General features: G+C 67.5%; 92 protein-coding genes and 4 pseudogenes (1 of these 96 running past the window's edge). 54 read left to right on the top strand and 42 right to left on the bottom strand.

Going from position 1 to position 115343, the window contains the following annotated elements; genetic code table 11:
* Window positions 1-231, bottom strand: partial view of a helix-turn-helix transcriptional regulator gene (locus tag NL1_RS03380; protein ID WP_067834163.1) — the 5' portion only. 612 nt of this gene lie to the left of the window's left edge; 231 of the gene's 843 nt are visible here — the first part of the coding sequence; the start codon lies at window positions 229-231; its stop codon lies off the left edge, out of view.
* A 100-nt stretch (window positions 232-331) separates the two neighbouring features.
* Here NL1_RS03380 and NL1_RS03375 point away from each other — a divergent pair, with 100 nt between their 5' ends.
* The 18 genes from NL1_RS03375 to NL1_RS03290 all read left to right on the top strand — a co-directional run bounded on the left by NL1_RS03375 (window position 332) and on the right by NL1_RS03290 (window position 28302).
* Window positions 332-895 carry a hypothetical protein gene (locus NL1_RS03375; protein ID WP_218024345.1) on the top strand — a complete coding sequence of 188 codons (564 nt, stop codon included), beginning with the start codon at window positions 332-334 and terminating at the stop codon, window positions 893-895.
* A 1120-nt stretch (window positions 896-2015) separates the two neighbouring features.
* On the top strand, window positions 2016-2255 hold the full coding sequence (locus tag NL1_RS38060; RefSeq protein ID WP_067834161.1) for an acyl carrier protein: 240 nt from the start codon (window positions 2016-2018) through the stop codon (window positions 2253-2255).
* Between the two features lie 31 nt (window positions 2256-2286).
* On the top strand, window positions 2287-8223 hold the full coding sequence (locus tag NL1_RS03365) for an aminotransferase class III-fold pyridoxal phosphate-dependent enzyme (protein WP_067834159.1): 5937 nt from the start codon (window positions 2287-2289) through the stop codon (window positions 8221-8223).
* A complete protein-coding gene (locus NL1_RS03360; RefSeq protein WP_067834157.1) occupies window positions 8220-9065 on the top strand; it encodes a hypothetical protein in 846 nt (281 codons plus the stop codon). The genes NL1_RS03365 and NL1_RS03360 overlap by 4 nt, the downstream gene beginning before the upstream one ends.
* On the top strand, window positions 9062-9313 hold the full coding sequence (locus tag NL1_RS03355) for an acyl carrier protein (RefSeq protein ID WP_067834155.1): 252 nt from the start codon (window positions 9062-9064) through the stop codon (window positions 9311-9313). The genes NL1_RS03360 and NL1_RS03355 overlap by 4 nt, the downstream gene beginning before the upstream one ends.
* Window positions 9310-11031 (top strand): fatty acyl-AMP ligase, encoded by a 1722-nt coding sequence (locus NL1_RS03350; RefSeq protein ID WP_067834153.1) that lies wholly within the window; start codon window positions 9310-9312, stop codon window positions 11029-11031. Before NL1_RS03355 ends, NL1_RS03350 begins: the two co-directional genes overlap by 4 nt.
* Window positions 11028-12413, top strand: coding sequence for a cytochrome P450 (locus NL1_RS03345; protein WP_067834151.1), 1386 nt, complete (start codon window positions 11028-11030; stop codon window positions 12411-12413). The genes NL1_RS03350 and NL1_RS03345 overlap by 4 nt, the downstream gene beginning before the upstream one ends.
* Window positions 12414-12474: 61 nt before the next feature.
* Window positions 12475-15210 (top strand): PEP/pyruvate-binding domain-containing protein, encoded by a 2736-nt coding sequence (locus tag NL1_RS03340; RefSeq protein WP_067834149.1) that lies wholly within the window; start codon window positions 12475-12477, stop codon window positions 15208-15210.
* On the top strand, window positions 15207-16508 hold the full coding sequence (locus tag NL1_RS03335) for an aminotransferase class I/II-fold pyridoxal phosphate-dependent enzyme (RefSeq protein ID WP_067834147.1): 1302 nt from the start codon (window positions 15207-15209) through the stop codon (window positions 16506-16508). Before NL1_RS03340 ends, NL1_RS03335 begins: the two co-directional genes overlap by 4 nt.
* Window positions 16505-17905 (top strand): nucleotidyltransferase domain-containing protein, encoded by a 1401-nt coding sequence (locus NL1_RS03330; protein ID WP_067834145.1) that lies wholly within the window; start codon window positions 16505-16507, stop codon window positions 17903-17905. Before NL1_RS03335 ends, NL1_RS03330 begins: the two co-directional genes overlap by 4 nt.
* Window positions 17902-18639: an HAD family hydrolase gene (locus NL1_RS03325; RefSeq protein WP_067834143.1), complete on the top strand. Its 738-nt coding sequence runs from the start codon at window positions 17902-17904 to the stop codon at window positions 18637-18639. Before NL1_RS03330 ends, NL1_RS03325 begins: the two co-directional genes overlap by 4 nt.
* Window positions 18624-19613, top strand: a complete 990-nt coding sequence (locus tag NL1_RS03320; protein WP_067834141.1) for a diacylglycerol/lipid kinase family protein — start codon at window positions 18624-18626, stop codon at window positions 19611-19613. Before NL1_RS03325 ends, NL1_RS03320 begins: the two co-directional genes overlap by 16 nt.
* Window positions 19610-20389, top strand: coding sequence for an SDR family NAD(P)-dependent oxidoreductase (locus NL1_RS03315; protein ID WP_067834139.1), 780 nt, complete (start codon window positions 19610-19612; stop codon window positions 20387-20389). The genes NL1_RS03320 and NL1_RS03315 overlap by 4 nt, the downstream gene beginning before the upstream one ends.
* 79 nt (window positions 20390-20468) lie before the next feature.
* Complete coding sequence (locus NL1_RS03310) at window positions 20469-20918, top strand: helix-turn-helix transcriptional regulator (protein WP_067834138.1); 450 nt, start codon at window positions 20469-20471, stop codon at window positions 20916-20918.
* Between the two features lie 5 nt (window positions 20919-20923).
* A complete protein-coding gene (locus tag NL1_RS03305) occupies window positions 20924-21334 on the top strand; it encodes a VOC family protein (RefSeq protein WP_067834133.1) in 411 nt (136 codons plus the stop codon).
* A gap of 234 nt (window positions 21335-21568) precedes the next feature.
* Entirely contained in the window at window positions 21569-23989 is a 2421-nt protein-coding gene (locus NL1_RS03300; protein ID WP_067834131.1) for an ATP-binding cassette domain-containing protein, read from the top strand.
* 191 nt (window positions 23990-24180) lie between these two features.
* Window positions 24181-26532, top strand: a complete 2352-nt coding sequence (locus NL1_RS03295; RefSeq protein ID WP_067834129.1) for an arylsulfatase — start codon at window positions 24181-24183, stop codon at window positions 26530-26532.
* Window positions 26533-26694: 162 nt separating this feature from the next.
* Window positions 26695-28302, top strand: coding sequence for an AMP-binding protein (locus tag NL1_RS03290; protein ID WP_067834186.1), 1608 nt, complete (start codon window positions 26695-26697; stop codon window positions 28300-28302).
* A gap of 267 nt (window positions 28303-28569) precedes the next feature.
* Here the strand turns inward: NL1_RS03290 and NL1_RS03285 are convergent, their stop codons facing one another.
* The 11 genes from NL1_RS03285 to NL1_RS36165 all read right to left on the bottom strand — a co-directional run bounded on the left by NL1_RS03285 (window position 28570) and on the right by NL1_RS36165 (window position 52809).
* Window positions 28570-29760: an NAD(P)/FAD-dependent oxidoreductase gene (locus NL1_RS03285; protein ID WP_067834127.1), complete on the bottom strand. Its 1191-nt coding sequence runs from the start codon at window positions 29758-29760 to the stop codon at window positions 28570-28572.
* Between the two features lie 81 nt (window positions 29761-29841).
* On the bottom strand, window positions 29842-30786 hold the full coding sequence (locus NL1_RS03280) for an RNA polymerase sigma-70 factor (RefSeq protein ID WP_084510267.1): 945 nt from the start codon (window positions 30784-30786) through the stop codon (window positions 29842-29844).
* Window positions 30787-30892: 106 nt separating this feature from the next.
* Window positions 30893-35350, bottom strand: a complete 4458-nt coding sequence (locus NL1_RS03275; protein ID WP_067834125.1) for a non-ribosomal peptide synthetase — start codon at window positions 35348-35350, stop codon at window positions 30893-30895.
* Entirely contained in the window at window positions 35347-40338 is a 4992-nt protein-coding gene (locus NL1_RS03270) for a non-ribosomal peptide synthetase (RefSeq protein ID WP_067834123.1), read from the bottom strand. The genes NL1_RS03275 and NL1_RS03270 overlap by 4 nt, the downstream gene beginning before the upstream one ends.
* Complete coding sequence (locus NL1_RS03265) at window positions 40325-41179, bottom strand: 3-hydroxyacyl-CoA dehydrogenase family protein (RefSeq protein ID WP_169813571.1); 855 nt, start codon at window positions 41177-41179, stop codon at window positions 40325-40327. The genes NL1_RS03270 and NL1_RS03265 overlap by 14 nt, the downstream gene beginning before the upstream one ends.
* Window positions 41176-45624: a condensation domain-containing protein gene (locus tag NL1_RS03260; protein ID WP_245673068.1), complete on the bottom strand. Its 4449-nt coding sequence runs from the start codon at window positions 45622-45624 to the stop codon at window positions 41176-41178. Before NL1_RS03260 ends, NL1_RS03265 begins: the two co-directional genes overlap by 4 nt.
* Window positions 45621-48482 (bottom strand): HAD-IIIC family phosphatase, encoded by a 2862-nt coding sequence (locus NL1_RS39230; RefSeq protein WP_245673067.1) that lies wholly within the window; start codon window positions 48480-48482, stop codon window positions 45621-45623. Before NL1_RS39230 ends, NL1_RS03260 begins: the two co-directional genes overlap by 4 nt.
* Window positions 48479-49486, bottom strand: coding sequence for a 3-oxoacyl-ACP synthase (locus NL1_RS03250; protein ID WP_067834174.1), 1008 nt, complete (start codon window positions 49484-49486; stop codon window positions 48479-48481). The genes NL1_RS39230 and NL1_RS03250 overlap by 4 nt, the downstream gene beginning before the upstream one ends.
* A 5-nt stretch (window positions 49487-49491) precedes the next feature.
* Entirely contained in the window at window positions 49492-50646 is a 1155-nt protein-coding gene (locus NL1_RS03245) for an acyl-CoA dehydrogenase family protein (RefSeq protein ID WP_245673066.1), read from the bottom strand.
* A complete protein-coding gene (locus NL1_RS03240; RefSeq protein ID WP_067834119.1) occupies window positions 50643-50927 on the bottom strand; it encodes an acyl carrier protein in 285 nt (94 codons plus the stop codon). Before NL1_RS03240 ends, NL1_RS03245 begins: the two co-directional genes overlap by 4 nt.
* A gap of 199 nt (window positions 50928-51126) precedes the next feature.
* Window positions 51127-52809, bottom strand: a complete 1683-nt coding sequence (locus NL1_RS36165) for an MmyB family transcriptional regulator (protein WP_084510265.1) — start codon at window positions 52807-52809, stop codon at window positions 51127-51129.
* Window positions 52810-52899: 90 nt separating this feature from the next.
* Here NL1_RS36165 and NL1_RS38700 point away from each other — a divergent pair, with 90 nt between their 5' ends.
* The gene (locus NL1_RS38700; RefSeq protein WP_067834117.1) at window positions 52900-53121 is read left to right on the top strand and encodes a hypothetical protein; all 222 of its coding nucleotides are present in this window, start codon (window positions 52900-52902) and stop codon (window positions 53119-53121) included.
* A 140-nt stretch (window positions 53122-53261) separates the two neighbouring features.
* On the opposite strand, the gene NL1_RS03225 is transcribed toward NL1_RS38700, so the two are convergent.
* The 4 genes from NL1_RS03225 to NL1_RS03210 all read right to left on the bottom strand — a co-directional run bounded on the left by NL1_RS03225 (window position 53262) and on the right by NL1_RS03210 (window position 58184).
* Entirely contained in the window at window positions 53262-54716 is a 1455-nt protein-coding gene (locus NL1_RS03225) for a serine/threonine-protein kinase (protein WP_084510264.1), read from the bottom strand.
* A gap of 473 nt (window positions 54717-55189) precedes the next feature.
* Window positions 55190-55375, bottom strand: coding sequence for a hypothetical protein (locus tag NL1_RS03220; protein ID WP_067834113.1), 186 nt, complete (start codon window positions 55373-55375; stop codon window positions 55190-55192).
* A 225-nt stretch (window positions 55376-55600) separates the two neighbouring features.
* Window positions 55601-56722, bottom strand: coding sequence for a hypothetical protein (locus NL1_RS03215; RefSeq protein WP_067834111.1), 1122 nt, complete (start codon window positions 56720-56722; stop codon window positions 55601-55603).
* A gap of 472 nt (window positions 56723-57194) precedes the next feature.
* The gene (locus NL1_RS03210) at window positions 57195-58184 is read right to left on the bottom strand and encodes a hypothetical protein (protein WP_156094634.1); all 990 of its coding nucleotides are present in this window, start codon (window positions 58182-58184) and stop codon (window positions 57195-57197) included.
* A gap of 76 nt (window positions 58185-58260) precedes the next feature.
* Here NL1_RS03210 and NL1_RS37200 point away from each other — a divergent pair, with 76 nt between their 5' ends.
* Together NL1_RS37200 and NL1_RS03200 are read left to right on the top strand one after the other, a co-directional pair.
* Window positions 58261-58599, top strand: coding sequence for a hypothetical protein (locus tag NL1_RS37200; RefSeq protein WP_156094633.1), 339 nt, complete (start codon window positions 58261-58263; stop codon window positions 58597-58599).
* A 780-nt stretch (window positions 58600-59379) separates the two neighbouring features.
* Window positions 59380-60372: a DUF6461 domain-containing protein gene (locus tag NL1_RS03200; RefSeq protein ID WP_067834105.1), complete on the top strand. Its 993-nt coding sequence runs from the start codon at window positions 59380-59382 to the stop codon at window positions 60370-60372.
* A gap of 579 nt (window positions 60373-60951) precedes the next feature.
* Here NL1_RS03200 and NL1_RS03195 read toward each other — a convergent pair.
* The gene (locus NL1_RS03195) at window positions 60952-61767 is read right to left on the bottom strand and encodes an alpha/beta fold hydrolase (RefSeq protein WP_245673070.1); all 816 of its coding nucleotides are present in this window, start codon (window positions 61765-61767) and stop codon (window positions 60952-60954) included.
* Between the two features lie 134 nt (window positions 61768-61901).
* Between NL1_RS03195 and NL1_RS03190 the strand changes: the two genes are divergently transcribed.
* Window positions 61902-62288 carry a winged helix-turn-helix transcriptional regulator gene (locus NL1_RS03190; protein ID WP_067834101.1) on the top strand — a complete coding sequence of 129 codons (387 nt, stop codon included), beginning with the start codon at window positions 61902-61904 and terminating at the stop codon, window positions 62286-62288.
* A gap of 707 nt (window positions 62289-62995) precedes the next feature.
* On the opposite strand, the gene NL1_RS03180 is transcribed toward NL1_RS03190, so the two are convergent.
* Both NL1_RS03180 and NL1_RS03175 read right to left on the bottom strand, forming a co-directional pair.
* A complete protein-coding gene (locus NL1_RS03180; protein ID WP_156094632.1) occupies window positions 62996-63970 on the bottom strand; it encodes a hypothetical protein in 975 nt (324 codons plus the stop codon).
* 854 nt (window positions 63971-64824) lie between these two features.
* The gene (locus NL1_RS03175; protein WP_067834172.1) at window positions 64825-65268 is read right to left on the bottom strand and encodes a winged helix-turn-helix transcriptional regulator; all 444 of its coding nucleotides are present in this window, start codon (window positions 65266-65268) and stop codon (window positions 64825-64827) included.
* Between the two features lie 128 nt (window positions 65269-65396).
* Here NL1_RS03175 and NL1_RS03170 point away from each other — a divergent pair, with 128 nt between their 5' ends.
* Window positions 65397-66269 carry an aldo/keto reductase family oxidoreductase gene (locus tag NL1_RS03170; protein WP_067834095.1) on the top strand — a complete coding sequence of 291 codons (873 nt, stop codon included), beginning with the start codon at window positions 65397-65399 and terminating at the stop codon, window positions 66267-66269.
* A gap of 671 nt (window positions 66270-66940) precedes the next feature.
* Here the strand turns inward: NL1_RS03170 and NL1_RS03165 are convergent.
* Window positions 66941-67549 (bottom strand): HXXEE domain-containing protein, encoded by a 609-nt coding sequence (locus NL1_RS03165; protein ID WP_067834093.1) that lies wholly within the window; start codon window positions 67547-67549, stop codon window positions 66941-66943.
* A gap of 121 nt (window positions 67550-67670) precedes the next feature.
* On the opposite strand from NL1_RS03165, the gene NL1_RS03160 reads away from it, so the two are divergent.
* Both NL1_RS03160 and NL1_RS03155 read left to right on the top strand, forming a co-directional pair.
* Window positions 67671-68921, top strand: a complete 1251-nt coding sequence (locus NL1_RS03160; protein WP_156094631.1) for a DUF8832 domain-containing protein — start codon at window positions 67671-67673, stop codon at window positions 68919-68921.
* Window positions 68918-69292 carry a hypothetical protein gene (locus NL1_RS03155; protein ID WP_067834088.1) on the top strand — a complete coding sequence of 125 codons (375 nt, stop codon included), beginning with the start codon at window positions 68918-68920 and terminating at the stop codon, window positions 69290-69292. The genes NL1_RS03160 and NL1_RS03155 overlap by 4 nt, the downstream gene beginning before the upstream one ends.
* 102 nt (window positions 69293-69394) lie before the next feature.
* Here the strand turns inward: NL1_RS03155 and NL1_RS40120 are convergent.
* The 9 genes and pseudogenes from NL1_RS40120 to NL1_RS03115 all read right to left on the bottom strand — a co-directional run.
* Window positions 69395-69538, bottom strand: a pseudogene (locus NL1_RS40120) (alcohol dehydrogenase catalytic domain-containing protein); the annotation flags it as partial.
* 45 nt (window positions 69539-69583) lie between these two features.
* Window positions 69584-70300 (bottom strand): hypothetical protein, encoded by a 717-nt coding sequence (locus NL1_RS03150; RefSeq protein WP_067834086.1) that lies wholly within the window; start codon window positions 70298-70300, stop codon window positions 69584-69586.
* Window positions 70301-70371: 71 nt separating this feature from the next.
* Complete coding sequence (locus tag NL1_RS03145) at window positions 70372-73092, bottom strand: helix-turn-helix transcriptional regulator (RefSeq protein WP_067834084.1); 2721 nt, start codon at window positions 73090-73092, stop codon at window positions 70372-70374.
* A gap of 242 nt (window positions 73093-73334) precedes the next feature.
* On the bottom strand, window positions 73335-73775 hold the full coding sequence (locus tag NL1_RS03140) for a PaaI family thioesterase (RefSeq protein WP_245673065.1): 441 nt from the start codon (window positions 73773-73775) through the stop codon (window positions 73335-73337).
* A gap of 113 nt (window positions 73776-73888) precedes the next feature.
* Window positions 73889-74818 (bottom strand): alpha/beta fold hydrolase, encoded by a 930-nt coding sequence (locus NL1_RS03135; protein WP_067834082.1) that lies wholly within the window; start codon window positions 74816-74818, stop codon window positions 73889-73891.
* Between the two features lie 155 nt (window positions 74819-74973).
* Window positions 74974-75861, bottom strand: coding sequence for an alpha/beta hydrolase (locus tag NL1_RS03130; RefSeq protein ID WP_067834080.1), 888 nt, complete (start codon window positions 75859-75861; stop codon window positions 74974-74976).
* Window positions 75862-75916: 55 nt separating this feature from the next.
* Window positions 75917-76564, bottom strand: coding sequence for a carboxymuconolactone decarboxylase family protein (locus tag NL1_RS03125; protein WP_067834078.1), 648 nt, complete (start codon window positions 76562-76564; stop codon window positions 75917-75919).
* A 12-nt stretch (window positions 76565-76576) separates the two neighbouring features.
* Window positions 76577-77416, bottom strand: a complete 840-nt coding sequence (locus NL1_RS03120) for an SDR family oxidoreductase (RefSeq protein WP_067834076.1) — start codon at window positions 77414-77416, stop codon at window positions 76577-76579.
* Window positions 77417-77882: 466 nt separating this feature from the next.
* Window positions 77883-79400 carry a sulfatase family protein gene (locus tag NL1_RS03115; RefSeq protein ID WP_156094630.1) on the bottom strand — a complete coding sequence of 506 codons (1518 nt, stop codon included), beginning with the start codon at window positions 79398-79400 and terminating at the stop codon, window positions 77883-77885.
* Between the two features lie 114 nt (window positions 79401-79514).
* Between NL1_RS03115 and NL1_RS03110 the strand changes: the two genes are divergently transcribed.
* Window positions 79515-80126 (top strand): TetR/AcrR family transcriptional regulator, encoded by a 612-nt coding sequence (locus NL1_RS03110; RefSeq protein WP_162272679.1) that lies wholly within the window; start codon window positions 79515-79517, stop codon window positions 80124-80126.
* 3 nt (window positions 80127-80129) lie between these two features.
* A pseudogene (locus NL1_RS03105) lies at window positions 80130-80596 on the top strand (IS630 family transposase); the annotation flags it as partial.
* A gap of 57 nt (window positions 80597-80653) precedes the next feature.
* Here the strand turns inward: NL1_RS03105 and NL1_RS37195 are convergent.
* Window positions 80654-81271 carry a TetR/AcrR family transcriptional regulator gene (locus NL1_RS37195; RefSeq protein ID WP_067834071.1) on the bottom strand — a complete coding sequence of 206 codons (618 nt, stop codon included), beginning with the start codon at window positions 81269-81271 and terminating at the stop codon, window positions 80654-80656.
* Window positions 81272-81333: 62 nt separating this feature from the next.
* Between NL1_RS37195 and NL1_RS03095 the strand changes: the two genes are divergently transcribed.
* The 3 genes and pseudogenes from NL1_RS03095 to NL1_RS39225 all read left to right on the top strand — a co-directional run.
* Window positions 81334-82218 carry an SDR family NAD(P)-dependent oxidoreductase gene (locus NL1_RS03095; protein ID WP_067834069.1) on the top strand — a complete coding sequence of 295 codons (885 nt, stop codon included), beginning with the start codon at window positions 81334-81336 and terminating at the stop codon, window positions 82216-82218.
* Window positions 82219-82771: 553 nt separating this feature from the next.
* A complete protein-coding gene (locus tag NL1_RS03090; RefSeq protein ID WP_156094628.1) occupies window positions 82772-83086 on the top strand; it encodes a hypothetical protein in 315 nt (104 codons plus the stop codon).
* Window positions 83087-83162: 76 nt separating this feature from the next.
* Window positions 83163-83478 (top strand): annotated as a pseudogene (locus NL1_RS39225) (transposase); the annotation flags it as partial.
* A 27-nt stretch (window positions 83479-83505) separates the two neighbouring features.
* On the opposite strand, the pseudogene NL1_RS37190 reads toward NL1_RS39225, so the two are convergent.
* Window positions 83506-83634 (bottom strand): annotated as a pseudogene (locus NL1_RS37190) (IS110 family transposase); the annotation flags it as partial.
* 86 nt (window positions 83635-83720) lie between these two features.
* Window positions 83721-84716, bottom strand: a complete 996-nt coding sequence (locus NL1_RS03080) for a helix-turn-helix transcriptional regulator (RefSeq protein WP_169813572.1) — start codon at window positions 84714-84716, stop codon at window positions 83721-83723.
* 103 nt (window positions 84717-84819) lie between these two features.
* Here NL1_RS03080 and NL1_RS03075 point away from each other — a divergent pair, with 103 nt between their 5' ends.
* Entirely contained in the window at window positions 84820-85218 is a 399-nt protein-coding gene (locus NL1_RS03075; RefSeq protein WP_067834063.1) for a VOC family protein, read from the top strand.
* 346 nt (window positions 85219-85564) lie between these two features.
* Here the strand turns inward: NL1_RS03075 and NL1_RS03065 are convergent, their stop codons facing one another.
* Window positions 85565-85921: a DoxX family protein gene (locus NL1_RS03065; protein WP_067834059.1), complete on the bottom strand. Its 357-nt coding sequence runs from the start codon at window positions 85919-85921 to the stop codon at window positions 85565-85567.
* Between the two features lie 49 nt (window positions 85922-85970).
* On the opposite strand from NL1_RS03065, the gene NL1_RS03060 reads away from it, so the two are divergent.
* Entirely contained in the window at window positions 85971-86342 is a 372-nt protein-coding gene (locus NL1_RS03060) for a winged helix-turn-helix transcriptional regulator (RefSeq protein WP_245673064.1), read from the top strand.
* Between the two features lie 214 nt (window positions 86343-86556).
* Entirely contained in the window at window positions 86557-86967 is a 411-nt protein-coding gene (locus NL1_RS03055; protein WP_156094626.1) for a hypothetical protein, read from the top strand.
* 21 nt (window positions 86968-86988) lie between these two features.
* Here the strand turns inward: NL1_RS03055 and NL1_RS39995 are convergent, their stop codons facing one another.
* Together NL1_RS39995 and NL1_RS03045 are read right to left on the bottom strand one after the other, a co-directional pair.
* Window positions 86989-87321 (bottom strand): hypothetical protein, encoded by a 333-nt coding sequence (locus tag NL1_RS39995; RefSeq protein WP_067834054.1) that lies wholly within the window; start codon window positions 87319-87321, stop codon window positions 86989-86991.
* A gap of 40 nt (window positions 87322-87361) precedes the next feature.
* Window positions 87362-88024 (bottom strand): maleylpyruvate isomerase family mycothiol-dependent enzyme, encoded by a 663-nt coding sequence (locus NL1_RS03045; protein ID WP_084510257.1) that lies wholly within the window; start codon window positions 88022-88024, stop codon window positions 87362-87364.
* Between the two features lie 71 nt (window positions 88025-88095).
* On the opposite strand from NL1_RS03045, the gene NL1_RS03040 reads away from it, so the two are divergent.
* On the top strand, window positions 88096-89031 hold the full coding sequence (locus tag NL1_RS03040; RefSeq protein WP_067834052.1) for a MerR family transcriptional regulator: 936 nt from the start codon (window positions 88096-88098) through the stop codon (window positions 89029-89031).
* A gap of 142 nt (window positions 89032-89173) precedes the next feature.
* On the opposite strand, the gene NL1_RS03035 is transcribed toward NL1_RS03040, so the two are convergent.
* The 3 genes from NL1_RS03035 to adh form a co-directional block, all read right to left on the bottom strand.
* Complete coding sequence (locus tag NL1_RS03035) at window positions 89174-90388, bottom strand: helix-turn-helix domain-containing protein (protein WP_067834051.1); 1215 nt, start codon at window positions 90386-90388, stop codon at window positions 89174-89176.
* A gap of 152 nt (window positions 90389-90540) precedes the next feature.
* Window positions 90541-90963, bottom strand: a complete 423-nt coding sequence (locus NL1_RS03030) for a DUF779 domain-containing protein (RefSeq protein WP_067834050.1) — start codon at window positions 90961-90963, stop codon at window positions 90541-90543.
* Complete coding sequence (gene adh / locus NL1_RS03025) at window positions 90963-92480, bottom strand: aldehyde dehydrogenase (RefSeq protein ID WP_067834048.1); 1518 nt, start codon at window positions 92478-92480, stop codon at window positions 90963-90965. The genes NL1_RS03030 and adh overlap by 1 nt, the downstream gene beginning before the upstream one ends.
* A 438-nt stretch (window positions 92481-92918) precedes the next feature.
* On the opposite strand from adh, the gene hypA reads away from it, so the two are divergent.
* The 16 genes from hypA (at window position 92919) to NL1_RS02950 (ending at window position 107197) form a co-directional block, all read left to right on the top strand.
* Window positions 92919-93293 carry a hydrogenase maturation nickel metallochaperone HypA gene (gene hypA / locus NL1_RS03020; protein WP_067834047.1) on the top strand — a complete coding sequence of 125 codons (375 nt, stop codon included), beginning with the start codon at window positions 92919-92921 and terminating at the stop codon, window positions 93291-93293.
* Window positions 93251-94114 carry a hydrogenase nickel incorporation protein HypB gene (gene hypB / locus NL1_RS03015; RefSeq protein WP_067834045.1) on the top strand — a complete coding sequence of 288 codons (864 nt, stop codon included), beginning with the start codon at window positions 93251-93253 and terminating at the stop codon, window positions 94112-94114. The genes hypA and hypB overlap by 43 nt, the downstream gene beginning before the upstream one ends.
* 83 nt (window positions 94115-94197) lie before the next feature.
* Window positions 94198-95253: an NADH-quinone oxidoreductase subunit B family protein gene (locus tag NL1_RS03010; protein ID WP_067834043.1), complete on the top strand. Its 1056-nt coding sequence runs from the start codon at window positions 94198-94200 to the stop codon at window positions 95251-95253.
* 10 nt (window positions 95254-95263) lie between these two features.
* Window positions 95264-97060: a nickel-dependent hydrogenase large subunit gene (locus NL1_RS03005; RefSeq protein WP_067834041.1), complete on the top strand. Its 1797-nt coding sequence runs from the start codon at window positions 95264-95266 to the stop codon at window positions 97058-97060.
* A 33-nt stretch (window positions 97061-97093) separates the two neighbouring features.
* Window positions 97094-97999, top strand: coding sequence for a NifU family protein (locus tag NL1_RS03000; RefSeq protein ID WP_067834039.1), 906 nt, complete (start codon window positions 97094-97096; stop codon window positions 97997-97999).
* Entirely contained in the window at window positions 97996-98628 is a 633-nt protein-coding gene (locus NL1_RS02995; RefSeq protein WP_067834037.1) for a DUF5947 family protein, read from the top strand. The genes NL1_RS03000 and NL1_RS02995 overlap by 4 nt, the downstream gene beginning before the upstream one ends.
* Entirely contained in the window at window positions 98625-99272 is a 648-nt protein-coding gene (locus tag NL1_RS02990) for a DUF6084 family protein (RefSeq protein WP_067834036.1), read from the top strand. Before NL1_RS02995 ends, NL1_RS02990 begins: the two co-directional genes overlap by 4 nt.
* Window positions 99269-100624, top strand: coding sequence for a hypothetical protein (locus NL1_RS02985; protein WP_067834034.1), 1356 nt, complete (start codon window positions 99269-99271; stop codon window positions 100622-100624). The genes NL1_RS02990 and NL1_RS02985 overlap by 4 nt, the downstream gene beginning before the upstream one ends.
* Before the next feature lie 15 nt (window positions 100625-100639).
* A complete protein-coding gene (locus NL1_RS40115; protein WP_373862517.1) occupies window positions 100640-100759 on the top strand; it encodes a DUF6893 family small protein in 120 nt (39 codons plus the stop codon).
* Between the two features lie 90 nt (window positions 100760-100849).
* Entirely contained in the window at window positions 100850-101308 is a 459-nt protein-coding gene (locus tag NL1_RS02980; protein ID WP_245673069.1) for a hydrogenase maturation protease, read from the top strand.
* 3 nt (window positions 101309-101311) lie between these two features.
* A complete protein-coding gene (locus tag NL1_RS02975) occupies window positions 101312-101554 on the top strand; it encodes a HypC/HybG/HupF family hydrogenase formation chaperone (RefSeq protein WP_067834030.1) in 243 nt (80 codons plus the stop codon).
* Entirely contained in the window at window positions 101551-103872 is a 2322-nt protein-coding gene (gene hypF, locus NL1_RS02970; protein WP_067834029.1) for a carbamoyltransferase HypF, read from the top strand. Before NL1_RS02975 ends, hypF begins: the two co-directional genes overlap by 4 nt.
* An 18-nt stretch (window positions 103873-103890) precedes the next feature.
* Window positions 103891-104217, top strand: coding sequence for a HypC/HybG/HupF family hydrogenase formation chaperone (locus NL1_RS02965; RefSeq protein ID WP_067834027.1), 327 nt, complete (start codon window positions 103891-103893; stop codon window positions 104215-104217).
* Window positions 104214-105326, top strand: a complete 1113-nt coding sequence (gene hypD, locus NL1_RS02960) for a hydrogenase formation protein HypD (RefSeq protein ID WP_067834025.1) — start codon at window positions 104214-104216, stop codon at window positions 105324-105326. Before NL1_RS02965 ends, hypD begins: the two co-directional genes overlap by 4 nt.
* Window positions 105319-106398: a hydrogenase expression/formation protein HypE gene (gene hypE / locus NL1_RS02955; protein WP_067834023.1), complete on the top strand. Its 1080-nt coding sequence runs from the start codon at window positions 105319-105321 to the stop codon at window positions 106396-106398. Before hypD ends, hypE begins: the two co-directional genes overlap by 8 nt.
* A gap of 1 nt (window position 106399) precedes the next feature.
* Complete coding sequence (locus NL1_RS02950) at window positions 106400-107197, top strand: DUF6390 family protein (RefSeq protein ID WP_373862516.1); 798 nt, start codon at window positions 106400-106402, stop codon at window positions 107195-107197.
* Window positions 107198-107257: 60 nt separating this feature from the next.
* Here NL1_RS02950 and NL1_RS02945 read toward each other — a convergent pair whose 3' ends face one another.
* Together NL1_RS02945 and NL1_RS02940 are read right to left on the bottom strand one after the other, a co-directional pair.
* Entirely contained in the window at window positions 107258-108400 is a 1143-nt protein-coding gene (locus NL1_RS02945; RefSeq protein ID WP_067834021.1) for an acyl-CoA dehydrogenase family protein, read from the bottom strand.
* 91 nt (window positions 108401-108491) lie between these two features.
* Entirely contained in the window at window positions 108492-109304 is an 813-nt protein-coding gene (locus NL1_RS02940; protein ID WP_067834019.1) for an SDR family oxidoreductase, read from the bottom strand.
* Window positions 109305-109794: 490 nt separating this feature from the next.
* On the opposite strand from NL1_RS02940, the gene NL1_RS02935 reads away from it, so the two are divergent.
* The gene (locus NL1_RS02935; RefSeq protein WP_067834017.1) at window positions 109795-110586 is read left to right on the top strand and encodes an enoyl-CoA hydratase-related protein; all 792 of its coding nucleotides are present in this window, start codon (window positions 109795-109797) and stop codon (window positions 110584-110586) included.
* Between the two features lie 38 nt (window positions 110587-110624).
* Entirely contained in the window at window positions 110625-111191 is a 567-nt protein-coding gene (locus NL1_RS02930; protein ID WP_067834015.1) for a PadR family transcriptional regulator, read from the top strand.
* 176 nt (window positions 111192-111367) lie between these two features.
* Here the strand turns inward: NL1_RS02930 and NL1_RS02925 are convergent, their stop codons facing one another.
* Window positions 111368-112573 carry an esterase/lipase family protein gene (locus NL1_RS02925; protein ID WP_067834014.1) on the bottom strand — a complete coding sequence of 402 codons (1206 nt, stop codon included), beginning with the start codon at window positions 112571-112573 and terminating at the stop codon, window positions 111368-111370.
* A gap of 421 nt (window positions 112574-112994) precedes the next feature.
* Between NL1_RS02925 and NL1_RS37180 the strand changes: the two genes are divergently transcribed.
* Together NL1_RS37180 and NL1_RS02920 are read left to right on the top strand one after the other, a co-directional pair.
* The gene (locus NL1_RS37180; RefSeq protein ID WP_307621742.1) at window positions 112995-113138 is read left to right on the top strand and encodes a hypothetical protein; all 144 of its coding nucleotides are present in this window, start codon (window positions 112995-112997) and stop codon (window positions 113136-113138) included.
* A 96-nt stretch (window positions 113139-113234) separates the two neighbouring features.
* The gene (locus NL1_RS02920) at window positions 113235-114095 is read left to right on the top strand and encodes an FAS1-like dehydratase domain-containing protein (RefSeq protein ID WP_162272677.1); all 861 of its coding nucleotides are present in this window, start codon (window positions 113235-113237) and stop codon (window positions 114093-114095) included.
* Window positions 114096-114113: 18 nt separating this feature from the next.
* Here the strand turns inward: NL1_RS02920 and NL1_RS02915 are convergent, their stop codons facing one another.
* Window positions 114114-115136, bottom strand: coding sequence for an LLM class flavin-dependent oxidoreductase (locus NL1_RS02915; protein ID WP_067834010.1), 1023 nt, complete (start codon window positions 115134-115136; stop codon window positions 114114-114116).
* Between the last annotated feature and the right edge of the window lie 207 nt (window positions 115137-115343).

The following is a 115343-nucleotide window of genomic DNA, read 5'->3' as shown; positions in this document are numbered from 1 at the left end:
GCCGAGTCGCAGCGCGCGGGTCAACGCATTCAGTACCTGTGTGGACGGTTTCGGCCCGCGGCCCTGCTCGAGCCGGACCACGTAATCGACGCTGACACCCGCCAGCTGAGCGACCTCTTCCCGCCGCAGCCCTGGCACCTGCCTGCGCGATCCGACGGGGAGGCCGACGTCGGCCGGTTCGACCCGGGCGCGCGCGGTGCGGAGCACGGCGGCCAGTTCGGCTCTGTCCATGCTCCTATCGTGCCGCGCGATCCGACGGCCGGGGTGGTATCGCCGGTCCCATGCCCGAGCGGTCCTGGTGACCGGACGCAGAGTCCGCGACGCTGCGGGTATGGCATCGACGACAACCGCCCCGGCGGCACCCGACCGAGCCGAGGCGGCGACCAGCGCGCGAACGAGTCGGAAGTGGAGGCTGATCGGAGCTCTCGCGGCCCTGCTGGCGGTGCTGGCCGGGATCGTCGTCGCCGGGACATCGACACCGAAAGGAACCGAGAAAGTGAACGATCTCGGCGCATCGAGCACCGTGCTATCGATCGGACTACATCCCGGCGCTCTCGACTACAGCCGGATCCCCGGACTCGACGAGGCCACACTGACAGCGAGGATCGCGGCGGGCGAGCAGGCGCTGCGCGACGCTGGATTCGAGCTCGTGTCCTGCCTCGTCCCCGCGGAACCCGAGGCCGCCGAGTCCGTTCTGCGGGGGTGCGCCACCGCCGGGCCGTTCGGCGTCGTGATGATCGGCGCCGGGATCCGTGCCGGGCTCGAGCACACGCTGCTGTTCGAACGGATCGTCAACGCCGTCAACGAGATATCCCCCGGCGTCAGGTTCTGCTTCAACACCTCACCGGAAACCACCATCGACGCGATACGCCGGTGGGTGCGGCCTGGTCGTTAGTCCGGGGGATCCGCGCCCGCCCGGCGCAACCGCTCCGCCGCCTCCGCGGTCTCGCCGGGAGCACTCAACAGGTCGGCCAGAACGATCATGGCGGACCGTTGGCCGGCGTCGGCCGCTTTCCGCGCCCACACCTCCCCCGTGACTCGTTCCCCGCGGTCTCGCTCTGCTCGTACCCATGGGCCCACCGCGGCATCGGTCGAGCTCACGCCCCGCGGCCAACGCGGCTATCACCATGCCCACCGACTCCACTCCGCCGCACCCCCGGCACGAGTACCAAATGACCAGTGCCCCAACTGAACCAAAGTCTCGGCGCGACGGCAAGTGGAGCGCGGCGAGTGATTCGAGCACCGGCCGGATTCCCCCCGCGGGGCATAGAATCGGCCGCTCGTGCAATGGTGTGATGGCCCACATAGTCGATTTCGGTGCTCGCTGGCAATGAGAGCCGTCACATTTGCGCCAACTCGAAAAGGTTTGCCGCGCTTCACGATAGCGCCTCCGTTACCTAAACGAGGTGAAAAATTTCTTTGGTGCACTGGGATTCATCATCGAGATATGGTATAGCCCAATTCAATCAAAAAATACCGATAGGTTGGTTTGAATCACCATCCATCCATTCGGTGAACCAATCGTGAACAGCGAATTTTCTGATTGCCACCTACCGGCAGGTACGCGGCAGCCGATTTCGAGAAATATCCGTAACTCGAAATCGCAGCATCATTGTCCGAGACACCGGGTCGTCACGCCCGTTTCCCGAGGGTGATCTCACATGCCGACCACCGCATCGGTGATGATTAGCCACGTGATTGCCAACTATCGATACACGCTGTAAGACAGCGCTTTTCGCATTGCAGCCCGCACACCAGCGGTGTAGAGATTGGTCGAACGCACAACTGTGAACAGTGACAGTCGTGCCGAGTGACGAGATATGAGGCGTTACAGTTTTGGTTGTCGATATCGGAGGGCATGTGATCACGGTCTCGGCTATCGCCGAAACCTGCTCCGAACAGGTCAAAGTCAAGCTCTGGGCGGTGTCGTCAAAGACTCCGGCGGATGTTACTGCGTACGGCGGCACGCAAGGCCCGAGCGTAGCGGGAGGTCTCGAATGACTGTCCCGGATACGGTGTCCGAGCGCGTGCAAGAGCTGTTTCGCCACGGTTTACAGGTGGACGATATCGATCTCGATACGCCGTTGCTGGATTATGGCTTGGACTCGGTCCGCTCGGCCGAGATCATCATCGAACTGGAGCGCGCCTTCGGTGTGGAGATCTCCGACGAGGAGGCCTCGGTGCTGCACACCGCGCGCGACGTGGTCGAGTGCGTGACGAGCAAAACGAGCCACTCCGGGGTCGGGGCGGCGTAAACCCATGGCCCCGAGAGCACAAGACCACGATATGACGCCGGCCGGTCCGGATGTCGAGGCGACGCAGTTGTTCGACGACTTCGCACGGCACAACCGGCCCGGACTGGCGCGGCTCCTGCGCGCCTGCCACCTGGATGTGGTGTACGCAGGCGCCGAAGGCGACCACCTGATCCGCGCGGACGGTACGCGCGTGCTCGACATGGTCGGCGGCTTCGGCGCGGCGCTGTTCGGACACAATCATCCGGCGCTGGTCCGGGTGGCCACGGCGCGGTTGAACCAGCAGACGCCGTTCGTCTCGCAGGGCAGCGTCCGGCCGGGCGCTTCCCGTCTAGCACATCGGCTTTCGGACATGGTCGGGGCGAGCACCGGGCGCGAGTACGTGGTGACGTTCGGATCCACCGGCGCCGACGCGGTCGAGGCCGCCGTCCGGCACGCGACCGTCGCGCACGCCCGCAGGCTCGCCGAGTTGCGCACCGAACTGCGACGCACGCTGCGCCTGCTCCACCGCGACGGACTGCACACGGTACGACCGGCCCCGAGCCCGGGATCCGGCCGAGAAGACGGTGAAGTCCGTTCGGCGGCAGCGATTCTCGAAGACTCACTCCGTGTCGTCGAGGAGGTCGAGCGGCGCGGACCCGTCTTCGTTTCGCTGGCGAACGCCTTCCACGGCAAGACGGCGGGCGCGTTCGCGCTCACCGAGCAGGCCGATACGCCCGCGGACCTGGTGGTTCCCGGTCCCGAGCGGCACAAACTCGACACCTGGACGCCCGGCGACGTGGTCGAGGCGTTCGCGCAGGAACTGCGGCCGGTGGGCAGGATCAGCGTGGACGCCGCCGGACGGCCGGTGTTGTCCCGGACATCCGTCTCCCCGATCGCGGCGATCTTCGCCGAACCGATTCAGGGCGAGGGCGGGGTCCGCGAGGTCCCAGCCGAGACACTGCGCGCCCTGCGCGAACTCGCGGACCGCCACGACGCCGCACTGGTTTTCGACGAGATCCAGTCCGGCATGGGCCGCACCGGCACCTTCCTGGCTTCCACGCCGTCGGGGGTCGCCGCGGACTACTACCTGCTGTCCAAATCGCTCGGCGGCGGCCTGGTGAAGATCTCGGCGCTACTGGTGGACCGCGCCGGAGCGGTGTCGGACTTCGGCCGGTATCACACCTCGACCTTCGCCGACGACGAGCTCTCCTGCTCGGTCGCGGAGGCCGCGCTGGACCTGCTGCGCGACAACCAGATTCGTATCAGCGACACCGGCGCACGGCTGCGGGCCCGCTTGGAAGCGGTCGTGCGACGCAGCCCGCGGGTGCTGGCGGGCGTGCGCGGACGCGGACTGTTGCAGGGCATCGAACTGATCCCGCCCACCCCGGAATCGGCACTGCTGCGCGAGATCTGCGAACCGGACATGTTCGGCTACGTGGTCGCGGGCTACCTGCTGCACACCCACGGGATCCGGATGCTGCCCACGCTGTCCGCGCCCACCACGCTGCGGCTGCAACCGTCCGCATTCATCGCCGAGTCCGATCTGGCCCGTCTCGAAGCCGCATTGGACGAGCTGGCCGATCTGCTGGACCGCGGCGACCTTGCCACGCTGCTCGCTCACCTAGCCGTTCCGGTCACCACGAAATGGCCGGTGCCGGAACGCAAACCGCTGCCCGAGCGGCGTACCGCCGCGGTAGCGCGGGAGTACGACGCCCCGAACCGCGTGGTCTTCCTCGCGAATCTGCCGGAGTCGGCCGATCTGCGCCGGTTCGCACCGGAACTGGCCGAATGGTCGGACGCGCAGTTCGCCGCGCTGTTCGAGCGGATGCGCGGAGTGGCCGAACCCTTCGAGCTGACCAGGCAACTGGTCACCTCCCCCACCGGCGCCACGGTCGAGGTTTGTCTGATCGCGGTGCCGATCTCCGCCGAACAGATCATCGAATGCCAGCGGTCCGGCCACCGCGCCTGGCTGCGCGATCTGGTGCTGGAGGCCGTCGAACAGGCGATCACGTTGGGCGCCAGCGTCATCGGGCTCGGCGGTTACACCTCCATCGTCACCAACGCCTCCCGCGATGTGGTGGAGGACGCGGTCACGGTGACCTCCGGGAACTCGCTCACCGCCGCCTGCGCCTACGACGTGGTGGTCGATGAGCTGGCCCGGCTCGCGCCCGGGCAACGGCGCGTCGGCATCCTCGGCGCGGTCGGCAATATCGGCGCGGTCATGGCGGAACTGGTCGCGCCGCACGCCGATGCGATCACGTTGGTGGGACGGCCGGGCTCGGCGAGCCGCCTGCACCGGGTCGCGGAACGGCTCGTCCCGATCGCGCAGGCCGTGGAGGTCAGCGAGGACATGGCCGCGCTGCGGGATTGCCGCATCGTGCTCACCGCGACCAATTCCGCGGTCCCGCTGGTCACCGCGGACCTGCTGGCCGCCGACCATCCGGTGCTGGTGTGCGATCTCGCGGTCCCCGGCGATGTGGATCCCACCGTCGCCGAACGCCCGAATGTCACCCTGGTCTCCGGTGGACGCATGGCGTTGCCGCTCGGCCAGACACCCCCCTTCCCCGAAACCGGATTGCCCCCCGGCGTGGTCTACGCCTGCATGGCCGAGACCCTGCTGCTCGGCTTCGAGCCCGGCACCGCGAGTCCCTCGTACGGCGGACTCACCGTCGCGGGCGTGCACGCCGCTCGCGAACTGGCGGCTCGTCACGAGGTGCGCCCGGTTCTGCTTCCGACAGGAGCCCTCACCGTGTCCGACAGCCCGACACCCGCGCCGATGTTCCTCGGTGCGGCGGATTTCGCTCCCGAACAAGCCGGCGGCAAGGCCGGCACCCTGCACGAACTGATCGTCGCGGGCTTCGAGGTGCCGCCCGGGTTCGTGGTGCCCGCGGACCTCGAGCTCGACGCGATCGGCGACGACGACCTCGCCCGCTGGGTGCAGGCGCTGGGCGGATTCCCGGTCGCCGCTCGCTCCAGCGGTGTCCTGGAGGATCTCGACGACGCCAGCTTCGCCGGACAGTACGAGTCCTACCTCGACATCACCGAGGTCTCGGCGCTGCGCGAGTACATCGGGCAGTGCCGTGACTCGGTGCACAACGACCGGGTCCGTACCTACCTGGCCAAGCACGGCTACACCGAGGCGAAGGCCTCGGTGGCGGTGCTGGTGCAGCGGATGGTCGACGCCCGGTATGCCGGTGTGGGTTTCAGCATCGACGCGCTCACCGGCATCGAGGAGCACGCCGTCGTCGAATGCTGCGTGGGTCTCGGTGAACGACTGGTCTCGGGCCAGTTGACACCCACGCGGTACACGCTGCGCCTCGTCGACGGCGCGGTCGTCGAGCGGGACGCGGGCGGTGAGGATGTCGAGCTGGAGCCTGCCACCACCGCCGAGCTGGCCGCCCTGATGCTGGCCGTGCAGGCGTACCGGCACCGCCCGCAGGACATCGAATGGGCCATCGACGCCGCTGGCAAGCTGTGGCTGCTGCAGGCGCGCGCGATCACCGCGATCACCTGGCGGACCGACATCGACCAGTTCTCCGATGCGGACCTGCGCGACGGCGGCGTCTCGGCGCGCGTCTGCACGCCGATGATGTTCTCGCTGTACGACAACGCTTTTCAGCATTCGATGCAGCGGTTCTTCGAACGGTTGAAGCTCGCCGATCCCGGGCCGGAAGCGGACTGGATGGCGATGTACTACGGCCGCGCCTACTGGAATGTCAGCGCGGTGAAGAACTGCTTCTTCAAGATTCCGGGTTTCGACGAGCAGCACTTCGACGACGACCTCGGCGTGCTCAACGACTACGGACCGGAAGGGCCGCACCGCACCCCGACCTCCGCCAAGACCATCGCCAAGGCGCTGCCCGCGGCGCTGGCCGTCCAGCAGAGCTATCGCGACCAGCTGGCCGCGGTGGACGCCTTCGCGGCGGAATGGCCCGCGAAGCACGCGCTCTGGCGCGAACGAGCCGGTGTCCTGTCGCAGACCGACGACGCCACCTTCGCCGCCGACCTGACCGACTGCCTGCTCACCTTCCACGCGACCACCGAACGCACCTACTTCACCACCATCTACAACAACTCCAGCGTGCAAACCGACTTCAAGCAGCTGCTGGACAAGGTCGACGCGGCGACGGAGGGATCGACCTCGGCCATCGACCTGATGGGCGGTCTCGCCGATATCAGCCACATGCAGTTGCAGCGCGGCATCGTCGAATTGCACCGGGTGGCAAGCGAACACGGGCTGGACGGCGCCGAATGGGATGCGGCGCTGGCAGAGTTCGTCCGCGAGCAGGGCTTCCATGCCGACGCCGAGCTCGATCTGACCTGCCCGCGCTGGTCCGAGGCTCCCGAGCGGGTACGCTCGATGATCGCGGTGATGCTCGAACACGGCACGGCGCCTGCGGATCCGGACGTCACCCTGGTGGAGCAGCGCAAGCGCTACGAGACCGAGCTGGCCGCGCTGCGCGGCCGGGTGCGCGGCAAGGCGATGACCCGGGTGAAGTACGCGAAGGCCGTGGACAAGCATGTCGAGCGGATGCGGCGCTACCTCGTCGCGCGCGAACGGATGCGGGAATTCTCCTCGCAGTGCTACGCGATCGTGCGGGCCTACGTGGTGGAGGCAGGCGCCCGGCTGGCCGCGGCGGGCACGCTCGAGTATGCCGACGACGCGTTCCAGCTGGACATCCACGAGCTGAGCGATCTGGTCGCGGGTCGCGTCGAGATCACCGAGCTGGCGCCCCGAATCGCCTATCGCCGTGCGCTGTACGCCGGCTACCGGGATCTGACACCGCCGCACGAACTCGGCGGCGGAGTCACCGTCGGGGCGGTGCGCGCCATCGGCGACGGCGATCTCACCGGGCTGGGCTGCAGCCCCGGCATCGCCGAGGGCACCGCGCGGGTGATCACCTCGCTGGCCGATATCGATCAGCTCCGCGAGGGCGACATCCTGGTCACCCGTTTCACCGACCCGGGGTGGACTCCGGCACTCGGCTTGGTGGCCGCCGTGGTCACGGAGGTGGGCGGAATGCTCTCGCACGCCGCCGTCATCGGGCGCGAATACGGGATTCCCGCCGTGCTGAATGTCGCGGGCGCGACCAGTGCGGTGCGCTCGGGCCAGCGCATCCGGGTCGACGGCAGCGCGGGAGTGATCAGCGTGCTCGACACGCCGACGCCGGACGCTGGTTCAGCGGCGACCATGGCCGAGGTGCTGGACTCCGAGCCCGACAGGACCGAAAAGGCGGACAACACAGGCGAATCCACGCCTGCGACAGCGACCACATCCGACGTTCCCGCCGATGTCGTCGCACCCCCCGCAGAACCAACCCGCCCGGCGCCTTCGCGCCCGGCGCCGAGAAGGGATGAACCACTGACCGCACGCAAACGCCTGATCTGCATCGCGGGGGGCGACGGCTCGGGCAAGACCACGCAGGTGGCACGCATCGCCGCGGAGTTCGAGGCCCAGGGCCAGAGCGTCGCCGCGGTCACGATCTGGGACGCCTTCCTGGATCCGAAGGTCTCCTCGAAGCTGCCGTGGAGCAGCCCCTCCGAGATCTACGGCTACCTGAAGCTGCTCACGCCGTTGAGCCGCGCGCACTTCCTGTTCCACGCCATGCAGTTGTCGTTCGACCTGGCCGCCGCACGCGGCGTCGACATCGTCCTCGCGAACGCGTACTGGTACAAGTACTACGCCACCGAGGTCGCGCACGGCGGTGATCCCGCGGTGTTGCGTCAGCTCACCGCCGGGTTCCCGGAGCCGGACCGCACCTTCTATCTGACGGTCAGCCCGCAGGATGCGTTGGGGCGCAAGCAGTTGCGCAGCGACTACGAGAGCGGCTACGGGGACGAGAGTGTGTTCCTCGACTTCCAGCAGCGCAGCCACGAGGCGCTCGAAGAGCTGGCGGAGGAGCTGGCGTGGGTCCGCTTGGACGGCACCGCCGCGCCCGCCGAGATCACCAAGGCCGTGCTGGCCCAGCTGCGGGAGGACGACCGGTGACCCGCCGCGTCGCCATCGTCGGCATCGACGGCGCGGGCAAGTCGTCGGTCATGGCGCGGCTTCGCGAGCTGGCCCCGGCCGGCGATCACGCCGCGTTCGCGTCGATGACCTGCCCGGACTTCCACAACACCCGCGACGTTCCGCTCACCGATTTGTCCAAGCAGCTCAAGGCCTTCAGCGTCGGATGCGACGAGATCTCCAGCCTGGAGATGAAGGCCACCGCCATGTACCTGCAGATGACGCTGTTCGGTCCGGTGGAGCGGCACTTCCTGGACACCTGGGCCCCGGACGTCCTCGTCTTCGAGCGGCATCCGCTGATCGAACTGCTGGTCTACGGCCCGCTCTACGTGGCGCTCGCACGCCCCGAATGGGACGGCCACGACCGCGAAGCCGAGATCGCCGCGGTCCTGGAACGGCATCGCCCCGGCACCTTCGACGACATCCTGGCCTGGCAGCGCTCGGAGTCCAGCCGACTCGGTAGCGCACCCGATATCTGGCTGCTGCTCTCGGAGATCGCCGACCTGGTCGGCCGTGAGATCACCGCCTCGGTAGCGGGTTTCGCGGCCCGCTTCCGCACCACGCTGCCGGATGCCGTGCTGTGGCTCGACGTCCCGCCCGAGCAGGCGGCCGCTCGCTGCGCGGAACGCTCCGCGGGCGGCGTCAAGGAGGCGCACGAAACCGCGGAACGCCTCACCGCCCTGCGCGAGGGCTATCTCCGGGTGCGTGACACCCTCGCCGCCGCCTACCCACACGTCGGCTTCCATCGCATCGACACCGGCGACGGCGTCGACCTGGACGAGTCCGTTCGCACCTGCGTCACGGAAGGAAAACTCTTCGGATGAGTGCACAAACCGGTACCACCGCCGAGATCGAGGCGCGGGTGCGCGCCATCGTCGGCGAGGTGCTGTGGGTGGCGGCCGACGACATCGACGCCGCCGCGCAGTTGATCGACTACGGGCTGGACTCACCGACCGCCATCGAGCTGACCATTCAGCTGGAACGGGCTTTCGGCGTCGATATTCCCGAAGACGCTGCGGCACAGTTGAATACGGTCGCCGAGATCGTCGAGTACGTGCGGGCCGAGTCGTGACCCAACGGCTGGAACCGCGGTATCCGAGCATCGTGCACGCACTGCTCGCGAACGCCGAACGCGGAGCGGAGGGCGCGCGGACCGTTTTCGTCTCGGAGCGCGGCGTCGACGACGAACACACTTGGCGGCACGATGATCTCGCGCTCGCCGCGGGACGGGCCGCGGCCGCGCTGGCCGATGCCGGGGTGCGGGCCGGGGATCGGGTGGTGCTGTCGCTGCCCACCTCCCCGGAGTTCGTCACCGCGTTCTTCGGCGCCTTGGTGCTCGGCGCGGTGCCCACGGCGGTGGCGACGCCCGGTGGTTTCGGCTCGGCGGAACTGTTCTACGAGAAGTTCCACCGGCTGATCGCCTACCTCGAGCCACGGGCGGTCGTCGCGGGCGCGCCCGTGCTGGCGGCGTCCCAGCTCCCGGCGGACGCGGCGGGCATCGATGGTGCGGTACTGCACGCGGTGGCCCTGTCCCCGGACTCGCCCGCGCTGGCGCCACGGCTCCCCGAGCCCGGCGACTTGGCCTTCATTCAGGCCACGTCGGGCTCCACCGGGACGCCGAAGGGGGTGCAGATCACCCACGCCAATCTGGCCGCGAACTGCGAGCAGATCGCGCTCGCGGCGGCGATGGGACCGGGCGACACCTGGGTGGGCTGGCTCCCGCTGCACCACGACATGGGATTGATCGGCGGGTTCCTCACCCCCATGTTCCGCGGCATCGATGCCGTGCTGATGCCGCCGAGCCGATTCCTGCGCAGCCCGGGCGACTGGCTGCGCACGGTCAGCAAGTATCACGGAACATTCACCGCCGCACCGAATTTCGCCTACGGCTATGCGGCGGCTCGGGTGACCGACGAGGAATTGGCCGGGGTGGATCTGTCGAGCTGGCGGTTCCTGTTCTGCGGGGCGGAGCCGATCCACCCGCCCACTGTGCAGCGCTTCGTGGATCGTTTCGGCGCCTGGGGTCTTCCGTCGGACGCGCTGGTGCCCTGCTACGGCATGGCGGAAGCGTCGCTGGCCGTGACCGTCGCGCGGCCACACGCTCCGGTCGCCTACGATTCGGTCTCCCGTCGCGCCCTCACCGGAAGCGGTGCGGTGCTGGATGTTTCGGACGACGACCCGGACGCGATGCAGATCGTGGACTGCGGCGAGCCGGTGCTGGGCACCGAGGTGCGCATCGTCGACGGTGATGGCGCACCGTGCGGCGGGGATACCGTCGGGCGCATCCAGTTCCGTGGCCCGTCGACCACCGTCGGCTACTTCCGGCTCCCCGGCGTCACCGCGTCCGCGAGCACCGACGGCTGGTGGGACACCGGCGATATCGGGTATCTGCGTGCGGGCAGGCTGCGCATCACGGGCAGGCAGAAGGACCTGATCATCATCCGCGGCGCGAACTACCTGCCCACCGATTTCGAGATCGCCGCCGAGCAGGTGGGCGGCGTGCGGCTCGGCGGGGTCGCGGCGGTCGGGTACGCCGACGCCGCTGGTCTGTCGGAGGAACTGCACCTCATCGTCGAATCCGGGCTCGCCGCAAGCGAACACGAGGCGCTGCGGCGCGCGGTGCGCGTCGCGGTGAGCAAGCGGACCGGGGTGCTCGCCGCGGACGTCCGGGTGGTGCCGCCGCGCAGCATCCCCAAGACCACCAGCGGGAAGGTGCAGCGCGCGGAAGCCCGCCGCCTGTTCGTCGAGCCGGCCGTGCCGGAACTCGTCGACGCGGGAGGTGCGGCATGACCGGCCGCGCTCTCGCAGGTCCGGCGCTGCGGCATCCGCTCGGCGCCTACCTCGACTACCGCGCCGACCCGCTGACCCTGTTCTACGAGCAGGCCGTCGCGCACGGCGGCAGTGTGCGGCTGCGGCTCGTGCACCAGCAACTGCACCTGCTGGTGGATCCGGACCACATCAACCAGGTACTGGTGACGAATGCGGCGAAATACGCCAAGGGCATCAGCTACCAGAGCCTCAACTACCTGCTCGGCCCCGGCCTGCTGACCAGCGGCGGCGAACTGTGGAAACGCCAGCGCGCGTTGATCAAACCGGCGTTCGCGCGCAGGCACGTGGACACCGAGATTCCGCTGATGATCGCCTGCGGGCAGCGGATGCTGGAACGGCTGGACAAGCGCGCCGCCGACGGAACGGCCTTCGATCTGGTGCCCGAGGTGATGGGTTTCGCGGCGGATGTGGTGTGCCGCGCGACCATGGGCGCGGACATCGACGGTGTGCTGCCGCAGATCGAGGACGACGTGCGCGAGGGCGTCTCCTGGGTGATGCAGCACATGGCCGCACCGATCCAGATCCCGCCGAACGTACCGACCCCGGCCAATCGGCGCTTCCGCGGCGTGCTGAACCGCTTGCACCGGGTCGTCGACGACGTCATCCAGGGTCACCGTGCCGCCGCGGCGGGTGCGCCCGATTCGCTGCTCAGCCGCCTGCTCGTGGCTCGCGACGACGCGGGCCACGCCATGGACGACGAACAGCTGCGGCACGAGGTGCTCACCTTCCTGTTGGCCGGGCATGAGACCACCGGCGGCGCGCTGGCCTGGACCGTCTACGAGCTGTGCCGCAATCCTGCTGTGCTGGAACGAGTTCGGACCGAGATCGATGCGGCGCTCGGTACCGGCGACGTGGCGGGCGCGTTGCCCGCGCTGGAGCTGACCGGCCGGGCCATCGACGAGTCGATGCGGCTGCACCCACCGGCATGGGCATTCAGCCGCACCGCGCTCGAGGCCGACAGTTTCGACAGCTTCGACCTGGAACCGGGCGCGATCGTGGTGATCAGCCCGTTCGTCAACCACCGCTTCCCGGACTTCTGGGACTCCCCGTTGACGTTCGATCCGGACCGATTCACCAAGGAGCGCAACCGGGCTCGTTCCTCGTTCAGCTACTTCCCGTTCGGCTGGGGCGCGCACCTGTGCGTCGGCCAGCACATGGCGCTGACCGAACTGCGCGTCGGCCTGGCGATGCTGTTGTCGCGATACGACATCGAACTGGTGAACGGCCTGCGGGTGCGAGAGAACCCCGAGATCTCCAACACGCCCGACCCGGTGCTGGTGCGACTGACGCGGCGCGAGCCCGCGGTCTCGGCCGCCGACAGCATGGCGGAGTCGGCCCGATGAGCGCCGGCCGCTCGAACGCCGCACGCCCCCATCCTCTTTCGATACGCAGAGGCACAGATCTATGAATCCAACGAATACCGGCGCGGTGGTGCCCGCCGCGACGCTGGCCGCGCGGCCGGACGCGGCGCACACCGCGCGATTCGGGGCCAAGGCCGCGAATCTCGGTCGCCTGCTGGCGGCCGGCTACCGGGTGCCGCCGTTCGCGGTGGTGACCACCGAGGCGTGCGCGGAGATTCTCGCGCCCGCCGCTGACGGCATCGCCGAACTGCTACGGACACTGGACCACACCGACCCGGCGTCGTTGCGTGCGGTGTCGGCGGCTGTCCGCGGCCTGATCCTCGGCGTTTCCCTGCCCGACGCCGTCGCGACCGAACTCGAGGCCGCGATCGCCGAATGGTCAGGCGGCCCGGTGCGACTGGCGGTCCGTTCCTCGGTCAGCGGGGAGGACTCCGCGACGGATTCGTTTGCGGGCCAACTGGATACCGTTCTGAACGTGGCGCCCGCCGACGTGCCGCGGGCCATTCTGGACGTGCTCGCGTCGGCCTATTCGGAGCGTTCGCTGTTCTATCGAGCGCACCGCGGCCTGGACAACGGCGGCGTCGACTGCGCCGTGCTGGTGCAGGTGTTGGTCGACAGCGCGGTCTCCGGCGTCGTCTTCAGCTGCAATCCGCAGACCGGCGATCCGGCCGAATCGGTGGTGTCGGCGGCGCTCGGGCTGGGTGAAGGCGTCGTGGCGGGTACGGTGGAATGCGACACCTACTTCGTCGACAATGCCTCGGGCGCGGTCGTTTCCCGTACCGTCGTCGACAAGCGGAGCCGGGTCGTGGCCGAATCGGGTTCCGGCACCGCGGTGGCGGAGATCGCGGGCGGCAGCACCGAGCCCGCGCTCACCGACGAACGGATTCTCGAGCTCGCGCGCACCGCCGCCGCGCTCGCCGACGCCTTCGGCGGACCCCAAGATGTCGAATGGGCCTACGACGCGGACGGTACGCTGTTCCTGCTGCAGGCCCGCCCGGTCACCGCGACGGGTGCGCGCGAGACGATCTTCGACAACGTCAATGTGGCGGAGTCCTATCCTGGACTGTCGAGCCCGCTGACCTTCTCGATCCTGCGCGCCGCCTACGAGCAGGTCTTCCGTGCCTGCCACCGGGATTTCGGCGCGACCGGCGCGATCGTCGACCGCAATGCGGCGAGCCTGTACCCGTATCTGGTCGGCACCGCGCACGGGCGGATCTACTACAACATCAGCAATTGGTACCGGCTGTTCCTGCAGATTCCCGGCATGGAGTTCGCGATCGAGGGCTGGGAGGCCGCCCTCAATATCGAGAACCGCTACCAGCGTCCGGCGGCGCCGACCCGCGGCGTGGCGCGGCTGCGGATGTACGCGCTGCGACTGCGTGTCTTCGCGATCATCGGCTCGGGGTGGGTGCGGTTGCCGCGCAGGCTGCGGGCCTTCTTCACCGAGCTGGCCGCCTTCACCGCCGACCTCGACCGTCGCCTCTCCCCTGAAACGCCGGAACGGGAACGCGATCCGGAGGCGCTGCTGCAGTGGATGGAGCGCTGCCTGCACGAACTCGTACCCGCGTACTCGGTGCAGATCTTCAACGACTTCCTGGCCCAGCAGCTGTTCCACGTCGTGGGGCTGCTGCTGGAACGCCAGGGGCTCGAGCCGACCGAGGCGATCACCCTGCGCAACGAATTGTTCTGCGGCGAGGAGGGTGTCGACAGTGTCGACCCGGTGCGCTCGGCGCTGGCGCTGACGGCGACGATCCGCGACGATGCCGCACTGCGCGCACTGTTCACGGGCCCGCTGGATGTGCACGCCGTGTGGAAGACGCTGGCGCAGCCCGAGTTCGCCGCGTTCCGTGCGGCCTGCCTGCGTCATATCGCACTGTTCGGCGATCGCACGGTCGACGAGCTCAAGCTCGAAACCGACCCGCTCGGCGAGCATCCCGAGCGCCTGGTGCCGATGCTGCGCAACTACCTGCGCGGTGGCCAGAACATCGACGAAATGGCCGCGCGGGAAAAGGCCATCCGCCGCGAGGCCGAGGCCACCGCGGCCGCGCTGTTCCGCGACAGCTTCCCCCGGCGCGTGGCCTTCCGCCTCGCGCTGGGCCGCGCTCGCGAGCACGTGAAGCAGCGCGAGAACATGCGCTTGGGCCGCAGTCGTTCCTTCGGCCTGGTCAAGCGGGTGTTCCGGGAGTTCGGCAACCAGATGCACAGCGCGGGCCTGCTGAACGATCCGCGCGACATCTTCTGGCTCACCTACGAGGAGATCGCGGCGCTGACCCGCGGCACCGCCGTCGACACCGACGCCGCCCGCACCGTCGCCACCCGCAAAGCCGACCACGAGCACTGGCGCGGCACCGAGCTGCCCACCCGGATCATCACGACCGGGATCGCCGCGGCCGGTATCGATGACCCGGCCTTCGACACCCCGATGTCGGCAGTCGACGCAACGGCGCAGACCGTGCTGCGCGGCATCGGTTGCGCGCCAGGGCGTGTCGAAGCGCCCGCACTGGTGCTCGGCACACCCGATCCCGAGGTGCAGATCGACGGCCAGATCCTGGTGGCCTCGACCACCGACCCGGGCTGGGTCTTCCTCATGGTCGCCGCGGGCGGACTGGTGAGCGAGAAGGGCAGCGTGCTCTCGCACACCGCCATCATCGGCCGCGAGCTCGGAATCCCCACCGTCGTCGGCGTTCCCGGCGTCACCCGCCTGATCGCCACCGGAGACCGCGTGCTGCTCGACGGACGCGCAGGCACCGCAACCATCGTGCACGAGGACGAAGAATGACCACAGCTCGTATCGATTCCGTCGGTCACGGCGAGAATTTCAGTCTCGAACACTATCTCGACCCCGCGGCGCACACCTTCGAACAGCGCTTCGAGGAATTCCGGCCGTACGTCACGAACGCCAGGGGCAGCGGCTTCGTGCTGCGCGAAATCACCGGCCCGGCGGGTCCTGTCGTGCAGGTGCGCGATCCCGACGGCGGCGAGACCCGCGAGCTGATCATGCTCGGCTCCAACAACTACCTCGGGCTCGGCAGCGAACCGGAGATCATCGAGGCCGCGGTCGCCGCGACCCGGGAGTTCGGCGTCGGTTGCGGAGGACCGCCGTTGCTCAACGGCACCACCTCGCTGCACATGCGCTTGGAAGAGCGTCTCGCCGAGACCAAGGGCTGCGAATCGGCGATGGTGTTCTCCTCCGGCTACGCGGCGAACGTCGGCTGGGTGACCGGTCTGCTGCGCAACGGCGACACTCTGCTCTACGACGAACAGAGTCACGCCAGCCTCTACGACGGCATTCAGCTCGGCCGTGTCCGGTCGATGGCCTTCCAGCACAACGATCTGCGACACCTGCGCCATCGCTTGATGCAGGTGCGCTGGCGGAATCCGGGCGCGAACATCGTGGTCGCGGTCGAGGGCGTCTACTCCATGGACGGCGATATCGCCCCGCTGCCGGAGATCCGCGCGCTGTGCGATTCGTTCGGCGCCTGGCTGGCCATCGACGACGCGCACGGCACCGGTGTGCTGGGCGCGAAAGGGCACGGCACCGCAGAGCATTTCGGCCTCGGCGACGGCTCGGTGGAGCTCTACATGGGCACCTTCTCGAAGGTGTTCGCCACCACCGGCGGGTTCGTGGCCGGATCCAAGGACCTGGTCGACACGCTGCGCTTCTTCGCCCGCTCCTACATGTTCTCGGCGTCGCTGTCGCCCGCGGTGGTCGCCGCGGTGCTCGCGTCGATCGATTTCATCGACGCCCACCCCGAGCGCGTCCGCCAATTGCACGACAACACCGCCTATTTCGCGCGGGAGCTGCGCCGGATGGGCTTCGCGGTCGATCCGCAGACGGCGATCATCCCGATCCTGGTGCCGCAGCGGCTGGCCGTCGCCGAGGTGGTGGCGGCGCTGCACCGCGCGGGCGTCTTCGTCAACGGCGTCGAATTCCCCGCGGTGCCGAGGGAACAGCAGCGCTTGCGGGTCTCCATGATGGCCACGCTGACCCGTGATCAGCTCGACTTCGCACTCGAACAGATCTCGACCGTCGCCAGGAGCTTCGGTTTTCATCCAGAACAGGAAGGTGCGGAATGACCCGAACCGCGATCGCCGCCGGAGGATCCGCGGTCGAACGGCTGCTGGTGCATGCGTCGCTGGCGGCGCCGACCGCGGACGAACGCGCCGAGACGGCCGAGCTGGCCAAGAATGTCACCGACTGGGCCGAATTCTTCGCGCTGGCCAAGCTGAATGCGACGGTGCCGCTGGTGCAGCGCAGGCTGGAGGCCGAGGGACTCTACGATCTCGTGCCGGATGCCGTGCGCGCCGACTTCGCCGCCGTCACCGAGCGCATCGGCGCCGTCAACGACCGGCGGCTGGCGGGGGCGCTGGAGTTGTTGCGCCGCTTCGACGAACGCGGCGTGCGGTGCGTGGTGCTCAAGGGGATGCTCTTCTCGACCGAGATCTACCACGACCCGCGCTACAAGCGGATGAACGACCTGGACATCCTGATCGAGCTCGATCAGGTCGAGACCGCCATCGAGATCTACCGGGACCTGGGCCTTTTCGCCACCTCGGAGTTGCTGGGCAAAGCGCCGAAGGTGCGGGCCGAGCGGTCGCACCACCTGCCCTCGTTCGTCTCGCGCGACGGCGCGCTGGTCGTCGGCACCCACTGGGGCCTGATCACGCCGCTGACCCCGTACACCATCGACTACGCGGCGATCTGGGATCGGGTGCGCCGCATCGACTTCTACGGCGTGCCCGCGTGGGCCATGGCGCATGAGGACAACCTGCACCACCTGGGCGTGCATCTGCCCTACTACAAGACCGGGGTACGCGAACTCGGCGACATCTGGAACCTCGCCCGCCACGCCACCGATCTCGACTACGACCTGCTGGCGGGCGAGATCGCGACGGCGGGCACCGAAAACCTGATGTACCACGCCCTCTCGCTGGCGCACCGCCTGGTGCCGAACCCGGCGTTCGCCGCCCTGGTCGACCGGGTGCAGCCGAAGATCAACCGCTTCACCCGCTACGACACCGCCCGCAAGACTGCCGACGTCCACGCGCTCCTGCGGAGCCGCTCCACGCACACCTCGCGGATCGAGAAGGCCTACACCGAGTTCAACATGACGGCGCTGGCCCACGAGAAGCGCGTCACCTTCGGGCGGCTGTGGTCGGATCTGCTGCTGGTGCCCGCCGCGGAGGCGGCGCGGATGAGCTCGCTGCAGAAGCCGACGGCGCTCTCGGCGCTCGGCGCCCGCGTCGCCGCGCCCTACCGGCTGACCCGGGTGTTCCAGCGCGATCTCGGCCGCTGGCTGTTCCCTGCGGCGCTGGCCAAGACGGTCGTCGACCTCGGCGCGGCCTACGGTGTGGAACTCGTGCAGCGTGCGGGCGTGCGCGCGGTCGCCGCACGGCCCGGGATCGACGAGTTCGCCGCGCAGCTGGGCCTGACGCGCGCCGACCTGCAAGCCGTGCTGGACAGTCAGGAATGACGGCGGCGCATCGCACCGTGTTGTGGGACCTGGACGGCACGCTGGTCGGTCTGCGCAGGCGCAGTTTCCGGACGCTGATGCCGCTGACGGCGGCGCTGGCCTTCCGCGACCTGACGCCGCCGCACCGGTTCCTGCGGGTGCTCTCCGACGTCCTGCCCGAGGTGCGCCGCAACGAAACCGACCGCACGAACACCGAACTCATGGTCGGGTTGCTCGCCGATCGCCTGGATATCGCACCGGAGCTCGCGGCTCGGCGGTTGCAGCGATTGGCCGAGCGCGATTTCGCCCGGCTGCGGCGCTGCTTCCCGGTGTTGCCGGAGGCGGTGTCGACGGTGCGCGAGCTGCGCGCGGCGGGCACAACGCAGGTCGTCGCCACCAACCCGCTGTGGCCGTCGATCACCGCGACCACCCGGTTGCGCTGGGGCGGTCACGATCCCGGCGTCTTCGAGTTCATCACCAGCGGCGAAACGATGCGACGGTCGAAGCCGCGTGTCGCCTTCTACGACGAACTGCTCGACCGGCTCGGGCTCGCGGCGCGCGACTGCCTGATGATCGGCAACGACGCCGCCAACGACGCGCCCGCCGCCCGCGCGGGCATCCCGGTCTTCCTGCTCGGCGCCACGGAATCGGCTGTGCCGCCCGAGTGTTCGCGGACCGGTCTGGTCACCACCGGAGAGTGGACCGAGCTGCGCGAGTGGCTGGGTATCGAGGAGAAGTCATGCTCGTCATCTTGAATCCGCAATCGAACGCGGGAACCGCACTGCAACGCTGGCAGCCGGTGGAGCGCGCGCTGCGTGACCGCCATCCCGGCATGACCGTCGAACTGCCCGGCGATGCCGACCAGGCCGTGAAACTGGTACGCGCCCATCTCGAAACGACCGGCGGCCTCGAAAAGACCGGCGGCCTGGGAACGACCGATGACACAGCGCCGGAGGTGATCGTGGCGGCCGGCGGAGACGGCATGGTGAATCTGGTGCTCAACGCGATCATGGATCCGGACACCGATCGGCCGCGCCGCGGCGCGGAACGCATCGCGCTCGGCGCCATCGGACTGGGCAGCTCCAACGACTTCCACAAGCCGCTGCGCCGCGCGGCGACGATCGCCGACGTCGGGGTCCGGGTCGACGCGGCGCGAGCGGAAACGGTCGACGTCGGCAAGGCCACGATGGTGCTGCCCGACGGCACCCGCGCCGTGCGCTACTTCCTGCTCAACGCGAGCATGGGACTCGTTGCGGCGGGCAATGATTCGTTCAATCACGCGACCGGCGCGCTGGCCTGGCTCAAGTCCAAGAACGTCGAGGCCGCCATCATCGCCACCGCGCTGCGCAACATCGCCACCCATCGGCCGTTGCGCCTCGAGGTGCGTGGCACCGACTGGGCGCACACCGCGCCGATCACCAATATCGGGGTGCTCAAGAGCGTGCACTTCGCGGGCGGCATGTACTACGACACTCCGGTCACCCGCACCGACGGCCGCTTCGACGTGAACATCTGGGCGGCCGCGGGACGACTGCGCATCCTCGGCCTGATCGCCGGGCTGTACCGCGGCGCGTTCGCGAGCTCGCCGCTGGCGATCTGCCACCGCGACACCACCGTCGAACTGCGCCCCGAACGGCCCGCGCCGCTGGAGTTGGACGGCGAGATCACGCTGGTCGAATCCGCGCGCCTCGAGGTGCTGCCCCGGGTGCTGAAGGTGTGTGCGGCATGACCGGAGTCGTCCTGATCACCGGCGCGGCCAACGGCATGGGCGCGGCGACCATGAAGCATCTGGCGCGGGCGGGCTACACCGTGGAGGGCTGCGATCGCGTCGCCGGGCCGACGCACGCGACGGTGGACGTGCGCTCCACCGAATCGGTGCGGGCCTGGGTGCGGGAGGTGGCCGCGCGGCACGGTCGCATCGACGCCGTGGTCACCTTCGCCGCCTACGGCGTGGTCGGCTCGGTCGAGGAGACCGACCCGGACGAGGCGGCGGCGCTGTTCGACACCAATGTCCTCGGCACCCACCGGGTGCTGCGCGCGGTCCTGCCGATCATGCGCGCGCAGGGCGGTGGCCGCGCGATCGTGGTCAGCTCCGGCGCGGGCGCGATCGCCGAACCCTACGGCGGGTGGTACTCGGCCACCAAAGCCGCAGTGGAGCGGATCGGCGAGGCAATGCGGATGGAGGCGGCCGGATTCGGCATCGCGGTGTCCGTGCTTGCGCCAGGGTGGACGGTGACGCCGATCATCGAATCGGCCGTGCGCGTGGCGGCCCCGCTGGCGGAGTACGACGACGATCGCCGGGCGGTGCTGGAACGGGTCAGCGGATACCTGGCCGAGGGCCAACCGGCCGCCGCCGTCGCCAGGAAGGTGCAGGCCATCCTCGAGACCTCCCGGCCGCGGCAAACCTATCTCTGCGGCAACGACGTCCGGCTGTCCTTCTGGACCCGCCGTCTGGTCCCGGGCCGGGTGTACGAGCGGCTTGTCCGCGACTACTACGGACTATGACGCGGAGTCCTCGAGCGCGGCGCGGAATCGGAGCGGGTGGGACTAGGCAGCACCGGTGCGACGTGGGACCATCGCGTAGGTGACCAGCAAACCCGCCACCGAGCCGCACCTACGCGACCTCGCCCGGTTGCGGCGCGTCCGCGATCGGATCGACCGGGAGTACGCGCAGCCGCTCGACGTCGAAGCGCTCGCCCGCGACGCGCACATGTCCGCCGGCCACCTCAGTCGCCAGTTCCGTCTCGCCTACGGCGAGTCGCCGTACTCCTATCTGATGACACGGCGCATCGAGCGTGCGATGGCGCTGCTGCGTCGTGGCGACCTCAGCGTCACCGAGGTCTGTTTCGCGGTCGGCTGCTCCTCGCTGGGCACCTTCAGCACTCGCTTCACGGAGCTGGTCGGCGTGCCGCCCAGCGTCTATCGGCGCGAGGCCGCGCAGACGACGGAGGGGATACCGTCGTGCGTGGCGAAACAGGTCACCAGACCGATCAGGAATCGAGAAGCATCGGCCACCGCGGCGCGCCTAGCCTGATCAGCATGGACATCATCATTCACTCGACCTTCCTTCCGCAGAACGATCCGGACGCCGCGCTGGCGTTCTACCGCGACACCCTCGGCTTCGAGGTCCGCAACGACGTCGGCTACAACGGGATGCGCTGGATCACGGTCGGCCCCACCGACCAGCCCGGCACGAACATCGTGCTGTACCCGCCGGAGGCCTCCCCCGGCATCACCGACGACGAGCGCCGCACCATCGACGAGATGATGGCCAAGGGCACCTACGCCAGCATCGTCTTGGCGTCCAAGGACGTCGACGCCGCTTTCGAGCAGCTGCAGGCCGGTGACGCCGAGGTCGTCCAGGAGCCGACCGACCAGCCGTACGGCGTTCGTGACTGCGCCTTCCGCGATCCCGCGGGCAACATGGTCCGCATCCAGCAGCTGGCCTGAGCCGTTCGGAGATCCATGCTCTGACCCGCCGGTCGGCTTCGTGAAGCCAGTCCGCGCCGGTCGGCGGTGGCCGCTGTCCGGTGGCCACCGCGGCGAGGCCGCCCGCGATTCCGACGCGTCGATCGGGCGTGCCGACGAAAAGAAAGCCGACGTACCGCTCGAAGCTGATTGGATCGAGCCGAGCCCGCAGCCACACCGACCGCGACGACAGCCCGCGCACCAGAGGGAGACACGATGACCGCGTCCACGAGGAACAGAACCGGAAAGGCCACGGCGAAGGGCACGACATCGCCCGCGCTGCCCGCCGCCGACAGCCACGATCTGATCCGCGTGCACGGCGCACGCGTGAACAACCTCCAGGACGTGAGCATCGTGCTCCCGAAGCGCAGGCTCACGGTGTTCACCGGCGTTTCCGGCTCGGGCAAGAGCTCGCTGGTGTTCGGCACCATCGCCGCGGAATCGCAGCGCCTGATCAACGAGACCTACAGCGCCTTCGTGCAGGGCTTCATGCCGACGCTGGCGCGTCCGGAGGTCGACGTCCTCGAAGGGCTGACCACCGCCATCACCGTCGACCAACAGCGCATGGGCGGCGACCCCCGCTCCACCGTCGGCACCGCCACCGACGCCAACGCCATGCTGCGCATCCTGTTCAGCAGGCTCGGTGATCCGCACATCGGCCCGCCCAGCGCGTTCTCGTTCAACACCGCCTCGGTCAAGGCGGCCGGTGCGATCACGGTCGAACGCGGTGAGGGCAAGACGAAGGCCGTGAAGGCGACCTTCTCCCGCACGGGCGGCATGTGTACGCGCTGCGAAGGCCGGGGCTCGGTCTCCGATATCGACCTCACCCAGCTCTACGACGACTCCAAGTCGCTCGCCGAGGGCGCGTTCACCATCCCGGGCTGGAAATCGGACAGTTTCTGGACCGTGCGGGTCTACGCCGAATCGGGCTTCGTCGACCCCGACAAGCCGATCCGCAAGTACACCAAGAAGGAGATGCGCGACTTCCTGTACAAGGAACCGGTCAAGGTGAAGGTCGACGGCGTCAACCTCACCTACGAGGGGCTGATCCCCAAGGTGCAGAAGTCGTTCCTGTCCAAGGATCCCGAGTCGATGCAGCCGCACATCCGGGCGTTCGTGGAGCGCGCGGTCACCTTCACCATCTGCCCCGACTGCGACGGCACCAGGCTCGCCGAGGGCGCGCGCTCCTCGCGGATCAAGGGCATCAACATCGCCGACGCGTGCTCGATGGAGATCCGCGACCTCGCCGAATGGGTCCGCGGCCTGGACGAGCCGTCGGTCGCGCCGCTGCTCGAAGCGCTCGGGCACACCCTCGACTCGTTCGTGGAGATCGGCCTCGGCTATCTCTCGCTCGAACGGCCCGCGGGCACCCTGTCGGGCGGAGAAGCGCAGCGCGTCAAGATGATTCGCCACCTCGGCTCGTCGCTCACCGACGTCACCTACGTCTTCGACGAGCCGACCATCGGCCTGCATCCGCACGATATCCAGCGGATGAACAACCTGCTGCTGCGGCTGCGGGACAAGGGCAACACGGTCCTCGTCGTCGAGCACAAGCCGGAGGCAATCGCGATCGCCGACCACGTGGTCGACCTCGGCCCCGGTGCCGGTTCAGCGGGCGGCACCATCTGCTACGAGGGCACCCTCGAGGGGCTGCGGTCCAGCGACACCGTCACCGGCCGCCATCTCGACGACCGGGCGGCACTCAAGGAGACAGTGCGCAAGCCCGCCGGGAAGCTGGCCATCCGCGGCGCCGGTGCGAACAACCTGCGCGATGTCGACGTCGACATTCCGCTCGGCGTGCTCGTCGTCGTCACCGGTGTCGCCGGTTCCGGCAAGAGCTCGCTCGTCCACGGGTCGATTCCGGCATCGGAGGGCGTGGTGTCGGTCGATCAGGCGCCGATCCGTGGTTCGCGGCGCAGCAATCCGGCGACCTACACCGGGCTGCTCGATCCGATCCGCAAGGCGTTCGCGAAGGCCAACGGAGTGAAGCCCGCGCTGTTCAGCGCCAATTCCGAAGGGGCATGCCCCACCTGCAACGGCGCCGGGGTCATCTACACCGATCTGGGGATGATGGCCGGCGTCGAAACTCCCTGCGAGGACTGCGAGGGCAAGCGGTTTCAGCCGGCGGTGCTGGAGTACCGCCTCGGCGGCCGCGACATCAGCGAGGTGCTCGCGATGTCGGTGACCGAGGCCGAGGAGTTCTTCGGCTCGGGCGAGGCACGCATCCCGGCCGCGCACGCCATCCTCGACAGGCTCGCCGACGTCGGGCTCGGCTACCTCAGCCTGGGCCAGCCGCTCACCACGCTGTCGGGCGGCGAGCGGCAGCGGCTCAAGCTGGCCACCCACATGGCCGACAAGGGCGGCGTCTACGTCCTCGACGAGCCGACGACCGGCCTGCACCTGGCCGATGTCGAGAACCTGCTCGGCCTGCTCGACCGCCTCGTCGACTCCGGCAAGTCGGTCATCGTCATCGAGCACCACCAGGCGGTCATGGCGCACGCCGACTGGATCATCGACCTCGGCCCCGGCGCGGGCCACGACGGCGGCACGATCGTCTTCGAGGGCACACCCACCGACCTCGTCGCCGCTCGCTCCACGCTGACCGGCGAGCACCTCGCGGACTACGTCGGCGCCTGACCGAGCGTCTCGCGGACGCGCGCGGGAGCAGCACCGTGCGCGTCCGCGAGGAATACTCCGAGAGGAGTCCGTAACTGAATAGTTGCTGATTCCTCGATCGAGTCGCCTTTTTCCGCCGCGAGCGCGGCATAGCGCGGGCTATTCTCCACCCAGCACGTGGACAGCAATCCCAACCACGATCGGGGTGCGTCATGGCGACCGATTTCAAGGGCAAGATCGAGCTGGATATCCGCGACTCCACACCGGATTGGGGCCCGTTCGCGGCCCCGACCGCACCGGAGGGGGCGCCCAATGTGCTCTACATCGTCTGGGACGACGTCGGCATCGCCACCTGGGACTGCTTCGGCGGCCTGGTCGACATGCCGAACATGACGCGAATCGCCGAGCGCGGCGTGCGGTTGTCGCAGTTCCACACCACCGCGCTGTGTTCGCCAACGCGCGCATCGTTGCTCACCGGACGCAACGCCACCTCCGTCGGCATGGCGACGATCGAGGAATTCACCGACGGCTTCCCCAATTGCAGCGGCCGGATTCCCTTCGAGACCGCGCTGCTGTCGGAGGTGCTCGCCGAACGGGGCTGGAACACCTACTGCGTCGGCAAGTGGCACCTGACGCCGCTGGAAGAGTCGAATCTGGCGTCCACCAAACGACATTGGCCGCTGAGCCGCGGCTTCGAACGGTTCTACGGATTCATGGGCGGCGAGACCGACCAGTGGTACCCGGAACTGGTCTACGACAACCACTCCACCGCGCCGCCCGCCACCCCCGAGGACGGCTACCACCTGTCGAAGGACATCGCGGACAAAACCATCGAGTTCATCCGCGACGCCAAGGTCATCGCGCCCGACAAGCCGTGGTTCTCCTACGTCTGCCCGGGAGCGGGCCACGCCCCCCACCATGTGTTCGCCGAGTGGGCTGACCGCTACGCGGGCCGCTTCGACATGGGCTACGAGGCGTACCGCGACATTGTGCTGGAGAACCAGAAACGGATGGGCATCGTCCCTGGCGACACCGAAATGTCGCCGGTGAATCCGTATCTCGACGCCAAAGGCCCGAACGGCGAACCGTGGCCGTTGCTGGACACCGTGCGTCCGTGGGACTCGCTCAACGGGGACGAGAAGCGGCTGTTCGCCCGAATGGCCGAGGTGTTCGCGGGATTCCAGAGCTACACCGACGACCAGATCGGCCGGATACTCGACTATCTCGAGGAGTCGGGCCAGCTCGACAACACCATCGTCGTGGTGATCTCCGACAACGGCGCCAGCGGCGAAGGCGGCCCCAACGGCTCGGTCAACGAGGTGAAGTTCTTCAACGGCTACATCGACACCGTCGAAGAGAGCATGCGGTTCTACGACCAGCTCGGTGGCCCGCAGACCTACAACCACTATCCGATCGGCTGGGCGATGGCGTTCAACACGCCCTACAAGCTCTACAAGCGGTACGCCTCGCACGAGGGCGGTATCGCCGACCCCGCGATCATCTCCTGGCCCAAGGAGATTCGCGCGCACGGCACGGTGTGCGACACCTACATCAACGTCTGCGACGTGACCCCGACCGTCTACGAGCTGCTGGGCATTGCCCCGCCCGACACCGTCAAGGGCATACCGCAGCAGCCGCTCGAAGGCGTGAGTTTCGCTGCGGCGCTGACCGATCCGACGGCCGCGACGGGTAAGGACACGCAGTTCTACACGATGCTCGGCACCCGCGGCATCTGGCATCGCGGCTGGTTCGCCAGCACCGTGCACGCCGCAACGCCGTCGGGCTGGAGTCATTTCGACCAGGACCGCTGGGAGCTGTACCACATCGAGCAGGACCGCAGCCAGAACCGCGACCTGGCCGCCGAGCACCCGGAGAAGCTCGAGGAACTGAAGGCGCTGTGGTTCTCCGAGGCCGCCAAGTACAACGGGCTGCCGCTGGCCGATCTCAACATCCTGGAGATGCTGAACCGATGGCGGCCCTACCTGGTGGTGGACCGGACGAACTTCACGTACTACCCGGGCACCGCCGAGGTCGGCATCGGGGCGGGGGTCGAGATCCGCGGCCAGTCCTATTCGGTGCTTGCCGAAGTCGCCATCGAGTCCCCCAGCGCCGAGGGCGTGCTCTTCAAACAGGGCGCGGGTCACGGCGGTCACGTCCTGTTCGTCCAGGGCGGCCGGCTGCACTACATCTACAACTTCATGGGCGAGGACGAGCAGCGGGTGTCCGCGCCGGACCCTCTGCCGCTGGGCAGCCACCTGTTCGGCGTTCGCTACGACCGCACGGGCACCGTCGACGGCAGCCACACCCCGCTCGGGGAGCTCTCGCTCTATGTCGACGAAGCCGTCGTCGCCTCCCGCTCCGACTTGCGCACCCACCCGGGCACCTTCGGGCTGGCAGGCGGCGGAATCGCGGTGGGGCGCAACGGCGGGCAATCGGTGTCGAGCTCGTACACGGCGCCGTACTCGTTCACCGGCGGCGCCGTCGCCAAGGTCGTCGTCGACACCTCGGGTACCCCGTACATCGACGTCGAGCGTGAGCTTGCCGCGGCGTTCGCCAGAGACTGACCGCCGCGACACGAAATCCGGCACCGGCCGAACCTGGCGGCCGGTGCCGGGCTGTCGAAAAGCTTCCCAACTTTTAGAACGTGTTCTACAGTCGCAGGACGTCGGCGCGGTGATCCCGAACCTACGCGCGGGCCATGCCGATCGGTCCTACGAGGAGTGGATGTGCAGTTCAATCTGGCCGATGTGTTCGAGACGGTCGCGGCCGCGGTCCCCGACCGCGTCGCGCTGACCTACGAGAGCGAGCACATCACCTACGCCCAGCTCGACACCGACGCCGGCAAGGTGGCGCGGCTGCTGACGCAGGCGGGCATCGGTGCGGGAGAACACGTGTCGCTGTTCCTGAAGAACAGCGTCGAGCACGTCACCGCCCTGCTGGGTCTGATCAAGATCCGCGCGGTGCCGATCAACGTCAACTACCGGTACACGCCCGCCGAGCTGGAGTACATCTTCACCAATTCGGACTCCGTCGCCGTCGTCGTCGAACTGCCCGAACACCAGCGGGTACTGGCCGGACTCCTGGGCGCGTGCCCGCTGGTGCGGACCGTGCTGGTGGTCGGCGAGATCGACGGCGAACTGCGCTCCGCCGCGGCCGCTCACTCGATCGCGGTGGTGCCGTTTTCCGATAGCGAAACATTGTCCCCCGCAACCGATTTCGAGCCCCGCACCGGCGACGAACTCTATGTGCTCTACACCGGCGGCACCACCGGATATCCGAAAGGGGTGATGTGGCGGCACGACGATTTCTTCCGCAAGCCACTCTCCGGCGGCAACCCCTACGGTGACACTCCGCGTCAGGATCTCGCCGAGATCGCCTCCGCCGCAAAAGAGTTCCCGGAACTGACGTTCCTGATCGCCGCGCCGTTGATGCACGGGGCCGCGCTGTACTCGCTGTTCACCTTTTTCACCCTCGGCTCCCGCGTCGTCCTCATGCGCGACTTCGACTCGCGGCGCGTCGTCGAGGCGATCGAGCAGGAGAAGCTGCAGGTGATCCTCATCGTCGGTGACGGCATGGGGCTTCCGCTGGTCGACGAGATGGAGCGACGCCGGGGCGAGATCGACTTCGGCTCACTGTTCTCGATCACCTCGGGCGGCGCGATCTGGTCGGTCGGGGTGCGTGAACGCATGCTCGCGGTCAAGCCGGACCTGTTGCTGCGGGACAACTTCGGCGCCTCGGAGTCCGGCAACGACGGCGCCTTCACCGTCGACGAGCACGGCAATCTGCGCATGCCACCCTCCCCGACCATGCTGCTCGTCGACGAGGACCTGGCCGACATCTCTCCGGGCAGCGACCAGATCGGCTACATCGCCCGCGTCGGCAACGTCCCGCTCGGGTACTACAAGGACGAGGAGAAATCCGCTCGCACCTTCCGCACGCGCGCCGACGGCACACGCATGTCGGTGCTCGGCGACATGGGGCGCGTCGAGGCGGACGGCACCATCGTCTTCCTCGGACGCGGCTCGCAGTGCATCAACACCGGCGGTGAAAAGGTCTTCGCCGAAGAGGTCGAGGCCGCCCTGCACGCCCACCCGTCGATCGCCGACGCCCTCGTGGTGCCCGTGCCCGACGAGCGGATGGGCCAGCAGGTCGCCGCCGTCATCGCCACCTACCCCGACGCGCCACCGCTGGAACTGGAGGAAGTCCAGCACCACTGCCGAAAGTCGCTGGCAGGCTACAAAATACCGCGGTCGATGGTTGTGGTGGACGAGGTCAAACGCACGCCGGCGGGCAAGGCCGACTATCGGTGGGCAACCGAGGTCGCGGCCGGATAGGACGACCCGCAGCCGCGTGCCGCTCGAGACAGCACCGGTGGTCGCATGTCTTCAGCCTGCGCGGCTCAGCAACTCACTCCACCGCTGCACCACCAACTCGGTGTACTGATCGGCGGCTATGTCGTACGCGCCGAGCGCATAGCCGTCGTTCTCCTCGATCATGCACCATCCTGACGAGCACGAACAGCGGCACGATGAGCGCCGTACCGATCAGCGTGCCGACGTGCCGAGCCCAGAGAGTTCGGCACGTCGGGCCATCTGTCCGCGTCACGCGGTGGCGAACCGGGTCTCCGCCGTGCTGGTTGCCGCGAGGTGGCGACGGCGGCTCGGCATCAGCACAGTCGGGTGGGAGACACTCCAAGCCGCGCCCGCGCAGATGAATTCTTTGATGCGAGCGGCGGTCCGGCCCGTGATTACGGTGGGGGTGACCTGATCGTCAGGGGTCACGCGCTGCACGATGCCGTCGCGGCGTCCGAGGCTGACGCACTGGAGGACATAGCCGATCGGGGCCTCGGGAACCTTGCGACCGGTCAAGCGCGCGGCGAGGGCGTCGGCGGCCTGCCACGCCATCGGGCTGGCCGTGGCGCAGGCCATCCGCAGTGGCTTACCGCCCGCTCCTTCGGCGAACGCGGCGTCGCCGACGGCGTACACATCCGGATGCGAGATCGAGCGCATGGTGCCGTCGACGACGATCCGCCCGGTATCGGACACCTCCAGGGCGGTGGCCGCCGCGATCGGGTGCACGGTGAAACCCGCGGTCCATACGGTCACCTGCGCCGGGATCTCCCCCGCTGCCGCGGTGACCACACTGTTCGCTTCCACCCGCGTGATGTCCGCGTGCTCGTGGACCGTGATTCCCAGCCGGTCGAAGGTGCCGCGCAGGTGGCGCTGGGCCTTCTCGCTGAGCCAGTCGCCGACCCCGCCGCGGGCCGCGATCGCCACCGCGAGGTCGGGGTGGGCCTCGGCGATCTCGGTGGCCGCTTCGATACCGGTCAGGCCACCGCCGACGATCAGCACGGTCCCGCCCGGCGCCAACTCGTTCAGGCGCGTCCGCAGCCGCAGCGCGGCCTGCTTCCCCGCGACGTTGCAGGCGTACTCGGCGACACCGGGGACGCCGTGGTCGGCGACGGTGCTCCCGAGGGCGTACACGAGGGTGTCGTAGCCGAGGGTCTCGGCGCCGCTCTCGCCGGTGAGATCGACGGTCTTGCGGTCAACGTCGACCGCGGTGACCCACGCCGTCCTGACCTGCACGCCCGTGCCCGCGTAGACGTCGCGCAGCGCGCGGCGCGGCAGATCCTGCCCGCTCGCGAGCTGGTGCATACGCACCCGTTCGACGAATTCGGCGTCGCTGTTGACGAGGGTGATCTCGAAGTCGTCGCGGTGTAGTCGCTTGGCGAGGCGACCAGCGGCGGTCCCTCCGCCGTATCCGGCTCCGAGGACGACGATACGGTGCTTCATGGCGTGCTCCTCTCTGGGTTACGTTCACCTCCTGAACCGGACAGCCGCGCGATCCCTGACAGGGAAGCGGCGTGATGTGAGTCACCAGACCTGCGCAAGGGCGCGGTGCGGGCCCTCCGCCACCCACTGGCGCGTGATGCGGTCCAGTTTGTCTGGGTTGACCTGGATATGGATCGCCTCGACACCATCGGCGGTCGCGTCGAGGCAGGCGACGCCGACGACCCGACCGTCGACCTCGAACAACACAGCGGGAACGCCGTTGACGACGGCGGCGTAGGCGGCTGGACGGCCGCCGACGATCGCGCGCTTGGCCTCGGCCGGACGGAACAGGCCGCGCAGGTATCGCGCGATACCGAGCGCACCGACGATCGGGGTCTTGCGGGCCGTGACCCGGCCACCGCCGTCGGCGATGCTGACCGCGTCGTCGGTGAGCATCCGGATCAGCGGCTCGGTGTCGCCGCTGAGAGCCGCGGCGAGAAACTCCTCGACGAGCTTCCGCGCGGCGGCCGCGTCGACCTCGGTGCGGGACCGGCCGGTGCTGACATGCTGCTTGGCGCGCCGGTAGACCTGCTGGCAGTTCGACTCGGTCAGATCGAGGATCTCCGCGATCTCACGATGCGAGTGACCGAACGCCTCACGCAGCACGTACACCACGCGCTCGTTGGGCGACAGCCGCTCCATGAGGGTGAGCATCGCGAAGGAGACCGACTCGCGCTGCTCGACGGTGTCGGCTGGGCCGAGCATCGGATCGCCGGTCAGGACCGGTTCCGGAAGCCATTGCCCCACATACGTTTCCCGCTTCACCCGCGCCGAGGTGAGGTGATTGAGGCATACATTGGTGAGCACCTTCGTCAGCCACGCCTCGGGCGTCTCGATCCGTTCCCGGTCTGCCGCATGCCACCGCAGATACGTGTCCTGCACGGCGTCCTCGGCATCACCGGCCGACCCCAGCAACCGGTAGGCGATCGCCTCCAAGCGACCACGGCAGCCCTCGAACAGGTCGGCTTCACGCGTACTGAGTGGCATCGCCCCATACTCGGCCATGCGCACAGCCCATGTCCACCCGCCCCCGCCCGGCGCGCAGACCGTCGACAGCAAACAACCCGCAATGTCATGGAGCGCGGCTGGACGATCACCCTGTCGCGACTCCACGAGGTGCTCGACCTGGGCGGAACGTAGGGCCGCCGGGGTCGGACTCGAGGTCGGTGCACAGTGCGGTGAGCGCGGAGTGCAGGCCGTGCGCGAGCGCGGTGACGGTCGCGGGATCCCACAGTGGTGCGGCGTAGCGGATCTCGCCGTGGATGCCGTCCGGTTCGCCGTGCGGGCCGACGGTCTCTCCGAGTTGGATCAGCATCTCGAATTCGGCTCGCTGGGGTGGTAATTCGCGCAGTCGGACCTCGATGTCCCCGGCGCGGCCCGCCACCGGGATGTCGCGGAAGAAGGTGGTGACGATCTGAGGCAGCGGCCGGTCGGGTCCGGTGTGCGCGGTGATGGATCGCTCGAACGGATATCGCTTGTTCTCGTGGGCCTCCAGGACTCGATCGCGGATCTGAGTGATCAGCTGTCGAGCGGTCGGGGCGGCGGTGCGGTCGGTGCGGATGAGCACGATGTCGGCGGCGCAGCCGAGCATCGTGTCGAGTTCGGGGCGATCGCGTCCGCTCAGCGCCGTGCCGATGACCAGATCGGGCCCGGCGCCTAGGTCGGTGAGCGCGTACACGAGGGCCGTGTGCAGGACGGCGTAGGTGGTCGCACCGCAGCGGCGGGCTGTGTCCAGCACACCGGCGTGGGCGGCCGCGTCGAGGGTGAACGGCAGCGCCGCGGCCGGATATCCCTCGGCGGCCGCCCTCGGGTGGTCGACGGCCAACGGCGGGCTGTATTCCAATCCGGCGAGCGTGTCACGCCAGTACCGCGCTTGGTCGGACCGGTCGTCGGCGGGATCGCCGCCGTGGTCGCGCAGCCACCGGACGTAATCGGCGAACTGGACCGGAGGTGTCGGCCAGCTGGGCGCCGCCCCCTCCGCGCGTGCCAGGTAGGCGAATTCGAGTTCGCGCACCAGCAGCGCCAGCGACTCGGCGTCGCCCGCGCTGTGATGCAGCACCACGAGCAGGACATGATGGGCGGGCGTCAGCCGATACAGCCGCACCCGGATCGGTGCCTCGGTGAGCAGCGTGAAACCGCGGGCCATCTCCCGCTCCAGCGACCGGTTCAGGCCCTCGACGTCGGTGATCTCACGGTAGTCGATGGCGTCCGGATCGAATGCCGCGATCCGCTGGACCGGACCGGCAGCGGTGAAAGGCAGTGTGGTTCGCAGTATCTCGTGCCTGCGCACCACATCGCCGACCGCCGACCGCACGGCCGCGTGGTCGAGCGGCCCGATCAGGTCCACGGCGGCGGGCATCAAATAGTCGGCCGCGCCCTCGCTGAGATAGTTGACCGTCCACAGTCGCTGCTGGCTCGGCGCGAGCGGAATCGCGTCGTCCGGCGGGGAGGCGTTGCCGTCGCTCGCCCGATACGCGATGCCCACCGGTTCCCGGTCGACGGCACTGAGATCACCGCCGCGCTCGGCGATGCACCGTTCCAGCGCGGCGACGGAAGGTGCGTCGAGCAGGTCGCGCAGGCTCACGACGACGCCGAAGGTCCGGCTCGCCGACGCCGCGAGCCGGATGGCCGCCAGCGAGTTCCCGCCGATACGGAAGAAGTCGTCTGCCAGGCCGACCCGCTGCTGCCCGATGGCATCGGCGAAGAGCCCGGCCAGGATCTGCTGGCGCGGTGTCCGCGGCGGATCCGCGGCCGCCGAGGTGGGCATGGTCAGAGCTCGGCGGTCGATCTTGCCGTTGACGGTCAGCGGCAGCGCCGGAATCTGCACGATCACGGCGGGCAGCAGGTAGGCGGGCAGGACCCGTGCGAGCCGGGTCCGCATGACGGCGGTGTCGATCGGCTCGACGGCGACGACGTGGGCGACCAAGGTTTTGCCCGCCGCCATCCGATGCGCGGTGACGACCGCCGCGGTGACCCCGGGCATGGCGCGGATCGCGTGTTCGATCTCGCCGGGCTCCACGCGGATGCCGTTGACCTTGACCTGCCGGTCACCGCGGCCGAGGAACCGCAGCGTGCCGTCGGCGCCCCAGCTGCCTTGATCGCCGGTGCGATACATCCGTGATCCCGGTGCGCCGAAGGGATTGGCGGTGAACGCCGTCGCGGTGCGGCCGGGCATCCGGTGGTATCCCCGCGCCAGGCCCGCGCCGGTCAGATAGATTTCGCCGACCATGCCCGGCGGCACCGGGCGTAGCAACGCGTCGAGGACGACTATGTCGGTGTGGTCTACGGCTCGGCCCACCGGAATCGCCTCGTCGGGCAGCGGTCCGGTCGGAATCGAGTAGGCGGTGGCGTACGCGGTCGCCTCCACCGGCCCGTAGATGTTGACGATGGAGATGTCGGGCGCCGCCGCGCGCATCGCCCGCACGGTATCGGGAGCCAGGATGTCACCGGCGCTCGATACCGTGCGCAGCCGCGCGAGGCTTTCCGGTATGTCGTCGACCAGCACCTGAAACAGCCCGGCCGCCAACAGCATCGCCGTGACCTCCCCCTCCCGCAGGACGTGACGGAAGTCCTCGGCCCCGAGCCGGTCCGGTGTCGCGATCACCGCGGTGTGCCCCTGCAACAACGGCATCCAGAGTTCCCAGACGACCATGTCCCAGGCATACGGCGAATGCATCAACATCCGTGCGTATTCCGGGCCCGCGGCGATCCGGTCGATGGCGCGGGTCACCATCGCGCGGTGCGTGGCGAGCACGCCTTTCGGCGCGCCCGTCGACCCCGACGTGAACATCAGCCAGGCCGCCGCGTCGGCGGGCACCGAGTCGACCGGTGTGGTCAGGACCGGCCCATCGGACCGCGCGACGGCCCGCACCAACGCATTGTCGTCGAGGACGAGTTCGGCGCCGGTGTGTGCCAGCGTCCAGGCGACACGGTCGGGCGGATCCTGCTCGTGCAGCGGGACGCAGATCGCGCCGAGCCGCATCAGTGCCAGCGTCGCGACGACCAGCTCCGGGGTGCGCGGCAGCCGCACACCGACCGGTGTACCGAGGCGGACACTGTGCCGAGAAGCGAGATGGTAGGCGAATCGTTCGGCGCGGACCGCCAATTCGCGGTAGGTGATGTGCTCCCCCTCGTACCAGAGCGCATTGCGTTCGGGGAACCTGCGTGCGACCGAATGGAAGACCTCCGCGATACCGCGATCGGTGGCGCCCGTCGGATCCTCGTGCGGGCTGCGCGACGCGCCGACTGCGGGCGCCGACGCGAGCCGCCCGGCGGGTGTGTCCCCCGAGGCCGCGGCGACCTCGTTCATGGCGGTCAGGAAGCGGCCGTGCAGACTCGCCAGTGCCTCGGCATCGCACCGATCGGCGGTGGTGTCCATATCGATGCGCGGCGGACCGTCGCCGAGGTAGACGCCGATGCCGAAGGCCTCGGTGGATCCGGTGGATACCGGGATCAGTGTGGCGAGCACGTCGCCGAAGTGGATGTCCGGGGGAATCGGCAGGATGTTGAGCATCGGGCCGGTGATCCGGTGATCGCCGCCCGGTGAGGCGCCGTCGGCGAGCAGGTCGAATCGCCGATAGTGCTGGTGGCGCAGCACCGTTCGCAGCTCCGCCTGCGCCGCCCTGGCGAGCGCGCCGATGGACGCGCCGGGGTCGACCTCGAGTCGCAGACCGACGACGTTCGAGGTCATACCGAGCTCGCGCCAGGATCGTTTGGCAGGCACCGGCAGACCGAGGACCACGGTCCGCGCACCCGAGTCGGCGTGCAGCAAGAGCGCGATGGTCGCGGCCAGCAGAGCGGGCCAGCCGACGCCGAATCGGTCTGCGGCACCGAGGAATTCTCGCCATTCGTCGTCGCCCGGACGGCCGGAGTGCCGGAGGGGTCCGGACGCACCGGTTGCGACGGGCGGGTGGGCGAACATCGGAGCGTCGGGCAGCCCGGCCAACCGTCCGGACCAGAACGCGCGGTCGTCGGCGAACCGGCGCGAGGCGCGATACCGCTGATCCTGCTCGACGTACTCGGTGACGGTATCGGCGACGTCCGGCGCGGGTTCGCCGGCGAGCAACGCGGAGTAGGCGCGGGCCACCGCCCGGATGAAAGCCAGTGACGCGCCGCCGTCGAAGACGATGTGGTGGGCGCGGATGCCCCAGAGATGTCCCGCCGCACCGAGGTCGAGCAGATGGTGATCGAAGAGCGGTGCGACGTTCAGGTCGAAGGTGGGCGGCGCGGCGCGCAGATATGCGAGCGCCGCCGCAACGGGATCGGATTCGTCACCGAAATCGCCTCGGTGCAAAGACCATTCGGCACACTCCTCGACCACCTGCCGTGGTTCCGGGCCGCCGGTGTCGAGCCGGACGCGCAAGGTCTCTGCGGCGGCGACGACACCGCGCAGCGCGCGTTCGAACAGGCCGGGATCGATCCGGCCGCGCAGGTGGACGTAGCCGTCGACGAGATAGCGATGATCGGCTCCGTACAGGGTGGTGTAGGCCCAGATCTCCTGCTGCGCGACGGTCAGCGGGTAGTCGGTCCGGTGATCCGGCGTCTGCGTCATTTCACTCCGTTCGCGCCGTCGCCGGGCAGGGTCGCGAGCCGTTCGAGTTCGGCTTCCAGCCGGGTGATCACCCGGCGCGGCAGATCGTCGGCGAGCAGATCGCGGTGCCAGTTCAGTGCCACCGTCAGCTGTTCGCGCGGCCACACCGTTGCGGTGAGCGGGAACAGGGTGATCTCTCGCGACCGCAGGTCGGTCAGCACCAGGTCGCCCACCGTGATGGGGGTCGGCGCGATGTCGACCGGATACGACTCGAAGACCAGCAGTGTGTCGAACCAGCCACGCACAGGAACGCCTGCCGCGTCTTCGATCTCGGCAAGGCCGAGATGGTGATGGTCGAGCAGCGTCGCCTGTTCGGCTTGCACCGCGCGCAATCGCGCGCCGATCGGCTCGCCGCGACGACGGCGCACCCGCACCGGGACGGTGTTGATGAACGAGCCGACCATGGCGTCGACGCCCGGGATGCTCGCGGGCCGCCCGGAGACCACCGTGCCGAAGACGACATCGTCGTTTCCGGTGAGATCCCCCAGCACCGACGCCCACGCGTACTGCAAGACGGTGTTCAGCGTGACGCCGCAGGCGGCGGCGCAGCGGGACAGCGCGGCGGTCCGCGCGGCCGTCAGCGTCACGACGTGTTCGGCGTGGGACCGTGCCGGATCGCGCGGTGCGGCGCCCGGCGCGGCGACGAGGGTCGGCGCGGCGAGATCGTCCAGGGCATTCCGCCACGCCGCGGCGGCGGGTTCGCGGTCTTGCGCGGCCCGCCAGCGCAGGAAGGTGGCGAATCCGTCGTCCACGTCGCCGGGCACGTCTACACCGAGCGCGAAGGCGCTCAACAGGTTTCGCATCAGGATCGGCGCGGACCAGCCGTCGAGCAGGAGCCGATGGTTGGTCACCGACAGTACCCATCGGCGCTCCCCTGTCCTGATCAGCAGGAACCGAATGAGCGGCGGCGTCTCCAGGTCGAACGGGCGCACCTGTTCCTCGGCCAGGATGTCGTCCGGGTCTGTGCCGCGCTCGCGTAGGTCGACTTCCCTGACCTCTATCGGCGCCGTCTTGGTGATGAGCTGACGCCACTGGCCGCCACCGTCGCGGACGAAAGCGGCCCGCAGCGACGAGTGCCGGTCGACGACGTACTGGGCGGCGGCGCGCAACCGTGCGAGATCGGGGATTCCCGTGCAGGTCAGCACCACCTGGAGGGTGTGGATCTCCGAGGCGCCGGGGGCCGAAGGTGCGAGTGCGGCGAACTTCTCCTGAATCGGTGTGAGGGCTCGGATATCGCACAACCGGCCGTAGCGGCGCTCCCACCGGTCGATTTCGGACTGGCGCAGACCGGCGGGCGCGAAATCCGAGGGTGTCCACCCGCCCGCTGCGGGATCGGTCGCGTGCCACGCGAGGGCGCGCAGGACCGTCCCGAACAGATCGGCGAAGGCGCGGACGCGGTCGGGCCCGATCAGGCCGCCGGGGAAGGAGAAGCCCGCCGTGAGCCGATCGCCGATCACCGCGGTGTCGATCGCGAGGGACGTGTCGGCGGGCAGTCCGGAGTCGACCGGATGCGGCGTGTTCGTGAGCGTGGCGGGCAGCCACGGGCCGTTCGCCGCGGAGATCGCGCCCAAGTAGGTGAAGGACAGTTGCGTGGTCTCGGCGGGCAGGTCGGCGCCCGCGCCGAAGTAGCGAAGCAGTCCGTAGCCGATCCCACCACCGGGCACCGAAAGCAGTTGTTCCTTCACGGTTTTCACCGCATCGGCGAGGGCTGGTCCGCCCTCGATCGCGTCCGCGGTGTCGATTCCGTCCAGATCGAAGCGGCACGGGAAGGCCGCGGTGAACCAGCCGACCGTGCGTGAGAGATCGGCGCCTGGCACGAGATCGGTGTGCCTGCCGTGGGATTCCATCCGGATGGGGACCACCGAGCCGTGATCACCACGCCACGCGACCATCGCGAGGGTCACCGCGGTCAGCAGGATGGTGTTGGTGTCCGTGCCGTAGCGCGGCGGCAATTCTGACACGACGGCGGAGGTCGTCGCCTCGTCGAATTCGAGGGAGATGCGACGCAGCGTGGACGACACATCGATGCGCGGGTCGAGCGGACGATCGGTGAACAGCGGATCCGGCCCGCGCAGCAGCGCTCGCCACTGGTCGGCTTCGGCGAGATGCTGTGCATCGTCCGCCTTTTCGCGCAGCGCGTGCGCCCACCGCCGCGCGGAGGTGCCCCCGGCGGGCAGGCGCGGCGACCGGCCCGACTCCACCTGTGCCCACGCCGCGACGAAGTCCGGGATCAGGATGCGCCAGGACACGCCGTCCACCGCGATGTGGTGGATCACCACAACGAGGAGTCCACCGCGTTCTCCCGCACCACGATCGAGCCAGACACAGTGCAGCACAGCACCGTTCGCCGGATCGAGGCGGCCGATCGCGGTGTCCGTCTCGCGCGCGAGGGTCGCCGCCACTTCGGCGTCGTCGGCGGCCGAGATGTCGACGCGGCTCAGTACCGAAGCCGGGTCGAACGATTCGGGGGCGTCGGCGAACAGCCGCCACTCGCCGCCTGCGTCGCGGTACAGCCGTGCACGCAGCATGTCGTGCTGTTCGGCCACTGCCCTGAGCACGCGCCGCAGCGTTGTCGCGGTGATGCCCGCGGGCAGGTCCAGCACCATGTGCTGGGCGTACCGGTCGAACGGCACACCGCCGGATTCGGCGCGCTCGATCAGCGAGAGCACGGCCGGATTCGGCGGCATCTCCCCCACACCGGCACCCGGAAGTTCGGCGAGTACCCGCCGTTCGGGCGCTCCGGTGGTGGCGATCGAGGCCAGTCCGGCGACCGTGCGCTGTTCGAAGACCTGCGCGGGGGTGAAGTACACGCCCCGCGACTTCGCGCGGGAGACAAGGAGAATCGACATGACGCTGTCGCCGCCCATGGCGAAGAACGATTCGTCGGTGCCGACGCGCTCCCGGCCGAGCACCTGCGCGAACACTTCGGCCACGGTCTGCTCCACCGGTGTCGACGGCGCACGATACGGCGTGTGCCGCGGCGCCGGTTCGGGCAGCGCCGCCCGGTCCACCTTGCCCGCCGCCGTGGCGGGGAACGCGTCGAGCACGACGATGTCGTCGGGGATCATGGCCGCGGGCAACGCACCGGACAATTCCGTGCGCAGTGCGTCGCCGGTGCAGGTGCAGGTGGCTCCGGCTACCGGGACAACGTAGCCGAGGAGCCTGCCGTCGGGACGCAGCGTCGCGACCGCTTGGGCGACCGTGGCGCACGCCGACAGCGCGGCCTCCACCTCGCCGAGTTCGATGCGCACGCCGTGGCGTTTGACCTGAAAATCGGCTCTGCCCTGGTATTCCAGCAGTTCGGTCGCAGCATTCCAGCGCACGATGTCGCCGGTGCGGTACAGCCGCTCGCCGGGCTCGAAGGGGTCGGCGACGAAGCGATCGGCCGTGCGGGCGGGATCGCCCTGATAGCACCGCGCCAGTTGCGCGCCCGCTAGATACAGTTCTCCCGGCAAGCCATCGGGCACCGGGCGCAGCCGGGAGTCGAGCACGTATGCCCGGGTGTCGGACGCGACCGAGCCGATCGGGATCGCCGCCGAATCCCGCACGCTCACCGGATATCCCGTGACGGCGCCGGTGGCCTCGGTCGGCCCGTAGAGGTTGTGCAGGCGCGCGGGAGTGGCCGCGCCGAACCGGTGTGCGAGTGCGGGCGTGAGGGTTTCGCCGATGGTCAGCACGCGACGAACGCAGGCCGGGAAGCCGGAGACCACGTTGAGATGGTTGCTCAGGGTCGAGGGCACGAATTGGAGGGTGGTCACCGCGTGCGCGGCGATCACCCTGGTCAGTTCGGCCGGATCGGTGTGTGCGGACGGCGGAGCGATGGCCAGCTTCGCCCCGATACTCATGGGCCAGAACAGCTCCCAGAGGGAGACGTCGAAGGTGACCGGCGTCTTCTGCAGGACGGTGTCGGTCTCGTCGAGGTCGAGGTGCTCGGTCATCCACCCCAGGTGCGCCACCACCGCCGCGTGCGGCACGGCGACGCCTTTGGGCACGCCGGTCGAGCCGGAGGTGAACATCAGATAGGCGAGATGGCCGGGTCGCAGTGGAGCGCGTCGCTCGGCATCGCGCACCGGGGTGCCGTCGTCTTCCTCGTCACCCGCTTCGTCGAGGTAGGCGACGGGTGCTGTCGCGCTGGCGAATCCGTCGGCCCGCGTGCTCAGCACCAGCAGCGGCCGAGCCACCGTCAGGATGCGCTCGAGCCGTTCGGCCGGGTGACCGGGTTCCAGCGGCAGATAGGCGCCGCCCGCCTTCAGCACGGCGTACACCGCGACGATGGCTTCGACCGAACGCGCCATCGCCACACCCACCACGGTGTCGGGGCCTACGCCGCGACGGATCAGGCTGCGCGCCAAACGATTCGCGCGGGCATCGAGCTCACCGTAGGTGACCTGCTCCGCGCCGTGCACCAGCGCGATCGCCTCGGGTGACCGGCGCGCGAAGGACTCGAAACCGGTCAGCGTGGTGGCATGGGGGTCGCGGTCGCGTGTCGGGCCGCCACGGCGCAGGATGCGCGCGCGTTCCTCGTCGGTGGTGAGGTCGAAGCTGCCCACCGGTTCGGCGGGCTCGGCGACCAGCCGGGTGAAACTCCTTGTGAACACCGGCAATTCGGCCTCGGGAACGCCGATCTGCCAGCCGTCCTCGTGGTGAACGACGGTCGGGCACTCCCCCTCCGCGGCTGCGGCTTCACGCTGCCGCAGCAGCGATCCGACCTGTGCCGTGACGGCGCGGAAGTTGTCCCGCGCCCCGACCGTCACACGGATCTCGATGTCCTGCGTCCCGGACCGGTAGCCGACGACTACCTCGGCCGCGCCCGTGCGGCGATGCGTGTAGACCGCCAGCCCGGCCAGCACGACCGCCGCTGTCCCGCCCCCGCTGCGCCGCGCCAGCGCACCGAGTCCCGGCGTCTGCTCCAGCGCGTACTCGGACTCGCTCGCCTCACGGGTACGCATGGAATCCCCGTCCCGACTTGCGGCCCAGATGGCCGTCCCTGACCAGGCCCGCCAGCGCGTCCGGCACGCGGTAGTGGCCGTCGCCGGTGGCGTCCCGCAGGACGGCGAGGGTGTCGGCCACATTGTCGAGGCCGATCAGATCCGCGGTGCGCAACGGCCCCATCCGATGCCCCAGACAGCCCTCGAACAAGGCGTCCACCGTGGCGGCGTCGGTGCCGGATTCGGTGATCGCGGCGGCCTCGGCGATGGCGAGCATGAGCACCCGGTTGATGACGAATCCGGGACCGTCACCCACCACGATGCCGCGCTTGCCGAGTGCGGCGAGGAAATCGAGTGCGGTGGTGAGGGTGTCGGGCGCGGTCTGCGCGGTGGTGATCACCTCCACGGCTTCGGTCAGCGGCGCGGGATTCATGAAATGCAGCCCGAGCATGCGCTCCGGCCTGCCGGTGTGTGCGGCCAGATCCGCGATGGGGATGGCGGAGGTGCCGGAGGCGAAGACGGCCGACGGCGGGCACGTCCGGTCGAGTTCGGCGAACACGGCGTACTTGAGTTCGACTCGCTCGGTGACGGATTCGATGACGAAGGTGGTGTCGCCCAGATCCTCGATGCGCTCCGACCACCGGATGCGGTCGCTGATCTCGGTGAGCTCACCGGAGCGCGGACCCCGGCCGAGCAGCACGCTCGAACGCAGCGTCGCGCGGATGCTCCGTCGCGCCCGCTCGGCGGCCGCGGGGTCGGGATCGATCACGGTCACGGACATGCCAGCTTCGGCCGCGCACTGGGCGATGCCCGCGCCCATGGTGCCCGCGCCGACCACGCCGACCCGGTGCTGTGCGGTCACGGGTGGATCTCCTTTTCCTCGACGAATGATTCGATGCCCGTGACGGTGTCGTGCACCGGCTCGTCCGGTCTGTCGAGCGCGGCCGCCGCGAGCGCGACGAGTTCGTCCGTGATGGCCTCGGCCGAGGACCGGTCGAACAGTTCGGTCGCGTAGTGCAGGTGCAGCGCTGCGGGGTGCCGCGTCCACGAGAGGGCGAGTTCGGGCGCGGTGTCCCATGGCGGAAGCGCCGAGTCCGGCGTGCGGCCGACGTACCGCAGGGGCGCTGTGCCTGCTCCCGTTGCCGATTCGGGCGGGTTGTCGCGCAGTCTTCGCCATGTCGTGTCCGGGCGAATCGTCACGATGCCGTCCCGATGCTCGCCCTCGGGAGAGTCGGGCAGGCCGATACGCAATCGATCGCCACCGCTGTACCAGCCGAGCAGCACTACGTAGGCGTCGAACAGTGCGGCGTCGACCAGCGCATCGAACTGGTCGGTGTCGAGAGGAGCGGCATCGAGCGGGGCGTCGAGCACTGCGGCATCGCGCGCAGCAGCACCGAGCCGTTCCAGATCGATTGCACGCGTGATCGTTTCGTGGTGGTAACTCGAGGTACCGGTCCGCGGACGGTCGGTGGGGATCGACTCCGTCGCATCCGCGCCCCACTGCGCTCCGGCGATCAACGCCGCGACCGGTGGCGCGCCGGTGTCCGCCACCATCGCCGCCAGGATCTCCAGGAAGGCGTCGCCGATCGCGGCCACCGTCTGCGCGGTGAACAACTCGGTACTGAATTCGAGGCACGCGCCGATATCGCGCGGGACGTCGTCGGTGTATTCGAAGGTCACCAGCGTGAGGTCGAATTTCGCGGTGCCGGTGGGCAATCCGCCGAATTCGTTGCCCGCGGCGTGATCGAGATCGAACAGTTCCGCGCCCGCCTCGTCGATCCGCTCCATCGGTGGCGTGACCTGGTGAATGTAGAGCACATCGAACAGCGGGGTCCGCGACAGGTCGCGCTGTCGCACCAGGGCGTTGACCACGCGGTCGAACGGGATCTCCTGGTGTTCGAGCGCACCGAAGATGACCGAGCGCACCCGGGTCAGCAGGTCGGGCAGCGCAGTATCGCCGCTGAAGTCGGTGCGCAGGGCGACCGTGCTGTTGAAATATCCGATCAGATCCTGGAATTCGCGTCTGCCGCGTCCGGTGGTCGGCGTGCCGACGACGATGTCGCGCTGTCCGCTGTATCGCGCGAGGGTCAGATAGAACGCGCTGAGCAGGACGACGAACAGCGAGACCGATTCGCGGCCCGCCAGCGCCCGCAGGTCGGTGAGCAGCGCCGCCGGGATGGTGAACGGATGCAGGTCGCCGACGTAGGTTTTGCGAGCGGGTCGCGGGAAATCCGTGGGCAGCCGCAGCGGCGGGGCGTCGGCGAGAGTGTCACGCCAGTAGTCGAGTTCGTGGTCGAGCGCCGAACTCGCCAGCAGCGCGCGATGCCAGGCCGCGTAGTCGCGGTAGCGGATGGGCAGCGCGGGCAGGCGGTGCGGCCGGCCTTCGCGCCGTGCGGCGTACAGTTCCGGCAGTTCGCGACCGAGGATCACCGGTGTCGCACCGTCGGTGACGGCGTGATGGCAGGTCAATTGCAGGACGTGGGTATCGGGTCCCACGGTGATGACCAATACCCGCAGCAGGGCGTCCTCGGCCAGGTCGAACGGTTCCTTGGCGGCGGCGTGCACGAGGGCGCGGGCCGCGGCGAGCGGATCGGGTTCGGCCGAGACGTCGACGCGGCGGAAGTAGTCGTCCAGCCGATCGCGGATGCGCAGCACCGCGACGCCGTCCACTTCGGCGAAGTTGTACCGCAGGGTCTCGTGACGCTGGACGAGATCGTTGAAGGTGCCGTGCAGCGCCTCCAGGTCGATCGGTCCGCGCAACAGCTGCACGACCGGGTAGTTGTACAGCGTCGTGTGCGGATCGAACTGGTGGTGGAACCACATGCGTTCCTGCCCCGAGGACATGACCGGTTCGTCGTGGGCGACCAGCGCCGGAACAGGCGCGCGCTCGGCGCTGCCGACGCGCCCGCCTGCGAGAAGTTCCGCGAAATCGGCCACGCGCGGGCGCTCGTACACATCCAGCAGTTTCGGCCGGAAACCGTAGGTCTCCTCGATCCGGTCCACCAGCTGGACCGCGATCAGCGAATTGCCGCCGAGAGCGAAATAGTCGGCGTCCTCGGCGATCTCGTCGTCGGTGTACAGCAGCTCGGCGAGAGTGCGGCGCAGCCACTCCACCGGATCGGAGTGGTCCGGCGGTGCGGCGGGCGCGGCGGCCCGCGCGGGTGCGGGCGCGGTGGTGCGGGGCAGGTCGACCCAGCAGCGTGATTCGAACATCGGATGCCCCGGCAGACGGACCCGTCGAGCATCGACGGGCGCAATGGCGGTCCAGTCGAGGTCGACGCCGTATTCGTAGAGCTGGCCCAGCAGTTCGTCCAGATCGGCGGTATCGGTTGTGGCGGAGACGATCTCGGCCTCGGGAACAGCCTCGGCGACGAGCGCGCCCAGCCTGCCGTCCCGGCTCGGTTCCACGAACACCACCGGACCGTCGGCCATGAGGGTTCGCACGGCGCCGAGCAGTCGGTCGCGGTCGATCGTGGGTGGTGTGTCGGCGAGTTCGTCCGGGTCGACCCGGTCCCGGGAGCCGAGCAAATACCGGGCGGCGAATCGGGACGATCCCGCGCTCAGCAGCGCCGCGAGCGGGATGCCGCAGGCGGTGAGCCGCTCGTGCACAGCGAGCTGCCCGGCGAGCACCCTCGCTGTCGTACCCGTGGCGGGCAACTGGTCGGGCAATTCGGTGCGCTGCGCGGCCGCCGACGCTGCGGAACCGACCGGGATGGCGTCGGGAGACAACAGCAGCACCACGCGCGGCACGGTCGGTGTGCGATGGACGCCCACCGCTGCCTTGTCCAGCGTATCGGCGAGTTCCGCTGTGTCGGAGGCGATCACGGCGGCACGGTAGGCGTAGTGGTCGCGGCCGAGCGTAAGCGTGGCGGCCACCTCGTCCAGCGATGCGGAGGTGGTGCGCACCGCCTCGGCGAGCCGGATGCACAGCTCGCTCAGCGCCTCGGGGGTCCGCGCGGAGACACCGATCAACCGGGCGCGGTGTGACGGCGGTGCGGCGGGGACCGGCGGGGCCTGCGACACCACGCAGTGCGCGATGCTGCCACCCAGGCTGAACGAGCTGACTCCGGCGGCGCGCACCGCATCACCGGTCCACGAACGGCTCTCGGTGAGCACCTCGATACCGGCGGCCGCCAGATCGAATCCGCCCGTCGCACGGGTGAAGTGCAGTGACGGATACAGCTGCGCCTCCGACACGCTCAGCACCGCCTTCACCAGACCCGCGATGCCCGAGGCGTGGTCGAGATGACCGATGTTCGTCTTCACCGAGCCGATCGGCAGCCCGGGACCGTCGCCGAAGACGGTGGTGATCGACTCCAGTTCCACCGCGTCACCGAGCCGGGTGCCCGACCCGTGGGTTTCGAGGTAGCCTGCCGCGCGCGGGTCGAGTCCGGCCGTTTCCCACGCTTTCCTGATCACGGCGCTCTGGGCGGTGGCGCTCGGTGTGCTGATGGTGGCGGCGGCCGCTCCGTTGTGCCGGGTCGCGCTGCCGCGGATCACCGCGTGGATTGGAGCGCCGTCGGCCAGCGCCCGGCCCACCGTGGTGAGCAGCAGTATCGCACCACCCTCCCCGTTCACGGTGCCGTCGGCGTCGGCGTCGAAGGCGCGGCAGACGCCGCTGGGCGACATGATCTCGGAGAAGGTCGACCCACCCCAGGACGGGGAGCCGTGCACCCGCACGGTCACACCTCCGGCCAGCGCGTAATCGGCGTCGCCGCTGCGTAATTCGCGGCATGCCTGATGTACCGCGACGAGTGCGCTGTTGCATCCGCTGTCGACGCCGAAGCAGGCGCCGGTGAACCCGAACCGATGCGCGATCCGCGCCGGGCCCGCGAAGGTGGCGTTGCCGAGCAGACTCAACGGACCCGGGTCCACCGCGGCGGAGTGATAGCTCGATTGCGCGGCACTCAGCGCGACGGCGGTGACCGAGCGGGCCAGCCGGTCGGTGGTGTATCCGGCGTCCTCGATCGCGCGCTGGGCCAGCACGAGGGCGAGCCGCTGCTGCGGATCCATGACGCTCGCCTCCCTGCGGGAGAGGTCGAAGAAGCGGTAGTCGAAGCCGTCGATCTCGGCGAGGTGCCCCATGGGCAGGTAGGTGACGGTGTCGTCCAGGCCGGTGGCCGCGATCCGTCCTGGCGGCATCGGTCCCACCGAATCGCGCCCGGCGGCCAGGTTGGCCCGGAATTCCGCGAGGTCGGCGGCCTCCGGGAAACGCGCGCCGATGCCGACGATCGCGATGTCGGTGTTCCGCGCGAAGGCGAGGTCAGGGGTGCCGGGGTCCGGCAAGGTGTGCTCCTGAGGGGTCACAGCTCGAAGGCTCGAGTGGAGACGGGTACGGAAGATTCGATGGACTCCGCGGCGATGGTTGCGCCCGCAGCGAGAGCGTCGGCCTGGTCGCGGACGGTGCGCAGGTCGAACAGCTGACCGACGCGAACCGCGCCCGGCCGCCACTGCTCCATCAGCAGATGCAGCACGACTACCCGGTGCGAGTTGCCGCCGACCTCGAAGAACGACTCGTCGAGGTCGAAATCGTTGTGTTCGAGTGCGGCGGACCATATTTCGGCGATCTCGCGCTGTTCGGGCGTCCAGTCGTGGCGCGAGGGACCCGGCAGCGGCGGGTCGTCTGCCCGAGCCAGCAGGATGGCCTCGTCGAGTTTGCCCGCCGCGGCGATCGGAATCGTGTCGATCGGCACGAACCGGCTCGGCACCTCCATCGGCGACAGCCGTTCGGCGCAGTGCCGAGCCAGCTCACGGCGTCCGGGTGGTGCGGTGGCGTCGGCGGGCACGATGAATGCGACGAGTTCATCGATGTCGTCGCGGCCGGTGCGGATCACCGTCACCGCGTGTGCGACCCCGGGATGGGTCTCCAGCACCGCCTCCACCGCCTGGCGTTCCACCCGTGCGCCGCGGATCTGCACCTGCCCGTCGGCGCGGCCGAGGAAGTCGATGTCGCCCGCGGCGGTGAGCCGCGCGAGATCGCCGGTGCGATACATCCGCGCGCCGGGTTCGACGGCGAACGGGTCGGCGACGAAACGGGTGGCTGTGAGCCCGGGACGGGCGGCGTAGCCGAGGGTGATCTGGTCACCGCCGAGATACAGTTCGCCTGTGCCGCCGTCGATTACGGCTGTCAGCTGCGGTCCGAGCACCTGCGCCGTATTGCCCGGCAGCGGTGTACCGATCGGCACCACCGCGGTCTCGGTGACGACGTGCCACACGCAGGTCACGGTCGCCTCGGTGGGGCCGTACTCGTTCATCAGCACGGTGTCCGGGAGCAGGTCGCGGTGCCGCGTGGCCAATGACGCGGACAGCGCCTCCCCGGCGAGGGCGACCACCGTCGGCGGGGTGGGCGACCCAGCTAGCCGGGGCAGCAGCAGCCGGTAGTAGGACGGCGTGGCGATGAGATGACTGACCCGGTGCCGATCCGCGAGAGCGCCGACCGCGGCCGCGTCGGGGAGTTCCCGATGGGTCGGCACCACCACGGTGCCGCCCCGGGTGAGCGCCCACGGACTGAACAGCAGTGCGGCGTCCGCGGTGAGCGGACAGGTCGACAGGGTGACCAATTCGCCGTCGGTGCACGGATAGTCGCGTCCGGAGATCATCGCCGCGAGATTGCCGCGGCTGACCACGACGGCCTTGGGGGCGCCGGTCGATCCGGAGGTGGTGATCACGTAGGCGGGCGCTGACGCTGGTGGCGGTGCGGGCAGCGGGCCGATCGGTGAGGTCGTGCCCAGCGCGACCAGAGCGGGTCGGTTCGCCGCGGGCGCGAGCAGCGTTTGCACGTCGTCGATCGACGTCCGCGGTGCGTGCTCGTCGAAAACGACTGCCGTGCAGGGTATGTCGTCGATCAGTGCACTTAGCTGCGCCCCGGCCCGCCCGGGTTCGATCAGGCACCAGGCCGCTCCGGCGCGCAGCGCGGCCAGCATCGCCACGACCGTCCACGCGTCCTGCCGCAAAAGACACAGCACCACCTCGCCGGGACGCACCCCGGCCCCGACAAGTCTCCCGGCGAGATCCGCTGTGCGGGTGTCGAGTTCGCGATAGGTGAGGGTGTCGTCGCCGGAAATCAGCGCGATCCGGTCCGGGAACTGCTCGGCTCGGCGCAGCAGACCGGTGATCAGATCCCCCGGCGGTGTCGGCGCATCAGCCGACCGCACGAGCACATGGGCGGTGTTCGGCACTGCGGTCCGCCCGTCGTGTCCGAGCAGCACGATGTCCGAACCCGGTTCCAGCACGGCGAATCCGGCGAAGCGCAGCGTGACGAGCATGACCCGGTTGACCTCGGTCGGCACGAACTCCGCGACGCAGCGCTGTCCGCGTGCGCTCGCGCGGTCGATCAGATGTGCCAGCAGCGCGCCGCCGACCCCGCGCGACATCACCCGGCAGGACATGAGCATCAGCAGCAGTACCGAATCCGTGCCACGGATCTCAGTGACCGTGAGCCCGATCGCGCCGTACTCACCGAACCGGTCCCGCAGGGTCGCGATCAGCACCTCGTGGGTGGCGGAGGCGCTCAGCGCGCGCAACTGCTCGATGTCGAAGGTGCGGCCGGTGGTGTTGAGCTGATGCGTGCGCACCGTGAGTTCGTGCGCGCGTTCGAGATCCGCCTCGCGCGCCCGTCGCACGGTCAGTACCAGCCCGAGTTCGAGCAGGAATTCTGTGTTCGATCCGGCGAAGGACTGCGCGCTGGTACGTCGAAGCGCTTCGGCGCGATAGCGTTTCCTGCGTTCGCGCGCATCCCCGGTGACCACCGCCGGGCTGAACTCCGCCAGATCCGGCAGTCCCGCCAGATCCTCGGCGGCATAGCAGCGGACCTGCGGCAACGCGGCGGACACCTCGGCGCGTTCGACCGGATCGTTGTCGACGAAGGCGATGGAGTCCAGCCCGATGTTCAGCGTCTCCGCGATCCTGTGCACCGCTTCGGATTTGGCATCCCAGCCGATCTGCGTCGCACAGAACATCTCATCCAGGCCGTGCGCCGACAGGTGCGCCAGCGCCGGAGCAGGCTCGCCGCGGCTGGCGACCGCGTGCACGATGCCGCGTTCGTCGAGCAGCCGCAGCGCCCTGCGGGCTTCCGGATGCGGCGCGCCGGCATCGCCCTCCAGCACGACGCCGTCCCACAGGGTGTCGTCCAGATCCCAGACCAGACATTTCACGACCGCGTTCACGACAGCGTCCCTTCGAGATCGCGGTCCGGCAGCCGCCGCAGCAGGCTGGTGCTCCATGCCGCAACCGGGCTGCTGTTCAGCAGCAGAACATGATCCCCTGGCGCGCGAGTCTGCGCCGCGAGGTCGAGGTTGACGAGCATATCCACCGATCCGAGGTGCCCGAACGCGGCGAGATTGCGGTGACAGGCCGGATCGATGCCTATGCCGAGCGCCTCCTCCCAGAAAGCGAACGCACCGGCCGAAAGATTCTGCATCAGGACCGAACCCATGTCGTCGAGCCGTAATCCGTTGCGGGACAGCACCTCGGTGTTCAGCGCCGTGAGACGTTTGCGGCTCTCGACCGCGAGCCGGAAGCTGTAGGCGGCCTCGTCGGCGCAGGTCTCACGCCACTGCCGCCACGGCACGTCGCGGTAGTCGATCCGGAACAGGTCCGCGTAGCGGCCGTCGCTGCGCACCTGATGATCGACCAGCTGGTACCGGCCGCCGCGACCGGTGGAGAGCAGCACGGCCGCAGCTCCGTCGCCCAGGACCGTCATCGGCGCGCGGTAGCGGAATCGCGTCGGCGCGGTCGCCGCGGCCACGACGAGCACTGTGCGGCACCGTTCGTCGCCGCGGAGCAGTGCCGCCGCCAGCGTGAACGCGGCCGAGATCGACACGCACCCGAGCTCGCCGACCCCGGCGACGAACGCGCGATCCGCGCCGAGCCGCTGCTGAAGACGGGTGGCCTCGGAGGCGAGCAGGTAACGCGGTGCGCGCCCGCCGACGACCAGCATGGCGTCGAGTTCCTCGGCCGCCAACCCCGCGCGATCGAGAGCGTCGCGCGCCGCCTCGGCGGCGAGGTCGTGCTCGGCGTCGTCCTCGGCGCAGCGCACGCCATCGATGCCGAGGGACAGTGCGTGCGCACGTCGAGCGGGCGGCAGTTCCGACAGCTCGGCGAGATCGGCTACCGCGACGGAGGATTCGGGAAACGCGGTCGACACCGGACCGACGCAGATCGAGGACATCGACATCACCTCCCCGCCGCGCTGCGTGATTCACCGACGGACCGCAGTACGAACTCCCCCAGATCCTGTTCGGCGACCTCGCGGGCGCCTTCGATGATCTGCATGATCTTGGCGTCGCGATAGAAGCGGCCCGCCCGGCTGCCGGGAGCACAGCCCGCGGCTCCGAGGATCTGCACCGCGCGCTCACTGGCGGCTGCGGCCGCCGCTGCGGCGGCGTACTTCGCGCCGATGGTGGTGAGTTGCGCCGTCGGTTCGCGATCGATGCGGTCGCGGGCCGCGCGGGCGCACAGTGCTTCCGCGGCCTCCACATCCACCCAGCTGCGCCCGAGCATGGCGCGCACCGCCTGGTGGTCGGCGAGCCGGACACCGCTCTGCCTCCGGTCGTGCGCGTGTGCCGCGGCATCGGTCAGGCACGCCCGCGCCATCCCGGCGCAGCCCCACGCGATCGTGTACCTGCCGTGGTCGAGTGCGGTGCCCAGCACGTGCGACAGGCCGAAACCCGGACGGGCGATGATGTTTTCGGCGGGCACCCGTGCCGCATCGAAGGTCAGGTGCGCGATGCGCGCACCACGCATGCCCAGCTGATCGGTTACCGGTTCCACGTCCACGCCGGGCTGGCCGGTCTCCACCAGCGCGGCGACGGGGCCGTCTTCGGAGCATCCCGTCACCAGCACGACATCGGCCAGCGCCCCGAAGGTGACCCACATCTTGCGGCCCGACACGCGTCGCTCGGGCCCTGACCCGGTGAACCACGTGGCGATTCCCGAAAGGTCGCTGCCCGCACCCGCTTCCGTGGCCGCCAGACCCGCGACCAGCTCACCACCCGTCAACGCGGGCAGCCAGGACGCGCGCTGCTCGGCGGTACCCCAGCGGTCGACGGTCGCGGCGACCATGCCCTGCACCGTGAACAGCGAGCGCAGCGACGTGCACACCGCGCCCAGATCGGCGGCCATCCGGCCGGTGGCCAGCGCGTCCGCGCCACGGCCGCCGTAGCGCGTCGGCCGGTCCATCCCGAGCACGCCCGCCTCCGCGGCGGCGGTGACCATCTCGCGCGGCAGGCCCCTGCTGTCCCATGCGGCCGCGGCCGCATCGGCACTGTGTAGCAATACCTCTAGTTGCAGCAACGCTTCTGGTTGCGGCAATGCCTCTAGGTCGCTCACCTGCTCGTACCGCTGTCGACGGCGGTCCCGCACTTGCGGGTGACGAAGGCGGCGGCCCGCCGTGCGGTCCGGAAGTTGTCCAGATCCAGGTCGTCGATGTCGATCTCGAAGTCGTAGGTGCGCTCGAGATAGGCGACGATCTCCAGGGCGCGCAGCGAATTCACCAGGCCCATACCGAAATAGTCGTCGTCCGGTCCGAGCCTGGTCGCCGTGACCACGCTGAAATGCTGTACCAGCCGCTCCACCAGCTCCGGATGTGGTGGGGTGCCTTCGTCGCTCATCTGTTGCCCGTCCTCGCCGGATATCACCGCCGGATACCCGGACGGAAAAGCTACCGGCTGGAGCTACGCCGCGAATGCCCCCAATTCGTCTGCCACCGACGCCCCGGGATCGGTTGTGCTCCCGGCGGAGCTGCCGCCGCGCCGCGAATCCTGAACTCCCGGAACGAGCTCAGCGTCACGCCCGATCCGGAAGGCGCAGTCAGGACTTGGACACCGGGCAGCCGTGAGCCAGCGGGCTCAGCAGCTGGTTGTTGTCGTAGAAATGCTCGAGCTCGAGGATGCGCAGATCCTCACTGACCCTGGCGATCGTGACACCGAACATCTCGATCGTCGCTCCGGTGGGCTGGTGCTCCCGGTACGGGCCGTCGTAGCTGCCCCAGTGCCGCCAGCGGAAGCTGACGGTGGGCGGGCCGGACAGCACCTCCAGCACCTCCCAGAAGAAGCCGTTCGGGAAGGCGGTGTGGAAGATCTTGTGTGAGCTTTCGAAGGTCTCGGCGGCGGCCTCATAGTAGGGGTTGTCGCCGATCAGGATGTTGTAGCTGCCGATCCGCGCGAATTCCTCCGCATCCTGCCAGGGGCCGCCGTTCACACGGCCACGGTAGTGCTCGGCCACCAGCGACACCCAGGTCGCCGGATCCTTCTTGTGCGAGACCTCCATCTCGAAGACCCGCACCAGATCCTCGACGATCGCTTCCAGCGATCCCGGTGCGTGTTCGGTGATTCGCTCCCGCGGCACGATCTCATCGGTCAGCCGGTAGTCCGGTGCGCCGTCGCGCCAGTCCTCGGCCGCGGCGGCCGCGACCACGGCATCCCGGCCCTGCAACCACAGCGGCGTTTCGTCCGTGGGTGTCGAATCAGTTGCGTCAACTGTCATTTCGGTTCTCATCCCGTTGAAGCTATTGGACGCGAAGACCGTAACAGTCGGTCGATATATTGTCGCGGCATCTCGACGCGCCGAGGCGCTCGAATGCTGTTGGGTACCTGGGATATTCGTCTGCAATAGTTCGTGCAACTCGGCGTAGCGAGGCATCATCGTGCAGGATTGCAGAGAATCCACCGGCCACGTCAGAGAGCTTCGCCGGGACCGCACTGTTCGACCGATCCCTAGCCGATGTCGCGCCCGCACGGCCGGATCACCTTCCGCGACAACCGGTTCCCTCTCGTCCGGTGACGGATCCGGTGCGATCCAGCTGCCGAGCAGGCGGATCGCCTCCTCGTCGGCGGCCGTGGCCGGGGTGAAGGCGACCAGGGTGAGATCGGTGTCGCCGGGCACCGGAAATCCGTGGAACAGCAGCGTGATCACCCCGACCACGGGGTGGCACACCTGCATCGTCCCGCTGCCCTTCTCCGCCACCCGGTGCGTCCCCCACAATGCGGCGAACTCGGGGCTGGCGACGGCGAATTCACCTACAAGAGAGGACAATTCGTTGTCACCGGGATGACGGCCCGCGGCCAGCCGCAGGTAGGTGACGATCGACTCCACCTTCTCGGCCCATTCGAGATAGAACTCACGGGCCGCCGGATCGAGGAAAACCAGTCGCGCACCGTTGGATTCACCGCTCAGATCCCAGCCCACACCGGCGAACAGTCCGATACACAGGTCGTTGGCGGCCACCACGTTCATCCGGTGATCGAGGATACGCGCGGGCGTCGTCGGCGACGAGTCGAGCAGGCGTTGCAGACCGGGATCGATCCGGGCACGGTGTTCCCGGCCCCGCGCGGGCCGTCGACGGGCGACCAGCCGGAACAGATGCGCGCGTTCGGTATCGGTGAGGCGGAGGGCACTAGCGACCGCATCCAGCACTACCTCGGAGACGGTGCCGATCCGGCCCTGTTCGAGCCGCACGTAGTAGTCGACGCTCACCCCAGCGAGTCGTACCACCTCTGCACTCCATACAGCAGGAGCTGCGGACTACCTGCTAGCTGATGCGGACTGACACGATCCTGCAGCTGACGCCGAGGCCGCGCGGGCTTGCTGCAGATCGTGGCCGAACACGGTGTCGAGATGCGTTACCAGCCGATGACAGAGGCCGAGATCGGCTGGGTCGTCGAGCTTTACGGCGAGGGGAAGTCACTCAACGCCGTTGCCCGCGTCGCCGCTGGATCGTGGAACAAACCATCGCCCTGCTCCACCAGTACCGACGCCTGGCCGTCCGGTGGGAACGCCGCACCGACATCCACTACGGATTCCTGAACCTCAGTGCAGCACTGATCTGTTGGCGACGACTCAGCAACCTAACCTGATAGGGCTTCTAAGCGTAGGTCAGGCCGACAGTCTTGTCCGTCTGATCGGTGGACAACTCCAGCGCAGGCGTTGCCCCAGCGGCTGTCCTGTTATGCAGATCCGCTCGGCAGGTGTCGGTGCATGAGCGCCGAGAACGCGTCCACGATCATCTCCGGTTCGAGAGGCTCGTCAGAGCATACGTAGTTGAGGGATTTCGGGCCGGGCGCATGCTGTTCAGCAATGAGTTGCCACTGCCGCTGCGGACGAACGACCGTTTCATCCATCCCTGTTTGGTACCAATGACGCCGTACCCAGCGGCATCCATTCCGCTCACGAACATTCACCAGGTTGAAATCCCAAGCATCGGTCGTGATGAGATCAACAGGGACGTCAGCGCGCTGTTGACCCGTAGTCACCACGCCTGCCACCAATGGATACGTCGGATCCGATGGCACTCCACCGCCGAATTGCACGCCAACGACCAGAGCCAGGTCACGCCAACGCAATGCCCACGTGCACCCATCGGCGTTATGTGACTCCGACTTCTCGAACTCGTCGCCGAGTTCGTCCCACAAAATGTCCGCCACCTCCTCAAGGAGGGTGTCGAGGTCAAGCAGACAGCGAACACGATCCTGGTTGATCTCCTCAGCGAGGCGGTTCTGACGTGCACACTCAGCCTGCTCGTCAAGTTCGCGTGCACTGAACTTCTGTGCAACCGCCGCCAAGCGTCGACGGACAACGGATTCGACCGGCCTACTCGCGCGAGCAAGGGCATCACTCACTGCACGCGCATCACCGAAACGAGACGCCGGGTCTTTGCTCAGCAAGCGAACGATGATCGTCTTCACCCGCTCCGGCACCTCGTCCGGCAATGGCGGCGGAGCCTCTTCCAACTGCTTCCGCCGGAGCTCGTCGCCGTCGAGATCATCGAATGGCTTGAAGCCAGCGAAGACTTCGTAGGCAATCACCCCAAGCGCATACAAATCGGTCCTGACTGTGGCGATACCCGACGAGAAATACTCGGGTGCCAGGTACTCCCAGGTCCCTTCACCTTTTCGGGTGAAAGTCGACGTGTGCTCCGTGAGGTCCCGCGAGATACCGAAGTCTGTGAGGCACCAACGGCCGTCGAGGAACACCACGTTTCCCGGCGTCAGGTCTCGATGAACGATCGACAGCTCAGCGAGCTGTTGCAGGCCCTCGCAGATGTCGAGCAGGATGGCGATCCGGTCGGAGGTCGGAAAGACGGCATGCTCGCGCAGCAAATCCTTCAAACTGCGTTCAGCGAGCGGCATGACCATCCAGATGGTGCCGTCATCAATCTTGTGTCCATAGTGCAGAACAAGATGGTCGTGGCGGGTTGCCGCCCGCAGCTTCTGCGCGATCTCGATCTCGCGACTGTGGATCTTGCGCGCGATCTCGCCGGAACCGGTCTCAACTACCTTGACCGCAACCGACGAACCGTCCGCTCTGGCGCCGCGGTAGACCACTCCGGCCCCACCTCTACCGATAATGTCGGCCTCGTCATAGGTCCACTCGGCTCCGTCAGCCGTCTCGATCGTTCTCACAAACCTGCCTTAAACTACCAAGGTCCATACAGCCCGGCCTGCATCGTACCCAGAGCTCAGCGGCCTGTTCTTCCAGAGTGACTCCTGCACAACAACGTTGACGACGCTGCGGTTCGCCGACCATGCGATTCTCACTCCAGATCTGCGCGCTACGTACTTCATGTCGCCTGAGCAGCGCGAATAACAGCTCAGAATTCCTCTCTCAGTTCCACCACCAACCGGGTCGGCCGATTCAGTCAGCGCCCAGGAGGCATTTCGGGTGCCAGACAGGCTGTCTGACCGCGCGATAGGCGGCATGAGCGTGCGTTGCTGCCGGAGGTCAGCCGGTTGCGCGAAGCGGTAAACACGTGACTCCGCTTCGGCGCGCAGAACTCTGCCGCCACGGTAAGTGGCTATGGGTGGATGCTCCGAGCATTGCCGGATCACAGTCCGACTCCAGCTAGCGCCGAGGACGAATACCCGATGATCGAGGCTCACAGAACCTCAGCAAGCGCTTGAAGAACTGCAGGACGCTCCGCCCCCGACACATCCTTTAGGGCCTCGCGGAGGAGTCTGATCTTGTTCTTGGTTACAACGACCTTGGCGATGGCGCCAGCCACAGACGCTGTTACACCGGTCGCGGTGGCGCTGACCGTGACAGCGAGGGCGTAGGGATCCATTGAGGAACAATCTCCATTTCGCATATCTGTTATCGGCCGTAATTTCAATATAGGCCTGCAGCGGACCAACGCCCTGTTTGACCATAACCAGAAGGTGATAACGACGGCGCGGTTAGGCGCCCAACCCTTCGCGGGTGGCCGTCCAGGACCATTACTCGATCCGCTACTTGCGACCAGTCGGCTGTTAGCCAGCGGACATCGAGTGGGTCAAGTGCCAAACCAACGTCACTGCCGTTTGCGGGCCACATGGCGACGCTGGGCCTTGTCAAGGATTTCCAGCGCTACGCTGATGATTTCCGGATTCTCCAACGCTGCCTCAAGGTCTTGGGTTTTCGCTACCCCGACGGCGTTGCAGATCAAGCCGCCGATGATGTAGAGCAGGCGCGCATCTTCGGAAAGCTCGTGATCGAGGAGTCCTTGACCTTCGATCATTCGCATGATCGTTCGCCGTCTCGATCTGCTGAGATCTGGTTGAGTAGCAGACTGGATCTCCGTACCGTCGCAAAGGTCTTGTTTTATAGGAAGATTCGGGCCGGGTGCAGCGACTCCCCGCCGACCTGGCTCCGCCGGAGCGAGGAAGCCACGGCGCCGGGCGGCTGCGATCCAATCACGAATGGTTGGTTCTGGTCGGTCGAAAGTCTGCGCCAGGCGTCGGAGCGCTCCCTTCCCCCGTTGGGCTTCGGCAATGTAAGCCTCGGATACCTCGATGAGCAGATCGTCGTCGAGCCCGGGACGTCCACGGCGACGCATCGCGATCGTGGTGGTGTTCTCGAGCGCCCGGCGCTGCTCGGCAGTGAGATCATCGACTGTCAACGTCGAGCCCATCATGACCGGAATGCCCTTGGTCCGCCAGGACTCATCGGGAAGATCCTGTTCGACTCGTGCGATGATGTCGCCGAGCGGGATTCGGCGTAGAACATCACTGGTGATGAGCGCAGCCGGCTCATGGCTAGGTGGGCGCTGTTCGTCAGGTTGCAAGTAGTTGTCGTGGTCATCCCAGCAACCCCACTTCGTGCGGAAGAGTTCGAGTTCAGCGATCTCCAATCCGCTACCGCGGTTTACCAGCACGGCATAGACGATGACCGGCAATTCCTCACTGCGGTAGACGATGTCGCATACATAGCCAGGACCACGGGACTTCTCCTTGATGTAGATCTCGATCCGGTCTCTGGGCCAGTCCTCGTCATCCCCAGGGTCTGCGTCGTTGTTCTGAGGGCCGAACCCCATGTCGAAGAACGATCCTTTTGTCAAGTCGACCAGTTGGCCCATTCGACTGCGGCTGTAGGACAGATCGCGCACTTGCAGGTCTGGATGGGCGATGAAGTCGACGGTCTCGGTCTCGGTCATGGAGCCAGATTAAGCAGTTCTGTGCCGGTATGACCGGAAAAACCTAGCTGAGTAAAGCTGCGGACTAAGTCATCCGAATCACCCGTTCTCGCAGTCTTGGTGGGCCTGGCGTCAAGTGGCCGTGGCCAGCGAGGGCGCCGCGGAGCTGCGAATTCAGATCCGCCCGAAGACTTCGGACGCTCGGAACTGGGCGCGCAGGCCGGGTTCGATCCCGAACGGTCCAAGCGAATCGCCACCGGCCCAACCTGTTTGCCTGATTGACCACTGGGCCGACTGCAAGCCATTGCACTTGCCTCAATCGCGGTGCGGTTCGGCGAAAACCGCCCATTTTGAATAGTTTTCGCGCAGTCTGCCTAGACGTGCTACCCCGCGAGGTTGGTGCCATGGTCCGGACTCGGTGGTCCGTCGCCCTTGTAACCAACCAGCGCAGGAACGCCACCGGCCTGTACTTCCGCGGCATCTAGTCCCCAACTTAACGGCACAGGTGTTCGGGCAAGATTTCGTTCAGCCGGGACTGCTGTGCGCCTGTGGCTTTCAGCATGTTGCGCCAGTCTCCCAGGTGCCGCCGCTCGGTCCAGGTGAACCGCAGTTGGAGCGCGCGCTTGCCCCCATCACGATGCGCCAGCCCGAACCAGCAGTGGTAGCCGCGACGATCGTCGCAGTAGCAGTGCCTTTCCTTGATGATCAGCGGCAATCCCCACAACGGGTCGATCAGTCGGTTCACGAACCGGTCATGGGTAGCCGACACCCCAACCAAGGTGTCGAACTCGAATTTGAGCTCGTCCAGACCCTCCCAGCCATTAACGTAGAAGGAGGAGCTGGCCGAGTGGAAAATCGCCGCTCGACGCATCAGTCCCGACCCGAGCCATGCAAGGCTGCGGGGTCGCTGGTCGTGCAGCTTCATCCGCACTGAGTCAGTGAGGAAGGACCGCGGCCAGTTCCACAATGCTTCCCCGCCTGCGGATTCGAGCTGGCACTGAAACTCCCACAGGACACGGCGCCAGTCGGTTCGTGGTCCACCGCGAAACACCAGACGGGCATCGGTACCGAGGAATCTCAATGTCAGATCTTGCCTGGTGACACATGCGACGCGCACGTTGGCGATCCCGTTGCTATAACCCGATTCGTCCACCGCGTGAGGCAACACCGCCTGCACCAGCCAGTTTGCATATGAGACTGTCGATTTCGCCGCATAGACCGTGTCGACCAAGCGCACGGTTGGCATGCCACCGTCAGCTGGCAGACTGATCTGCTCGACCCCGAAAGGACGCGACACGATCTGTCGGCAGTCCGCTAGCGCGGTGAACACCAGCGATTCCAAAACCTCTTGATCAGAGCATGCTGCCTGGGGAATAGGGGTTTTGCGGTCGAGCCGAGCGCCGCCGAGAATGGCCTGATGAGACATGCCTGTATAGGCACGGTAGACGCGTGGCGCAGTCTTACGATCGAGACGAGCAGGCATCAGTTCACTCTTTCCCTGGATACCGCTGCCCTAGGCACCCATCAAGGAGTCATTGCTCCGGCCGGAGCATGAACTGATGATCGATGACGATATTCAGTACTTCAGGGCGGCGCTCTGCGGCAGCCTTCTTCCTCTGTGGCACCACACAATTGGGCAGCGTATGGAACCGAGGATGGCCACCCCGGTGGCCATCACCGATCATGCCAGATCTTCGCGCCGAAGGCGAGCTGTGCCATCTCATGAGATTGGCTTCACCTTCGAGCGCACGCCGCAGTTTCGGGTCAAGGTACCGCACAGGTGTTTCCGTTCAACCAGCTCGTCGAAGACTGGTCTCTCCAACCCCGCCGAAACCATCGAAGAACTCGCAAACGCCTGCGCCGCTCACTGTCTGGCCATCGTCCGTGCAACCACCTGACGCTGTTGTGACAACGTGGGAATCACCCACAGTTCCGCTGCTCACACATCGGCAATATGGTGCGTTTGGCCGACCCAGAGGAGTAGGGCCAGTTGATCTTCCATAGCCCAGCGCTGGCCGCTTCGGACCGCGCGGAATCGCCCAGCGGCTGACGCGAGTTCGGGGATTCGTGGCCGAAACCGCTGGCCTGCAATGAGCACGCCAGCGTGGCAGCTGGCGGGCTCGGTGAGGGGCAACGGGCCGTCTCCGTCGTGGACGCGGCGAACAATGTCGTCCACCGACCGGCTCGGCGGGATCCGGCGCGCCGCGACCACGCCACCTGCGTGAGACTTTCCGCTCACGCCCACCTGCCACCGCTCACCGGCCCAGGCGAGCATTTAAGGAGTGCGTAACCGATATGTCACCCCAGCGAGCAGGGCCGACTCTGCACTCCTAAGGCTCGGAGCAGCCCGCGCGATCAGCGGCATTACCGCTCGCTATTGTCAAGTAAGGCCAGCTCTGTCGCCCTCGGATTTGGCCTGCTGCTCGGGCGGCGTCGTACTCAGTCAACAACGCGGCGGCCTTCAGTAAGCACCCGCCGCCCGACAGCTCGAAAACGCTGCGGGGAAGATCGCGGAAGCTCAGCGCATCTATGCCGAGCACCGGCGAAACCAGCTGTAGCCGTATCGGATTGTGCAGAAATCCGCGGCAAAGACGTGGAAGCGCAGCGGCACAAGAAAATTCGCTGCGCGGCGAGCACGTTAGACTCACGGGCAACCTTGCTTGACGAAAGGTGATCCAGTGGCTGTTGATGATTTGGCGTGGGCGGACGTCACTCCCCGTGGGGGACGAGATTCGCTGGGGGAGATCTACTGTCTCACCTTCATCCGTGATGTGGACGCTGCGGAGGCGTTGCGGCGAATGGGCGGTCTGCCCGGCACGTTTGCGACCCGCACGTGGTCGGATGTCGGGGACCTGGACAACTTCGACGATGGATATCCCGAGATGGCGATGGCGTTACCGCTGGGCGGGTGGACCGTCGTATTCGAGCCGGACGGGTTCAACGGCATCAGCCTGACCTCCGCGCTGTCACACGGAACCGAGGCGCTATCCGTGCTGCGGCACGACTACGCGTCCCCTGCGTTCGCCTATGCAGTCGATGGCGTGTTGATCACTGGGTTCGATCCGACCTGCCCTTACCCGCACCTACGGTACGGCGCCGATCCCGACCGCCTGCTCTCCCACATGCTCGAAGTCGGATTCGCTATGGGAGACAACGAGGACGACGAGGACGGCGATTTCGACGAGGACGACGATTTCGACAACAACCACGACCGCCCCCACGGGCGTTGCCTACGGTTGATCGAACAGTTCACCGGCCGTCTGCCCACGTTCGAGGCACTCACCGGCCCCTTGATGAGTGCACAGATCGAGCCCTGGTTCGCCGAAGCACACAAGGATCCGGCTGTTCGACGCGGCTACGACGGCCCCGTCGATGCGGTCACCGAAGTACGACGGCTCACCAGTCTGCACGGCTTGACCGACACCCCCGGCCTCGCCGACGCACTCGCCGCAGCAGAACGCGGAGAGCCGGTCTCGATCGCCCCCGACAGTTCACTCGGTGAACATGTGCGCAGCTGGCTCACCGAGCACCGGCGCGCCGGTAGGGCATCGAATGGCGGTGAAGGACGGTGGCGGATGACCGAGATCGAACGTGACCGCGCGTTCGATCTCGGGTTGCTCGCCCGCGCTCTCGGCGCCGCCATCCAACCCGGCCCCACCGCTGCGGGTTGACATCACGCTCGGACCGGCAGAACCCCCGGCTGTCCATGGGGTGTTCGACTGCCAGAATTGGCTGACAAAACCACACACTCGAACGGGCAAAGAACCCGCACAATATTCGGCATTTCAGGATGCTTGCCGACTTGGTGGTAGCGATGTGGTCGAAGACCGATATGGGGACATCCGTCCGCGCCTGTCCCGGGTCCGCGGACCGGCGGCAGCGGTTCCACCACTGCCTTAACCGATCCATCAGGATTCGTGCTCTCGCCGCGCCGAATCACGGGCTGCGGTAGGGAGAGGTGACATCGTCGTCTCCCTCCCGCAAGCGGGCATTTGAGGAGTGCGTAACCGACATGTCACCCCAGCCAGATGTGCGCACTACGTACTCCATGTCGCCTGAGCAGCGCGAAGAACAGCCCAGAATTTCTCGCTCAGTTCCACCACCAACCAGGTCGGCCGATTCAGTCAGCGCCCAGGAAGCATTTCGAGTGCCAGACAGGCTGTCCGACCGCGCGATAGGCGGCATTATCGTGCGTTGCTGTGGGACGTTATATCGGGACTTCGCTTACGGCCAGATCAGGTTCTGGCCCTTCAGGAATCGAGAAAGTCGACGAGCAGCGGCACCAGCGTCGCCGGACGGTCGAGGGGGATGATGTGACCACAGTCCTCGATCAAGTGCCCGGTCAAGGTGTCGGCGACCGGACGGAGTTGGTTTTCGAGTGTGGTTCCGACCGGGTGGGATCCGATGGCCATCGTCGGCACGGTGAGCCGGGCGGTGTCGACAGCCCGCCGGATCTGCTCAGCGCTGGTGGGCATCGCCCGATAGTAGGAGAAAGCGCACCGCAGGGAATCAGTGCCGGTGTAGGCGGCGACGAAGGCATCGCGGGTTTGTGCGGGGATGCCGCGGCCCTGGGTTCCGGTCGTCAGAAACCAGTCGAGGTAATCGGATTCGTTTTCGGCAAGGACTTTTTCGGCAAGACCTGGCACCGCGTGAAAACCGAACCACCAGGGCGGCCCACCGGCTAGAAAGGTTTCGGCACCGGGCAGCGTGCCCAGCAGCGATTCCATGAGCACCAGCCGGTTGACTCGTTCGGGCCGCCGCATCGCCAGTAGGAACGCTGGCGGAGCACCGGCATCGATCGCGACAACGGAGGCGCTGGTTTCACCCAGGGCGTCGAGCAGCCCCTCGGCGTCGGTGGCAAGCGTGCCCGCGTCGTAGCCGTCCTGTGCTCGTGTGCTGGCGCCGAGGCCGCGCAGGTCCGGCGCGATCACCCGGTGTCGTTGGACGAGTGGGCCCATCACCTCGCGCCATAGCTGCCAGGTGTGTGGAAAGCCATGCAGCAGCAGGACTGCCGGTCCGGTGCCAGCGATCGCCACGTTCGCTTCGATCCCGTTGGTTGCCACCATCCGCACTGTGAGATCTGGCAGTTCGTGAGACATTCGATCCTCCGCTAGACGGTTACCGATAGTTACTAGCTGACCGTAGGTAACCTGAGGTAGCCTGCCAAGACGGCACTTTTGATACAGGTGGTGAGCTCCAGGTGACTACCCGAACCAGCACAGGCCAGCGCGGGGATCTGTTCGCTCCGGGCTGCCCGACCCGTCGGCTTCTGGATCGGCTCGGCACCAAATGGGTGTCCATGGTGGTGAAACTGCTCGCCGAGGCCGCGCCCGGCGAGGTGCGCTTCGCCGAACTGCAGCGTCGGATGCCCGGCGTATCGCAGAAGATGCTGTCGGTGACTCTGCAAAGCCTGTCCCGCGACGGGCTGGTCGCCCGCCGCGTCGAACCCACCGTTCCCCCGCGCGTTCACTATCGCCTTACCGATCTCGGGCTCTCCCTGGAAAATCCGCTGGCCGCGCTGCGGGCGTGGGCGGAGGAGCACATGGCCGAGATCGACGCCGCCGCAAAACCTGCGGGCCACGCATGACCTCAGGTCTATCCCGGCGATAGCCACGAAGATTCCCACGGTGTGTGGCGGCGTTACGTGGCCGTCAGCGGGTCGAAGACGAGACGGCGCACCTAGCGGCCGTCGCTCGGGTCGATTAGGCGAAAGATCCGCTCATCGGCAATATGGTGCGTTTGGCCGACCCAGAGGAGTAGGGCCAGTGGATCTTCCATAGCCCAGCGCTGGCCGCTTCGGACCGCGCGGAATCGCCCAGCGGCTGACGCGAGTTCGGGGATTCGTGGCCGAAACCGCTGGCCTGCAACGAGCACGCCAGCGTGGCAGCTGGCGAGCTCGGCGAGGGGCAACAGGGCCGCCTCCATCGTGGACGCGGCCAACAATGTCGTCCACCGACCGGCTCAGCGAGATCCGGCGCGCCGCGACCACGCCACCTGCGCGAGACTTTCCGCTCACGCCCACCTGCCACCGCTCACCGGCTCAGGCAAGCATTTATGGAGTGCGTAACCGATACGTCACCCCAGCCAGATGTGCGCACTACGTACTCCATGTCGCCTGAGCAGCGCGAAGAACAGCTCAGAATTCCTCGCTCAGTTCCACCACCAACCGGGTCGGCCGATTCAGTCAGCACCCAGGAGGCATGTCGAGTGCCAGACAGGCTGTCCGACCGCGCGATAGGCGGCATGTGCGGACATCCAGATCAGCGACGGCTATCAAACACCCCTGCCAGCGCGTTAGCCGCTACGAGATACCGTGCCCTGAATCCGAGACGTGCTCGTTCCGCCGTAATCCGCATATTTGTAGGTCGCCGAAACCACCCGGCTACTGCCGGCCTCGCAATTCGGATCCCGCAGGTGGGTAAACGCGAACTCGTTGCCTGTACCAGGCTGATACAGCATCACTTCGGTTCCCGGCGGACCCGACCGTAATGGCAGCTCGTCTCGAAACGAGATCGCGGTCGGCGGGGTAGTTTCGACGCTGCCTGTGCCGTTACGCAGTGTGACCACGACCCCGAACACGTTGTCGGGCACATCCTTCGGCGGATACGACTGTGTCGCGCCGCCCGTGTAGACGGTCGTCTGTCCCTCGTCGGTCCAGTCCGACAAGTTCCTGCCGCAATGGGGGTCAGTGACGAGCTGAGCCAGGACACCGGACGGGGTGCCGCTGCCCGCGATCAGCGGCGGAATCGTGACCACCACACCGACGAGAATGGCAACTACCAGCACTGCTCCGCCTCGCATCGAGGCGGCGCGCGTCCGACCGGATCGGTTGCCATACAAGTGCAAGAAGGCTGCCGCGAACGCTGCGGCGAGTGCGAAGCACGCCGCGACGATGCTCGTGTCGAGGTGTCCGGATAACTCCGGCTTGTAATCGGACAAGTACAGCTCGGTCCCCACCCACTGAGCGAACAAACTGGCAACTACCCCACCCGCGATGGTGCCGCCAGGCGCGAACCGGTATGGCATCAGCCCGAAAATGCCAGTGACGACCAGCACCGGGCTAATCACAAGCAGGAACGGCCAATAGACCATGAGGTTGGCCGCGAAGCGGCCGCCCGCTTCGAGCTCGAACCGTGGATCCGATCCCGGCTCCGAGTACAGTCCGAGCCCGATCGCCACCCACGCCACAGCCAGCGCGCCGACGGCAACGACATGCAATATGTACGCGAGAAGGTTCAAGCGATTCCACGATGTATCACGAGCAAACACGCGGTCACTGTATCGACCAGTTGTGTCCGATCCGGTTACCAAGTGTGGAGAAATCGTGTGGGTCCGGTAGGAGACTCCGAAGTCGCGGAGCCCCAACCCATTCAGAGGGCGTCGCGAGTGCAGCAGGATCGGCGGCAATTCAGGTACGCCCAGCGCGGGCCGAGGGCTTCGCCAATGGTGTTCGCCCAAGTCATGGGCGGCACAGCGAATGCAGGTTGTTCGGGTCGTAGCGCTCGCCACCCATGCCCCTAGCCCTTTGAACATCCTCAACTCGGCAGAAGCGGACGTTCGTGACCGCGCGATAGGCGGCTACTTAACACTGGTGCCAGGACCTGATCCCGGCCAGGATCGGGTCCAGGTCCCGGTGAGAAGCTCCCTAATCGGCTGCTTGTCCGAACCGCTCGTGTCCACCGCTTGTACCGAAGCGGTGCAACTGGTAGGGACCGCGGGTTCCTGACCGGTGTCGGGGCCCCAGACCCGCACAGTCTCCGCGACCACCCGTGATCGCAACTGGTCAGCCGTCGACGCCAGACGCCACACATGCGGACACATCAAGGATGTGCGTAACCAAGATGTCACCCCGGCGAGTGGAACCGACTCCGCACTCTTGCGACTGGCGGTGCTCTCTGTCAGCGACAGCTCATAGAGCTCGGGCATCTCCACAGACAGATCCCGAGTGCGTAGCAGCTCGGCGAGTTCGGTGTAGTGGGTGGGCTGGTGCCAGGCCCCGTGAAGGAGGATCACGTCGGTCACTCACGCACACTAACGCTCACCGCCGGTCCGCCCTAGGAAAAGCAAGGTTCCATCGACGTCCAGAAACTGGTGTAAGGGAAGCGCGGTGTGGATTGCGTGGTTCAGCCGAAGCGGGTGTCGTGTGCCGTGCGGTTGGTGAGTACTTCGTCCATGTGCGTCTCGGCCCAGCCCTTGATCTCGCGGACCAATTGATGCAGTGAGAGGCCGAGGTCGGTCAGTTCGTAGGAGACCGTCACGGGCACGGTCGGTGTCGCGGTGCGGGTGATCAGACCGTCTCGCTCCAGGGAACGCAGGGTTTGGGTGAGCATCTTCTGACTGACGCCTGCCAGCAGGCGCGACAGCTCCGAGTAGCGCATCGAACCCGGCTCACCGGCGCAGGGGTCGCCGGGCTGACGCGATCCGCCGTTGCCGAGCGCGGTCACGATCAGTGTGACCCATTTATCGGAGATCCGTTCGAGCAGTTTGCGGCTCGGACACGCCGCCAGGAAAGCGTCATATTCGGACTTGGACTGAGCTCTCTTCTGGGCTGCCGTCATCGTCGCCATCAGTCGCTCCTCCAACCTGCGGGTGAGTTACGCACTTCGAAGTGCCTACTTCCTATTGGGAACTTACACGTCAATGCTGAAGCAAGGCTCCAGTAGGCGCCAACCAGTTCGAGATGAAAGGCAGAGGTATGAACGCACCCTCCCCTTCGCTTCCCGGGGGAACTTGGACCCTGGGCGACCTGACTGTCACCCGGTTCGGCTACGGCGCAATGCAACTCGCCGGCCCCGGGGTCATGGGTCCGCCTGCCGATCGCGACGGCGCGCTCGCCGTCCTGCGTGAGGTCGTCGACTTCGGAATCACCCACATCGATACCGCCGACGCCTACGGGCCACGCGTCACCAATCAGTTGATCCGCGAAGCACTGCACCCTTACCCCGAATCGCTACACATCGTGACCAAGGTCGGCGCAACCCGCGATCAGCAGGGCGGATGGCCCCCGGCCCGACGACCCGAACAGCTGCGCCGCGCAGTCCACGAGAACCTGGAGGCGCTCGGCCTCGAGGCGCTCGACGTGGTCAACCTCCGGCTCGGCAATGCCGCAGGGCCGCAACCCGGTTCACTCGCAGAGCCCTTCGAGACCCTCGCCGAACTCCAGCAGCGAGGGCTGATCCGCCACCTCGGCGTGAGTAACGCGACGGCCGAACAGGTCGCCGAAGCGCAGACGATCGCGCCGATCGTGTGCGTGCAGAACATGTACAACCTGGCCTACCGCCGAGACGACGAACTGATCGACACCCTCGCAGGGCAGGGCATCGCCTACGTACCTTTCTTCCCACTCGGTGGCTTCACCCCACTGCAGTCCGCAACGCTGTCGGCCGTCGCCGCCCGGATGAATGCGACACCGATGTCGGTCGCCCTGGCCTGGCTGCTGCACCGGTCACCGAACATCCTGCTGATCCCCGGCACCTCGTCGACGACCCATCTACGCGAGAATCTCGTCGGCGCGGGACTGCCGCTCTCCGACAAGGACATCGACGAACTGGAAAAGATCAGCCACTAAACGAGTTCCGCCCTGCCGCCGCGGACCGTGACCAACGAACGCACTCAACTCGGCAATATTGTGCGTTTGGCCGACCCAGAGGAGTAGGGCCAGTTGATCTTCCATAACCCAGCGCTGGCCGCTTCCGACCACGCGGAATCGCCCAGCGGCTGACGCGAGTTCAGGGATTCGTGGCCGAAACCCAATCCGCGTTCGGCAGCGGTGTGGGTTCATTCTTGGGGCGGTCCGAACAGCATCCACAACAACCCGGATGCCCGGTGAACTGAGGATTTCCGCCGATATCGCGATAGCTCGGCGGGGCTATCGCCGGTCCGGCATCGATTCGCGGTGAAGGGCGCGACGCCCTGTCGCCCGTGCGGTCCATGGTGACGTCTACTCGGCGCGGAGGTACGCGGGCTGGGTGGGTTGCGTCGCGGCTGAACGAGAAAGAAGGGTCGCGGCCATCTCCGCCACGGCAGAGCTGGCTCTGCCGCGGCCGGGCGGCCGCTTCGGCGACAACGAGCGTGGTGCGGCGGAAGTTATCGGCCTCCGCCGCATTCTGTTTCTCGAGCCCGGTCGTGGCCGCGATGGTGCCCCGCATCACGTGGTCGGCGAGTCCGGCGACGGACTTTGCCAGTCGCCAACTCGATGTACTTGGTCTTCGCGGCCTGATTGGTGCTCGAGTCGCTTGGTTATCGTGCTCCCGCACCTGCCAGCGGCTGAACCTTCCGTTCCTCAGCCTCGAGTATGCGGTCCTCCTTGACGAGGAGGTAGATCAACAGCCCGCTCATGACAAAGTGGCCGCCGGCGGTGTACAGGCCAGGGAAGTAGCCGCCCTTGATGATCGGGAAGATGAAATGGGCGATTCCGTTGAGCAGGCCCGCGCCCAGGGCGTACCACCACAGGAAGAAGTTGGACACCCGGATCCGGTAGAGTGCGCCCGCACCGGCGAAGAAGTAGAGCGCGCCGAAGCCGAACACGAAGACCAGCAGGAACTCTCGCTCCGGCCAGTCGCGGGGGGAGTTGAACAGCTCGACGATCTCGTGGGGGAAGCCGCCGGTGTACTCCTCGGCCATATGGATGAGCTGAAAGCCGACCGCGCACAGGTAGACGGCGATCACCTTCCTGGACTTCACCGGGCGGGCGTAGCTGAAGGCTATCCAGCCGATCCACGCCAGCACACTGGCCACCGCGAGCACGATGGCTCCCTGTATGGGGAGAGTGAGCAGCGCCCACGCGCAGAAAGCGGCGGCAAGGACTGCCATGATGGTCGCCGAGTAGATTTCAGGTCTTTTGGTCATGGCCGCAACCCTAGGAATATTGCGGTCCCAGTCGCTTCCGTCATGCTACTGATGATCGCCCGGGGCACATCAGTCATATGACGGACGCGACACAGCAGCACCGCGGCCTAGCGTCGCCGTCATGAAGTCGAGCAATAGCGGTAGAGCCGTCCAAAGAATGTTCCGCGTCTTCGCTGTCGCATTCCTTATGGTGCTGGCCCCGCCCGGGCTGGCCCAGGCGCATGTGGTGGAGTCCGGAGCGGATCTGCGGGTGACGCAGACTTTCAGGGCGGGCGAGGTCACGCTCGTTGTCGCCCGGGTCACGCAGGTGCCGGCATCGCTGAGGGTGAGCGCGCAGGCCATCCATCCCACGAGCGCGGCTCTAGAGCTGGAAGTGCGGTCACTGACCGACGGCAGCAGCTCGACCGGTTCGGTGCGCGTAGGAGAAGATCCCACCGCCTTGCCAATCGGTCACACCGGCCCGCACGAGTTGCATGTTCGCGCCGGTGACGAAATATCGGTGATCCCATTCCGGGTTCTTGTGCCCGGCCACGACCCCTGGGCGATGGTCACCGACGGCGCGTTCCTGATCTCTGGGCTGCTGTTAGTGGGCGGCGTGCTGACCGGCCGCCTGTCCAGACCCATCGTGGGCGCCGCGAGCGCATCGGTTGCGGCCGCGATCGTCTTGACAGTGCTCCAGCCGTCCCTGCCCGCTCCACCGGAGGGCGCCGCGCCCGTGGCCGAGGTCGGTCGGCCATACGCGCAAGCTCGCTTCTCGACACTGCCGGTCCGGCCCGCCACGGGCGCAGAGTTCACCCTGACCCTACGGCTCACGGACGGCTCGACGGGACGGCCAGTGGATGACCTCGCCGTCCACCACGAGGCCCCGGCGCATCTCGTGGTCACCAGTGAAGACGGCGCCGTCCTCCGGCATGTACACCCGTTGCGGACCGCACCGGGTGTCCTGGCCGTACGGCTGCGTGTCCCGCAGCCGGGCCGCTACCTCGCCTACGCCGAGTTCGAGCGGCAGGAGTCGGGCGGGCAACTGGTCTCCGGTGCCTTCGAGGTCTCCGGTGCCGCCCAGTCGGACGCCCCAGTCCATGACCCTGCCGAACCCCGCCTCACCCCGGCCACGCCGACGGCCGGAAGCCCGGTGACTATCGAGGTCAGTGTGGCGGGACCGGTACAGCCATGGCTGGGCATGCCCGGCCATCTGATCGTCAGGAGCGCGGACGGAGTCCACCTGACACATGCGCACGGGATGAAGGGCGGTGGTTCCGCGCTGCGCTTTACCCTCACCTTCCCGGAGCGGGGCCGCTACCTGGCGTGGGCCCAGTACGCCGCCGAAGGCCGACTCGTGACCCGGCCCTTCACCGTGGCGGTGAACCGGTGAAGCGCACGTATTTCCTGCTGGCCGCTTGTCTTCTCCTGTCGGGTGTGCTGTTCGCCGTCGCGACGAATTGGTTCGGCCGCGCCCCCGAGTACGTGGCGGCGGCGGGCACGCGATACACCGTCAGCGTGCTGCCTGTCGATCCGCTCGAGGTGCGGGTGACTTCCGGTGACGCCGACACGGTCACGGTGGCGGCGGTCATGCCGAGCATGGGTCACGCGCTGCCGCCGGTCGACACCGTCCAAACCGAGCCCGGCCGCTTCGTCGCTGCGGAGGAGGTGTTCGTCATGGGCGGCGAGTGGGAGCTGTCGATCACTGTCTCCGGGACCGGCGGCCAAGAGGTGATCACCGTCAGCACGGTAGTCGACCGGTGACTTGCTGAGGTTTACGCCGCGATGTCGCCCTCCGCACGCTGTTGGCTGGGGTCCACACCGGCAGTGGCACAACGGATCTTGCAGGGCATCGACATCGACCATCGCCAGGTCCGCGTAACCACCGCTGCTGCCCGCTCCGAGATGGCCCACCACCCGCCTGCCCAGCCACCGCGCATCGACCCTGTCACCGAGTTCGGCCACCACGCCGGCCACCTCCCGCCCCGGCGTCATCGGTAACCGTGGCAGCGGGAACGGACCGCCGTCGACAACCCAAGTGCGGCGGTGAACAGGTCAAAACCGGCGATAGATAATCGGCTGCGCGGCGATGCCGTTGGCTTTGAAGTTGGCCAGCACGAAGCTGCGGAAGGTGGGCCGGAAGATCAGGCTGGGTAGGAAGGTCCGCCAGTTCGGCCAGCTGGCGTGGTTGACGAGCCCGTAGTCTGCGGGCTCCCCCTCCACTGGCCGCATCAGTGCGGAGTTGGGCAGCGCGGTCTTGGCCTGGAACCACCCTGCGGTGTACTCCCACACCTTCAGCAGGGTCTCGCGGTCGTCGGCGTAGAAGTAGTTGAACAGGAAGCAGTGGTCTCGGCTGTGGTCCACGTCGCCGAGCAGCCCGGCGTTGTCGGCGACGATCTGGTGGGTCCGGCGGGCGGCCGCGCTGAGAGTCTCGACAAGTTCCTTGTAGGCGGCGCTCTCGCGCAGCTCCAGCGCGGCCTCCACGGACGCGGTGCGGATCAGCACGACGAGGTCGAAGCGCGCGGGCCGGAGACCCCTGGCGGCCAGCACCTCGTCGCCCTCGCCCGGTGGCCGCAGGACCGCGCGGAACACGTTTACCTCGCGCGCCTCCATGCCCGCGGTGAGCGCCGCGAGGCGGGCGGCCAGCTGGATCGGAGCAGATGCGAAGGGGCCACGCCAGGAGCCGACCTCGCCAGCCAGCATGATAAAGCCGTCGTCGGTCGGGGGCAGTGCGCGGGCCTTGATCGCCGCGTGGTCATTGATCAGCTTCATGGCGCCGACGCTAGCCAGAGGCGTTCGGGATCGCTTCCGTCATCTGACTGGCGGTGAGGTGCTGTTCGGGGTCACGACACCAGCCTGGCCAGCTCCGCGCGTGAGGTGATGCCCAGCTTGGGGAATGCCTTGTACAGGTGATAGGCGACGGTGCGCGGGCTGAGGAACAGCTGCGCGCCGATTTGGCGGTTGGATGCGCCTGTGACGGCCAGCCGGACTACCTGAAGTTCCTGCGGCGTCAGCACGATCAGCGGATCGCTCACGCGGGAATGGTTGGGCACGGTATGTCCGGTCGCGCGCAGTTCGGCGGCGGCGCGGTCCGACCAGACGGCCGCGCCGAGCCGGTCGAAGGTCTCCATGGCGGCTTGCAGTTGCGGGCGTGCATCGACGCGACGCCTGTTGCGGCGCAACCACTCTCCGTACACCAGGCGGGTACGTGCCTCGTCGTAGGGTTGCCGGTGTTCGGCGTGCAGCGCCAGGGACCGCTCGAAAAGCTCCCCCGCGGCGCTGTCGGGGGCCAGCAGCGCACGGGCCCGGTGCAGGATGGCGAGCGCCGCCGCTTGGCCGGTGCCCTCGACCCAGTCCGCGAGGGGCTTCAGCCGATCGTGGCCCCGTTGCGAATCGCCCAGCCGGACAGCGGCTTCGATGTAGTCCGGCCACGAATACCACCACAGGAAGGCGTGGCGGGTGGGACCGGTCATCGCCTGGTCCACTCGATCGAGCACCGAGTCGTAGCGACCCCACCCGAGATCGAGGATCACCCGCGAGTACTCGGCCCAGCAGGCGGCCGGCATCCAAGCCCGGTGGTCCGCGTCCCGAATCGCCTGTTCCGTCAAGGAAATACACTCGGCCTCCGCCCCACTGACCGCGGACAGCCAGGCGTGCACGCCCGCCAGGTAACCGCGCCACATCGGCTGGCCGACATCGGATGCCAAGGCCATGCCCGTGGTTGCCGTCGCCCGCGCGGATTGGTGCCGGCCGTTGAACAGCTGGGCGATGGCGAGGAGCGTCATGGCCTGAGGCATGCGTCCCAGTCGTCCTTCGGCCCGGCATTCCTCGACGAGTCCGGTCGCGCGCTCGAACATGCTGTGTGCGCCTGCGCGGGCCAGGTCCTGAAACGCGATGAGGTAACGCAACTCCGGTGGTAGGTGATCGGCCGGAATCACGAAATCGGCCGCGGTCGCGGGCGTGCCCTCGACGAGGATGCGCAACGCGCGGTTGGCCGCGCGCACCGTGGTGGGCAGTCCTTCACCCTCCGGGCACATCTCCTCGGAGCGGCGAGCCAGCGCGAGCTGATCCGGATGGGCGGCGCTGGCCCAGGTGTAGTAGCCCCCCAGCGCGACCAGCGACAGCCTGGCTAGCATGTCGTCCGCTGCCTCGGCCCCCTCGTGCATGAGCCGCACGGCCGCCAAGGGCCGATCCGACCGGAGTTCCAGTTTCGCGCGTACGTAGGCGAGCTGTGCCAAGACATCGCCCGTCGGTGTCGCCGCCTCGGCCTGGCGTCGTGCCCGGTCCACCAGTTCACCCGCGCGTTGCCACAGGCCCGCTTCGGTCGCGGCCTCGGCCGCGGCCGTCCACCGGCGAACAGCCTCACCGGGTTCGGTGGACAGCTCGGCCGCGCGAGCGTAGGTTGCCGACACCGCCGCCTGCCCACCGCGTTGCCGCGCACGCAGCGCCACAGTTTCGAGCTGCTCGGCCAATTCCTCGTCGGGCCCGAGGGCAGCGGCAGCGAGATGCCAAGCGCGTCGGTCGGCGTCTACCGCCGCGGCCAACGCCCGGTGTGCGTCCATCCGGGCGGCGATGTCGCAAGCCAGCAGCACCGCGGTACGCACCAGCGGATGCCGGAAGGTGACACCGTCTGGGCCCACCCCGACCAAGCCCGCCCGCTCGGCCACAGCGAAGTCCTCCAGCGAAGCGCCGAGCAGGCCGATCGCGTGCGCGAGCACATCCAACTCGTCGATGTGCTCCAACGCCGACACCAGCAAGCAGGAACGAGTGGCCTCCGGAAGCGCTGCGATCCGTGCGCGGAACCCCATCAGCACCCTGTCCGTCACAGGCTGTGCGGCACCCGGAGAAAAGGGCGGCAGGACCAGTGCGCCTCTGCGTTGCTCGGCGGTGAGCATGCGGGGCAGCTCGATCAGGGCGAGCGGATTGCCCATCGCCTCGGCGACGATCTGGTCACGGACGGCGGGCGGCAGGTCCGAGGCCTGATCGTGGAGGAGCGTGCGGGCAGCCTCGTCGTTAAGGCAACCCGGCCGCAACTCGGGCAAATCCCATGCGGGGCAATCGTCCCCCGAGCACCACCCGTTCCTCGAGGCGAACAGCATGATGACAGGCTCGGCATGCAGGCGGCGGGCGGCGAACTGCAGGGCGTCGGAAGATTCACCGTCCAGCCACTGCGTGTCGTCGACCAGGCACACCACCGGGCTCGCCGCCGACAGCTCCACCAGCAGGCCGAGCGTCGCCAGCCCGACCAGGAACCGGTCGCCGTGCACGACGTCACCCAGACCGAGTGCGGCGCGCAACGCGTTCGCCTGCTGCTGTGGCAACGCCTCCACCTCATCGAGCACTGGGCGCAGCAGCCGGTGCAGGGCAGCGAACGGAAGATCGGCCTCGGACTCGACACCGGCGACCCGCAACACCCGTGCCCGCGCCGCCGCGCCCGCGTACTCCAGCAGAGCCGACTTACCGACGCCCGCCTCGCCGCGTACTACCAGCGCGCCGGACCCGCCCTGCAGCAACTCGTCTATGACGGACTGCTCCGCTTGCCGCCCGAACAGTATGGAACCCATCCAGCAACGCCTATCCCTCGTGCCGTACGAAACACGGCACGGATCAGATTAGCGTGATGTTGTCCGGTCTTCTCGGTGTCGAATCGAAGCGGTCGGCTCCGTGCGGGCGGGGACAGGACCGTGGGCCAGGTCCAATTGTCCAGTGCCGCATTGCATTCGGCCACTTCGTGACCGTCGTCGGCCCAGGCCGCCTGCGATCTTCGGTCACTCCCTGACCGCAGCATCGATCGCAGCGGTCTGGTTCAGCGGTCAGGTCGGTCCGCGAGACGGATCAGGGTCTGTCGACCTGTCGCGACGTGTGTCGACGATTCGCCGTCGACAGCGTAGACATCCAGCGAACACACAGTGATGGTGCGCCCGGTGCGCACGACGCTGCTGTGCGCAACCAAGCGGTCCCCGACGGCAACCGCCAGGAGATTGAGGCTGAAGTCGACCGTCAGGATCGAGTCGCGCGTACTGAACGTCGACAGTGCCGCATAGCCGCCCGCGGTGTCGGCGATCGCGCTGGTGACGCCGGCGTGGAAGTACCCGTGCTGCTGGGTCAGTGTCGGTGCGTAGGCCAGCGTGATCTCGGCCCAGCCCGGCTCGACGGCCGTCAGACGCGCGCCGAGATGCGACATGAACGCCTGCCGTTCGAAACTGTCCACAACGTGCGCACGCAGCAGCGGATCGAGCGGATTCACTCCTGCTCCCTGTCCGCCGGGGCCTGGACCGGGGACTCCGCCATCCAGCGCGCCCAGATGTCGATCGTCATGAGCCACTCCCTATTTCACAGATTCACTGGGATTCCCGCAGATCAGCGCAGGAATGCGGTGAGGAGTGGGTTGGTTTGCGCTGGGCAGTCTTCGTGGACGGTGTGCCCGCAGCCCGGGAGAGTGGTGGCCGTAGCGTTCGGGATTCGCGCGGCCAGTTCACCGGCTTGGGAGGCAGGGAGCCAGGTGTCCTCCGCACCCCACACCACGAGTGTGGGCGTAGTGACCCCGGCGAGCCCGGCGTCGGTGAGCCGGTAGTCCAGGTTCCGCCACAGCGATAGGAAGCCGGCACGATTCGCTGGTCGGGAGAATGGTGCGTAGAGCTCATCGATCACCTCTTCGGTGACCAGGTGATCGTTGTGGAAGGTGCCGCGGATGCTGTCGGCGTAGAAGGACCGGGTGGTGAGGTTGGTGGCCAGTTCGCCTAGCAGGGGTGTGGTGAACAGTGGGGTGACAGGTGCCTTTTCGGCGTCGAGGCCGGGTGCGTCGAGCAGGACGAGTCGCTCGACGCGGTCGGGATGTTGTTCGGCGAAGTACAGGCTCCACGCCCCGCCCCACGAGTGACCGACGATGGCCGCCCGGGGTAGACCGACGGCGTCGAGGAAGGTCGCGATGGCCTCCGACATCGCGGGCAGGTCATAGGCGAAGTCGTCGCGGTGCAGTTCGGTGAAACCCTGGCTGGGCAGATCGACGGCATAGACAGTGTGTTCGGTCGCCAGCGCCGGGACGACGTCTCGCCAGGAGTATCCCCACAGCCCGCCTCCCGCGATGAGCACGACGGGCGAGCCCGTTCCGGTGCGGGTGTAGTGGAATCGAGCGAGGTCGGTTTCGGCGTACCGGGACTCGACGCGAGGCAAATACTGCGATTGATAGGGCGAGCTCGGGGGCTCCCAGGCATATGCCACGGGAAAGGAGATGGCGGCGAGTGCGCCGAGCAGCGCGACCGCGACCACAGCGAGTCGATTGAACAACATTCTGGATCTCATGAGGAGAACTTTCTGATCATCGGGACAGTTACTCGACAGACGGGAGAGCATCCCCCGATGTGACGGGATATGGGGTAGGTCACGCCGTCGAGTCCGAGGTGCCGAAGCCGGATCGGCACCGTCTCACGGTGAGCCGTCGCGCATCACACCGATGCGGATGTGCGGCGGTAGAAGTCGATCTGGTCGGCGACCACACGGTCCCGGAACTCGGGATTGGTGTAGAAGGTGAAGTGAGTGCCGGGATAGACGCGGAGTTCGCCGTGGGGGGCGCGGTCTGCCAGTTCGCGGCTGTTTTCCAGGGGTGTCTCCCGGTCCTCGGCGGCGACGCAGACCAGCAGGGGGCAGGACAGGCGGGCGGCGGATTCGGCGGGGTGGTAGCGCATCATCCGAAGCAGGCCCCTGGGGGCTACGGTGTTGCGCCACAAGGTGTTCTGGCCACCGGTGAGAGCCTGGATGTGCTGTTCGGCCTCGGGACTCGCGGTCACGGCGAGTTCTCCGGGGTGGCCCACCATGGGGATGTAGTACGGTCGCACGCCCAGCCTGCCTCGTAGTGCGTCCCAGAGGATCGCACCCAGCAGCTTCAGCGTGTCACCGGTCGACCGTCCCTCGACCTTCTTCGGGAATCCGTTGAACGGGATCTGCGCCACCACGGCGGCGATCCGGGGATCGCTTGCGGCCACGGTGATTACGTGTGCGCCGCCCAGCGAGTTGCCCCACAGCAGCACCCTGCCGGGGTCGATGCGTTCATGTTCCCGAGCGAAGGCCACGGCGGCGGCGATATCGACCAGCTGGGCGTCGATATCGGGGAGCTGGCGCGGTTCGCCGTCGCTCTCGCCGAAGCCTCGGTAGTCGAAGACCAGGGCGGCCAAGCCTGCGGCGGCGAAGCGTTCGGCGTAGTCGAAGAGGCGGTCCATCGTTCCGCTGTAGCCGTGGCACAACACCACGCACGGCACCGGTCCAGACTCGGCGGGCAGGTAGAGGTAGCCGGCACAGCGGACGCCGGCGGCGTTGAACGACACTGTGATTCGCATAAAAATCATCCTTACGGAGTAAGACTGACTGTCGGAAAACACTGATGGGCCTCGTTCAGGAAAGGAGTTCCCGTGCGGCGGCCCAGGCCCGGGCGAGCCCGAACTCGGCCAGGCCGCGTAGCAGGTCGCGGAAGGTCTCCTCGGTGGCCCCGGCTGCCCTGGCCAGCTCGGCGTGCAGGCGCATCGATTCACCCAGCGTCTGATAGAAGACATCCACGGTCAGGCACGCGATCGCCCGTTCCCGAACGCTGAGATGCGGGCGAGCCCAACGCTGAGCCAATTGGTCCTCGGTGAAGGCGGCCAGACCGGGATCCACATCCTCCAGTACGCGGACCGCGCGGGCCAGCGCACCGGTCAGCGGCACCGGCTCCACCGGCTCGACGTCCTGCGCTTCGGGCAGGCCGAGTTCGCGCAAGCGCTGAAAGGCGGGAACCAGGATGGGGTAGCCCACGTAGGGGGCCAGGTGACGGTAGAGCTCCCGGATGCCCTCAGGTTCGACGCCATTGGCGAGGGCCATCCGCACGTGCATGGCCAGGGGCAGGTCCAGGTGCGGGTGGCACAGGTCGGAAGTCAAACAGACGAAGGCTTTCTCGCGCATCGTCAAATGCGGCAGACCCCACAGGTTCTGCCCCGCACCGACGGCGAGCTGGGCGAAGACAGGGTCGAGGGCGGTCAGTGCGTCGGCTCCGGCGAGCTGGGTCATGGGTGCCTCCGTTCAGGACAGGCCCAGCCCGCGTCGGCGCAGGGCATCGAGGGTGTACTGCGGGACGATGCGGCCGAGCGTGCCCATCAACCGCGACTTCTTGCCGACCGGATAGCGGGAACGCGGCCTGCGCGCGGTCAGCGCGTGCAGCACGGCGCGAGCGACCACGTCCGGGCTCGACCCCGAACGTTCCTCGTCGAGCCCGCTGCTGACCATGGTCCGGTAGTCGTTGCCGTACAGCCGCCTGCCCTCGGGCCCGAGGGAGGCCAAGCGAGGTTCGACCTCATCCTCGAGCTTGTCCACAGCCTCGGTGTGAATCGAGCCGGGTTCGATGAGAACCGCCCGCACGCCAAAGGGTTTCAGCTCCATGCGCAGTGCGTCGTTGATCGAGCGGATCGCGTGCTTGGAGGAGCAGAGCGGACCGCCGAAGGGCAGGGTGATCCAACTGCCCACAGAGCCGATGGTGACCAGTCGGCCGTGTGCGGCGCGCAGCATCGGCAGCATAGCCTGGGTGACGGCGACCTGGCCGAACACATTGACCTCGTACTGCCTGCGCCACTCGGCCAGCGGAACGAACTCGACCGGTCCAGTCACGCCGATTCCGGCGTTGTTGACCAGCGCGTCGAGGCGGCCCAGGCGCTCGGCGACCTCGGCGATCCGGTCCGGATCGGTGATATCGAACTGGATCGGGGTGACGGTCTCGCCGAGCGCCTGCCCGTCGGGCACCTTCCGCACGCCGGCGTAGACGGTGAAGCCCTCGTGGGCCAATAGCAGCGCGGTGGCCCGCCCGATACCGGTGGAGGCACCGGTCACCAGGACGGTCGCTGAGCGGGGTTCGGATCGTTTTGCCATAGCCGAACGCTACGACGACCGCGGTGCCGGTCGCGTCCGTCAAATGACTGGTCTGTGTCCGGGCTCGCATCGGTGAGGTGACGCGTGCCCGTCGTGACGAGGGTGCCTACCTACACTCCGCCACTGCTGTGACCCCTTCGGGGTTCCAAGGCCAACCAGCAGCAATACAACCGACAAGCCGACACGACCCAACAAGCCCACACACCCGCCCGCCTGAAGCGGTGTCATTTTTCGTTTGCACAAATCCGCACCGGACCGTCCGCACAACACCGCATCCACCAGCTCGAACACCGCATCCGCCCGCCGGGTCACACACCGATAGAACTCCTGGACGAGGCTGTGCCCCTGCTCGGTCGTAGGATCGCCGCGAACAACTCGGCCTTCGAAACCTCCGCCATGGACACGCTCCTCGAGTCGGACCGCGCCCACCATGCTCACCCCGACCAGGCAGAGACCACGCGGAGATTCACCAGTGAAGCCACGGGCCCAATGACTCGAGTTCTGCAGCTATCAGGGCATCCACGAGGTCATTCATTTCTTCGACCAGCGCGGTCGCGCCGCCGTTGTGCGCGAGGTTGTGCAGTTCGAGTGGGTCGGTGTGGCGATCGTAGAGTTCGTATTCGAATTCAGGTCGTGGGCCGTCGAGCCGGTCCGGTGTCGAGTAGCGGCCGAAGCTGTAGCGGGGTGTGACGGTACCTCGGAGGCAGTAGTTCACTCCGGGTACCTGTCCGCCGCTGGATTTGGCGTCGGAGCTGACGAGTATGGCGTCGCGGATCGAACCGGACGGGTTCGTCAGCAGCGGAGTGAGGTCCCGGCCCGCTATCGGCGAGGTGGCTGCCGTGCCGCCCAGCGCGGCGAGTGTCGGCAGCAGGTCTATGTGCGAGGTCGGGCAGGTCACTGTGTTGCCGTGTGTGGCGGGGTTTCTCGGGTCCGCGATGACGAGGGGGACGCGCAGGTTCTCCCGGTAGATCATCGCGCCCTTCTGCCGAAGACCGTGTGCACCACCGAGTTCGCCGTGATCGGCGACCTGGACGACGACGGTATCGCTTGCCGCCCCGCTGCGGTCGAGTGCGGCGAGCACCGTCGCCAGGTGTTCGTCGGTTCGGCGCAGCAATTCCAGATACCAGTTGCCCCACTGTTGCCACTGGTGCCGGCTCGACGCCGAGGTCACGTCGTTGGGCATGGCACCGCCGACGACCTGGTTCAGGTCGCGCCACACCGATTGCACTCGCGGTTTGGCGGAGAGATCGGATTCGAAGTTCTCCGGGACTCGGGCACCGTAGTCGGGGATGTCTTCGAGTCGATAGAACCTGGGGCAGAACATCATGTCGTGCGGGTTCACCATGCTGACCACGCACAACCACGGCTCGGTGTCGTCGCGGTGACGCTCGAGCCAGTCCACCGCGTGGCCGACGACTTCCGGATCCTCGTGGGTGCCCTCGTTCGGGCCGCCGCCGCCGAGGATACCGATCGCTTCGTCGAAGGCATACGCGGACAACGCATCCGGGACGGCGGCGACCGGGTCGGACAGATGCCACTTGCCGATGTAGGCGGTGCGATAACCGGCGCTCCGCAATACTGTGCCGAGCGTGGGCAGCGCGCTGTCGAGGTTGGGGCTCCAGGATTGCAGCGGCCCCATGATCGTGGCGATCAGCTCGGTGCCGCGCACGTTGTCGCGCATGCCGGTGACCGGGGCGTGCAAGCCGGTGAAGAACGTGGAGCGAGCGGGCGAACACGGTGCCGTGGGTGTGTGATGCATGGCGAACCGCACGCCGCCGGCTGCCAGCCTGGACCGGGCTGGCAGGGAAAACCCTTGTGGCAGAGTGATATCGGCGCGCTCCTGGTCGGTCATCAACACCAGGATATTGGGACGGCCGGACGGTGCGGCCGAAGCGGGGGTGGCCCGTGCACCCAGCACCGGGAGGGCCGGGGCGGCCGCCATCATGGCGAGAACTCGGCGGCGATTGAGGGCGGGAGTCGGCAACGCGGCACATCCTTCGATCAATGGTGGCGACGGGACCACTGTAACTGAATGATTGAGCAATGCATTCAGTTAACCTGTTACGGCCGGGTGACTGCCCCGCGCTACTGTTCAGGAATGCCACGATCCGGATCCTCGCCCACGATGCGCGGCGAACAGACGCGGCAGCTGATCCTCGATACCGCGACCCGCCGTTTCGCCGATCAAGGCTTCCGAAACACCTCGCTCGCCGCCCTGGCGCGCGATCTGGGGCTCGCCCCGTCTGCGGTGTATTTCCATTTCGCCGACAAGGAAGCGCTCTTCGTCGCGGCGTTCGATCGCGATGCCGGGCGGCTGTGCGACGACGCGCTCGCCACGCCCGGCGCACCCGACGATCGGTACTGGCAGCAGATCCTCGGCCGGTTCGTCAGCGGGTTGTCCGCTCACCCATTGGTATTGCGCGTGCTCGCCGGCCGCGAGCCCGAGTTGCTCACCCGGCTGGTCGACGGCGAGGTGACCCGCCGCGTCCGCGCGGCCTTCGAAACCGTGCTGCGCGCCGGGCAGCAGTCGGGTGAGGTTTCCGAACATCTCGATCCGCACGACACGGCGGTGGCGTTGGAGGCCATTTTCACCGCGGTCGCGCTCACCGTGGTCCAGGTCGGCGGCGACGGCGGATCCGAGCGCATCGACGCCGTTGCTCGGTTCGTCCGATCGGCCATCGCTATGAACTCGGCTGGTCCCGGGCGCTGAATCGTCCGTCACGGCACCTCCAGCCTCTATGCCGCCCTGGACCTGACCACCGGCAAGGTCATCGGTTCGCTGCACGCCCGTCACCGGGCCACCGAATTCCTCGCCTTTCTCCGAAAGATCGATGCCCAGGTGCCCACCGATCTGGACGTGCACCTGGTCCTCGACAACGCCTCCACCCACAAGACGCCAGCGGTAAAGCGCTGGCTCACAACACATCCCAGGTTCGTGCTGCACTTCACCCCGACCAGCTCCTCATGGCTGAACCTGGTCGAACGCTGGTTCGCGGAGCTGACCACCAGAAACTGCGGCGCGGCACCCACACCTCGGTCCGGCGACTCAACGCCGACATCCGCGCATGGATCGACACGTGGAACGACGATCCACGTCCCTACGTGTGGACCAAGACCGCGGATCAGATCCTCGAATCAGTCGCCTGCTACTGCAAACGAATTAACGACTCACGACACTAGGTCGTATTGCGCAGTAGGTCGGTGTGGGCTGTCATTGGGGCCGCGATCCGTTCGATGTCACCGATCCGTGCGAGCGGCCTGTGTCTCGACACAGGCGAGGGCGGCGTCGAGCGCTGCTTCCAGCGGTGCGGGTTCGCGCTGGGCCCGGGAGACGAGCATGCCGCCCTCGTAGGCGGTGACCACGACGAGCGCCAGGCGGTCGATATCGGTGTCCGGGCGCAGTTCTCCTGCATCGCGCATGGCGGTGAGGCCCTCGGCGACGGCGGCGGTGAGGCGGCGTAATCCGGCGGCCACCAGTTCGAGGAGGTCCGGATCGGTGTCGGGGATGTCCTCGGCGAACGAGGCCAGCGGACACCCGGTGCGACAGCCGGTCGCGCGCGCCGCGGCGACCACCGCATCCCGCCACGCGCGGAGATCGTGTAGCGAGCGCATTTCGAGCAGCCACTTGTTGGCGACCACGACCTCCGTGCTGGCTTGGATGACCGCCGCTAGCAGGTCCCGTTTGTTGTCGAAGTAGTGATAGAGCTGCGAGGCGCTGACGCCCGCCTCGTGCTGGATCGCCTCCATCGTGGTGCCGTGCGCACCGTTCGCGAGCATCAGGCGCGCGGCGGCGTCGACGATCCTGGCGCGGCTGCGCAGTCCTTTGGCGGTCAGGGTGTCGGTGGACGCGGGCATCGGGCTTCTCCGTACTCGATTTTGGTATTGCCATTCCATTCTGCGCTCCGAGAATAAGAGCAATGGACACAACGAATCCATTGGTAGTCCCATCGGCTTCGACCGCGCTGGTGACCGGAGCGAGCAGCGGTATCGGATTTTCGGTTGGTCGAACGCTGGCGCGGCTCGGCTGGACCGTACTGGTGCACGGGCGCACCGCGGAGCGTGCGCGGGACACGGCAGCGCGCATGGGCGACGTGCCGGGCGGCCTGATTCCCGTCGATGCCGACCTTGAAACACGTTCGGGGGTGCGGCGACTGGTCGATCAGGTGCACCGCGCCGCACCGGACGGTCTCGGCGTCCTGGTCAACAACGCGGGCGCCGCGTTCGATCGGCACGGCCTCACCGTGGACGGCGTCGAACGGACCGTGGCCGTCAATCACCTGGCGGTCGCCGGACTTACCCGCGGCCTCGAATCGCTCCTGAAACCGATCGGTGAACAGCGGAATTCACCAGCGCGGGTGATCATGATGACCTCGTACCTGGAAGCGCGGGCCCGCCCGATCCAGGACTGGGCACTTCCGGGGGAGTGGACGCAGATGCACGCGTACGCGTCGAGCAAACTCGCCAACCTCGCCTACACCTACGCGCTGGCCGAACGGTGGCGTGACCGGATCGCGGTGTACGCGGTGGATCCGGGGGCAGTGCGCACCGGATTCCAGCGCAGTGCGGGCGGTCCGCTGCACCTCATCGGCCTCCTCGGCGCACCGTTGATGTCCTCCCCCGAGCGGCCTGCGCGCACGGTGGTCGCCACGGCCACCCGCCCCGCCGCACACCCCAGCGGCAGCTATATCCGTGCGGTCCGCGTCGTGGACACCGGACGTGTCAAGCTGTCCTCGGCCCGCTCCCTCGATCGTGCCTACCAACGCGACGTCTACGACGCCACCCAGCGCTTCCTGAGCGGCTAGACCGTTCCCCATAGGGCAGCGCACGAACGGCGAGAGACCGAGAACGTCAAGCGGTCTTTTCTTGCTGGGAAACAAACCAAATATGCGGATCCTGTGTATCTCGTCTCGCGCCCGTAAGCGGGACTTTCTGAGTAGCGAAAAGGGCGTACCTCACGGAAACCTTCTACTACCAGGGGAAACGAGGTACCCGCTGACAGCCCTGTGCGAGCCCTGCCAACCAAGAAGTCCGCCAAGCAGTGGATCGGAGAGAACTCCTCGGGGCTGTTGTTCTCGGAGGGCGACGGCGACGGACACTTCATTGCCCGAACCCGGGGCCCGACCCCGTTGCCGTCTACAGCATCGAAAGAATCCCGTTCGGAAGTGAGGAGAAGAAGTGACACCACCATGCGAAAGATGCAGTGAGCCAGCCGTCTTTCCGGTCCAGGAGCCCGGCGTCGACCTGGGGCCAGTCCGCTTCTGCACGACATGCCTGGTCAGCTTCGCCAACGCCCAGCTAGCAAAAAAGAACCGCGAGGTAGTGGACGCCTTTCTCGAGTATGGCTACGCGCGAAAGGTGGAGGAGCATCACGAGGACTTCGCCAGGGGGATCGGCGAAGTACTCGACATCGAGGCGGGGCTGACCATGGCCGAAATTCTGAACCAGGAGGTGAAAGTACCCGAGCACGACGGCTTCTGTCTGTCCATGGACACCGAGGATGGACACCACTTCGAGATCGTCGGCGAATCGGAGGACAGCGACATCCTGAGCGCACTCGTCATGGCCGAGGACTGGGTAGTCGACTTCGACTTGACCCCCAAGGAGGTCGAGTTCTTCCGGGACGCGCTGGATGCCTGGATCGAGCACCGCCGTGGCAAAAAGGCCACCTGAGAGCGCCTGACAGGTTCGTTTGAGTAGCGGTGATTATCGTTGCGGTGCAGTATGTTTCGTCGCGGCGGCACCGTGGATTGTGGATGACGAGTTGTGGGCGTTGATCGAACCGCTACTGCCGGTCCGGGCGGCGGGGACACCCGGTCCGGCGCGGATGGACGACCGGCTGGTGTTGCAGGGGATACTGTTCGTGTTGTTCACCGGGATCGGGTGGGAAGACCTGCCCCAGGAGTTGGGTTTCGGGTCCGGGATGACCTGCTGGCGCAGAGTGAGGGACTGGCAGAGAGGCCGGAGTGTTCGAAGCCATGCACGAGACGATGCTCGCCCATTGCCACGCTGCCGGGTTGATCGATTTCGACCGGGTCATCCCCGACGGCTCGCATGTGCGGGCGAAAAAAGACATCCCAGGGCCTTGGATGTCAAGCAGCGGTGGAATGTTCGGTGGGTGGAGACTGTGCGGCGACCTCGCTGTAGGTGGTGCGGGTTTTGAGGCAGCCGTGCAGGATTCCGACGAGGCGGTTGGCGAGTTGGCGTAGTGCCGGGTGGTGGTCCAGGCCACGCAGCGATGTTTGCCGTAATCGACCGAAGCGCTTGACACAAAACGCCTTACGCTGATTATCGAGCGTCCGGGCTGCTACCTATGGGTTTGGTATCGGCCGTCGGCGGCCGCGGTGAGTCGGCGGGCCAGGGCGCGTACGGCGTCGTTGAGTGTGTCGGGGTGCTCGATGATGAACGGGCGGTTCAGGCCGGCGAGGAGGGCGGGAATCCAGTCGAGCTGTTCGGCGCGGATTCGGATCCGGACCCACGGGTTGGTGTCAGCGGGCTGCGAGTCGATCTCATGCACGGTCGCGATCGTCGCAGGGAGCAGCGGGCGGACCTGGGTGAGTGTGCCCTGGACTCGGATCGATACCTCGTGCCGATAGGGCGCGTTGGCTAATGCGGACAGCAGATGAGCGGCTGGCTCGAATCCGGTGGGCGGAGCGAACGTTCCGGGCTGTGTGCTCACCGCGGTGATGCGGTCCAGCCGGAACTGGCGTAGTTCGTCGCTGTTGCTGTCCATCCCTGTCAGATACCACCGGCCGGAGTGGTCGACGAGCCCGTATGGGTGCACGGTCCGTTGGCTGGACCGCCCGTTTCGGTCGGTGTACCCGATTGCGACCGGTCGGTGCTCGCGGGTGGCCTCGGCGAGCCGGAGCAGGACGGCGGTCTCGACAGCTCCTTCCGGGCGCGCGGCGGCGGTGAATTCCACGGTGTTGATCAGTGCGTCCAGCCGGGCCGTCAGACGTGGGGGTAGGACGCGGCGGAGTTTGGCCGTCGCGCTGTCGGCTGCGCGGGCGGCCGCTGTCGGCCGGTCGGCGCCGCGGCTGGTGAGGAGCCCGAGTAACACGGCCACCGCCTCGTCGTCGGTCAGCATCAGCGGTGGCATTCGGTATCCGGGAGCGAGCCGGTATCCCCCGTAGCGGCCCCGCACCGATCGGACCGGGATATCCAGGTCGGTGAGATGGGTGACGTATCGCCTGACGGTGCGTTCATCGACGCCGAGCCGTCCGGCGAGTTCGCCGACGGTATGAGTACCGCCGGTCTGCAACAGCTCGAGCAGGGCCAGCACTCGGGCGGTGGGGCGCGTCATCGGGAAATTCTCGCATCCATACTGGGCGGAAACTGTCCAGTATCGGCTCTACCGTGGCGTGCGGCGGTGGAACCTCCGCCTCATCCGACAGCAGGAGCACACAATGAAGCTCGTCTCGATCCGTCTGATCACTGACGACATCCAGCGGCTGGTCAGTTTCTATCAGCACGTGACCGGCGTCGAAGCAAACTGGGCTACACCGGATTTCGCCGAAATCGTCACACCGGCCGGCACCCTCGCGATCGGAAGCACCCGCACCGTGGCGCTGTTCGCTGCGGGCAGCGCGCACCCAGCCGACAATCACACCGCGATCATCGAATTCCTGGTCCCCGACGTCGATGCCGATTACCGGCGGTTGCGAGATACGGTCGAGGATTTCGTCAACGAGCCCACGACGATGCCGTGGGGGAACCGGTCGTTGCTGTTTCGCGATCCCGACGGCAACCTGATCAACCTCTTCACCCCGGTCACCGCGCAGGCCGCCGCGAAGTTCGCCGGTTGACATCCACTCATCGGCTAGTTAGAGACTGGTGCCAGGGTCAGGTCCCGGCCAGGATTTGATTCAGGTGCCCGGTGGGATGCTCCCAATATTCGGCTGCCCACCGTCTGGTCTGGTGTGGCTCTCAAATGGCTTGCCTCCCATCGGGTGCCGTGCAGGGAGTGGCTGAAGAGGGGCCATTTGGGGATGCTTTTGCTGACTGTAGTCAGCCTGTGGACTTCGTTGCCTTACATCATCGACAGCTCCATGCCTTTGGTTCGCGGAAAGATTCGTGAGTACATGGCCCTGTCGCCTTCCCGTGGGGAACTTCTCCGCGACTTCAGCCAGCCGCCGAGGTAGAAACGCGGGCTCAGGCGAGGAGAACATTGAGAACGAGCACGACTGACGTCGCGATCGAGAACGCGAGGAAGACCATGGCTCCCAGCATGTTCCGGTCGCCGCTGCGGATGTGGGCAACGATCGCGCCGCCGAAGTAGAGCACCAGCCCGATCGCGGCGGCGATCGCGAAGGGCGGGAACCAGATGCCCCAGATGAGACCGACCGTCGCGGCGATCTGCAGGCTCCCGAGCACGGTGAGCTGGGAAGTAGTGAGGTGGACCGCTTCGGCGAATTGGCGTAGCCATGCTGGGCGGACGAACTTCATCACTCCGGAGTGGAGCATCGCCAGAGCGAGCAGGACGGACAGGATCAGGGCTGTGATTTGCATGACGACAACGCTAGGAATCCGATAGGTACCCTTTGGTAACCTTCGGACCGTGAGCCCTCCTGCCGGAATCATGTTCATGTCCGACTGTCCTGCGCGTACAGCACTCGAGGTCATCGCGAACAAGTGGTCCGTAGTCACTCTGTACGCGCTCAAAGACGGCCCCAAGCGGCACAGTGAACTTGTCGCTCTGTCCGGCGGGATCTCCCGGAAGGTGCTAACCCAGACCCTCCGCCGCCTGCAGAGCAACGGCCTCATCGATCGACAGCGGTATGCCGAAGTGCCCCCACGGGTGGAATACAGCCTGACCCCGCTCGGCCGGACGCTCCAGGAGCCGATAGCGATGCTGACGGAGTGGGCGCAGGCGCACGGAGAAGCACTCGTCGACTTCCAGGAATCGGCAGCCGCGAACCAGTCGCACTAGGGTTCCGGACATCCCACACCTTGCGTCTCGCGAACGAATGCTCACGAGACACCCTGATGCTGTCGGTTGCCGGATCGAACGCCCTCAACTCGCCATTACCGACCGCTCTCGAGCGATCTCACCAGCCATGGCATCAACCATGTGACCAGCCAGATCCTGCGAAGATCTTGACCCAAGACAGATTGGTGGTTGATGTCAAGGTGACAGGAGCATCATGAAGTCGTTGACGTGGACGCCTACCCACGTGGTATTCGAGGACTGGAACCATCATTCGAAATGGAAAGCCGCGCAGTCGCCGGTGCATGTCCTGGTCGACGACATCGAGCGAGTGGACCTGATTCCTTTTGGATCGTCGAGGTCGTTGTGGTGGTGCCGGCTCATCATTCGAGGAAGGCAGATCCCGCCCGACCCTATGAATGACTTGTACTCGTTCACCTACGACGCCCGCCGCGATGCGAAGAAGATCGACGACATGCAGGCGCGTATTGCGCGCGGCACAATCCGGGTGGCGGAGGGCCTGCCGGGCGGTCAGCCGCTGACCCCTGACCAGCAACAGCGTGTGGCTGACGCTCTTCGGCGTGGTAGTCGCGGTTGGTTTCTTGATGGATTCTTCGGCGGCGAATAAGGGCAGGGGCTGCGGGCGCAATCAGGGGACGTTCGCACTGCATCCGGCGTTCGGCGCACACAGAGTGTGTAACCGACATCTCACCCCGGCCAGTTGCGCGACCTCCTCGCGCCGCATGCCGGGCACCCGGCGGGTACCCGACCACACCGCGCCCGGTTCGGGCAGCCGTCGGGCGCGCTGATTGCGCAGGAATTCGCCGAGTTCCGCGGTAGTTTCGGGGGCGCGCTCGGCTCGGCTCAGTGCGCGCAGAACGGCGGACTGCCCGTGCCGGACCACCCCGAGTCGCGACAGTAGGTCCAGCACCGGCTCGAAGACCTGCGAGGGGAACAGCGGCGTCGTGATCTCGGCACTCACCGCCAGATAGTCAAGGCACGCTCCCGAAAGGGCCGCCCCGCTAACGGTTTCCGGTGGTGTTCAGCTTCAACCTTGTCACCCCATCGCCGGTGTGCTGATCCAGTGCAACGTCGCGCCCGGTCGTCAGCAGGAGCAAGGCGGTCAGCGATCCTTCGATCACCGGTCCGTCGCCGACAGTCCACTCGTCGTCGGTCGCCACGAGGCGGTAACCGCTGAATTTCTCCCGGGCGTGGAACGGGGAACCCATCTCCCAGACTCGCTGGATGGCCGATCGCGCAGCGGCGACGGGCATTTCACGCGTAATTCCGAGGGGGACGGCGATGTCTTGGCCGTGCACGAGCACATCCATCAGCCGGTCGGCCGGGGTCGTGCCGAGAGCCGCGACCCGTGCGTCGATGCTGTCGCGCAGCTCGGCGAGCAGCTGCCCGGTCGTGCGGCGTTGCGCGTGGCGAACGGCGGTGTCGCGGATCAACCGGTCGAGATCACCGCGGGCGCGAATCAGATTGACCAGGATCGAGCCGAGATTCGGCCGGGCGGACAGAATCACGTGCGCGACGACATCGCGAACTCGCCAGTCGTCACACAGGGAGTCGTGGTCCCAGGCCGCTTCGGGCAGAGACGCCAGCGTGTTGGCCAGAGTCGAGCGTTCGGTGGCGACAGCTCGCCAGATCTGCTCGGTGGTCATCGGTTCGTCGGCGGGCATCCGCATTCTCCTTCTCCCGGTGGATGTTCCAGTACGGTAGGAATTCCAGTGGGGTGGAGGTTCCAGCGATTGTGACCGAGAACACGCGCCGCGACGGCTTGGTGGGCATCGGAGAGTTGTCCAGGAAGACCGGCGTACCCGTCCGCACCCTGCGCTTCTATTGCGACGAAGGCATACTCCAGCCACGGCGCAGCTCGGGTGGTCACCGGCTGTTCGATCCGGTCACCACGGTCGACCAGGTGCTGTTGGTGCGCAGGCTCCGCGGGCTCGGCCTGAGCCTGGCTGCGATCGTCGACGTTCTCACCGGCGCGATGTCGATCACCGAGGCCGTGGCCGCCGAACGTGCCGCGCTCGACACCGAATTGGGCGCGCTGACGTGGCGACGGGCCTCGCTGGTCGCGGTCGAGGACGCACCGCCGCCCCGGCGAGCCGCGCGCTTGGCATTGCTCACCTCCGTCCACGACCGCCACACCGCCTACGACAACCTCGTCATCTTCTGGCGACGACTGCTCGCGCCCCTGCCGTCGGACATGTTCGACGGATTCGTCGCGATGAACATCCCGGCGCCACCGACCGACCCCACTCCCCGCCAGGTCGTCGCCTACGCCGAACTCGTCACCGTCACCGCCGATCCGGCCTCGGCGCCCGCGATGTCACGCCAGCTCTGGCGGCCCGACCCCACCGGCATCCACCACAAACGGGAACTCCTGACCGGTGTCGCCGAAGCCTGTGGGATCGCAGGGCACTTGGTCGTCGCCCACATCGAACCACGGCCAGGAGCCGAGCTCGATCAATTCCTCGCCGCCCACGCCACCGCCCGCCGCGAACGCGACACACCACGCTTCCGGCACCGACTTCTGCACGGCGGCAACGACACCGACCCGCGCATCCACCGGTACTGGAAACTCACCACCGAGATCACCGGAACAACCACCGCCGGGGCCGCCCAATTCTGGCTGTACCAGGCACTGCAACGATCGATCGATCCAACGACGCCAGTGCCGTGACGACTCGGCAGACCCGGCCGACGACCGCACGGATTTCGATTCGGGCGGGGTTCAGAAGAAGGACTCGATTCTGAACCAGGGTGTGACCTACGCGGGATGCGCGGTCATCGGAATCGCGTGCCGGACAAGACTTTCGGCGACCTCAGCAGCGCAGCGCCGCTCGCAGGCGGGCGGTTGCGATCGCACGCCGCGCGTCGGCGGCGGGCAGCAGCAGGCTGGCGTGTTCATGGATCTCACTGTCCTCGAGCGCTTTTTCGCCGTAGTGCAGCGCGAGCACGGGGTCGTCCGATGCCAGGACCGCGGTGCGGACGCCGACTTTCAGATACTCCCGCCATTCGACGATGCCGGGTGTCTGTGACCCGGGAAGCAAGGGCCCGCGATACAGCCGGACCGCGGTGGCGGTGTCCCCCGCGCCGAGTGCGGCGAGGACGTCGGCCGCGTCGCAGGAGAGCGGAGTGGCCAATCGGTAGATGCGGCTGGTGATGTCGCCGACCGCAGTGCGGCGCAGGTGGGAGACATCGGCTTTCACCGTGCTCGCCGCGGGCGCACGGTCGCCGTAGATGGCCAGCTGCAACCGCTCCGGCGTGAAGCCGTCGGGTTCCAGCGCGAGCAAGGTGAGAATCTCGAAATGCCTGCGCCGCAGCCGAATCCGTTCGTCGCCGCGCATCAGCTCGGCGCCGCCCAGGCAGGTGAGCCGAGGGCCGGACGCGGGCCGTTCGTGCTGGTGCAGTTTGGCCTCGATGGCGGTGGCCAGCGTCCGCACGGTCGACATGGCGAGCGGATGGGACCGGTCCCATGTGGTGGACAGGTCGAGCACTCCGAGCTGTCGTCCGTCCGCGCCGCGGATCGGCGCGCAGTAGCAGACCCACTCGTGCAACGCGGCCACGAGGTGCTCGGCGGCGAACACGCTGCTGGGCCGCCCGGTGCGCAGCGTGAGCGACAGCGCGTTGGTGCCCATGTGGGTCTCGTCCCATCGCCCGCCCGGTGCGAAGCCGACACGTTCGGCGCGCCTGCGCATCACGGCCCCGCCGTGCGACCACAGGATGGTGCCGTCCTCGTCGGTGACGGCGGCGACGAAACCGGAGTCGTGGGTGATGGCGTGCACGTGGTCGGACAGTTCCGACATCGGCGCGCGCAGCGGCGACGCGGCCCAGCGCGCGCCGACGTCGTCGGCCGCGGCGGGAGCGCAGTCCAGTTCGGGGTCGACGGTGCGCCGAGATCTCATCCAGGACTGGGCGACTTCGCCGCGCAGGTGGGAGCTGTCGATTCCCGCGGACACGGTGCGGGCGGGCACCCAGCGCGCCCATTCCTTTTCCAGCGCGGCGCGTCGCTGGGAGAGGGAGCTTTGTCGTGCCATCTCGCGACTGCCTCCCCTCCGTGCGGCGGTTCCTCGCTGCACCGAGGGTAACCCGCGCGCGTCGCGAATACCGGAGGTCGGAGAAAGGCAGCAGCGGGCTCGGCTCCGGCACCAGCGACAAGGCCGATGCCGGAGCCGAGCTGTTCGCTCCGCTAGGGGTTCGCGGCGTCCGGCGCCGTGTGGTCCGAACCGCGCGGCGGTGGTGGCTGCGCTTCCAGCGCCTCCGTTTCGGCGTCGGTGAACAACCGCGAGCGGATCAGGAACCGCACGCCCTCGGGCGCTTCCAGTGAGAACCCACTGCCGCGCCCCGCGACCACGTCCACGGTGAGATGGGTGTGACGCCAGTACCGGAACTGGTCGGCGCTCATCCAGAACGGCGTCTCCTGGGGGAGGATGCCGAGCAGCACGTCCGACGCTCCGACGCGAAAATCGCCGCGCGGGTAGCACATCGGCGCGCTCCCGTCGCAACACCCGCCCGACTGGTGGAACATCACCGCGCCGTGCCGCTGGATCAGCGTGCGCAGCAACGCTTCCGCGCTTTCGGTCAGCGCGACCCGCGCGACGCCGTCGGGCATCAGAACAACCCGGCCTTGGTGGTCGAGTAGCTGACGAGCAGGTTCTTCGTCTGCTGGTAGTGGTCCAGCATCATCCGGTGGTTCTCCCGGCCGATGCCCGACTTCTTGTAGCCGCCGAACGCGGCGTGCGCCGGGTAGGCGTGGTAACAGTTGGTCCACACCCGGCCCGCCTTGATGCCGCGGCCGAGCCGGTAGGCGGTGTTGCCGTCCCGCGTCCACACCCCGGCGCCGAGGCCGTAGAGGGTGTCGTTGGCGATCGCGAGCGCCTCGTCGACCGAGTCGAACGCCGTCACCGACACCACGGGGCCGAAGATCTCCTCCTGGAAGATCCGCATGTCGTTGCGGCCCTGGAAGATCGTCGGCTCGATGTAGTAGCCGCCTGCGAAATCCTCCACCTTGCGCGGCCCACCGCCGGTGAGCAGTTCGGCACCCTCCTGCTTGCCGATGTCGATGTAGGACAGGATCTTCTCGTACTGGTCGTTGCTGGCCTGCGCGCCGATCATGGTGGTCTCGTCGAGCGGATTGCCGCCCTTGATGGCCTTGGTTCGTGCCACGCAGCGACTCATGAACTCGTCGAAGATGGAGCGGTGCACCAGCGCCCGCGACGGGCACGTGCACACCTCGCCCTGGTTGAGCGCGAACATCACGAAACCCTCGACCGCCTTGTCCAGGAACTCGTCGTCCGCGGCGGCCACGTCGGGCAGAAAGATGTTGGGGCTCTTGCCGCCCAGCTCGAGCGTGACGGGAATGATGTTCTCGCTCGCGTACTGCATGATGAGCCGGCCGGTGGTGGTCTCGCCGGTGAACGCCACCTTGGCCACCCGCGGACTGGACGCCAGCGGCTTGCCCGCCTCCACGCCGAAACCGTTGACCACGTTGACAACTCCCGGCGGGAGCAAGTCCGCGATGAGCTCGACGACCTTCAGGATCGAGGCCGGAGTCTGCTCGGCGGGCTTGAGCACCACCGCGTTGCCCGCCGCCAGCGCCGGCGCCAGTTTCCACACGGCCATCAGGATCGGGAAGTTCCATGGAATGATCTGACCGACCACGCCCAGCGGCTCGTGGAAGTGGTAAGCGACGGTGTCGGCGTCGATTTCGGAGATGCTGCCCTCCTGGGCGCGGATCGCGCCGGCGAAGTAGCGGAAGTGATCGACCGCCAAAGGCAGGTCGGCGGCCAGGGTTTCACGCACGGGCTTGCCGTTGTCCCAGGTCTCGGCGACCGCGAGCGCCTCGAGATTGTCCTCGATGCGGTCGGCGATCTTGTTGAGGAGGTTGGCGCGCTGGGTGGTCGAGGTCGCGCCCCAGGCGTCGGCGGCACGGTGCGCGGCGTCGAGCGCCAGCTCGACATCCGGCGCGGTCGAACGCGCCACCTCGCAGAACACCTCGCCGTCCACCGGCGACGGGTTCTCGAAATAGCGGCCCTCCACCGGCGCGGTCCATTCGCCCCCGATGAAGTTGTCGTAGCGGCGCGCGTAGTCGACGACGCTGCCTTCGGCACCGGGCTTGGCGTAAGTCATGACTGATACTCCTCGCTGGTCACGGATCGGATCACACGACGTGTCGTGGTGTGGATCACTATCACGCGCGAGGGTTGAGACAAGGTTGAACCGCCGGAGCGAGCCGGGCGCGCCGGAACGGGGATGCATGGTGGCGTTCATGCGTCCGAGGACTCGGTCGGGCGTCACCGGGAGCGGACGGAACCATCGGCCGGCACTCGAATCCCGCTCAGACACTTGGCTTTCGCCACCAGACCATCCGCTGGGCGTTGCGAGAAGCACCGGAGATCGACCGCCGCCACGGGCGGTCCGGAGGCCGGAAACCGAAGCTCGGGCGCGACGCGAAAACCGCCATTCATCGCCGCGCGGGGCGCGGGCGAATTCTCTCCGTTACCGCCCAGGCGCGATGTGCTGCGGAGTAGCCTCGAAGGAGGCCATCTCCTAAAAGCCGAGGCTGCAATGCACGAAATGGCGATAACTCAGAGTGTTGTCGACGCCGTGTGTGAGCATGCGGCGGATCGGCGGGTGCACAGCGTCACCGTGGAGGTCGGCGCGCTGTGCGCGATTGTGCCCGAGGCGATGCAGTTCTGCTTCGAGCTGGCGACCGAAGGGACCGTGGCGGACGGTGCGGAACTCGTCATACGAACCGTGCCGGGCACCGCGGTCTGCCGGTCCTGCGGCGCCGATTTCGCCCTCGCCGACCTGATCCTGCTGTGCCGATGCGGCAGCGCCGACGTCGAGATCAAGTCCGGGCGGGAGCTTCGAATCCGAACGATGGAGGTGAGCGAACCATGTGCGCGACCTGCGGATGCGGCGGCGATTCGGCAGCGGTGATCACGGTCCTCCACGACCAGCCGCACGAACACGAGCACCACCACGAGCACGACCATCACGGTCATGACCACCATCACGGGCCCGACGACCCGCACGGCCACGATCACGACCACGAGGACCACGTGCACGTGCCGGTGACCGAAACGGTGACCCTGGAGCAGAAGGTGCTCGCCAAGAACGATCGGCTGGCCCAGCACAACAGAGAACGGCTGCGGCGCGGCGGCATCGTGGCGCTGAACATCACCAGCTCGCCGGGAGCCGGGAAGACGACGCTGCTCGAACGCACCCTCGGCGATCTGGGCGACCGGCCTGTCGCGGTGATCGAGGGCGATCAAGAGACGCTGCTCGATGCCGAACGCATCAGGGCGACCGGGTGCCGGGTCGTCCAGATCAATACAGGATCCGGTTGCCATTTGGATGCCGAAATGTTGCGACACGCGTTGGACGAACTCGATCCCGAGCCGGGCACGCTGCTGTTCATCGAGAACGTCGGCAACCTGGTCTGCCCCGCGCTCTTCGATCTGGGTGAGCTCGCCAAAGTCGTGGTGTTCTCGGTGACCGAGGGCACGGACAAGCCGCTGAAATATCCGCACATGTTCGCGGCCGCCGAGCTGGTGATCATCAACAAGATGGACCTGCTCCCCTTCGTCGATTTCGACCTCGAGCGGTGCGCCGAATACGCGCACTCGATCAATCCCGGCGTGCCGATCATGCCGGTGTCCGCGATCACCGGCGAGGGCTTTCCGCGCTGGTACGGATGGATTTCGGGGCACTTGTCCCCGCCATCGGCCTCCCTTGAGGAAGCCACAACCCCCGCATAAACTGACGTGACGAGTGTCACATTCCGGACGGTCTTCTCAGTACAGCCCCTGTCCGGCGCTCCAGCTTCGAAAGGTGGCATCCCATGCCTACTCAGGAAGCAGTCAAAGCCGAAGATACGTTGATCCACGTTCTCTGGATCAACGCAGGCCTCAGTTGTGACGGCGACTCGGTGGCGCTGACTGCCGCCTCCCAGCCCAGCATCGAGGAGATCGCCCTGGGTGCGCTCCCAGGTCTCCCCAAGATTGCCGTCCATTGGCCGCTGATAGATTTCGAATGCGGTCCGGCCGGTGGGGCCGACGATTTCCTCGAATGGTTCTTCAAAGGCGACCGCGGCGAACTCGAGCCGTTCGTCCTCGTCGTCGAGGGATCGATCCCCAACGAGCAGCTCCACACCGAAGGCTACTGGTGCGGGTTCGGCAACAACCCCGACACCGGCCAGCCGATAACGACCAGCGAATGGCTGGATCGCCTCGCACCGAAGGCCACCGCCGTGGTGGCCGCAGGCACCTGCGCCACCTACGGCGGCATCCACGCGATGGCCGGAAACCCGACAGGTGCGATGGGCGTGCCGGACTATCTCGGGTGGGAGTGGAAGAGCAAGGCCGGTATTCCGATCGTGTGCGTGCCGGGATGCCCGATCCAACCGGACAACCTCTCCGAGACCCTGACCTACCTGCTCTACATGGCGACGGGCCAGGCGCCGATGATCCCGCTCGACGAAGCGCTGCGGCCCAAGTGGCTGTTCGGCGCGACCGTCCACGAGGGATGCGACCGCGCCGGGTACTACGAGCAGGGCGATTTCGCCACCGAGTACGGATCGCCGAAGTGCATCGTGAAACTCGGCTGCTGGGGTCCGGTCGTGAAATGCAATGTGCCCAAACGAGGTTGGATCAACGGCGTCGGCGGATGCCCCAATGTCGGCGGTATCTGCATCGGCTGCACCATGCCCGGTTTCCCGGACAAGTTCATGCCGTTCATGGACGAGCCTCCCGGTGGCAAGTTCTCCGCGGCGACCTCGGGGCTGTACGGATCGGTGATCCGCAGCCTGCGGAACGTCACCGTCCGCACCGTGGACAAGGAGCCGCGCTGGCGGCACCGCGGCGAAAAGCTGGAATCCGGCGCGACCCGTACGTGGTAGGAGGACTTCGATGACGGAAATCATTCCGGAGCCGTCGCACCGCAAGATCGACCCGAACGCCCTCGTCGAGATGGCGTGGGATCCGATCACCCGGATCGTCGGCAGCCTTGGTATCTACACCAAGATCGACTTCGAGAATCAGCAGGTCGTCGAGTGCCACAGCACGTCGTCGATCTTCCGTGGCTACTCCATCTTCATGAAGGGCAAGGATCCGCGCGACGCGCACTTCATCACCAGCCGGATCTGCGGCATCTGCGGTGACAATCACGCCACCTGCTCGTGCTACTGCCAGAACATGGCCTACGGGGTGAAGCCGCCGAGTCTGGGCGAGTGGATCGTCAACCTCGGCGAAGCCGCCGAATACATGTTCGACCACAACATCTTCCAGGAGAACCTGGTCGGCGTGGACTTCTGCGAGAAGATGGTCTCCGAGACCAATCCCGGCGTGCTGGCGCGCGCCGAGCGCACCGAAGCGCCGCACGCGCAGGAGCACGGATACCGGAAGATCGCCGACATCATGCGGGCCCTCAACCCGTTCAGCGGCGAGTTCTACCGCGAGGCCCTCCAGGTCAGCCGGTACACGCGCGAGATGTTCTGCCTGATGGAAGGCAGGCACGTGCACCCGTCGACGCTGTATCCCGGTGGTGTCGGCACCGTCGCGACCATTCAGCTGATGACCGACTACGTGACGCGTCTGATGCGCTACGTGGAGTTCATGAAGAAGGCCGTGCCGATGCACGACGATCTGTTCGACTTCTTCTACGAGGCGCTGCCCGGCTACGACAAGGTGGGCCTGCGCCGCACGATGCTCGGGTGCTGGGGTTCGTTCCAGGACCCGGACGTCTGCAACTTCGCGTACAAGGACATGGAGGAGTGGGGTCGCAAGATGTTCGTGACCCCCGGCGTGGTTCTGGACGGGAAGCTGCTCACCACCAGCCTGGTCGACATCAACCTCGGCATCCGAATCCTGTTGGGCAGTTCGTATTACGACGACTGGTCCGATCAGGAGATGTTCGTGAAGAACGATCCGCTCGGCAATCCGGTGGATCGTCGGCACCCGTGGAACCAGCACACCAACCCCAAGCCGCAGAAGCGCGACCTGGAGGACAAGTACAGCTGGGTGATGTCACCACGCTGGTTCGACGGCACCGACCATCTGGCGCTGGACACCGGCGGCGGACCGTTGGCGAGGCTGTGGACCACGGCGCTGGCCGGGCTGGTCGACATCGGCTATGTGAAGTCGACCGGGCACAGCGTGCAGATCAACCTGCCCAAGACCGCCCTGAAGGGACCGGTCGAGCTCGAATGGAAGATCCCGGCGGCAGGCAGCAACACCATCGAACGCGACCGCGCCAGGACCTACTTCCAGGCCTACGCGGCGGCGTGCGCGCTGCACTTCGCCGAGAAGGCGATCGAGGAGATCCGTGCCGGGCACACCAAGACCTGGGAGACTTTCGAGGTTCCCGACGAGAGCATCGGCTGCGGCTTCACCGAGGCCGTGCGCGGGGTCCTCTCCCATCACATGGTGATCAGAGACGGCAAGATCGCCAACTACCACCCCTATCCGCCGACGCCGTGGAACGCCAGCCCGCGCGACAGCTTCGGCACGCCGGGCCCCTACGAGGACGCGGTCCAGGGACAGGCGATCTTCGAGGAGAACAACCGGGAGAACTTCAAGGGCATCGACATCATGCGCACCGTGCGCAGTTTCGATCCGTGCCTGCCGTGTGGCGTGCACATGTACCTCGGCAACGGCAAGACGCTGGAGAAGCTGCACTCCCCCACCCAGTCGCTCACCCCGGAGTAGCGGATGACGCGCCCGCGAGGAGAAATGGGCTCTATGGACGGACACGACGACGCAGCACTCGATGACGATCGCTGGCGCAGCGCGGGTGATCGCATCGAGACGCTGCTCGAATCGAGTTCCGTGGGCGGCGCCGCGGCACGGGAGCGGGCCGAGCAGCTGGTCCGTGAGGTCGCCGACCTCTACGGTGCGGGTCTCGAGCGCATCGTGAGCCTGCTCGACGACGTCACGATCGAGCGTCTCACCGGTGACGACCTGGTCGCGAGCCTGCTGTTGGTGCACGGACTGCACCCGCACGACGTGACGACGCGGGTGCGCGCCGCGCTCGACAGTGTGCGGCCCTACCTCGGTTCCCACGGCGGCGACGTCGAGCTGCTCGGCATCGAGGACGGTGTCGTGCGGCTCGAGCTCGCGGGCAGCTGTCGCACCTGCCCGTCGTCGTCGGTGACGTTGGAATTGGCCGTGGAAGACGCGGTGCGCGCCGCCGCGCCGGAGATCACGGCGATCGAAGTGGCCGCCGCCGAGCCGGAGTCCGGCTCGGGAGTGATCGCGGCCGAGTCGTTGTTCACGCGTGTGCATGCCGCGCCCGAGCATCCGGGCAGCTGGGTCGCCGTACCCGAGCTCGCGCAGATCGGGGACGGCGAAGTCGGCGGATTCTCGGTGGCCAGGCTGCCGGTGCTGGCCTGCCGTGTGGGTGACGACCTGTTCGTCTATCGCGATCGGTGTGCGGCCTGCGGCGGTTCGATGGCGGGCGCGGTCCTGCATCGGCGCCTGGGCTTCCCCGTGGGCGACGCCGTGCTGCGGTGTCCGTTGTGCGGGGCGCACTTCGACGCGGTCCACGCGGGCGCGCGGGTCGACGGCGACGGGCATCTCGAACCGTTGCCGGTGTTGCTGCGCTCGGGTGCACTCTCGGTGGCGATTCCGGCGGAGGTGGCCGGATGACGTCCCCGTTCGGCGTGCTGCGTCGTCTCACCGCGCCGCGATCGGCTCCGGTCCCGGCGGGTGAGCGATGCGAAATGTGCGCCGAATCGATCGGGGAGCCGCACCAGCATGTGGTGAATGTCGAAGGCAGGCAGCTCATGTGCGTCTGCCGTGCCTGCTATCTGCTGTTCACCGATCGTGAGGCGGAGCTGCGTTACCGGGCGGTGCCGGATCGGTACCTGGCGTTCCCGGACGTGGTCATCGACCAGGCGGAGTGGGACGCGCTGGAGATTCCGGTCGGACTGGCCTTCTTCTTCCGCAACTCCGCACTCGGGCACACGGTCGCCTTCTATCCGGGCCCGGCAGGGGCAACCGAGTCCGAACTTCCCTTGCCGCGGTGGCGCGAGATCCTGACGAACCATCCGGAGCTCGACGTCGCCGCCGAGGATGTCGAGGCGCTGCTGATCCGCATGCCGCACCGCGGCCGTCCCGGCGCCTGCCTGCTGTTGCCCATCGATGCCTGCTACGAGTTCGTCGGCCGAATGCGGCTGCTGTGGCACGGATTCGACGGTGGCCAGGAGGCACACCGGTACATCGAGGAGTTCTTCGCCACGATGTCGGCGCGCGCTCGAACGGGGGGTTCGCGATGAGCCCGGCCTATTCGATCACCTTCGGCGTGCTGGATATCAAGCCCGAGCCGTACTCGGCGACGCCGATGCTATCGGCGCGCGTCGGCATCGCCGCGCTGGCCGAGGAGCCCGTGCACGCCATCGCGTTGCGCGCGCAGATCAGGATCGAACCGCGCCGCCGTACCTACACCGACGAGGAAGCGGCCGGACTGACCGACCTGTTCGGCACCAGGGAACGATGGCACGACACGCAGCGCTCGTTTCTCTGGATGCACTGCGCGACAACGATTCCCGGATTCACCGGTGGTGCGGAAGTGGATCTGCCGATGCAGTGCACCTACGACTTCGAGGTCGCGGGATCGAAGTACCTGCACGCGTTGCGCGGTGGCACGGTGCCGTTGCTGTTCCTGTTCAGCGGCACGGTATTCATCAGGGGCGCGGGCGGTTTCGCGGTACAGCAGGTGCCGTGGGATCGCGAGGACAAATTCGACATGCCGGTATCGGTGTGGCACGACCTGATGGCCGCGCACTTCCCCAACTCGGGCTGGGTCCGCTTGACCCGCGAGACGCTCGACGCCCTGTCGGCCTACAAATCCCAGCGCGGCCTGCTCGGATACGACGACGCGGTGACCAAGCTCCTCGCGGCTTCTCAGGAAGCGACATGACCACCGGACGATCGGTCAGGTCCGCGCGCGCCAGGGCGCGCGCGGTCGCCGACGCGGTGCTGTACGAGGGGTACCTGCTGTATCCGTATCGGGCGAATTCCCGAAAGAATCAGTGCCGCTGGCAATTCGGCGTGCTGGGTCCGGAAGGCGCGGTCCAGGCCGGGATCGGTGAGGATCCGGTGCTGCGCGCACAGTTCCCGGTCGTCGCGAACGACGCCACCACGCTGAGCCTTTCCGTCCGGTTCCTGCAATTGCAGCGGCGGACGGTCGAAGACCCGGACGGCAGGCCGGTCGCCGAGCTCGAGGTGGGCGAGCGCAGCGTGGTCGGCTGGGACGAGGCCGTCGAACACGAGATCGACTACGGACCGCTGCCGCTGGAACCCGCGGTGTTCGGTGTGCACGTCGCGGGCGGGGTCGATGTCGAGGACGTGCACGATGCCGCGGGCGCCGTCGCGGGCAGGCTGGTTCGCGTCCGGCGGCCGCTCGAGGGCCGGGTCGAAGTAGCGGTCGACCAGCTGCCGGGATGTCTCCGCGTGACGGTCACGGTGCGCAATATCGCCGCCGCGCCGCAGGACGCGCAGGACGCACTCGCTCGGTCGTTGCTGGGTACCCATGTGATCGCCGAGCTCGAGTACGGCGAATTCGTCTCCCTGCTGGAGCCGCCGCAGGAAACGGCCGCGGCCGCCGGGCAGTGCGACCACCACCGATGCTTCCCGGTCCTCGCCGGACCGTCCGGCGACCGGAGTCTGCTGCTGATCTCGCCGATCATCCTCTACGACCACCCGCAGATCGCCGAGCAGAGCGAGGGTCCGCTCTTCGACGCGACCGAGATCGACGAGATCCTGACCCTGCGCGTGATGAGCATGACCGACGAGGAGAAGGCCCAGGCGCGCGCCACCGACCCGCTGGCCGCGCAGATCGTCGACCGCTGCGACGCCACCACGCCCGAGCAGCTGGACCGGCTGCACGGTGTGCTGCGGGAACCCGCTGACGGGCCGCCGCGCGTGCTTCCCGAGGTGCCGGACGGTATCGACTGGTGGGACCCCTTGGCCGACAATGCGGTTCGGCCCGAATCCGACGCGATCGTGGTGGCGGGTGTGCTGGTGAGCCGCGGCAGCCGGGTTCGGTTGCATCCGTCCCGGCGCGCCGACGCCCACGATCTGTTCTACGACGGCGAACTCGCGCGAGTGGTGTCGGTGCACGAAGACGTCGACGGCGACGTGCACGTCGGGGTGGTCATCGCCAACGACCCCGCCGCCGACCTGCACGAGTGGTACGGCCGCTACCTCTACTTCGCGCCCGACGAGATCGAGCCGATCGATAGACCGTCCGAGGAAGACCGAGAGAAATGAAAGGAAGGGCCGGCCATGGAAACGGTAGGAGTCATCGCGCTCGTCATCATCGCGGCGATCGCCGCGGTGTTCGCCCTCATCGGGCTGCGGTCGATACCGGATATCCGGCGCTATCTACGCATTCGCCACATGTAGCGATCGGGAGGACACATCACAAGAACGAAGAGCCACAAAAGGAAGCCGCGAACCGACCCGGCGAACAGGGGTGAGACGACGACGAAGGTTCTGGTCGCTGGGATCGGAAACATCTTCCTGGGCGACGACGGATTCGGCCCCGCGGTGGTGCGGCGACTGCCGCCCCACCCTGAGCCGACCGTGCGCATGACCGACTACGGCATCAGAGGAATGCACCTCGCCTACGACCTGCTCGACGACTGGGACGCGCTGGTGCTGATCGACGCGCTGCCCGATCGGGGCGCGCCGGGCCGGGTCGATGTGTTTCGCGCCGACCACACGAACGAACCCTTCACCGGGCTCGACGCGCACGCCATGGATCCCGAGGCCGTGTTCTCGATGGTCCGCACGCTCGGCGGCACGGTGCCGCCCACGGTGGTCGTCGGCTGTCAGGTCGTCTCGGTGGCCGAGGGGATCGGCTTGACCGCACCGGTCGAGGCGGCGCTCACGCCCGCCGCGGCCGCGGTCGCTTCGGTGGTCGCGGACCTGCTCGAGCGACAGGAGGTGTGAACGATGTGCCTCGGGATTCCGGGCCGGGTCGTGCGGATGGCCGACGGGTACCACGGTCAGATCGCGCTGGTCGACGTCTCGGGTGAGACGCGCAAGGTGAACATCGGCATGCTCGACGAGGGCTCGATCGCCCCCGGCGACTGGGTGATCATCCACATGGGTTTCGCGGTCGAGAAGACCGACGAGTCGGGCGCGGCCGAGGCGCTCGCGGGGTTGCGGCTGCTCGGGCGCGGGGAGGAATCGTGACCGCGGTGCGGACCCGGCGGCGGATCCTCGTCCGTGGCGTGGTGCAGGGCGTCGGATTCCGGCCGTTCGTCTATACGACCGCCGCCGAACTGTCGTTGACCGGATGCGTGTCCAACAACAGCTCCGGTGTCGTCATCGAGGTCGAGGGCGCCGCGCGGGATCTGGACGAGTTCGAGCGGCGCGTCCGCTATCACCCACCGCCGCTGGCGGTCGTCGAATCCCTCGAGACGACCGAGACGCCGGTCCGCGGCGGCACCGGATTCCACATCGCCGACACCGCACGCGACGGCGCCGGACGCACGCTGGCCTCCCCGGATGTGGCGATCTGCGCCGAGTGCGCCGACGAACTCCGCGATCCGGCCAACCGGCGCTACCGGCACCCCTTCGTGAACTGCACCAACTGCGGCCCCCGATTCACCATCATCGTGAGCCTGCCCTACGACCGCGACCGGACGTCGATGGCCGAGTTCCCCCTCTGCGACGCGTGCGCCCGCGAGTACGCGGATCCCGCCGATCGTCGCTTCCACGCGCAGCCGATCGCCTGTCCCGCCTGTGGTCCGACCCTCGCCTATACGGGCCCGGGCGAAGGAGAACCGATCGCGGCGGCTCGAGAGTTGTTGCGGCGCGGCGGAATCCTCGCGGTCAAAGGCATCGGCGGATATCACCTGGCCTGCGACGCCGCGAACGAGATCGCCGTCGCCGAGCTGCGTCGCCGGAAACGGCGCGGCGACAAACCGTTCGCGATCATGGTGCCGGACTTGGCGACCGCGCGCGCGATCGTCGAGGTCGACGACGCCGCCGCCGACCTGCTGACCGGGCCTGCCCGGCCGATCGTCCTGTTGCCCCGATGCCGACCCGATGCGGAACCGGCTGTCTCCGAGGTAATCCCGGCTGCGGCACCCTCGGTGGCCCCGCGCAATCCCGACCTCGGCGTGATGATCGCCTACGCACCCTTGCATCTGCTGCTGTTCGGGCTGCCCGGTGATCCGCCCGGTCCGCGGGCGCTGGTGATGACGTCGGGAAACCTCGGCGGCGAACCGATCTGCCACGACGACGCCGACGCACGCGAGCGCCTGACCGGCCTCGCCGATGCGTGGCTGTCGCACAATCGGCGCATCGTGGTGCCCTGTGACGATTCGGTGGTGCGCCTGGTCGACGGCGTCGAACTGCCGGTGCGCCGCTCCCGCGGCTATGCGCCGCTGCCGTTGGCGTTGCCCGCGCCGATGCCGCCGACGCTGGCGGTCGGGGCAGATCTGAAGAACACCTGCGCGGTGGCCGAGGGTCGCTACGCCTGGTTGAGCCAGCACATCGGTGACATGGACGATCTGGCGACCCTGAATGCCTTCACCGAGGCCGAGCGGCATCTCGAAGCGCTCACCGCCGTGCGGCCGATCCAGCTCGCTGTCGACGCGCATCCGCGGTATCGATCCACGGCGTGGGCCGAGCAACACGCCGACGGGCGTCCGATACGGACGGTGCAGCACCATCACGCCCACATCGCTGCGGTGATGGGTGAGAACGGCCTCGACCCTGCCGCGACGGTGCTCGGAATCGCCTTCGACGGCACCGGTTTCGGGCCCGACGGCGCGATCTGGGGCGGTGAGGTGCTCGCCGCCGGGTACAAGGGATACCGGCGGCTCGCGCATCTGCGCTACGTGCCGCTGGCCGGTGGTGACCTGAGCGTGCGGCGGCCCTACCGCATGGCCCTGGCGCACCTGCGTGCCGCGGGGATCGACTGGGCCGAGGACATCCCTTCGGTGCGGGCGTGCCCTGTCGAGGAGCGAAAGGTGATGGCGCACCAGCTGGATACCGGTTTCGGATGTGTCCCGACCTCGAGCATGGGCAGGCTCTTCGATGCAGTCTCGTCGCTCGCCGGGGTGCGTCACGAGGTGGACTACGAGGCCCAGGCGGCGATCGAACTGGAGGGCATGGCCCGCGGCGTGGATCCCGGAGCGCGGCGCTACGAGTTCGCCATCCCGGCGGGCGATGCCCGGCACGATCGTGGCGTCACCGCGATAGACCCCGCGCAGGTGATCGCCGCCGTCGTCGCCGACGTGCGGGCCGGGGTTGGGGCCGAGGTGGTCGGCGCGCGCTTCCATGCCGCGGTCGCGCGCCTGATTCTCGCCTTGGCGGTCGAATTCGGAACCTCGTCGACGCCGGTCGCCCTGTCCGGCGGGGTGTTCCAGAACGCACTGCTGTTCTCGACGACGCGGGCATTGCTGCGGGAGAACGGCTTTCGAATCCTGACCCATCGCAGGCTGCCGCCCAACGACGGCGGCCTCGCGTTCGGCCAGCTACTCGCCATCGGAGCGGGATGAGCGGAAGGAGAAGCGACGATGTGCCTGGCAGTCCCCGGAAAGGTGCTCAGCCTGCACGAGCGGGATGGCACGTTGATGTCGGTCGTCGACTTCGGCGGCGTGCACAAGGACGTGTGCCTGCAATACATCCCGGACGCGGCGGTTGGTGACTACGTGGTCGTTCACGTCGGATTCGCGATCCAGCGCCTGGACGAGCAATCCGCGCTGCAGACGCTGGCCGAATTCGAACGCCTCGGCGTCCTCAACGAGGAGTTCGGCGACGGTTTCGCCATCGCCGCGAAACAGGCCGGGGTCGAGAACCCCGAAACGACCCAACAGCGAGAGGATCCGGAGGTGAACTCGTGAAGTACCTCGATGAATTCAGCGATCCGCAGCTGGCCAAAGGCCTGCTCGACCGGATCCGCGCCACCACGACCCGCCGCTGGTCGATCATGGAAGTCTGCGGCGGGCAAACCCATTCGATCATCCGCCACGGCATCGATCAGCTGCTGCCCGACCAGATCGAGATGATCCACGGCCCCGGCTGCCCGGTCTGCGTCACGCCGCTCGAGGTGATCGACAAGGCGCTCGAGATCGCCGCAACGCCCGGCGTGATCTTCTGCTCGTTCGGCGACATGCTGCGGGTGCCAGGCAGTTCCAAGGACCTGTTCCGAGTCAAGAGCGAAGGCGGCGATGTGCGGGTGGTCTATTCACCGCTCGACGCACTCGAACTGGCTCGCGCCAATCCGGACCGGCAAGTGGTGTTCTTCGGCATCGGCTTCGAAACCACCGCGCCCGCCAACGCCATGACCGTGTATCAGGCCAAACGGCTCGGCGTGCCGAACTTCTCACTGCTCGTCTCGCACGTGCTGGTCCCCCCGGCCATCGCCGCGATCATGGAATCGCCCACCTGCCGGGTACAGGCCTTCCTCGCCGCCGGTCACGTGTGCACCGTCATGGGCACCGGTGAGTACCCGCCGCTGGCCGAGAAGTATCGAGTTCCGGTGGTGGTCACCGGCTTCGAACCGCTCGACATCCTGGAAGGGATCCGCCGCACGGTGATCCAGTTGGAGGCCGGACGGCACGAGGTGGAGAACGCCTACCCGCGTGCGGTGGCCGCGGCGGGCAACCCGGCCGCCAAGGCGATGCTCGAAGACGTCTTCGAGCGCACGGACCGCGCCTGGCGTGGCATCGGTGTCATTCCCGGCAGCGGCTGGCGGCTGTCGGAGCGCTACCGCGAGTACGACGCCGAGCAGCGATTCTCCGTGGAGGACCTGCACACCGAGGAATCCTCGATCTGCCGGTCGGGCGAGGTGCTGCAGGGCTTGATCAAGCCGCACGAATGCGCGGCGTTCGGCAAGCAGTGCACACCCCGAAATCCCTTGGGCGCCACCATGGTCTCGTCCGAGGGCGCGTGCGCCGCCTACTACCTCTACCGGCGCCTCGACCTACCCGCGGAGGTCGCTCATGCTTGACGAGACCGAATCGTCCGCGGCGGGTATCGACATGGACGGGTGGGTCTGCCCGATGCCGCTGCGGGATTCGCCGACCATCGTGATGGGGCACGGCGGCGGCGGTGCGATGTCGGGCGAACTGATCGAGCATCTGTTCCTCCCCTCGTTCGGATCGGCCGCCGAAGCGGGGTTCGGCGATTCGGCGGTCGTCACGCTCGGCGGCGCGCGGTTGGCGTTCACCACCGATTCCTTCGTGGTGAAGCCGATGGAGTTCCCCGGCGGTTCGATCGGTGAGCTCGCCGTCAACGGCACCGTCAACGACCTGGCGATGGCCGGCGCCCGGCCCATGGTGCTGTCGACCGCCTTCATTCTCGAGGAGGGCACCGCACTGGCCGACATCGCGCGCATCGCGGCGGCCATGGGCACCGCCGCTCTCGGTGCGGGCGTCAAGCTGGTCACCGGCGACACCAAGGTCGTCGACGCGGGCCACGGCGACGGCGTCTACGTCAACACCGCGGGCATCGGACTGATCGACGACGGCATCGACATCCGCCCGCAGCGCGCACGGCCCGGCGACGCGGTCCTGGTCAGCGGGGAGATCGGCCTGCACGGTGTGGCGGTGCTGAGCTGTCGCGAGGGCTTGGAGTTCGGCACCACGGTGTGCAGCGACACCGCGCCGCTGCACGGTCTGGTCGCGGCGATGCTGGACACCGGGGCCGAGGTGCACGTCCTGCGGGATCCGACGCGCGGCGGCGTGGCCGCCACGCTCAACGAGATCGCGGGGGTGGCGCGGGTCGGCGTGTCGTTGGACGAACGCAAGATCCCGGTCTCCGGTGAGGTTCGCGATGCCTGCGGGCTGCTGGGCCTGGATCCCCTGTACGTCGCGAACGAGGGCAAATTGATCGCCTTCGTCGCGGCGGAGGACGCGGAGCGCGTTCTCGCGGCCATGCGTGAGCACCCGCTGGGCGGACGCGCCGAGATGATCGGCGTCTGCGTCGAGGAGCACCCCGGCATGGTGGTCGCCCGCACGGCGCTCGGCGGTACCCGGGTGGTCGATCTCCCCGCGGGCGAACAACTACCGCGAATCTGCTGACATGGGCCATGATTCGGGCCCAACGGACGCGACGACGGGAGACGGCGCGCGCACCGGACTCGCCGAAGGCGGCGGCGACGGCACGGAGGTGTTCGCCCGATATGCCCACGCGCCCAACGCACTCGGGTACTGCGGACCCACCGAGAGCGCACCGATGGCCACCCTGCCACCCGCGGCGGTCAGAACGATGGCGCGACAGTTCTCCGGCGTCTGGCCGTACCTGAAGGTGATGTCCACGCTGACCGGAATCGACGACCCGCTGGACCGTCGCCTCGTCGAATCGTATTGGCTCGGAGGCGGAATCGGCGCGCGCCTGGATCCGGCGGAGTTCCTTGCGGAACTCTTGGCCGTCATCGGGCCGCTCGCCGGTCACTACTGGGCGCATCTGACTCCGGAACTGGCGCCCGAAGCCGCCGCCAACCATTGCTTCCACGTCTTCGGCGTCTATCCGTGGACCCGGCTGCTGGGACGAGGAGCCGACGAACACCCGCTGCGAGTGCTCGACAACTGCCGCATCACCTGGGGAACGGTCCTGGATCGCACCGCGGACCGGATCACGGTGCGGGCCAGCCGCCTGGAATGGGACGGACACCGGCTGGAGTTGTCCGCGCCGGCGACCCGCCAGGTCGCGGTGTGGGTCGACGGCTACTCCCCCGCACCGGAGGTGCACGCGAACGATCTCGTTGCGCTGCACTGGGATCGGCTGTGCGGACTCCTGGAACCGGAGCAGGTCCGCGACCTCGCCGACAGCACGGCCCGCCAGTTGCGCGTCACGAACGACAGGCTGTCGCGGACGTGACCGTTTCCTCCGGCACCGGACGATCCCAGCGCCGCTCATGGACGCGGTTGTCGAGGATGCTCAGGCCAGCAGGGAGCGACCGATGATCTCTTTCATGATCTCGGTAGCGCCGCCGTAGATGGTCTGGACACGGCCGTCGACGAAGGCCCTCGCCACCGGGTACTCGTTCATGTACCCGTAGCCGCCGTGCAGCTGGAGGCAGCGGTCGGTGACTCGCTTCTGTAGTTCGGTGGCCCACCACTTTGCCATCGAGGCGTGCACGGCGTCGAGTTCGCCGTTGGAGTGATCGACGATGCAGCGGTCGATGAAGGTGCGGGTGACCGCGCATTCGGTAGCCATCTCGGCGATCTCGAAGCGCACGTGCTGCAGTTTGGCCAGCGGTCGCCCGAACGCTTCGCGTTCCCTGACGTAGTGCTTGGTGATGTCGAGTAGATGTTCGGCCACGGCGATCGCGGCGGCGGCGATGTGCAGCCGCTCGGTGGCCAGATTGGTCACCAGGTGCAAGAAGGCGCCGTTGAGTTCGCCGAGCAGGTTCGCCTTGGGCACCGCGACATCGTTGAAGAACAGTTCGGCGGTGTCCTGGGCCTTCTGTCCGAGCTTGTCGAGATTGCGGCCGCGTTCGAATCCCGCCATGCCGCGTTCGACCACGAGCAGCGACAGGCCCCGCGACCCGCCTTCGGGAGTGGTCTTGGCGACCACGACGACCAGGTCGGCGAGGATGCCGTTGGAGATGAAGGTCTTGGAACCGTTGAGCAACCAGTGATCGCCGTGGTCTTCGGCGTGGGTCTTGATGCCTTGGAGATCGGAACCGCCTCCGGGTTCGGTCATGGCGATCGCGCCGATCTTCTCGCCGCTGCAGAAGCCCGGCAGCCAGCGCTTCTTCTGCTCCTCGTTGCTCAGCCCGATCAGATAGGAGCCGACCATGTCGTTGTGCAGTCCCAGCGCCAGGCCCGCGGCGCCCGCGCTGGCGAGTTCTTCGGCGATGATGGCGCTGTAGCGGAAATCGCTGGTGCCGCCGCCACCGAACGCTTCCGGTGCCGCCAGGCCGAGCAGACCCTGGCGCCCGGCGGCGAGCCAGACCTCGCGGGACACCGCGCCGTCCCTTTCCCACTGCTCGTAGTGCGGCAACACCTCTTTGGCGAGGAAGGTGCGCACAAGCTCACGAAAGTCGTTGTGTTCGGTGTCGAAGATGAGCCGTTTCATGTCGGTCCTTACGTGATAGTGACGGATAGGTGGTCGTGCGCCGAGCCGCGCGGGTCGGCATCGAGCCGGAAGGTGTTGTCGCGGAAGCGAACTACTGGTGCGCCGCGGCCGCGACGGCCAGGAAGCGCCCGGCTTCCTGGATCTGCAGAACGCTTTCGCCCGACCCGCCACCGTCGCAGGGGATGATCGCCCCCGAGATGTAGCGCGCCGCCGAGGACGACAGGAACATCGCCAGGCCGGCGACATCGTCTTTGGTGCCGAGCCTGCCCAGCGGAACCGTCTTGATGGCGGTGCCGTCGTCGTGTGGAGTCAGCCGCGCCATCCCCTCGGTGCCGGCGATCGGGCCGGGAGCGATGGCATTGACGCGGATGCCCTTGGCGCCCCATTCCAGTGCCAGCACCCGGGTCAGTTGATCGACACCGGCTTTGGCCGCACACACGTGGGCTTGGTAGCGGACCGGGATCGAGGCCTGCGGTGCGGTGATGTTGATGACCGACGCGCCGGGAGCGAGATAGTCGAGCCCGGCCCGCAGCACGTGGAAGGTGCCGTTGAGGTCGATGTCGACGACCACTTTGAACCCGTTCGACGACAGCGCCGAGGCCTCGGCGAGGAAGTTTCCCGCCGCACCCGAGATCAGGACATCGATGGCGCCCCACTCGGCGCGGATCGACTCGAAAACCTCTTCCACAGCCTGCATGTCGCGCACATCGGCGACGAAGCCGCCGACCGGCACGCCGTGCGGCTCGAGCTTTTCGATCGCGGCGTCGACGTTGGCGCGTTTGCGGCTGACCACCACCACGGCCGCGCCATGGGCTGCGAATGCCTCGGCGATGCCGAAGTTGATACCGGTCGTGCCTCCGAAGATCACGACCTTCTTGCCGGTGAAATCGAACTGAATGTCCATGCGCGGCTCTCCTTGCGCGTCGAATGGGATGGGTCGCCGGGCTCGCTGACAGACGCGGGGTGACCCCGGGGGCGGCGGCGGTGTCCCGAGACTAGGTGCGCCGAACTCCATTGTGCAACAAGTTGCATAAATATGTGACACCAGTCACGCCGAGGGCCGCCGAGAGTGCACCGCCAAGGCCGCAGCGGAGTTTCGCTCCAGCGACCGCCGCGGCTCGACGGTGATCGCCGACACAGTTTATGCAACTTATTGCACAAACGCGGCCGAGGGAATACCGTCGAGTTCACCCCTCGTTGCGGCGGCGTCTCGCCGCTCGTTTCCCCATCCCCCGCATCGGGTTTCGATGTCGGCATCCGGCGCTCACCGGCGCAGCCGATCGTGCTCGATTCGCACCACAGCGACACCGCGGCCTCCCGCTGGAGCCGGACCGACCCAACGGTGGCCACCTCGCGACGCCACTCCATGACCTCGAGAAGGAATCGACGAACAAATGACCGAGAGCCCTGCCGCGATCGAGACCCGCACCGAAGGCGCGACCACCATCCTCCGATTCAACCGGCCGCAGCAGTTCAACAGCATCGATACCGAGGCCCGCAGCCGGCTGCGAAAAGACCTCGCCGCCGCGGCCGCGGATCCTGCTGTGCGCGCGGTCGTCCTCACCGGCAGCGGTCGCGCGTTCTGCGCCGGGCAGGATCTGCGCGAACTACCGGACGTTCCGAAAGGAATCGTCCTGGGAGACCTCGTGCGCGAGCATTACAACCCGATCGTGCAGCTGCTGATGAGCATGCCCAAACCGGTGATCGCGGCTGTCAACGGAACAGCCGCGGGCGCGGGCATGGCCTTGGCGCTGGCATGCGACCTGCGCATCGCCACCGAATCAGCGGCCTTCACCACCGCTTTCGCCGGAATCGGGCTGTCCTGCGACACCGGCATGTCGTGGACCCTGCCCCGGATCGCCGGGCGTGCCGCCGCGCTCGACCTGTTGCTGCGCCCCCGCGTCATCGGGTCCGCCGAAGCCCTGCGCCTGGGCATCGTCCACCAGGTCGTGGCCGACACCGATTTCGACACGACCTGGCGCTCGCTGGCCGACGAACTGGCCGCCGGGCCCACCACAGCCTTGGCGGCGATCAAGGCCTCGGTGAACAACGCCGGCGGAACGACCCTCGACGCCGCGGTGGAATTCGAAGCCAACCAGATGACCCGCACGCACCGCACCCGCGACCACAGGACCGCGGTGACCGCGTTCCTGACCAAGTCCGCCCCCGTGTTCGCCGGCTACTGACGAACGCGCCGTCCGGCGAGTTCACTAGGATTCGGGGAATGGCACTGCGGTTCGCGATCCTTACCGCGCTGGCCGAACGCGAATCCAGCGGCTTCGATCTGGCCAAGCGCTTCGACCGGCTCTACGGATACTTCTGGTCGGCCTCCCACCAGCAGATCTACCGCGAACTCGACCGGCTCCAATCCACCGGTCTGATCGCCGAAGCACCACAGCCGGAACGACCGGAACGCGGCCAGCCGAAACGCTTCACCATCACCGAATCCGGCACGACCGCCCTGCGTGTGTGGACCGGCGAGATCGACGAGCCCACACACCCCCGGGAATCGCTCATCGTGAAAACGCGCGCAGCGGCCTCGGTCGGTGACCTCGACGGTCTCCGGGCGGTCATCGAACACCACCTCGCCGTGCACGCCGGCGATCTGGCCGATCACACCGAGAGAGAGGCCCGCGATTTCTCGAGCGTCGACACCGATGCCGATGCTCTGCGACACCTCGTCCTCAAAGCCGGCATCGCCATGGAACAACTCTGGGTCGACTGGTGCCGAGGAGCGCTCGACACTCTCGACACCATCCAAGCCCGGAAAGCCGCGGAACCGACGCCCTGACCGAGCCGGGCATAGGAAGTCGACCCCGAATCCGCGATGTCCACGCCGAAACCCACCGGGCGGCAGTGCGTGCGTTACTCCGCTCGGTGGGCTCGGCGCCGGGCAGTCGGGTCGCGCCTGCACAGGAGGGTTCGAGGTTCCCGCCTGACATCCGGACCGCCCGACCGGTCATCAGGTCACAGCGCGCCACCACCTCCGATCAGCCAGGGATTGAACGTGCACTCGAGCTGCGGATGCCCCGCCGGGTCGAGGGCCCGCAGCGCGATCGAGAGCGCCCGCGGCGAGTACATCATCGTGAGGTGGTCGGAGACGTCCTGCTCGCATCCGTCCTGGAGGGTGATGTTGTCCACCTGCACGCCGGGGCCTGCCTGCAGGAAGGTCAGGTCGTAGGGGTTGGTGATCTCGTCGTAGCGGGTGCCGACGATCGTGTAGTCCACCCCGGGCACGGTGTCGCCGTTGGCGTTGAGCTTCTGCACGAACTCGGAGCCGACGGTCTGCTGGATGCCCGCGTGGCCGACGAAGATCTCGATGAAACCGAGGATGTCGATGCCGAAGTTGTTGATGGCCCGGCCCAGCGCGCCGATCCCGACCAGGCTGGTGCCGTGGTGGGTGGCGCCGTAGGTGACGAGGTTGCGCACCTCGGCCGCACCGCCCTCGAACTTGGTGTACCAGTTGGCCATCGCGCCTCCCTGGGAGTGGGCGATGATGTCGACCTTGTCGGCGCCCGTGGCCGCGAGCACCCGGTCGACGAAGGTGGCCAGCTGCTTCGCCGAATCCCCGATGTAGCCGGTGCCCATCACGCCGGGCAGCACCGAGCCCAGACCGCCGCCCTGGAGCAGGTTGGCGCGGCCGTAATTGAAGGTGAAGGTGCAGAAGCCCGCGTCCTTGATGGGCTGCCCCATGTACGCGAAGCCGTTGTAGGCGTTCATCCAGGTGCCGTGCAGCAGCACCACGGGACGGGGATGCTCCGCGGTCGGCTTGCAGTGCCAGTCGTTGGCGCCGGGCGGTGCGACGTCCGGGTGCGTCAGGCCGTAGCCGAACGCGGCCAGCCACGCGGTCATCGGCGGGCCGTAACCGACTGTGTCGCTGGCGAATCCGCCCGCGGATCCGGAGCTGCTTCCGGATCCGCCGAAGCAGTTGCCCGACCCGTTGCCCGAGCCTGCGCCGCTGCCGGAGGTGCAGGCCGACCCGGAGCCCCCGCTGCCCGACCCGGTGACCGGCGCCGCCTTGCGACCCGCGGCGATGAGTTCCGCGAGGGCTTGTTCGGTCGGCGCGGGTTCCGGCCCGGCCTGGGCGGCGACGCCGGTGAAGCTCATGGCGAGCACCGAGACGATCGACACCGCCGCGGCGCCGAACGTGCGGCCGCAGGTACTTCGTTTCATCGGATGCCTTTCGGTGGGAACAATGTCGTTCCTTCGGTCCTTCGGTTCTGGGTTCTCAGTTCCACAGCGCCACAGCGCCGGTCGGCGGGACTGAAACTGCGCCAACGCTAGGACCGGAGAAACACCGAAACCCACACCGCCGCCAGGTATCTGGACACCTCACGAAACGTTTGCCGCGGCCATAGGGAACGTGCACAGTGCCCGCCGGGCAGGCGCCCCCACCGATCGGTCACAACACCGCGGCACGGAATTCCGGTATGCCGCACAACCGGAAGTGCAACCCTCCAATCGAGTGGTCGCCCGACGATGAGATCTCTCAGATATCGCCACGATCACGATGCGTCACACCGATTCCGCGCAATCATGGAGCGACGCTTCCCCACCATCGAGCACCGGTCGATGGTCGATCGATGGAGATGCCGTGGTGGACAACGTTCCTACGAGACCGCTCGTGCAAGCGCTGCTCGCTCCCGCCTCGCCTGTCATCGTGACCGGCGGAAACTCACGCAACGGCGTCAGCGAGGCGCAGGCGATGGCGGAATGGCTGATCGCACACCCTGCCTGACGACCGAACAATTCTCGACGGCACAGCATTTCTGGAGCAAATATGAACGACCTCGTCACGCCCCTGTCTCGCAATGGAGCATCGTCGCGCTGTGTGGTGCGGTCCGAGACAATTCGCGAATTCACCCGCGCTGTCCGCCATCTCCATCCGGCATGCCTGCGCGACGACGCCGCGCGGGGGCTCGGGTTCTCCGGTCTCGTCGCTCCCCCGACATTCGCCGCCGTATTCCTCGGACACGTGCACCGGCAATTGCTCGATGCCGCGCGCACCGGCGCCGAAGGGCCGCGCATCCTGCACGCCGACCACGTGCTCGACCTGGCCCGGCCGCTGGTGGCGGGCGATGACCTGGACTGCCGGGTGCACGTCGAATCCTCGCGCTACTTCTCGGACTACGAGGTACTCACGATCAGGAGCGCGCTCGTCGATCGGGGCGGGTGCGCGTTGCAGACCGGCACGACGACGCTACTCGGACGGGTGCGTGCCGCAGGCGCCGCGTCCGGTATCGCGGAGTTCTTCGCGGACCAGCGGCCGATCGAGGCGTCGACACCGCCCACACGCGATCGAACGCCCTGTACCGCAGTGGATTTCGATGCCCTCGCGGTCGGCGACGAACTGCCGGTCCGGCTGCTCGAGGTGTCCGCGGCGGACCTCGCGGAATACTCCGCCGTGACCGGCCTGTCGAACGCGGAAGCGCCGGGGATGTACGAACTCGGCCTTGCCACCGGGTATCTCACCGACTGGCTCGGCGATCCCGCCGCCGTCACCAGGCTCCGCACCCAGGTCGCCCCCGGCGTTCACGGCCTGCGGATCCGGCCCGCCCACCGTGTCCGCCTGGCGCTGCGCGGCCGGGTGACGGCGCTCGATGGCCGCCAGCGGGCCGCCACCCTGGCGGTGGACCTGCGCTGCGAGGGCCGTCGGCTGTTCGGGTATGCCGCCGCCGAAGCGCGGTTCGGCTGAGGCGGCCCCGCATCCGGACTAAGCGGCCCGCTGCCCCGCGGCGGGAAGGAGACCGGTGAGCCGGGCCAGCCGCCGGTGCGATTCGAGGCGCGCCGCGCGGTCGTAGGTGCTGGTGTGCACGAGGATCTCGTCCGCTCCGGTCCGCGTCACCAACTGCTCGAGCGCCTCGGCGACCTCGTCTTCGGTGCCGTGGATCTGATCCCGCATCGATTCCGTGACCATGCGGCGCTCACGATCGGTCATCGGCTCCGACTCGATCTCCCCCGGCGGCAGCAAGACCGGGAATTCGCCGCGGGTCCGCGAGTAGGCGCTCGACCAGGCTTCGGGTAGTAGCAGCCGTCGCGCCTCCTCGGTGCTGTCGGCGATCAGCACCGTTCCCGAGACCACGACGTACGGCGCACTCCCCCACACTGTTTCGCGGAATCCCGCGCGGTACCGATCGATCGCTTCGACCATCCGATCGGTACCGGCCACCGCCGCGACGACCAGCGGCAGCCCGAAGCGCGCGGCCCGTTCCGCGCCGGAGCCGGTGGCGAGCAGGAACGCGGGCACCCGCAGGCCCTCGGCGGGCCAGGCGTGCACACCCTGTCTGCCGTGCGCGAAGTAGTCGAGCACCGCGGCGAGTTGGTCGTCGAAGTCGTCGGCGTCGGCTTTGCCGTGCCCGAGCGCGCGGCACACCCCGTCGGTGAAGCCGACCGACCGGCCGAGGCCCATGTCGATCCGGCCCGGGTAGAGCGATTCCAGTACCCCGAACTGTTCGGCGACCACCAGCGGCTGATGGTTCGGCAGCATCACCCCGCCGGTGCCGATCCGGATGCGCGAGGTGCTCGCCGCCGCCGCGGCCGCGAGCACGGTCGGCGCCGACCCGGCGACACCGGGCACGCTGTGATGCTCGGAAACCCAGAACCGGTGATAGCCCCACTCCTCGGCCAGCCGGGCGAACTCGACCGTCTCACGCAGCGCCGCCGGATGCGACTGCCCGCGCCGCACCCGCGAGCGGTCCAGGATGGAGAAGCGGACGGAGGGCAGTGCTGCGGTCATACCTGTTCTCAACGCGCCCGCCGCTCGCCCATTCCGCCGGCGGCGGTCAGCCGGACCGCGGCACCCCCAGCGCCTCGGCCAGCACTCGCCACGCGCGGGGCAGCTGAGCCTCGAAATCCGGCCAGGTGTGCATGCCCGCATCCGAGTACTCGACTTCGGCGGGGATCTGCAATTCGGCGAGCCGGGCGGCGAAGCGTTCGGTGCACG

Source organism: Nocardia lijiangensis NBRC 108240 (assembly GCF_001613045.1).
GTDB classification, from domain to species: Bacteria; Actinomycetota; Actinomycetes; order Mycobacteriales; family Mycobacteriaceae; genus Nocardia; species Nocardia lijiangensis.
This window is presented reverse-complemented; position numbering and strand designations above follow the sequence as displayed.

Bases quoted from the DNA above. Each gene is read 5' to 3' on its own strand.
- NL1_RS02930 (WP_067834015.1), top strand. From the start codon at position 110,625: ATGGCACTGCGGTTCGCGATCCTTACCGCGCTGGCCGAACGCGAATCC.
- NL1_RS03320 (WP_067834141.1), top strand. From the start codon at position 18,624: ATGCTCGTCATCTTGAATCCGCAATCGAACGCGGGAACCGCACTGCAA.
- NL1_RS03135 (WP_067834082.1), bottom strand. From the start codon at position 74,818: ATGTTGTTCAATCGACTCGCTGTGGTCGCGGTCGCGCTGCTCGGCGCA.
- NL1_RS03300 (WP_067834131.1), top strand. From the start codon at position 21,569: ATGACCGCGTCCACGAGGAACAGAACCGGAAAGGCCACGGCGAAGGGC.
- NL1_RS02990 (WP_067834036.1), top strand. From the start codon at position 98,625: ATGAGCCCGGCCTATTCGATCACCTTCGGCGTGCTGGATATCAAGCCC.
- NL1_RS03055 (WP_156094626.1), top strand. From the start codon at position 86,557: ATGAAGTCGTTGACGTGGACGCCTACCCACGTGGTATTCGAGGACTGG.
- NL1_RS02995 (WP_067834037.1), top strand. From the start codon at position 97,996: ATGACGTCCCCGTTCGGCGTGCTGCGTCGTCTCACCGCGCCGCGATCG.
- NL1_RS03335 (WP_067834147.1), top strand. From the start codon at position 15,207: ATGACCACAGCTCGTATCGATTCCGTCGGTCACGGCGAGAATTTCAGT.
- NL1_RS03240 (WP_067834119.1), bottom strand. From the start codon at position 50,927: ATGAGCGACGAAGGCACCCCACCACATCCGGAGCTGGTGGAGCGGCTG.
- NL1_RS03340 (WP_067834149.1), top strand. From the start codon at position 12,475: ATGAATCCAACGAATACCGGCGCGGTGGTGCCCGCCGCGACGCTGGCC.
- NL1_RS03000 (WP_067834039.1), top strand. From the start codon at position 97,094: ATGGACGGACACGACGACGCAGCACTCGATGACGATCGCTGGCGCAGC.
- NL1_RS03045 (WP_084510257.1), bottom strand. From the start codon at position 88,024: ATGCCCGCCGACGAACCGATGACCACCGAGCAGATCTGGCGAGCTGTC.
- NL1_RS02975 (WP_067834030.1), top strand. From the start codon at position 101,312: ATGTGCCTCGGGATTCCGGGCCGGGTCGTGCGGATGGCCGACGGGTAC.
- NL1_RS03170 (WP_067834095.1), top strand. From the start codon at position 65,397: ATGAACGCACCCTCCCCTTCGCTTCCCGGGGGAACTTGGACCCTGGGC.
- NL1_RS03330 (WP_067834145.1), top strand. From the start codon at position 16,505: ATGACCCGAACCGCGATCGCCGCCGGAGGATCCGCGGTCGAACGGCTG.
- hypB (WP_067834045.1), top strand. From the start codon at position 93,251: ATGTGCGCGACCTGCGGATGCGGCGGCGATTCGGCAGCGGTGATCACG.
- NL1_RS03165 (WP_067834093.1), bottom strand. From the start codon at position 67,549: ATGACCAAAAGACCTGAAATCTACTCGGCGACCATCATGGCAGTCCTT.
- adh (WP_067834048.1), bottom strand. From the start codon at position 92,480: ATGACTTACGCCAAGCCCGGTGCCGAAGGCAGCGTCGTCGACTACGCG.
- hypE (WP_067834023.1), top strand. From the start codon at position 105,319: ATGCTTGACGAGACCGAATCGTCCGCGGCGGGTATCGACATGGACGGG.
- NL1_RS03270 (WP_067834123.1), bottom strand. From the start codon at position 40,338: ATGCGTACCCGTGAGGCGAGCGAGTCCGAGTACGCGCTGGAGCAGACG.
- NL1_RS03145 (WP_067834084.1), bottom strand. From the start codon at position 73,092: ATGGGTTCCATACTGTTCGGGCGGCAAGCGGAGCAGTCCGTCATAGAC.
- NL1_RS03125 (WP_067834078.1), bottom strand. From the start codon at position 76,564: ATGACCCAGCTCGCCGGAGCCGACGCACTGACCGCCCTCGACCCTGTC.
- NL1_RS03250 (WP_067834174.1), bottom strand. From the start codon at position 49,486: ATGTCCTCGATCTGCGTCGGTCCGGTGTCGACCGCGTTTCCCGAATCC.
- NL1_RS02935 (WP_067834017.1), top strand. From the start codon at position 109,795: ATGACCGAGAGCCCTGCCGCGATCGAGACCCGCACCGAAGGCGCGACC.
- NL1_RS03215 (WP_067834111.1), bottom strand. From the start codon at position 56,722: ATGACCGAGACCGAGACCGTCGACTTCATCGCCCATCCAGACCTGCAA.
- NL1_RS03110 (WP_162272679.1), top strand. From the start codon at position 79,515: ATGCCACGATCCGGATCCTCGCCCACGATGCGCGGCGAACAGACGCGG.
- NL1_RS03315 (WP_067834139.1), top strand. From the start codon at position 19,610: ATGACCGGAGTCGTCCTGATCACCGGCGCGGCCAACGGCATGGGCGCG.
- NL1_RS03355 (WP_067834155.1), top strand. From the start codon at position 9,062: ATGAGTGCACAAACCGGTACCACCGCCGAGATCGAGGCGCGGGTGCGC.
- NL1_RS02925 (WP_067834014.1), bottom strand. From the start codon at position 112,573: ATGAAACGAAGTACCTGCGGCCGCACGTTCGGCGCCGCGGCGGTGTCG.
- NL1_RS37200 (WP_156094633.1), top strand. From the start codon at position 58,261: ATGATCGATGACGATATTCAGTACTTCAGGGCGGCGCTCTGCGGCAGC.
- NL1_RS40115 (WP_373862517.1), top strand. From the start codon at position 100,640: ATGGAAACGGTAGGAGTCATCGCGCTCGTCATCATCGCGGCGATCGCC.
- NL1_RS03280 (WP_084510267.1), bottom strand. From the start codon at position 30,786: ATGCCACTCAGTACGCGTGAAGCCGACCTGTTCGAGGGCTGCCGTGGT.
- hypA (WP_067834047.1), top strand. From the start codon at position 92,919: ATGCACGAAATGGCGATAACTCAGAGTGTTGTCGACGCCGTGTGTGAG.
- NL1_RS03120 (WP_067834076.1), bottom strand. From the start codon at position 77,416: ATGGCAAAACGATCCGAACCCCGCTCAGCGACCGTCCTGGTGACCGGT.
- NL1_RS03345 (WP_067834151.1), top strand. From the start codon at position 11,028: ATGACCGGCCGCGCTCTCGCAGGTCCGGCGCTGCGGCATCCGCTCGGC.
- NL1_RS02965 (WP_067834027.1), top strand. From the start codon at position 103,891: ATGTGCCTGGCAGTCCCCGGAAAGGTGCTCAGCCTGCACGAGCGGGAT.
- NL1_RS02985 (WP_067834034.1), top strand. From the start codon at position 99,269: ATGACCACCGGACGATCGGTCAGGTCCGCGCGCGCCAGGGCGCGCGCG.
- NL1_RS03150 (WP_067834086.1), bottom strand. From the start codon at position 70,300: ATGAAGCTGATCAATGACCACGCGGCGATCAAGGCCCGCGCACTGCCC.
- NL1_RS02915 (WP_067834010.1), bottom strand. From the start codon at position 115,136: ATGACCGCAGCACTGCCCTCCGTCCGCTTCTCCATCCTGGACCGCTCG.
- NL1_RS03220 (WP_067834113.1), bottom strand. From the start codon at position 55,375: ATGGATCCCTACGCCCTCGCTGTCACGGTCAGCGCCACCGCGACCGGT.
- NL1_RS03175 (WP_067834172.1), bottom strand. From the start codon at position 65,268: ATGGCGACGATGACGGCAGCCCAGAAGAGAGCTCAGTCCAAGTCCGAA.
- NL1_RS03095 (WP_067834069.1), top strand. From the start codon at position 81,334: ATGGACACAACGAATCCATTGGTAGTCCCATCGGCTTCGACCGCGCTG.
- NL1_RS03065 (WP_067834059.1), bottom strand. From the start codon at position 85,921: ATGCAAATCACAGCCCTGATCCTGTCCGTCCTGCTCGCTCTGGCGATG.
- NL1_RS03035 (WP_067834051.1), bottom strand. From the start codon at position 90,388: ATGGCACGACAAAGCTCCCTCTCCCAGCGACGCGCCGCGCTGGAAAAG.
- NL1_RS03285 (WP_067834127.1), bottom strand. From the start codon at position 29,760: ATGAAGCACCGTATCGTCGTCCTCGGAGCCGGATACGGCGGAGGGACC.
- NL1_RS02940 (WP_067834019.1), bottom strand. From the start codon at position 109,304: ATGGACATTCAGTTCGATTTCACCGGCAAGAAGGTCGTGATCTTCGGA.
- NL1_RS02950 (WP_373862516.1), top strand. From the start codon at position 106,400: ATGGGCCATGATTCGGGCCCAACGGACGCGACGACGGGAGACGGCGCG.
- NL1_RS03075 (WP_067834063.1), top strand. From the start codon at position 84,820: ATGAAGCTCGTCTCGATCCGTCTGATCACTGACGACATCCAGCGGCTG.
- NL1_RS03005 (WP_067834041.1), top strand. From the start codon at position 95,264: ATGACGGAAATCATTCCGGAGCCGTCGCACCGCAAGATCGACCCGAAC.
- NL1_RS03275 (WP_067834125.1), bottom strand. From the start codon at position 35,350: ATGACGCAGACGCCGGATCACCGGACCGACTACCCGCTGACCGTCGCG.
- NL1_RS03160 (WP_156094631.1), top strand. From the start codon at position 67,671: ATGAAGTCGAGCAATAGCGGTAGAGCCGTCCAAAGAATGTTCCGCGTC.
- NL1_RS03375 (WP_218024345.1), top strand. From the start codon at position 332: ATGGCATCGACGACAACCGCCCCGGCGGCACCCGACCGAGCCGAGGCG.
- NL1_RS37195 (WP_067834071.1), bottom strand. From the start codon at position 81,271: ATGCCCGCGTCCACCGACACCCTGACCGCCAAAGGACTGCGCAGCCGC.
- NL1_RS03195 (WP_245673070.1), bottom strand. From the start codon at position 61,767: ATGGTGGCAACCAACGGGATCGAAGCGAACGTGGCGATCGCTGGCACC.
- NL1_RS03080 (WP_169813572.1), bottom strand. From the start codon at position 84,716: ATGACGCGCCCCACCGCCCGAGTGCTGGCCCTGCTCGAGCTGTTGCAG.
- NL1_RS02945 (WP_067834021.1), bottom strand. From the start codon at position 108,400: ATGAAACGGCTCATCTTCGACACCGAACACAACGACTTTCGTGAGCTT.
- NL1_RS03305 (WP_067834133.1), top strand. From the start codon at position 20,924: ATGGACATCATCATTCACTCGACCTTCCTTCCGCAGAACGATCCGGAC.
- NL1_RS03130 (WP_067834080.1), bottom strand. From the start codon at position 75,861: ATGCGAATCACAGTGTCGTTCAACGCCGCCGGCGTCCGCTGTGCCGGC.
- NL1_RS03365 (WP_067834159.1), top strand. From the start codon at position 2,287: ATGACGCCGGCCGGTCCGGATGTCGAGGCGACGCAGTTGTTCGACGAC.
- NL1_RS03325 (WP_067834143.1), top strand. From the start codon at position 17,902: ATGACGGCGGCGCATCGCACCGTGTTGTGGGACCTGGACGGCACGCTG.
- NL1_RS03295 (WP_067834129.1), top strand. From the start codon at position 24,181: ATGGCGACCGATTTCAAGGGCAAGATCGAGCTGGATATCCGCGACTCC.
- NL1_RS03010 (WP_067834043.1), top strand. From the start codon at position 94,198: ATGCCTACTCAGGAAGCAGTCAAAGCCGAAGATACGTTGATCCACGTT.
- NL1_RS03030 (WP_067834050.1), bottom strand. From the start codon at position 90,963: ATGCCCGACGGCGTCGCGCGGGTCGCGCTGACCGAAAGCGCGGAAGCG.
- NL1_RS03210 (WP_156094634.1), bottom strand. From the start codon at position 58,184: ATGCCTGCTCGTCTCGATCGTAAGACTGCGCCACGCGTCTACCGTGCC.